The sequence below is a fragment of the Bradyrhizobium sp. BLXBL-01 genome (assembly GCF_051853025.1).
Lineage (GTDB): Bacteria > Pseudomonadota > Alphaproteobacteria > Rhizobiales > Xanthobacteraceae > Bradyrhizobium.
The window spans coordinates 7,122,390-7,236,251 of the sequence record NZ_CP182471.1 but is presented as its reverse complement, the minus strand read 5'-3'; the positions used below and the strand labels follow the sequence as shown (position 1 = coordinate 7,236,251).

Genomic DNA, 113,862 nt, shown 5'->3' with positions numbered 1-113,862 from the left:
CTCGGCGTGCTCAACCAGATGGTCGGCTCGGTCGAGCCGCGTCCGATCGTGTGGGAGAACATCAGGGCGGAGATCGCGCGCACGGCCGCCGCGCAGGAGCAGCCCGTGCGCGTCGAGGCTTCGCCGCCGCCGCCACCTGTGCCCGACTCGTTCTCGCTGGGACCTGCGGAGCCTCCGTCCGAGAGCTCGCAGCCGCTGGAGACGCTGCAGCCCGAAGCCGGGCCGATCGAGGCGCCGCATCCCGAGCCTGATGCGCTTCCGGACATCGCGCCGCAATTCATCCCGCAAGTCCATGCTCCGGATGCCAACGTCGTCCGTGCGCCGCAGCCGCCGGTGGTCGACGACAGCAATGTGATTCGTCTCGAGGGCCGGGTGAAGCGCTGGCGCAATGTCGCATCCGCAATCGGCGCGCTCGCCGCCGCGCTGCTCGTGACGCTGTCGCTGCAGATCTTCCTGCCCGAGGCGCTGCCGGGCGCCTTGCGTCCCGCGCCGCGCATCCAGACGGTCGAGGTGAAGACGCCGGCGGCGCCGCTCGCCGCCTCCGCGCAATATGTCGCGCTGCTGCAGGGCCAGGGCGGTGGTCCCGCCTTCATCATGACGATCGACGGCGCGACGCGGAATTTCACGGTGCGCAAGGTCGGCGCGACACCGGAGCCCGGGAAGAGCTTCGAGCTCTGGCTGATCTCGGACAAGCTGCCGCGCCCGCGCTCGCTCGGCGTCATCGGCGCCAGCGATTTCACCGCGCGTCCGCTGCTCGCTTCCTACGATACCGAGGTCATCAACGGCGCGACCTACGCCGTCACCGTCGAGCAGGCCGGCGGCTCGCCGAACGGCCAGCCGACCTCCGCGCCGGTGTTTTCCGGCAAGCTGATCGAGACCGTGCCGCCGTCCCAACCGCAGGCGCCCGCGCAAAAATAGGGGCCGCGGCGACTGTCGCCACGGTCCGTCCCACCGTCGCATCCCGACAAATGCCCCTGAATCCGCCCCCGATTTGAACCTCCGCCCGGTCCGCGGCGTCAAATTCCCGGAATTTGCACGCGGTGATGCCGGAAAGGGCGAGAAATCAGATGGATGCAGCGAGAACGCCGGGCATCTTCGTTCACCAATATACCGGCCTGCCGCACGGTGCGGCCTTCGAACATTGGCGCGAGCGGGCCGTCGGTCCGTGTGGCCTCGATATCGGGCCGAGCCATGGCGACAGCATCGATTGCCGGCTGCAGATCAGCGTCGTCGACAACATCGCGCTCGCCATTGCCGAAGGCGCCTCGGCGCAATATTCCCGCACGCAGAGCCACCTTGCCGACGGCAGCGACGATCTCGTGCTGATTTCGGCCCATGCGGGGCTCGTCCGCGTCGGGCAGAACGGCCACACCGTCGAGCTCGCGCCCGCCCAGATGGTGCTGGTCGACATGAGCGTGACCGGGACAGTCGGCCACACCGAGGCAGACCGCTTCACCACCATTCGCATGCCGCGCCGTGCGTTGCTCGACATCAGCCCGCGTGCCGAGGACAAGCTCTCGCAGGTGCTCATCGACGGCGCGGTCGCCGAGACCATCTTCCGCTACCACGCGCTCGCCGCCAATCACGCGCCGCATCTCGATGCGGTCGGCCAGCGCCTGACCGCGCAGCACATGGTCGATCTCGTCGGTCTCCTGCTCGGCACCGATGCCGAGCATGCAAGCCGCGCCCGCGGCCGCGGGCAGGCGGCGGCCCGCCTCGATCTCATGCGCGCCGACGTGATGGCCGCGCTCGGCCGCAACGATCTCTGCCTCGCCGAAGTTGCGACGCGCTCGGGCTTGAGCCCGCGCCAGGCCCAGCGCCTGTTCGAGCAGGCCGGCACGACCTTCACCGAATTCGTGCTGGAGCAGCGCCTGCTCCAGGCACGCAAGCTGCTCGGCGATCCCCGCGCCAGGATGCGCAAGATCAGCGACATCGCGCATTCCTCCGGCTTCTCCGATCTGTCCTACTTCAACCGCGCCTTCCGCAAGCGCTTTGGCGCGACGCCGTCGGAACTGCGCGAGGCGTAGATCGCAGGTCTGTAGGAAGGTCGTCATTGCGAGCGCAGCGAAGCAATCCAGTCTGCCCCAGCGGAAAGACTCTGGATTGCTTCGCTGCGCTCGCAATGACGGTGTATGTCGCACCAGGTCGTCCTCAAGCTGCGCTCCGCTTCGCTCCACCCATCCCACGGCCGCGTTGCGCGAAGCGTAGATCGCGATTTCGTGTTGGCGGCGCGGGCGCTGCCGCATTTGGTCGCCGCCCGCTGTTGAGCTAGTCTGTCTCTGCGGGCAGGCCGCAGGTAATCCTCGGGAAAGTGCAGTAGGCGGAGATGGCGCGTATCGTCGTGCTCGGCGCCGGGTTTGCAGGCTTGTGGGCGGCCATCGGCGCTGCGCGCAAGCGCGAGGAGATCGGCGCAAGCGAGCGCGACATCGAGATCCATCTCGTCGACCGCAATCCCTATCACAACATCCGCGTGCGCAATTACGAGGCCGATCTGGCCGAGGTCGCGCTTCCGCTTCCGCAATTGCTCGATCCGATCGGTGTCAGCCACGGCCTCGGCGAGATCGAAGCCATCGATCCGGCCCGGCGCGAAATCTCGCTCGTCACCAGCGCCGGCGAGGAGACGCTGTCCTATGACCGCCTCGTGCTGGCGCTCGGCAGCGAGGTGATGCGCCCCGACATTCCCGGCCTTGCCGCGCATGGCTTCGACGTCGACAGCTATGCCGCGGCGCTCCGCCTCGAAGATCATCTGGTTTCGCTCGGACGCAGCGCGCCGTCTGTCGGCCGTTCAACGGTGGTTGTGGTCGGCGCCGGCTTCACCGGCATCGAGGTCGCGGCCGAAATGCCGGCGCGGCTCGCGCATGCGGGCATCACCGGCAGCCGCCGCATCATCCTGGTCGATTCCAATCCGAGCGTCGGTGCCAGCATCGGCGCGCATGCGCGTCCCGTCATCGAGACGGCCCTGACCTCACTCGACGTCGAGATGCGGCTCGGCGTGCGCGTCGCCTCGGTCGAGGCGGCCGGCGTGCATCTGAGCTCGGGCGAGTTCATCCCGGCGCAGACGGTGATCTGGTGCGCAGGCATGCGAGCAAGTCCTTTGGCGGCGAGCTTTCCGGGCGGGCGCGATCGCCTCGGGCGTCTGCTGGTCGATCCCTTCATGCGGGTTGCGGATGTCGGCGGCGTGTTCGCGGCAGGCGATGTCGCCTCGAGCGTGATCGACGGTCTGCATCCGACCGTGATGTCCTGTCAGTTCGCCCGTCCCATGGGCCGCTTCGCCGGCCACAACGTCGTCGCCGATCTCGTCGGCCTGCCCATGCTGCCGCTGCGGATCGACTGGTACGTCACCGTGCTCGACCTCGGCGGCTGGGGTGCGCTCTATACGGAAGGGTGGAATCGCGAGGTCCGCGCCACCGGCGCCGCGGCAAAGGCGACCAAAGAGACCATCAACCGCAAGCGCATCTATCCGCCGCTGACCGGCCGCAAGGACGAGCTGTTCGCCGCGGCCGCGCCGACCGTGCAAGCGCCGCCGCCGACGTATGGGGGGAGGTAGTTTGACAGGCAGGGCCCTGCCGCTTGCTCCGTCATTGCGAGCGCAGCGAAGCAATCCAGAATCTTTCCGCGGAGGCAGTCTGGATTGCTTCGCTGCGCTCGCAATGACGAGTTTGACGCGCGTGCGCTCGCAATGACGAGGTACCCCAGACATGGGAAAGCGCCCGTGGGGGGCGGGCGCTTTCTGTAGTCGACTTGGGGTTGGGGTCGTCTACATATCCACGTGGCGACTTTGGGGGGCTGGTAAAGAGCCGCGTGAATTCAGAAAACTCGTCAGATCTCCTTAGCGAACGAGGGACGCGTTCGAGCTGGTGACAACGACCGGCTTGCCGGCCTTGATGACGCGGGCGGTCTGGGTCAGGCCTTCATCCGAACCCGAGCGTGCCGTGATGCCGAGGCCTGCCAACGCGATCCCTGCGACGAGGGCGACGACCACGACTTTCAAATGGGTCGCGCGATCTGCGCTGTAGATCGAGTGGTTCATGGAAGCCTCCTGCCGCCATCTACCCGAAGTAGTCGCCGGCCGCTTCAGGCAGGTTCATACTTCCGGTGCCCAACAACCTAGTATTGGGTGGAATCGTTCCCAAGAGGCCATCACAAGAGCGTGATAGGACGTGAAAGATCGCGATCAAAAGCGACCTTCGATCGTCGTTTTATACAATTATTTCAAAGCTGTAATGTGCCTGTGGCCCGACTTTTGGGCGCTTGGTCGACAAAGCGCCAGGAACTCAAAAACCATTTGCCTGTGACTGAAAAACACACGGCTTCTTAAGGCAAATCAGATGCTTCCGACCGTTTTCAGCCTCGCCCTGGGGTGGATTTCGGCCTGCGACAGCACGGTGGTCTGGGCCCGGAACCGTTCCACCAGGGACCGCACGAAGGGCCGGATGGACGCGGAGGTGACCAGCACGGGCGCCTCGCCCTCGCGGGCGGCGCGCTCGAAGGCCTCGCGCACGGCGGTCATGAATTCCGACAGCTTCGACGGCTGCATCGCAAGGCTGCGCTCCTCGCCCTGGCCGATGATGGATTCGGCGAAGGCCTGCTCCCATTTCGCCGAGAGCGCTATCAGCGGCAGATAGCCGGCGTAGGAGGTGTTCTGCGCGCAGATCTGCCGCGCCAGCCGCGCGCGGACGTGCTCGACCATGGTGGCGGGGTTGCGCGAAAAGGCGAGCGAATCCGCGATGCCTTCGAGGATGGTGGAGAGATCGCGGATCGAGATGCGCTCGGCGAGCAGCAGCTGCAGCACGCGCTGGATGCCGGAGACCGTGACCTGGCCCGGCACGATGTCCTTGACCAGCTCGCTCTGCTCCTTCGGCAGCTCCTTGAGCAGCTTCTGCACCTCGCCGTAGGACAGCAGGTCCGACATGTTGGCCTTGAGCAGCTCGGTGAGATGGGTCGACAGCACGGTCGCGGCGTCGACGACGGTGTAGCCCTTGAGGGAGGCCTCTTCCTTGAGGCTGGCATCGACCCAGGTCGCGGGCAGGCCGAAGGTCGGCTCGGTGGTGTGGATGCCGGGCACCTGCACCTGGCTGCCGCCGGGGTCCATGACCATGAACTGGTTCGGCCAGATCTTGCCGGTGCCGGCGTCGACCTCCTTGATCTTGATGATGTAGGTGTTGGCCTCGAGCTGGACGTTGTCGAGGATGCGCACCGCCGGCATCACAAAACCCATCTCGATCGCGAGCGAGCGGCGCAGCGCCTTGATCTGCTCGGTGAGGCGATCGGTGCCGTCGGGCCCGTTGACCAGCGGCAGCAGCGCATAGCCGAGCTCGATCTTGAGGTCGTCGATCTTGAGCGCGGCGGAGATCGGCTCTTCCGCCGCGGCAGCGCCCGGAGCGCCCGGCGTTCCCGGAGCGGGTGCGGCCATGGCGGCCTGCTCGGCCTTGATGGCGGTCTTCTTGTGGTTGCGGGCGTGCCAGGCCAGCGCGCCGGCGCCGGCGCCGAGCGCGAGGAAGGGAATGGTCGGAATGCCCGGCAGCGCCGCCAGCACCAGCATCACCGCCGAGGACATCGCCAGCGCCTGCGGATAGCCGGAGAACTGCTTCATCAGCGCCTTGTCGGCGGCGCCGGAGACGCCGGCCTTGGAGACGAGCAGGCCGGCCGCGGTGGAGACGATCAGCGCCGGCACCTGGGTGACGAGGCCGTCGCCGACGGTCAGCAGCGTGTAGGTGCGGCCGGCGTCGGCGAAGGACATGCCCTGCTGCGCGACGCCGATGATCATGCCGCCGACGACGTTGATGAAGACGATCAGGAGGCCGGCGATGGCATCGCCGCGGACGAACTTGGAGGCACCGTCCATGGCGCCGAAGAAGCCGCTTTCGTCCTCCAGCTCCTTGCGCCGTTCCTTGGCGACCTTCTCGTCGATCAGGCCGGCGGAGAGGTCGGCGTCGATCGCCATCTGCTTGCCGGGCATGGCGTCGAGGTGGAAGCGCGCGGCGACTTCGGCGATGCGGCCCGAACCCTTGGTGATGACGACGAAGTTGACGATGATCAGGATGGCGAAGACGATGATGCCGATGACGAAATTGCCGCCCATCACGAAGTTGCCGAAGGCCTCGATGACGTGACCGGCCGCAGCCGTGCCCTCGTGCCCGTGCGACAGGATCAGGCGGGTCGAGGCCATGTTGAGCGACAGGCGCAGCATGGTCGAGATCAGGAGGATGGTCGGGAAGGCGGAGAATTCGAGCGGCGCCTGGATGAACAGCGACGTCATCAGGATCAGGATCGAGAGCGTGATCGAGATCGCCAGGAACAGGTCGAGCACGATCGCGGGCAGGGGCAGGATCAGCACCACCAGGATGGTGAGGATGCCGAGCGCCAGCGCGATGTCGCCGCGCTTGAGGACGGTGACGATGTCGTTGAGGGAGGGGATGCCGGGCTTGGCGTTGCCTACGCCCTGTCCCGCGGTGACGTCGACCATGGTAGCTGCCTCCCCGCGCGACTGCCGTCCGCGCGCCCCAAACGTCTGCGCGGCGGCCGATGGGCCGCCGTTCCGAAAGTGAGGCACCGCACTGGCGTCCACGGGGTTCCTCCCGTTCTACGCGGCCGACGACACTCGACTTCACCCGGCAATTTTTGCCCGGTGTATGGTTAGCAAAGGGTTAACGGAGGGGTGGGAAGGGGTGGACCGGTGTGTTTCGGGGTGTCATTCCGGGGCGATGCGGAGCATCGAGCCCGGAATCCATCGGGTCGCAGGTATGGTGGTGAAATGGATTCCGGGCTCGCGCCAAGGGGCGCGCCCCGGAATGACAGCGGAAGCTACTTCGCCTTCTCCATCTTCGTCACCGTGTAGCCCGACGACGCCTCCTCGGCCTCGAAGGTCACCTTGTCGCCGACCTTCACCTGCTTGAGCATCGCCGCGTCCTTGACGCGATAGACCATGGTCATGGGGTCATCCATGCCGAGACTCTTCGCCGGTCCGTGCTTGAGCGTGATCTTGCCGGCGCCTTCGTCGATCTTCTTCACTTCGCCGCTGATCGAAGCGCCTTCGGCGGCGAGGGTTGCGGTCGCAAGGCCGGCGGTCAGCGCCAGCGCGGCCGTGATATTGATGATGCGGTTCATGGGAATCTCCTTTCGCGTTACTTCACGGTGACCTGGCCGACCATGCCGTACTCGCGGTGGTCGGGAATGAGGCACGAATATTCGAACGTGCCGGGCTTGCTGAACTTCCAGAGGATCTCGGTCGTCTTTTTTGGTGCAAGCCGCACCGCATTGGGATCGTCGTGCTCCATGTGCGGATGCTTCTTCATCTCGACTGCATGCGCGAGATTCTCTTTCGTCGTCGCGAGCAGGAATTCGTGGTCTTCCTTGCCGACATTGCGCAGCACGAAGCGGATCTGCTCGCCGCGCTTCACCTCGATCTTTGCGGGCGTGTAGTCCATCTCGTTCATCAGAATCTCGATGGTTCGTGCGGGCTTCTTGGGATCGCCGGGCTCGCCGGCCGAATAATTTCCGTGCCCGTGCTTGTCGTGAGCAAAGGCCGGTGCGGTCGAAAGTGCAGCCAGCGCGAGGGCGAGCTTGATCGTGATCTTCATCGTAGTCTCCAGTTGGTGGTTCATCGAAACGCTCACATCTTGTGCTTCATCGGCGCCCTGCCGGGTTTGTGCCGTGCCGGCTCCGTGGCGGGTGCGGCCACTTCGTAGGCGACGGTGCCTTGCGGGAACTTGTACGGACCGGGATCGCGGTAATCGTCGCGCGCGAGGTCTTCGCGGATCTTCATCACCGTGAACATGCCGCCCATCTCGATCGGGCCGAACTGGCCGGTGCCGGTCATCATCGGCAGCGTGTTGTCGGGCGCGGGCATCTCCATGTTGCCCATCGCCATGCCGGTCGAGCCCATGGCCATGCCGTCAGGCGCGAGCTTGCCGACGGCCTTGGCGAGGTCCTTGCGCGACACGCCGATCAGGTTGCGCACGTCGTGTCCCATCGCGTTCATGGTGTGGTGCGACTTGTGGCAGTGGAACGCCCAGTCGCCGGGATTGTCGGCGAGCACGTCGAACACCCTGATGGCGCCGACCGGCACGTCGGTGGTCGTCTCCGGGATCTGCGCGCTCTCGGCAATCCAGCCGCCATCGGTGCAGGTCACCGCAAAGCTGTGGCCGTGCAAATGGATCGGATGGTTGGTCATGCTGAGATTGCCGATGCGCACGCGCACCTTGTCGCCGAGCCTGACCGGCAGCGGATCGATGCCGGGAAAGACCCGCGCGTTCCAGGTCCACATGTTGAAGTCCGTCATCTCGTTGACGTGCGGCAGATAGGTGCCGGGGTCGACGCGATAGGTGCTCATCACGAACACGAAGTCGCGGTCGACGGCGCGGAAGTTCGGATCGCGCGGGTGCACGACGACCATGCCCATCATGCCCATCGCCATCTGCACCATCTCGTCGGAGTGCGGGTGGTACATGAAGGTTCCGCTCTTCTTCATCTCGAATTCGTAGACGAAGGTCTTGCCGGGCTCGATGTGCGGCTGGGTCAATCCGCCGACGCCGTCCATGCCGCTCGGGATGATCATGCCGTGCCAGTGCACGGTGGTGTATTCGGGCAAGCGGTTGGTGACGAAGATGCGGAGCTTGTCGCCCTCGACGGCCTCGATGGTCGGGCCCGGCGATTGCCCGTTGTAGCCCCACAAATTCACCTTCATCCCTTCCGCGAACTCGCGCACCACCGGCTCGGCGACGAGATGGAATTCCTTCCAGTCGCCGTTCATGCGGAACGGCAGCGACCAGCCGTTCAGCGTGACCACGGGACGATAATCCGGGCCGCTGGTGGGGTGCAGCGGCGGCTGCATCACCACCTTGTCCATGGTGGCGGCTTCCGGAATCGAAGCGGCCTGGACGCGGCCTTGAATGGCCGATGCGCCGACCAGCGCGGCGGTGCTCAAAAATCCTCGGCGGGAAAACATCTCAGCCTCCGTCTTTAGTGTCCGCCGCCTTCGGCAGGTGCTGCCGCGGCGATAGTGGTTGGAGTGTCCCCGCCGGCGGCGGACGCGCCGCCGCCGTTGACGGCGGTCTGCAGATCGGCCTGGGCAAGGAAGAATCGCTGCCTGGCATCGATCGCGCCGCGCAGCGCCGCGAGGCGCTGCCGCGCTTCGGTGAGCAGCGCGAAGATGTCGACCTGCATGCTGGAGAAGCGCAGCTGCATCTCCTCGGTAATGATCTTGCGCAACGGGATGATCTCGCGCTGGTAGTGGCCGGCGATGTCGTAAGTGGAGCGATAGACGCGATAGGCGTCGCGCGCTTCGGAGCGCACATTCACGGCCCGCTCGGCCAGGCGGTTGAAGGCGAGGTTGTAGGTCTCGGCGGCCTGGCGCACGCGCACCTCGCCGCCGTCGAAGATCGGAATCTGGAATTGTATGTCGAAGCCGCGCTCGCGGAACGGCGGCCCTTCCGGATCCTGGGTGCGGCGGGAGATGCCGGCGAGATCGAGCAGCGTCACGAAGCGCGTCGCCTCGGTGAGATCAAGCGCCTTCGCCAGCGCGGCCAGCTCCAGCCGTGCGATTTGCAGGTCGATGCGATGCGCCACCGCATCGGCTTCGATCCTGGGAAGCGCGAGCGGCCGACGCGGCAGCGGCGGCAATTGATTGGGCAGGCGGAAGTCGAGACCGTCGTCCCACAGCCCCATCAGGCGCGCCAGCCTTTCGCGCGCGCTTCCCGCCGCCTGCCGCGCGGTGGCGAGGTCGGCGGTGGTCTCGGCATAAAACACCTGCTCGCGGGCCTGGTCGAGCTTGTTGAGCGAGCCGGTCTCGCCGAGCTTGAGCGCGAGCTGTGCGGTCGATTCCGCCGTCGCTTTCGCGTCGGTCAGCAGCCCCACCATCTCGTTGGCAGCGACAGTGCGGACATAGGCGAGGCGCACGTCCGCGGCGAGCCGCAGCGTCGCCAGCGCGGCGCGCAGCTGCGCGCCGCGAAAGCGCTCCCGGGCGATCTCGGAGCGGAACGGCAGGGTGGCGAGCGCGAGGATGTCGCCGACCACCTGGCGCTCGATCTCGCTGGCGCCATTGCCTGTGATGCGCGAGACCGCGAACACCGGATTGGGCGGCAGGCTCTGCTCGACCAGGTCGGCCTCCGCCAGCGCCAGCTCGTTATAGGCAGCCTGCAGTCCCTTGTTGTAGAGCAGTGCGATCTGCACGGCGGCGTCGACGCTGAGGGTGCGCGAGAGCAGCTGGCGGACGCGGGCGTCGACCGTGGCGGCGCCCTCGGCCGAGCGCACGAAGGCGACGTCCTTGTTGATGGTCCGGCTCGTCAGATCCGCGACTTCAGTCATGCCGCCGTCGGGCGAGAACGCGGCGCAACCGGACATGCCGAGCGCGGCGAGCAGGAGCAGGGCTCGCGCAAAATGCTGTGACATGGCGCGCCCCTAGCGGTCTTGCTTCGGCCGCGGCGTCACCGCCTCGTTGCGGTCACGCCACGGCGCCGGCGTCGCCGGCCGCAGGCTGGTATAGGGCGCGGTGGTCGAGCGATAGCCGATTGGGGCCACCTTCGCCGCCGGATCGGCGGGATCCGCGCTGGCTATCTGCGTCGTTGCCGGCATGCAGCCGGATAGTACCGTCGCAGCAAAGGCGAGCAGCAGCCAAATGAATCGAGAATGTCGTTCACCCACCGCGGATGCGGCGGATGTCGCCCCGGAAAGCGCAAGCATGTCTTCATTCCTGATCTGAAAGACCACAGGTTCGCGCGCGCAAAAGCGCGTGTCGAAACCGACGCCGTCGTGTCAGATCAGGCGATGGGGGGACGATAGTGCTGGGGCGGCGCGGCGCTGTGCAGGCTGGGCACGATCTCGGGCGCACAGGTCGACATCGGCTGGACCGGCGTGGCGACGCTGGGCAGATCGGCCGGCAGCGCACTGACGCACATCATCGCACAGCACGGGCCCACTGTTCCCTTGCCGTCGTGATGATTCGGAAGAGGTGCGTCCTTCGCGGCAGTCCGGGAAGGGGTGCCCGCATGCTCGTGCGGAACATCGCCATGGCTCGCAGCCATGTGATGATGCACCGGGACGAGGTCGGCCAAGGTCTCGTCGCCAAGGCAGGGCGCAGCACTGCCCCAGGCAAGGCTTGCGGCTGGCGCGAGCACGCAGAACAGATAGGCGAGGGCGATGATTCGCCCCACCCTGATCCGCACCGATCGCGTCAATCGCAACAACATCCCGCCGATAGGCTCCTCGCGCGGCAATGTTGCACGCGCTTATTGCAACCTAATGTCAAAAGACGCATTCGCCAAGAACTTATTACCGCAGCGCACCGCGCATGCCCAATATCGCGGCACGCTGGTTGACCATGCGACGGTCCGCGAACATGGTCCTGACCGTGCACGCGCCAAATCATCCAGGACAAACACCTGCTTCCTTCACCCCTGACTCCCGTCAGGCCTGGGTGCGACTCGTCCTTGCCCTCGTGATCGGCTCGATCGGCGCCGTCGGCATGTGGGCGGTCGTGGTCGTGATTCCCGTGGTGCAGACCGAATTCGCTGCCACGCGCGGCGCGGTGTCGCTGGCTTTCACCCTGATGATGTTCGGCTTCGGGCTTGGCGGCGTGATCGCCGGCAAGATCACCGACCGGTTCGGCATCGTGCCGGCGATGGCGATCAGCATCGCCTTTCTCGGCGTTGCCAATGTGCTCGCGGGCCTGTCGGGGCAGCTGTGGCAGTTCGTGGCGGCATATTTCCTGATCGGGCTCGGCACTTCCGCGACCTTCGCGCCGCTGATGGCCGAAGCCTCGCACTGGTTCGAGCGCTATCGCGGATTGGCCGTGACCATCGTCGCCAGCGGCAATTATGTCGCCGGCGCGATGTGGCCGCCGATCGTGAGCTGGGGCACGCAGGAGATCGGCTGGCGCTACACCCATATCGGCATCGGCATCGTCTGCGCCGGCCTGATGACGGTGCTGGTGCTGATCCTGCGCGCGCAAATGGGCCGCGACACCGTCCACGATCATGCCAACGCACCGCCGCCGCGGGTCGATCTCAGGCTGTCGACGAATACGCTGACGGTGCTGCTCTCGATCGCCAGCATCTCCTGCTGCGTGGCGATGGCCATGCCGCAGGTGCACATCGTCGCCTATTGCGGCGATCTCGGTTATGGCGTCGCGCGCGGCGCCGAGATGCTGTCCTTGATGATGGGCTGCGGCATCGTCAGCCGGATCGGTTCGGGCTACCTCGCCGACAAGATCGGCGGCATCCGCACGCTGCTGGTGGGATCGCTGGCGCAGGGCTTTGCGCTGGTGTTCTATCTGTTCTTCGACAGCCTGACCTCGCTGTATCTGATCTCCGCGATGTTCGGCCTGTTCCAGGGCGGCATCGTGCCGAGCTACGCCATCATCGTGCGCGAGGCGATGCCGGCGAGCGAGGCCGCGACCCGCGTCGGCATCGTGATCTTTGCGTCCGTGTTCGGCATGTCCTTCGGCGGCTGGGTGTCAGGCGTCATCTTCGATGCCACCGGCTCCTATGCCGCGGCCTTCGCCAATGGCGTCGCCTGGAATGCGCTCAACATCGGCATCGTCGTGCTGCTCTTGATCCGCGCGCGGATGGGCTCGGTCAAGACCGGGGCGGGTTTTGCCACTTGAAGTTTGAGCATGATCTTTTCGGAAAACCGCTACACACTTTTCCGGATCATGCTTTAAACGGCCTGTCCCGCCTTCAGCAGCGAGCAGCCGGTGATCTTGTAGCTGCCGTCGCCCTGCTGCTCGAGCGTGTAGAGCGCCTCCCAGGCCTCGCCATTTGCATCGACGATATGAACGCGCTGGGCGATCCAGGTGCCATCGGTCTTGCTCTCGCCGAATTCGAAACTCTTGTGACGATAGACCGGCGCGTAGCCGTTCTGCACCATGGACATGAAGATGTCGGGTGCGGGAAAGATCTCCTTGATCGCCGGTGCCGCATGGGAATAAGCCGCCGTCGCATCGTCGCGAACGAAGGCCTGCTCCTGGGCGCGGATCACGCTTTGGGCGGCCGCGACATCGCCGGCAAACGCTGCGTGATGACAGGCAACGATGAGAGCGACCAGCAAGGCTGCGATGCGCATGGCAGGCTCCGCGTTGAGATCCCGGCGGAGGCGATCCTAGCACATGTGCACCGACAGGGCGTGCACTCAGATATCACGCGCTGGGCTTGGATGCTCCAGATGCCCATTCATCCGGGACAGCGACACAAACCGCAGGCAGCTGCGACATGTTCTCCTAAGGCAGGAACGGCTCCGCGATGGCCGAGTTAAGCCGGCAAAACCACCTTATCAAGGAGCAAAGTCATGGCCCGTGCAACAGCCCATCCGGATCATCACTGCATCTCAAGCGAGGACATTGAGGGAACCGAAGTCTATGGAGCAGATGGGACGAATATCGGCGAGATTGATCACCTCATCATCGACAAGATGTCAGGCCGCGTGGCTTATGCGGTCATGAGCTTTGGTGGATTTGTGGGCTTGGGTCACAGCCACTACCCCATTCCCTGGGGCGCTCTGACATATGACAGGTCGCTTGGCGGTTTTCGAACCAATATCACCGAGCAACAGCTGAGGGATGCGCCCGAGTTCAGCGATGACTCCTGGGAAGATAGAGACTGGGAACAGCGAACTCACCGGTATTATGGAACGCCAACCTACTGGGAAGGGCGAGGTGGCCTATAACGCCAGCTGCGCGTCAGGACAGCTGAACTGACGGCGGCACCAACATCAGAGGTCGTGCAAGTCGCCAATCGGGCAGAAGCTGATTGACTTGTCCTCACTGGATCGGAGGACTGGACTTCGCAATGCCTAGTGCTTTCGCCTTGGAGAAAGGATGGGTTTCGCTGGCGATCTACCCCCATCCTACGAGCTGTCCAGCAGCGCTGCCATGCGGTGTCGGTCGATGATGTTGGGATCCGGCGGGATTTGATAGCCGTCCATTTCAGCCAGTTTTGCGGCGACGCGCGGTCTGGTGACGACCTCCTGAGGCAGCGCAACGCACATTGCGATCTCAATGATGCCACGGAGCACGTCGGCGTCTTGAGACGACGCAATGAGAAGCTTGGCCATGACCGGGTTGGGTGCGGGCAGCGGCGTGCCCGCTTCCAGAGCATTCATCTCAGCGATCCGCGCACGGTCCGCGGCGATCTGGTTGCGGTAAAACGGACCGACCTGGATTTCGGTCTCGGCGTCGTATTCCCGGGAGAACGCTTCGGGATCGTCGAGGTGTCGGCGGGCAACATTGCGAAGCACCTGTGCATGCAGAAGTCCGACGCTCAAGCCTCGTCCGGCGGACGGGTTGGTGCACGCCCATGCATCGCCGACAGCAGCGAATCCCGTGATGACGGGACGGCCATCGACGACAAATCGCCGGTATCGGTCGATAACTCCCGCCATCAGAAGGACGGGTGTTATTGGCTCGCCGTCGAGCCAATGGGCTTGCCGTGGGCACGCTGAGACGACGCGATGGAATGTCGCCGTATCGCGCAAGGCGCGCATCGCCTTGTTTCTCGACGAGGTATACAAGGTGACCGACCAGGTGTCGTTGTCGCCGTCCAGGGTCAGGATCGAGAACAAGCCCATCGGAGTAAGCGCGCGTCCCATCCTGCGAGGCCGCTGTTGCCCCGAGAAATATCGCGTAAAATAGACAAAGTTGCTGTCTTCCGCTTCCTCGAACGGGCTGCGGGCACCCGCGCCGCTGATCCAGTCACAAGCCGTGCTTCGCCGTCCCATGGCGTCGATGACCAAGTCAGCGCGAATCTCTTCGCCGGATGTCGTGCGCACCCCCGTGACGTGCGGCACACCCGCGACCGCCGATGCGCCAATGATCAGTTCGCGAACCTTGGTCCCCCGACGAATAGCCACGTTAGGCGCGGCTTGCGCCATTGCAGCTACGGACCATTCTATAATTGGCCTTCTTCCAGTGACGAAGCGCATGGCCTCGTCGCCGGGACGCGGTGTCTTGTCCGTTAGCGTCGGGGGAAGAGATCGACTGTCGAGAAAGTCCACCCAAACGCATCCGGCGCGCAGCAAATCATCCGTCAATCCCGGCAATTCCAGATCGCTGATCATCCGAAATCGCGAACCGAGGCTGTGCGGTTGCCTGAATTGTGCAACTCCCGGACGTGCCCACGTGTCCCATCCCTCGGCAGCGGCCACAGGGTGACCGGCCGGATCAGCCTCCAGGACCGTGACGTCGTGGCCGTCGCGACCAAGCATCGTCGCAACGCTCAATCCAATCACGCCTCCGCCGCAAATGACGATTTTGCTCATCTTCTTCCCCACCTGTTCGAGCTCGGCGGGCCGCAGAAGCGGCGATGAAATCGTCATCGTCTCCTCCCGGCGAACGACAACGATGCCCACCCACGTGGGCACGGGTACTCAAGAGATTGAGTCGGTGTGGCGAACCGGAGGTTCAAAGAAAGGCGCCAGAAGCGGCCTCGCCCCTTGCAGCTCCTCGTCCAATAGGTCAGCATCAACGCTGCGAGCGTGCAATGCTTTCCACTAGTGATCATAGGGGAAGTCATGTCGGTCGAAGAACATTGGCAAATGGATGCCACCGCGCCGGAACTTTACGATCGGTACCTGGTACCAGCGATCACTTCACTATGGGCCGGCGACCTGCTCGACCGCATCGCGCCAAAGCGCGGCGACAGCGTACTCGACATCGCCTGTGGAACTGGGGTCGTAGCGAGGTTCACGGAGCAGCTTGGCCTGGCGAGACGTGTCGTTGGCCTTGATCTCACTAGTGCCATGCTCGCGATTGCGCGCTCGAGGTCTCCACAGGTTGAATGGATCGAGGGGAGCGCGCTCGACCTTCCATTCGATGCAGGCAGTTTCGACGTGGTGCTTTGCCAGCTCGGGCTTCAATTTTTTCCAGATCGGCCTCTCGCGCTAAAGGAAATGGTGCGGGTGCTCAAGCCCGGAGGCCGCGCAGGCTTCAGCGTTTACAGCGCAATTGAGAACACCCCCGCAGCGTACGCATTTGTCCAGGCGCTCGATGAGTGCCTCGGAGAAGAGGCGTCACGCACCAAGCGTTCCGAGCATCTCTCTTGCGATGCTCAGGAGATCGCCGATTGGACGAAGCAGGCGGGCTTTGATCTTGTCGATGTGGCCACGGTCACCAAACAGATCAAGTTTCCGTCAATGTTGGATTATGTTCGCTTTCAGCTCACGGCAACACCAATGGCTGGGCTCCTGAAGGACAAGGAGGTACTTGAGCGGGAGCGCCTAATCGTCTCGATTTCCGATGATGCAGCCTCTCGCCTTGATCGTTCGATGTTGGCAGGTGGCAAGCTGACATTTCCGCAGCAATCCTTCGTAGCGATTGCTTCCCTCTAGTGAGCCCCGCTTGGGTTAAAATGCGAAGGAGATCGCTGCTTCCGTCTCCTCCGAGGACCGAACGGTCATGAGCCTCGCAGCGTGACGCAAGGGGCCAGTTCAGACATTTCGATGCTATTCAATCACCTCATCCGCACGAGCAATGAGGACCGATGGCAAGTCGGCTCCAATGAGACGTGCCGTCGCAAGGTTGAGTACCAGCTCGTATTTTGAAGCCTGCTCGACAGGGAGGTCGCCCGGCTTTTCCCCTTTCAGTATCTTGTCGACAAAGAAGGCGACGTAACGATACATGCTGTTGAAGTTCGGTCCATAACTCATGAGCCCGCCAGCTTCCACGTTCGCTCTGTTCGCAAACATGGTCGGTAATCGGTGCTTGATACCCAGTTCGGCGAGCGCCCGACGGCGAGCGTTTGTGATCGGGGACGATGGGACAAGCACCGAAGCAACCTTTTCGTTCACCATCAGGTCAAAAGCTCGGTTGAAATCGTCGGCCGTGCTGATCGGCGCTCCCACCAAATCGATGCTCTTGCGCTTAGCCGCTTCTTCAAGGACGGACAGTACACGGGCATGCGTCGGCGTGGTCAAATTCCACAGCACCCCCACACGCTTCGTCCCCGGTTGTGCCTCGACAAGGATTTCCAATCCTTTGGCAGCCATTTCTGTAAGGACCATCGATACCCCGGTAACATTGCCACCCGGGTGCGCCAGACTGGCTACGTGCCCAATTCCGACTGGGTCGGCGTGCTGCGCAAAAACGATCGGGATCGTCCTCGTGGCCCGCAGTGCGGGTTCAACCTGCGTCGACGCCGGCGCGATGATAATGTCGACATTCAACTTCGAAAGCTCTTCGGCAAACCTATCCAATTCAGCAATCGCGGCGGCCCATCGAAATTCGATCAGCAGGTTGCGGCCTTCGTTATATCCGAAGCGCTTAAGTCCAAGGCGCAAGGCTTCGATCTGGTCAGTCCAATCCTCGGACTTGCCAAGACCGAGAAACCCGATGCGAGGAACACTCCCGGTCCGCTGCGCCAGCCCCACGACTGGCCACCCGATTACGCAAACCGCCGTGGCAATGAACTGCCTCCGGTTCATCCCTGACTCCAGCCATCGTAGAGACCGGGCAATTCATCCAGAAGGGCCATGTCCGTTACTGTCATAGGCGCCGCTCTGGCGCATTGCACGCTCAGTGATCTTGGTTGGGGACCCATTCCTCAGCGGTTTCATCCCAATGATGGGTATCGTCGAAATGCTTCCAGAGTGGCTGCCTTTGCTTCCTTTCGTCCTCCTGCCGGTTTGCCTGTACGCCGACAACGAGTGTCATAGCCAACATTACCCATTCGCGAGTGCGAGAATTCCATTTGATTGCTGAGAGCATGGGAGGCCTCCGTCAAAGCAAGAACTTGTCTTCACACTAGGCCGCGCCATGAGCGAGGAGATGTAAACTACTTCACAAGCAGTCAATATCTTCGACAGAGGTGACGGTGATGCGGTGCAGCGAACGAGAGGCAAAGCGTCGGCTTGCCTTCCAGGTTAAGAAGAGTTGCGGCCTGCGGCCCCTGGCGAGGACTCATGGCAGGGGATGCCCAGGCGGCTCGAAAAGCCAGTCCACCTTCCATTGCGGCGGAGCAGATCGAAGCCCGCAACCTGTTGGCGCACGAGCGAGCTTCGGTTGGTTCGACACCGCGCCTGCATGTGCGAGATGGAATGGGCCTGGTATCGACGCAGCGATGCCTGCAACAACTGACTCACCCACCGATGTTGCTGCAATCGTGATTGTCACCATGGATATGACGACTACAACGAAGTAGGGCACAACGCTGTTTGAAAAGTGCTTCGTCATGAGTTGAGTCCTCACAACCGAAATAAACGACCGTGCAGCTACAATCTCAGTTCGTGGCAGATGGTTATTTGTATCGTTGCTCGCAGCAAATGGCGTGCTCGTCGCCTTTGTAGGGCAGACGTGAACAATGTTGTAGCAGCGATCCAGACCTAGTCTGGCGCAAAAACAGCTCCCATCGTGCGTACGCGCTCCTGAAAAGAGCGCCTTCATAAATCAGAGATCGTGCTGCCGGTTTTCACATGATCTTGGATTGTGGTTTGCGACCCGCGTGGCGAAGCGCTTCGCCCGCGGCGTAGGTCGCTCTGCACGCCCTACCGCTTCCGCTTCGTCGCGGGCTTCGTCGTCTTCGACGAGCGCGCCTTGGCCTTGCTGGGCGGCGGCACCCGCAAGCCGTCGACGAACACGTCGAGCAGGCGCAGCGCCGTCGCCTGCCAGCCGGGCTGGTCGTGCACGTAGCACATGCCAAAGAAGGCGCGCAGCAGGTCCTCCGGGCTGAGGTCGGCGCGCATCTCGCCAGCTGCGACCGCCCGGTCCAGCAGCGAGCCGATCGCCTTGGTCAGACGCTCGAAGGAGAAAGCATGCAGCTCCGACCCGCTCTGCACCGCGAGCGCCAGCGCTGCCATCATCCCCTTCTTGGTCGCAACGAACTCGACCCCCGAGTGCAACCAGCGCCGCAGCGCCTCGACCGGGTCCTTCTCGTTCTTCAGCAACTCGGCAAGCTCGCTGAACTGCTCGACCTCGCGCCGATACACCGCCTCGAACAAGGCCTCGCGCGTCGAAAAATGACGATACAGCGTGCCGATGCCGACGCCGGCCCGCTTCGCCACGGCTTCCAGGCTCGCCTCGGGCCCGCCCGCGCTGAACACCAGCTTGGCCGCTTCGAGCACGCGCTCGCGATTGCGCACGGCATCGGCGCGGGGCTTTCGGGTCTGGTCGGTGTGGTCGTCCATGGCGCGCAATGTAGATCACGAATTGGTTAGATTGAACCCTCGCCGGACCCATGCAGGGCTGCATCGCGTTGGCGGCGCACGCGGTTTTGACGAATTCCAAATATTTCCGGGCGGCTCTTGTTAAACGGAGGGTGCCTCCGTATCTTCGCTCGTGCGCCGGCCGCATCATGTTCGGGCGGCGCTATTCGACGGCGGCCACGGCGGTGGCGCGCTGCGCGATGACTCATGTCCATATCTGATCGGAGCCTTGTATGAACCACTCCATCAGCCTCACCGTGAACGGTGCGCGGCGCGACTTCGTCCTCGACGATCCGCGCGTCACGCTGCTCGATCTCCTGCGTGAGCGCCTCGATCTGACCGGAACCAAGAAGGGATGCGACCGCGGCCAGTGCGGCGCCTGCACCATCCTGGTCGACGGCAAGCGCATCAACTCCTGTCTCGCGCTCGCCATCAGCCATGACGGCGCCGACATCCTCACCATCGAAGGCCTCGCGCGCGGCGACCAGCTGCATCCGGTGCAGGCCGCCTTCATCGCCCATGACGGCTTCCAGTGCGGCTTCTGCACGCCCGGCCAGATCATGAGCGCGATCGGCATGATCGGCGAAGGCCAGGCCGGCAACGATCCCGAGCGCGTCCGCGAATGCATGAGCGGCAATTTGTGCCGCTGCGGCGCTTACGCCGGCATCGTCGATGCCGTGCTGGACGCGCAGGCCGGGATGGACGAGACCAATCAGAGGCGCTCCGCATGAAACAGTTCGATTATGTCAGGCCGGCCACGGTCACTGAAGCCGTTGCTGCCGCGGCCCAGCCGGGCGCGGTCTACCTCGCTGCCGGCACCAACCTGCTCGACCTGATGAAGGGCGGCGTCAGCCGTCCGGACCGGCTGGTCGACGTCACGCGTCTCGATGGCCTCGACCAAATCGAGACGCTCGCGGACGGGTCGTTGCGCATCGGCGCGCTGGTGCGCAATGCCGATCTCGCCCATGATGCGGAGTTTGCGCGGTCCTATCCCGCTGTGGCCGAAGCGCTGCTCTCCGGTGCGTCGGCTCAGTTGCGAAATGCCGCCACCGTCGGCGGCAACCTGTTGCAACGGACGCGCTGCGCGTATTTCTACGATACCGCCAGCCGCTGCAACAAACGCGCGCCCGGCTCCGGCTGCGACGCGCGCGACGGTGAGAACCGCAGCCATGCCGTGCTCGGCTGGAGCGAGAGCTGCATCGCCACGCACCCTTCCGACTTCTGCGTGCCCCTGGTCGCGCTCGATGCCATCGTCGAGATCGAGGGCAGGGGCGGCCGGCGCGAGCTTGCGCTCGACGAGTTGCACCGCCTGCCGGGCGATGCGCCCGAGCGCGAGTCCGTGCTCGAGCCCGGCGATCTCATCGTCGCGGTGCGCCTGCCGCCCGCCGCACGCGGCTTTGCCGCGCATGCGCGCTCCCTCAAGGTCCGCGAGCGCACCTCCTATGCCTTTGCCGTCGTCTCGGCCGCGGCTGCGCTGCGGATCGAGAACGGCAGAATCGCACAGGCGCGGCTCGCGCTCGGCGGCGTCGCCGCAAAGCCCTGGCGCGCTCGCGCAGCGGAAGGCGTCCTCAAGGGCGTCGCGCCCACGGCAGACGCATTCCAGGAGGCGGCCTGGCGCGCGCTCGAGGGCGCAAAGCCGTCCGGCGACAACGCCTTCAAGATCGAGCTCGCGCGTCGCATCGTCGTGCGCGCGCTGACCTTGGCCGCCGCCGGCACGCCCGCGCGGATCCCCGCGCTGCCGGCCTCTCCCTTTGCCTCGACCTCCGGAGCCATCAATGTCTGAGCTCAACCTCGCCAGCGCTCCCGCTCATCTGCGGCACGGCTCGAACATCGGCCAGCCGCTGACCCGCCGTGACGGCATCCTCAAGGTGACGGGGCAGGCGACTTACGCCGCGGACAATCATCCGCCCGGCACGCTGTTTGCCGTGATGGCCGTTTCCAGCATCGCGCGAGGCCGCGTCGTCTCGCTCGATGTCGCTGCCGCAAAGCGCCATCCCGGTGTCGTCGACGTCATGACGCCGGAGAATAAGCCGGCGCTCGCGATCGATCCGGAGATCAAGACCAATCCGTTCGTGTTTCGGATGGAGGCGTTGCAGAGCAACGAAGTCCGCTACGCCAACCAGCCGATCGCCGTCGTGATCGCCGAGACGCTTGAAGCCGCGACCGAAGGTGCCGCGCTGCTGGCACCGCGCTACGAGACGCTGCCTCCGCTGGTTGGACTCGACGCCGGCGAGAGTTTTGTGCCGCCCGTCGTCGGCGTCGGAAACCCGACCGAAAATCACCGCGGCGATGTCGAGGCCGGCCTTGCCGCAGCCGAAAAGCAGATCGATGCGACATACGAGACCCCGCCGCAATATCATAACGCCATGGAGCCGCATGCTGTCGTGGCGCACTGGGATGGCGGCAGGCTGTCCGTGGACATGCCGACCCAGGGCCTGAAGCTGTCGCTGGCGCGCATCGCCGAGCTGTTCGGCATCGCGCCCGACAAGATCCACGTGCGCAGCCCGTTCCTCGGCGGCGGCTTCGGGTCGAAGGGGCTCATGGGCGGGCCGCCGGTCCTCGGCATCATGGCGGCAAAGCTCGTCGGCAGGCCAGTCAAGCTGGTGCTGCGCCGTGAGCAGATGTACGGCCCGGTCGGCCACCGCGCGCCGACGCGTCAGCGCCTGCGGCTCGGCGCTGATCACGAGGGCCATCTGACCGCGCTCGACCACCATGCCAGAACGGTGTCGAGCACCTTCGACGATTTCTACGAGCCCGCCGCCGATGCCTCGCACACGCTCTATGCGGCGCCGGCGATCCGCACCTCGCACGATGCCGTGCGCGTCAACACTGGCACGCCGCTGTTCATGCGCGCGCCCGGCGAGGCGACCGGCTCGATCGCGCTGGAGAGCGCGATCGACGAGATGGCCTGGGCCTGCGGAATGGATCCGCTGGCCTTCCGCCTGAAAAACTACGCCGAGGTCGAGCCGATGACGGGACGGCCCTTCTCCTCCAAGGCGCTGCGGGCCTGCTACGAGCAGGGCGCCGCGCGCTTCGGCTGGGCGAAGCGTCCGCTGCAGCCGCAGCAGATGCGCGACGATGCCGGCCTCCTGGTCGGCTGGGGCATGGGCACGGCGACCTTCCCGGCGCTGATGTTCCAGGCCGAGGCGCGTGCGGCGATCCGGCGTGACGGCTCCGGCGTGATGGAGATCGGCGCGCACGACATGGGGCAGGGCGCCTGGACGGCGCTGGCGCAGATCGCGGCCGATTCCGTCGGCCTCGACATCGACCGCCTCGACTTCAAGTCCGGCACGTCCGACCTGCCCGACGCCGGCATCGCCGGCGGCTCGGCGCACACGGCAACGGCGGGCGCGGCGATCCACAGCGCCGGTGCGGCCGTGATCGCAAAGCTCGCCGATCTCGCCACCAGCGACGAGCGCTCGCCGTTGTTCGGCGCCGGCAATGCCGGCGTGATCGCGCGCGAGGGCAGGCTGATCCGCCGCGACGACGAGAGCCGCAGCGAGAGCTATGCCGAGATTCTCGCGCGCGCCGGCGTTGCCGAGGTCGAGGCGCGCGGCACCGGCGCGCCGAACCCTGCGGCGATGGAGCAATATGCGATGCATGCCCACGGCGCGGTGTTCGCCGAGGTGAAGGTCGATCCCGAACTCGGCCAGGTCCGCGTCAGTCGCATGGTCGGCGCCTTCGCCGCCGGACGCATCGTCAATCCGCGCATGGTGCAGAGCCAGCTGTTCGGCGGCATGATCTGGGGCCTGTCCTTCGCGCTGCACGAGGCGGCGATCACCGACCGCCGCAGCGGGCGGATCATGAATGCTGATCTCGGCGAGTACCACATCCCGGTGAATGCCGACGTGCCGCCGCTCGACGTCATCACCGTCGAGGAGCACGATCCGCACGTCAACGCGCTCGGCATCAAGGGCGTCGGCGAAATCGGCATCACCGGCAGCGCCGGCGCGGTCGCCAACGCGGTCTGGCACGCGACCGGCGTGCGGGTGCGCCGCTTTCCGATCCGGATCGAGGAGTTGCTGACTCAGCTTTGAAGCGCGATGAAACGAGGCCAAATCGCTGCAACGACGGAGGTGCGCTCCCTCTCCCGCTTGCGGGAGAGGTGAACGAGTCGCGCCGGATGCGTCGATCTCGCCTTCAGAACGTCGGCGGCGTGCAGGCCGAGATCACCTCGCACGGCTTGCCGCCGACGCAGCGGAAGCGATGCGGGCGGCGGCTCTCGAAATAATAGGCATCGCCGGGATTGAGGATGCGGCGCTCGTCCTCGACGGTGACTTCGAGCTTGCCTGAGATCACGATGCCGCCTTCCTCGCCGTCATGGACGAGATGCACGCGCCCGGTGTCGCTGCCGGGCTCGTAGCGCTCTTTGAGGATCTGCAGGCTGCGGCCGAACAGATTGTCGCCGATTTGTCGGTACGAGATCGGCTTCTTGCCGACCTCGGTGAGCTCCTCGGCGCGGTAGAAGATCTTGCGCCTGGACTCCGGCTCCAGCGCGAAGAACTCGGCGAGCCCCATTGGGATGCCGTCGAGGATGCGCTTGAGCGCGCCGACCGAGGGGTTCATCTGGTTGGATTCGATCAGCGAGATGGTCGAATTGGTGACGCCGGCACGCTTGGCCAGCTCGCGCTGCGACAGCTTGTGGCGCGCCCGGATGAATCGCAGCCGTCCACCGATGTCGACGCTCATGCCCTGGTCCCGTGTTGCAGGTGTTGCGGATCGCGCAAATATGGACCGGCAGCCCCAGCTAAATCAATGGCTTGCAGGTCACCAGAAAAGGACTTGTTGCGCTTTCCAAGCCGTGGCTCTGCTAGCGGGTCAGCAAAGGAGCGCGGCCGTGACCCTTCATCAGATTCCGAACACCATCAAGACCGACTCGTTCTGGATGCCGTTCACGGCCAACCGGCAGTTCAAGAAGGCGCCGCGCCTGTTCTCCTCGGCCGAGGGCATGCATTACACCACCGTCGACGGCCGCAAGGTGATCGACGGCTCCGCCGGCCTCTGGTGCGTCAATGCCGGCCACGGCCGCAAGCAGATCGCCGCCGCGGTCGAGCGCCAGCTGATGACGCTGGATTTCGCGCCCACGTTCCAGATGGGCCATCCGCTGGCCTTCGACTTCGCCGAGCGCCTTGCCGAGATCGCGCCGAAGGGTCTCGACCGCGTCTTCTTCACCAATTCCGGCTCCGAGTCGGTCGACACCGCGCTGAAGATCGCGCTGGCCTATCACCGCGCCAACGGCCAGTCGAGCCGCACCCGCCTGATCGGCCGCGAGCGGGGCTATCACGGCGTCGGCTTCGGCGGCACGTCGGTCGGCGGCATGGTCGCCAATCGTCGTGCCTTTGCGACCCTGCTGCCCGGCGTCGACCACATCCGCCATACCCACGATCTCACCCGCAACGCCTTCGCCAAGGACCAGCCCGAGCATGGCGTCGAGCTCGCCGACGATCTCGAGCGTCTGGTCGCCTTGCATGGCGCCGAGACCATTGCCGCCGTCATCGTCGAGCCTGTGCCGGGCTCGACCGCGGTGCTGCCGCCGCCGAAGGGCTATCTGCAGCGCCTGCGCGAGATCTGCGATAAGCACGGCATCCTCCTGATCTTCGACGAGGTCATTACCGGCTTCGGCCGCCTCGGCACGCCGTTCGCCGCCAACTTCTTCGGCGTCACGCCGGACCTGATGACGACGGCCAAGGGCATCACCAACGGCACCATTCCCTGCGGCGCCGTGTTTGCGAGCCGCAAGGTGCACGACGGCATGATGGTCGGCCCCGAGAACCAGATGGAGCTGTTCCACGGCTACACCTATTCGGCGCATCCGACCGCCTGCGCCGCCGGTATCGCGACGCTCGACATCTACAAGGACGAAGGCCTGCTCACGCGCGGTGCGTCGATGGCCGAATATTGGCGCGATGCGCTGCATTCGCTGAAAGGCCTGCCGAACGTCGTCGACATCCGCAATTGCGGCCTGATGGGCGCGGTCGAGCTCGCGCCGCGTGACGGCATCGTCGGCGCGCGCGGCTATGACGTCATGGTCGACTGCTTCAACACCGGCCTTTACTTGCGCATGAGCGGCGACAGCTTCGCAATGTCGCCGCCGCTCATCGTCGAGAAGAGCCACATCGACCAGATGGTCTCGATCCTCGGGGACGCCATCAAGAAGGTGGCCTGATAATTGCTCTCGCCGTCGCGAGTTGTGTCCTTGCAGCGGCGAGCGCCGCGGGAGTTTGACGAAGCGTGAAAGTCCTGATCCTCGGCAGCGGTGTCATCGGTGTCACCTCTGCCTACTACCTCGCGCGTGCAGGCCATGAGGTGACGGTCGTCGACCGTCAGCCGGAGCCGGCGTTGGAGACCTCTTTCGCCAACGCGGGCGAGGTGTCGCCCGGCTATTCTTCGCCCTGGGCCGGCCCCGGCGTGCCGGTGAAGGCGGTCAAGTGGCTGTTGATGAAGCACGGCCCGCTGGTGATCCGGCCGAAGCTCGATCCGGTGATGTGGGTCTGGCTGCTCAAGATGCTGCGCAACTGCACCAGCGAACGCTACGCGGTCAACAAGAGCCGGATGATTCCGATCGCGGAATACAGCCGCGACTCTTTACGCGATCTGCGCCGCGACATCGGCATCCAGTACGACGAGCGCTCGCAGGGCACGCTGCAGCTGTTTCGCTACCAGGCCCAGCTCGACGGCACCGCCGAAGACATCGCCGTGCTCAAGCAGTACGGCGTTCCTTTCGAGGTGCTGAGCCGCGAGGGCTGCATCGCGGTCGAGCCGGCGCTTGCGGGCGTGAAGGAGAAGTTCGTCGGCGGACTTCGCCTGCCGCAGGACGAGACCGGCGACTGCCACATGTTCACGCAGGCGCTCGCCAAGCACGCCCAGGCGCTCGGCGTGCGCTTCATGTTCAACACCTCGATCGATCGCATCGTCACCGAGGGCGCGCGCGTCAGCGGGGTCGCGACCAGCGCCGGCCTGTTGCAGGCGGATGCCTACGTGCTCGCGCTCGGCAGCTGGTCGTCGCGGCTGGCGGCGCCGCTCGGCATCTCGCTGCCGGTCTATCCGGTGAAGGGCTATTCGATCACGGTGCCGATCAAGGACGCCTCCGGCGCGCCGGAATCGACCGTGATGGACGAGAGCTACAAGGTCGCGATCACCCGCCTCGGCAATCGCATCCGCGTCGGCGGGACCGCGGAGATCTCGGGCTATTCGAGCAAGCTCTACGACGCGCGCCGCGACACGCTCGATCATTCGCTGACCGACCTGTTCCCGCGCGGCGGCGATCTGTCCAAGGCGACGTTCTGGAGCGGCCTGCGCCCGATGACGCCGGACGGCCCGCCCGTGATCGGCCCGACCCACTACGCCAACCTGCACCTCAACACCGGCCACGGCACGCTGGGCTGGACCATGTCCTGCGGCTCGGGCCGCGTGCTCGCCGACATGCTGTCAGGCAAGAAGCCGGAGATCGACGTCAGCGCGCTGTCAGTGGAGCGGTACAAGCACCGGTTTGGCTAAGGCTCTATCCCCTCGTCATTGCGAGGAGCGAAGCGACGAAGCAATCCAGGCCGTCTCCGCGGTGAGACTCTGGATTGCTTCGCTTCGCTCGCAATGACGGCGTGGAGATGTCCCGGGATTTCTTCAGTCCGCCGCGTGCGTTGAAGCAGCTACCCCGCCCCCGTCACGCAATTCACCCACAGCACCACGGCCTTCGCATCCTGCGCCGGATTGGAAAACCGGTGCGGCCTTCGGCTCGCGAAGCGAAAGCTGTCGCCTGTTTTCAGCGACCACGTCTGGCTGTCCACCGTCAGCATCATCTCGCCTTCGAGCACCAGCCCTGCCTCTTCGCCGTCGTGGGTGTAGAGCTCATCGCCGGTGGAGCCGCCGGGCTCCAGATGCACCAGGAACAGATTGAGCTTGTTGTCGCTGCTGGCCGGGCTCAGCAATTGTTTGGACACGCCGGTGCGCCAGAGCTTCAGCTCGGGCCGTTGCAGCCCGCGTGTCACCACCTGATCCGATGCGCCGTCGGCGCTCGGGCTCGCGCCGAACAGCGCGGCGATGCCGACGCCGAGCACGTCGGCGAGCGTCGCCAGCACCCGCAGCGACGGCGACGACAGCCCGCGCTCGATCTGGCTGAGAAAGCCGATCGACAACTCCGTGCGCGCGGCGACCGTCTCCAGCGAGAATTGCCTGACCCGCCTGAGGTCGCGGATGCGGCGGCCGACCGCGACGTCCATCGCCGGCTCGGCCGGCTTGGCCTTCACCTTAGCCGGCCTTTTCTTGGCCGGCTTTGCGGCGGCCGGTTTGCGCATTCTTTTGCCCCCGCTCACGTCAAACCGCTTCCTTCATGTGCATGAAAACCGCTTGCATCGTCCGCGAAAATGTGACCAAATTTTCATATTGGTGAAAATAGGCCGAAACGGCCCGGCCCGCAACGTCTGATCGCGACATGCGCCGGCCAGGCCCAAAAGGGGGATGCGATGAAGCGTTTTGTTCAGGCCGCAATCGCGGCGCTCGCCATTGCCACAGCCGTGCCGGCTTCGGCGCAGCAGGTGCTGAAGGTCGGCTCGACACCGACAGGCATTCCCTTCACGTTCCTCGACACCAAGACCAACACCATCCAGGGCATCATGGTCGATCTCGTCACCGAGATCGGCAAGGACGCCGGCCTCAACGTGCAGATCGAGCCGATGGCGTTCTCGGCGCTGATCCCGTCGCTGACCTCGAGCAAGATCGACATCATTGCGGCCGCGATGTTCATCACCGCGCCGCGCAAGGAGGTCGTCGACTTCTCAGACCCGATCTACACCTATGGCGAAGGCCTCGTGGTGCCGAAGGGCGATGCCAAGGCCTACGCTGCGCAGGAGGACCTGAAGGGCGAGACGGTCGGCGCGCAAGTCGGCACCGCCTTCGTCGATGCGCTGAAGAAGTCCGGCCTGTTCGCGGACGTGAAGGCCTACGACACCATCCCCGACATCCTGCGCGACGTGAACACCGGCCGTCTCAAGGCCGGCTTCGCCGACTATCCGATCCTCGCCTACAATCTGAAGCAGGGCGGTTTCCCCGACGTGCGTCTCGTCGACAGCTACAAGCCCGTTACCGTCGGCTCGGTCGGCATCGGCGTGCGCAAGGGCGAGAGCGCACTGCTCGGCAAGATCAATGCCTCGCTGGCGAAGCTGAAGGCCAACGGCACCATCGACAAGATCCTCGAGAAATGGGGCCAGAAGGCGCAAGGTTGATTGCCAAGACCTGACCGCAAGACCTGATCGATCGAAGGCTGCCCGATGAGAGGCTTCTGGCGCGACGCCGTCGAGTTCTTCCCGATCCTGCTGAACGGCGTCGCCCTGACGATCATCGTCACGGTGGGCTCGCTGCTGCTCTCGACGGTGCTGGGCCTCGTCTGGGCGATGATGCGGGTCTCCGGCATAAGAGCGCTGTCGATGCTCAGCGCCAGCCTGATCAACGTGATCCGCGGCATCCCGATCATCGTGCTGTTGTTCTACCTCTACTTCGTGATGCCGGATCTCGGCGTCACGCTGTCGGCCTTGCAGGCCGCCATCCTCGGCCTCGGCATCGCCTATTCGGCCTATCAGGCCGAGAACTTCCGCGCCGGCATCGAGGCCATCGACAAGGGCCAGATCGAGGCGGCGCAGTCGATCGGCATGGGCTGGTGGCTCACCATGCGCCGCGTGGTGCTGCCGCAGGCGGTGCGCATCGTGCTGCCGCCTTACGGCAACGTCATGATCATGATGCTGAAGGATTCCTCGCAGGCCTCGACCATCACGGTCGCCGAGCTCGCGCTGCAGGGCAAGCTGATCGCGTCCTCGACGTTCAAGAACACCAGCGTGTTCACGCTGGTCGCCCTGATGTATCTCACCATGAGCATTCCGTTGATCCTGCTCGTCCGTCACTTCGAGAAGCGGGCCGGCAAGCGATGATCGAGCTGAGCGACGTCCACAAGAGCTTTGGCAAGGTCGAGGTGCTCAAGGGCATCACGGCGAGCGTCGAGAAGGGCGAGGTGGTCTGCATCATCGGCCCCTCCGGCTCCGGCAAATCCACCATCCTGCGCTGCATCAACGGGCTCGAAAGCTACGACCGCGGCGAGATCAGCGTCGAAGGCTTGAAGGTTGACCGCGACGCGCCGTCGATCGTGAACATCCGCACCCAGGTCTCGATGGTGTTCCAGCGCTTCAATTTGTTCCCGCATCGCACTGCGCTGGAAAACGTCGTCGAGGGACCGCTCTTCGTGAAGAAGGAGCCGCGTGCGCAAGTGCTGGAGCGCGGCCGGACGCTGCTCGCCCAGGTCGGGCTTGCGGAAAAGGCCGACGCGCATCCGCCGCAGCTCTCCGGCGGCCAGCAGCAGCGCGTCGCCATCGCGCGGGCGCTCGCCATGCAGCCCAAGGCCATCCTGTTCGACGAGCCGACCTCGGCGCTCGATCCCGAGCTCGTCGGCGACGTTCTTGGCGTCATGCGCAAGCTCGCCGACGACGGCATGACCATGGTCGTCGTCACCCACGAGATGGGCTTTGCCCGCGATGTTGCCGATCGCGTGCTGTTCATCGACGGCGGTGTGATTGTCGAGCAGGGGCCGGCGAAATCGGTGCTCAATCAACCGCAGCACGCGCGGACGCAGGACTTCCTGCGCCGCGTGCTGCATCCGCTCTGACCGGACTCGCCATGACGCGCCTGCCTCTGCCGCCCTCGCTCTATGCCGATACTGCAGTCGCGCCGGTTGCCACGCCGCCGCTCGACGTCGACAAGAGCGTCTCCGTCGCGATCGTCGGCGGCGGCTACACTGGCCTCTCCACCGCGCTGCATCTGGTGGAGCAGGGCGTCGAGGCGCTGGTGCTGGAGGCGCAGGAGCCGGGCTGGGGCGCGTCCGGCAACAATGGCGGCCACACCAACCCCGGACTGAAGCACGATCCCGATCAGATCGAGGCCGATTTCGGCGCTGACCTCGGCCGCCGCATGATCGCGTTCGCCTACGGCACGACCAACTTCACGCACGATTTGATCCGCCGTTACCAGATCCCGTGCGAGGCGCGGCAGAACGGTACGCTGCGCGCGGCTTACAATGAGAGCAGCGCCGCCGCGATCGAGAAGACCGCGCAGCAATGCATCCGCCGCGGCCTGCCGGTGACGTACCTCGACCGAGCGCAGCTCCGCGACATGACCGGCACCGACCGCTACATCGGCGCCATGCTCGATACAAGCGGCGGCGATCTGCATCCCCTCAGCTACGCCCGCGGGCTTGCGCGGGCCGCCATTTCGGCGGGCGCGACGGTTCATGGCGAGACGCCGGCGTTGTCGCTGCGCCGCGACGGCTCGCGCTGGCGCATCGAGACGCCGCGCGCGGTGGTTCATGCCGACAAGGTCCTGCTCGCCACCAACGGTTTTACCGACGATCTCTGGCCGGCGCTCCGCCGCACCATCGTGCCGGTGTTTTCCTCCATCGCCGCCACCGCGCCGCTCTCCGACGCGGTCGCCCGTTCGATCATGCCGACGCGTCCGGTGCTCTACGAGAGCGGCCACATCACGGTCTATTATCGCATCGATCAGCAGAACCGCCTGCTGATGGGCGGACGCGGCCCGATGCGCTGGATCAAGTCGCCGCATGACGTCGCCTATCTCATGCGCTATGCGGAGCGGCTCTGGCCGCAGCTCAAGGGCGTTGCCTGGACCCACGGCTGGAACAGCCGGCTCGCCATCACCAAGGACCATTATCCCCACGTGCACGAGCCGGCGGAAAGCGTTCTGATCTCACTCGGCTGCAACGGCCGCGGTGTTGCGCTCTCGACCGCGATGGGCGCGCAGCTCGCCCGCCGCCTGATCGGCGGCGCCAAGGCCGAGATCGACATGCCCATCACCGGCATCAAGCCGATCCCGATGCATGCGTTCTGGCCGGTCGGCGTGACCACCGCCGTGATCGCGGGCCGCGTGCGGGACCAGCTCGGCATATGAAAAAAGCGTCGCCCGTGAGGAGCGACGCCTTGTGTGAATTCCGGATCGGCTTTAGCAGCGACCCTGCTTCCACAGTCCGGGCGGGCAGCCGTAACCGCGCCAGCCCACTTTGCGTCCATGCGACCAGCCGGGCGGCGTGCCATGGTAATGATGGCCCATCTTATGGCCATGACCATGGCCATGACCATGACCGCCACCGTGGCCGCCCTTGGCCAAAGCAGGGCTGGTGAATGTGAACCCGGCCGCAATGACCAGCGACGCAGCGAACGCAAGTTTCTTCATATGTCCTCCAGGGGTGAGCGCACTTGTCCGTTCAATGAACGACGTTCGGCTGCCTAAGTTCCCCGCGAATGTGGAGGAGTCGTGACGCTCGCCTTGATGCGTAATCGCGCAAATGCTCAACGCGCGCTGGCACGATCTTTCTTCGATCCCCGCGTTCAGCTCTCCGCCACCGCATCGGCCCACGGCTGGAAGATCTCGACCGCGCCGGAATTGAGCTCGCCCTCGCGCATCACGACGCTCGGGAAGGCGAACTTCTGCGGCACCGCCTGCAGCCGGCTCTCTTCATAGTCGAAGCGCGCGGCCAGCGCTTTGCGCACCTCCGCCGGCAGGCGCGCATCGCCGATCACCACCGCGCCTTCGCTGGCGTCGATGCGCGGCTGGTGGGTGGCGGCGTCCAGGTCCATGCCGTAATCCATCGCGAAGGACACGAGCTGTATCACCGCGGGCAGGATGCGGCGTCCACCGGAGGCGCCGACGGCGAGGCGCTTGCCGTCCTTGGTCTCGGCGATGACCGGCGTGTAGTTGCAGAGGCAGCGCTTGCCCGGTGCAAGCGAGTTGGTGGTACCAGGCGTCGGGTCGAACCACATGATGCCGTTGTTCATGGTGATGCCTGTGTGCGGTGTCACGTAGCGCGAGCCGAACGACGAGAGCAGCGTCTGCGTCACCGCCGCGATGTTGCCGTGACGGTCGACCACCGAGAAATGCGTGGTGCAGGCCGGCGCCAGATATTCGGCGCCGAGCGAGCGCTTGCCGTCGGCATCGCCCATGTCCTTGAGCCGCTCACGGAAGGCAGCCTGCAGGGCGAGCGCATATTCGACATAGGCGCTGGCATCCGGCGCGCCTGCGGGCGTCAAGCTCTGCTGCAGCAGGCGCAGCGCATGCGCCATGGTCGGCCCCGCGGTGAGCTCGGGGGTCGCGAACACCCTGCCTTCGCGATAGGGGATCGCCAGCGGCTCGCGCAGATGGGCGCGGAAGGCAGCGAGATCCTCCACCGACAGCGAGCCGCCGTCGGCCTTGATGTCGGAAGCAATGCTCCTGGCGAGATCGCCTTGGTAGAAATCGCGAGCGCCCGCGTCGGCGAGATGTGACAGCGTCGCCTTCAGGGCGTCCTGCGGCAGCCGCGTCTCGAACTTGATGCCCCATGGCGCGGTCGGCGGCAGGCCGTCCTTCAGATATGCGGCCGCGCTCGCGGGATAGCGCCTGAGATCGGCTGCCGAGCCCGCGATCGTCACCGTCGTCCACCAATCGACCAGCAGGCCTTCGCCGGCGAGCCGAGCTGCCGGCGCGACCAGATCCTTCCACGGCATCTTGGCGTAGCGGCGATGCGCCTCTTCCATTCCGGCGACGACGCCGGGCACGGCAATCGAGCCGGGGCCGTGAATGTTGCGATCGCCTTTCACCCTTGGCCAGGGAAACAGGTCGGAGGCGGCGCCTTCGCCGCTGAGCGGATAGTCCTCAGTGCGCAGGCTCTGCGGCGCGCACATGCCGTAGTCGATCACCTCATAGCGATTTTCCTTGGCGCGGTAGAGCACCATCGCACCGCCGCCGCCGATGCCGCTGTTCCAGGGCTCGAGGACGTTGAGGGCAAATGTGGTCGCGACGATCGCGTCGACGCAGTCGCCGCCGGCGGCCAGCACCTGCGCCCCGACTTCAGCCGCCCGCCGCGATTGCGAGGCGACGATGCCGCCCTGGGATGTGACGGCGGGCTTGCGGACGGTTTGGTTGAGACTGAACTGCTGAGGCATGGTGTCGTCTTGATGCTTGTCGATGGCTTCGCTGCGTTGAATGCGAGGCTCCGCAATTGGCGAAGCGCGCGGACAATGGCACATTGCCGCCAACGAGAACATCCAAAGGGAGGCGCGGCATGGCTGGTGTGAAACAGGCGCGGGATGGCGCGGTCGGGATCCTGACGCTCGACGAACCGGCCAGCCTCAACGCGATGACGCCGGACCTGCTCGGCGCGCTCGCCGCTGCCGTGACCGAGATGACGCAGGACGAGGACATCCGCGCTCTGATCCTGACCGGCGCCGGGCGCGGCTTCTGCTCGGGCCAGAATCTGAAGGCCTCGGAGGCACTCGGCGAGGACATCGCGACCGGCGTGATGGGCTTCTACTGGCCGGCCTTCAAGGCGCTGCGCGAATGCCGCGTGCCCGTCGTCGTCGCCGTCAATGGCGTTGCGGCTGGCGGCGGTTTTAGCCTGGCCATGGCCGGCGACATCATCGTCGCGGCGCGGTCGGCGAGCTTCATCCAGGTTTTCAGCCGCATCGCGCTGGTGCCGGATCTCGGCTCGACCTGGCTGCTGCCGCGACTGATCGGCCGGCAGCGCGCGCTCGAGCTGATGCTGCTCAACGAGCCGTTGACGGCGGAACGTGCCCAGGAGATCGGCCTGGTGCGGCAGGTCGTCGACGACGCCAAGCTGATGGACGAGGCGTTAGGTCTGGCCCGCCGCCTCGCCGAAGGACCGACCCGCGCTTTGGTGGCCACGCGCGCGCTGGTCGAGGAGAGCGAGCACGCGACCTACCAGGCGCAGTTCCGCCGCGAGATCGAGCTCCAGGCCACGATCCGCAAGAGCGCGGACGCCATCGAGGGCCGCAACGCGTTCGTCGAAAAGCGCAAGGCGAGGTTTACGGGGAGGTGAGGTGGGGCACACTTTCTCCCCTCGTCATGCCCGGGCTTGTCCCGGGCATCCAGCGTCCTCGTATCGGCGCCCCCAAAACGTGGATGGCCGGGACGAGCCCGGCCATGACGAAAGATAAAAATGTCTGCAAAGGCGCGCTAAGCGCTGCCTCAGCGCATGCGATCCAGCCGGCTGGCCTGATACTTGGCGCGCCATTTCGGGCCCGGTCCGCGCATGTAGTGCAGCTCGGGGCGATAGGGGTTGGCCGCGACGCGGATCAGCGTCTGCCATCGGGTGGCGACGAAGCTCAGGGGCTGACGCAGCAGGCTCAGTGAAGCGAGCAACATGGCATCACCTCAATGCGGCTTGCCGAGCATGGCGGTGAAGGGGAGATCGAAGATCTCCTCGCCAGCGTCGTCGCTGACATGGATCACCCAGTCGCGCCAGTCTTCGGCACCGGGGGTCTGGATCATCGAGTTCATGATCTGAGCGGCGCGGTCGCGCGCCTCGGTCAGATTGGCGACGGCGGCGCCGTAGCGGTCGATCAGCGTGCCCTCGGTGTTGGAGCAGTGAAAATAGACCTGGACCATAGGCGCCTCCTGTAGAAAGCGATCGGGACGGCAAACCGATACCACCCCAAGCATTCGCGAAACATTCGGGTCGAGCCCGGTAAGGAAATCTACGGATATTGGTCGGACCCAAGGTCGTTACAGGTTTAATCACAGGCGGGTGATGACTGGACGGCGCCGCGGCGGCATGGAACAACGTCCGCGGGAAGGCGGGGGTCACCGTGAACCAGCTCACATTCGCGCGCGAACGCCGACATCTGCGCTTGCTTGCAGCGATTGTCTTTCCAGCGGTTTTGGCCGCCGCGCCGCTCGGCTTGGCCCCGGCCTCATCCGAGCCGGTCAGGAAGAGCGGCTATGCGATCGGCACGGAAGCCTGCGGCAGCGGCGAACTGGCCTTTCCCAGGATCCAGATCGACATGAAGGCGGGATTTTGCGCCGGCCTCGTCGCCAGCGAAGAGGACCGCCTCAAATTTCCGCGCGCGATCGTGCAGGTGCCCGGCCGCGACCTGTTCGTGGTCGCCGACATGGGCGGCTGGGGCCACACCGACGGGCGGCTGCTGCTGCTCGATCCGCGTGCGCCGCAGGGGCAACGCTTCAAGGATCTGCTGACGGGGATAGAATATCCGTTCGGCCTGGTCGTCGGCCCGGACAGGAAGCTCTACGCCTCGACCGCGGAGACGATCTTCCGGTTCGATCCGCTCGCGGACAACCCACGGAGCACGGTCGAGACCATCATCCGTCACATGCCGGGGCGCCGAATCACGCTTCCTGACGGCACGAGGCTCGCCGAGAGCGCACACCCGCTGAAGCAATTCGTGTTCGATCGGAACGGCCGGCTGTTCGTCAATGTCGGCTCGCACAGCGACGACTGCATCACGCCTGCGCCGATCACGAAACCCTGCGCGGCGGCCGAGGGCGCGTCCGCGCTGGCCTCGATCTGGCTGTTCACGCCGCCGGCAGGCGGTGTCTTTCCGGCATTGAAGCCCGGCGATCCCGACCCGCCGCACACCGTCTATGCGCGCGGCTTGCGCAACTCGATGGCCCTGGTGCTGCATCCGAATTTTCCGGATGCCGGCTACGCCTTCCTGCAGGGCGAGAACGCCCGCGACCTGCCCGACATCTTCAAGCCGAACGAGGAGATCAACGCAATCGAGCAGGGCAGGCACTATGGCTGGCCCTATTGCTACGATTTGTCGACGCCGAGCCCCGAATTCAGGCTGGTGCTGCAATCGGGGATCTACAAATCGCTCTGCTCAGCCAACGCGCTCTACAAGCCGCCGCTCTCGCTGATGCCGCCGCACGGCGCGCCGCTCGCGATGCTCTATTACCACGGCGCCAAATTCCCGGAGCTGGAAGGCAAGCTCTTGGTCGGCCTGCACGGCTATCGTCCGACCGGCAGCCGGCTGCTGGTCTATGACGTCGACGAGCACGGCTTTCCAAAACCCAGTGCGGCCCCGGTGCGCTATCACGTGAGTTGCGCGGCCGACCCGACCCGCAGTTTCCAGACCGACGCCGGCGAGGTCGCGGCCGCGCCGTTCGAGGAGCTGATCGCAGGCTGGCATCGCGTCAACGGCGCGCGGCCGCAAGGCGCGCCGGTCGGCATGACGGTCGCGGAGGACGGTGCGATCTGGCTGGTCGAGGACAAGAACAAAACCGTGATCCGGATCGATCGCGCGGCCGGCGAGCGACCTCAGCCGCTCCCCTGCGATACGCGCAGCCAGGCGATGATCGACCAGCTCGCAGCTTTCGTCGCCAGGGATGCGCAGAACAGCGCTCGCCTCACCACCTTGCGCAAGGGCCTCGTCCAGAAGCATTGCGTCGGCTGCCATTCGGATTTCGGCCTGAATGCGGGGCAATCGGATGCGGAGAAGGACAGGGTGGTGCTGCACTTCATGCTGGCGCAGGACGGCTGGATCTATCCTGGCGATCCCGACGCCGGCAGGCTGCGCACGCGCCTGCGCGGCCTTGGCGCCGAGAAGCTGATGCCGCCCGGCGGTGAGAGCCTGCCGAAGACCGAGCCCGGCTATTTGCGCCTGCTCGATACCGCGGACCTGTTCGTCGCCAAAATGGTTCCGGGCGCGCGGATGCGGATCAAGCCGGGCCCGCCGCAGCGGAAGTTTTTCAGCAAGGCCAACAAGGAATGCGGCGAAATACCGGCCGGAAAGGTCGTCGTCGTGACACAAAGGAGCGCTGTAGACAAACCCGGCTTCAGCCGATTCTTCCGGCCAGCCGATCCCTATCTGAATGGTGAGTGCACCGACGGCGATGGCTATTACATCCGGCAGGAACTTCTGGTGCCTGTGCAGTAGCATCCTGCTGGTCGCGACGCAGCCGGCCGCCGCCGAAACGAAATTGTTCGACAGCGCACAGGTGTCGCCCGCCAGCGAATACACCTTCGGGATCGAAGGGCCGGCCGCCGATCTCGACGGCAATCTGTTCGTGGTCAATCTCGGCAAGCCCGGCACCATCGGCAAATTGCCCGCGGGCGGCGCCGCCTCGGAGCTGTTCACGACGCTCCCCGGCGGCAGCGTCGGCAATGCGATCCGTTTCGATCGCAGCGGCACCATGTTCATCGCCGACTACAAGAAGCACAACATCTTCGCGATCCCCAAGGGCGCGACCGAGCCCGCGGTGTGGTTTCACTCCGACCAGATGAACCAGCCCAACGACATCACCATCGCGCGCGACGGCACGATCTATGCGAGCGATCCGAACTGGAAGGGCCGCGAAGGCCACATCTGGCGCATCGTCAGGGGAGCGGACGGGACCGCGCAGGGGCAGGTGATGTCGGCGCCGCGCGCGATGGGCACCACCAACGGCATCGACCTCAGTCCTGACGGCAAGACGCTCTATGTCGGCGAGTCCAGCAGCGGCCAGATCTGGTCCTATGCGATCAGCGGCAACGAGCTCACCGCGGCAAAACTGGTCAAGGCATTTCAGCCCGACACCATCGACGGCCTGCGCACCGATGTCGCCGGCCGCCTCTACGTCGCACGCATTCTCAAGGGCACGATCGCCTTGATGAAGCCGACCGGCGCGGTCGAGCGCGAGATCCCGCTGAAGGCCAAGGAGCCGACCAACCTTGCCTTCGGCGGCAGCGACGGCAAGACCGTCTTCGTCACCCAGCGTCAGGGCGGCTTCATCGAATCCTTCCGCACTGACCAGCAGGGCCGCGAGCACTGTCTCCAGCGCGGCCGCTGCTGAGCTTCGCGAGCGCTCTGCTTTCGGCGCAGGGCAGCGCGACGATGGACGGCATTCTTCTTGCTTGCATCCGGCGGCCGTGGCGATCAAGACTCTGCGGCACGTCCAGTAGCATGCGACCACGGAGTGTTTGAGTGAAAGCCGTCCATACCGAACTGCACCGCAGCCACGATCCGCAATTCTTCCTGGTGCGCGGTGTCGTCAAGCGCACCACCGAGCAGCCCGAGCGCGCCGACCGCCTGCTCAAGGGGTTGAAGGACGGCAAGCATCAACTGGTCGAGCCCAAGACATTCGGGCAGGGGCCCCGCGCGCGCATTCACAGCCCGGAATACCTGTCGTTCCTCAGCGAAGCCTGGGACGCCTGGACCGCGCTCGGCGATTCCGGCCCGGAGATGATCGGCAATATCCATCCCGTGCGCCATGCCGCGACCTATCCGACCCACATCGTCGGCAAGCTCGGCTGGCACACCGCCGACACCGCGGCGCCGATCGGCCCGGGCACCTGGGCCGCGGCCTGCGCTGCCACCGACGTCGCGGTCACCGCCGCGCAGATGGTGATGGATGGCGAGGACGCCGTCTACGCGCTCTGCCGTCCGCCCGGCCACCACGCCTATCGCGACATGGCCGGCGGCTTCTGCTTCCTCAACAACAGCGCGATCGCGGCGGCGCATCTGCAGCAGAAGCACGAGCGCGTCGTGATCCTCGACGTCGATGTCCATCACGGCAACGGCACGCAAGGTATCTTCTATGCCCGGCCCGACGTCTACACGATCTCGATCCATGCCGACCCCTCTGCGTATTATCCCTACGTATGGGGCTATGCGCATGAGCGCGGCGAAGGTCCGGGCCTCGGCACCAATCTCAACATTCCGCTTCCCATCGGCACCGGCGATGACGGCTATCTCCAGGCGCTGGACATCGCGCGCAAGGCGATCGAATCCTTTGCCCCCGGCGCCCTCGTCGTCGCACTTGGTCTCGATGCCTCCGAGCACGATCCGCTGAAGGGATTGGCCGTCACCACACCCGGCTTCCGCCGCATCGGCCAGGCCATCGCGAAGATGGGCCTGCCGACCGTGTTGGTGCAGGAGGGCGGCTATCTCTCGGATATCCTCGGTGCCAACCTGACCTCTGTGCTGGCGGGCTTCGAAGACGCGCGGTGAGATCGCTTCGCCTCTTCCTGCTCAACGCGCTCACTCAGCCGCTTCGCGGAGCGGCCAGGCATGGCGGCTGATGGGAAGGCCGCCGTGCGCGCGGGAGCCGTCGGCGATCGCGAGGCGATGCGAGGGCGATGGCGAGCACAGCGAGAAGCGCCAGCCGTCCGGATCGTCGACGATGTCGGGCTTGAAGCTGATCTCGATGGCCTCGCGTGACACCTGCATGGCGAAGGCGTCGAGCGGCAGATTGAGCCCAAAGCCCCTGGCCTTCAGATAGGCCTCCTTGAGCGTCCAATAGTCGAAGAAGCGCTCGATCGCCGCGGGCTCCGGCAGTCCGCGCAAGGTTTCGACCTCCTCCGGCGCAAAGAAGCGAAGCGCGGTGGACAGCGGCGCGATGCGCCGCGACACGGTTTCGACGTCGACCCCGACGGCCTCATGCCGCGACACCACGCAGGCGACGCAGCCGTCGGCATGCGACAGGCTGAAATGCAGCGCGGTCGAGGTGGCCGGTGCTGCGACGAACGGCCGGCCATAGCGGCCCGCGCCGAACGACCAGTCGGTGGGTGCGACGTTGGAAGCGACCTGCGACAGCGCCAGGCGCAACATGGCATGTGCGAAAATGTACTGCCGACGATGCCGCTCGAACACGAAGCGATCGGCCCGCGCCCGTTCGTCGACCGAGAGCAGGCGCCGGCACGCCTCGACCGCGCCCGGCGCGTCAATGGTCTCGATCAGTCCGACAAAGAGTTCGATTCTGTCGTCTGCCATCAATTGGGCCCATGGCGTCAGGCGAGGCCAAATCCCCCGGTCCCGACGGAAGAAGCAACTGCGCAAGAATCAGCCGAGAGGACCGTTCCTAGCGGTCCACCCGGGCGATTTCTTGTCGATTTGCAGGCCGGTTTACAGGCGCAAGCTTGTGCGAGCCCCCAAGCTCGACAAGCAAGCGGCCGATCTGCGAAGACTCGTACGGCGTCCCCGACCGACGAATTTATTTCTTCTTCTTGGACTTCTTCTTCTTGGACGCGCGCAGAGCCTTAAGGCTGGCTTCGACATCCTTCAGCTCGGTCTGGAGTTTCTGCTTCTCGAAATTGAGCAGGTCCTGCAGCGCCTTACGGTCCTCCGCGCTGAGCGAGGTCTTCTTGGTAAATTTGATGAAACCCATAACACTCCCCGGGTTGAAAATAATCGTCCAAATCAAACCCCGGGAATAATCTTGCGCGCTGGTGCCAAATAATCAAGATGCAACTTGATCATTCACAGCTTTGCCGCGTGAACCCGTATTCTTGCGCGATGCAGCGGCGTCAGGCGGCCCTGCGCGCGAGCAACCTGCCGAGCGGTGCGTTGGGCTGGGCGATCGCCGCCGTCAGCAGCGCGACGAGGTCCTCCATCCATTCTCCGACCACGCGGCCCTCCAGCAAATCGCGCTTGTAATTGCATGAGCCGGTGATGCCGGTCGGGCGCTCCTTGAGCATCAGTGACAGCCAGGTCTGGTCGATCGGCAGCACCGGCTGGCCTTCGCGCGCGACGTTGCCAATCGATTCCGTCGCGAGATCCGGGAGATCGAGCGGTTGGCGCAGCGGATTCTGCAGCGTGAAATAGACCTGGAGCAGCGAGGCCGGATCGATCCCCTCCTGCTCCAATCGATCGGCCAGGACGTTGAACGGCAGCTCCTGCCGTGCATGCGCGTCGAGCACGCTCTGGCGCACCCGCATCAAGGCCTGGACGAACGACAGATCCGGTGTGATTGTCGTGCGGACGATCACCGTGTTCTCGAACGGGCCGATGATTCGGTCGGTGTCCGGCTGGGCACGATTGGCCATGGCGGTCGCGATCGCGATGTCGGTGCGGCCCGTCCGGGCCAGCAGCATGGCCTTCAGGCCGGTGAGCAGGCACATGAACAGCGTGCAACTGTGCTGGCCGGCGAACGCCGTCAGCCGGGCGATCAGCTCGTGCTCGAGGCTGACCGGATGATGCCCGGTGGAGGCGCCCGGGCTCGATTCTCCGTCGAAAAGGGGGCCGGCTCCACGCAAATTCTGGCTCCAGTCTTCAGCCTGGCGCCGCGCCGCGTCGGTGCCGTACCACCAGCGCTGCCAGCGTGCGACATCCGAAAAGGCCGGCGGCGGCTTCGGCAATGGCGCGGACGGATATCCGGCCAGCGCCGCATAGCGGCTCGACAATTCCTCGAACAGCACGCCGATCGACCAGCCGTCGACGACGGCGTGATGCAGCGTCAGCAGCAGCACGTGGTCGTCGTCGTGGAGCCGCAACAGCCGGGCGCGCAACAGCGGCGCGCGCCTGGTGTCGATCGGGATATAGGTCTCCTGCTCGATCAGGAGATTGATCTTCCTGAGCTCGAGCGCCTTGCGCCGCTTGTTGTTGTGGGGATGGCCGTCGCCGATCGTCTCGACCGTCATGATTCGGCCGAGCGTGCGCGGCGCGGCGATGCGGCTTTCGGGCTCATCGCCGTTCCAGGCGAACGCGGTGCGCAGCGATTCGTGCCGGCGCACCACGTCGTCGATCGCCTTTGCCAGGGCAGCCGAATCGAGCGGGCCCTGTAGACGGAAGGCGAAGGGCAGGTTGAACTGCGGCAGCCCCGGCAGATTCCGTTCGATGTGCAGCATCTGGTCCTGCCCGATGGAAGGCGCGGGCGGCCCGCCCGCAGCTGATCGTGGCAGGCTTGCGGCAGGCTTGCGCGGCTTCGTGGCCACGGCCTGGTCGACCCGCCGCGCCAGCCCTTCGATTGTCGGCGCCTCGAAGATGGTCTTGATCGGCAGCGACACGCCGAGCGCCCGCGCGATCCGCGCCATCACCTGGCCGGCCAGCAGCGAATGGCCGCCGAGGTCGAAGAAATTGTCGGTGACACCAATGCTCTCGGCCTTCAGCAGGTCGATCCAGATGTCGGAGAGCACCTTTTCGGTGAAGCGCCGCGCCGGGACGGCCGCATCCGGACCGGTCGTTTCCGGCGGGACGGGCGCCAGCAGCGCGGAGCGGTCGATCTTGCCATGGGCGTTGAGCGGCACCTGATCCAGGAACAGGAAGGCGGAGGGGATGGCGTGGCCGGGCAACCGGCTCTTCAGGAAGTCGCGCAGCTCGCTGGCGCTGCTGCGGCTGCCGGGCTTGGCGACGACATGGGCGATCAGCCTGATATCGCCGCTCGCCTCGCGGCGCGGTTCGACGATGGCGGCGCGCACGCTTCGATGCTCGGCCAGCGCGTTCTCGATCTCCTTGAGCTCGATGCGATAGCCGCGGACCTTGACCTGATGGTCGGCGCGGCCAAGGCATTCGATCGTCCCGTCGGCGCGGCGCCGGGCCAGATCGCCGGTCCGGTAGAGCCGGCTGGGGGCCTGGCGCGAGAACGGATCGGGCAGAAAGCGCTGCCGGCTCTGCGCGGGATCGTTGATGTAGCCGCGGCCGATTCCTGCGCCGCCGATGCAGAGCTCGCCGGTCACGCCGATCGGTTGCGGTTGGAGGTGCGCGTCGAGCACGTAGAGCTGGGTGTTCGGCAGCGGCGCGCCGACCGGAACGTTGGCCGTCGCGGTCGCCGGCGCCTTGGTCAGGCGATGCAGTGAGACGTCGTCGGAGCATTCCGACGCGCCATAGGCATTGATCAGCGGCACCCTCGGGCAGCGGGTAAACCAGGCGCGGCAGAGCTCGACGGGCAACGGCTCGCCGGTGGAAATCAGCAGCCGCAATCTGGAGAAGGCGCGCCGCATCAGCGCCTCATCCATGCGATCGAGAATGACGCGCAGCAGCGAAGGCACGATCTCGAGCACCGTGATGCCCTCGCGCTCGATCTCCCGCGCCAGCAGGATCGGGTCCTGCACGATCGCGTTGCCGCAGACATGGACGCGCGCGCCGACCATGGGACCGGCGAGGAATTGCCAGACCGAGATGACGAAGCTCTGCGGCGCGGTCTGCGCGATCACGTCCTTGGGCGAGAGACCGAGCTCGGAGATCAGCGAGGCCAGATGGTTCGACAGGCCGCGCTGCTCGATCATGACGCCCTTCGGCGCGCCGGAGGAGCCGGACGTATAGACGAGATAAGCGAGGCTCGCGACGGCGCGCCGTGCGGCGCGGGCCGGCTCGTCTGCCCTCGGCGCGAGCGCGTCGTCGAGCTCGGCCACCTGGATGCGCTCGACCAGCGGTTCGAGCAGGGCCTCGACCGTGCCAGATTGCGCCCGCCCGGTCAGCAGCACACGGGCACAGCTCGATCCGAGGATGGTCGAGAGCCGCGCCGTCGGCTGGTCGGGATCGAGATTGAGGAAGGCCGCGCCGACGCGCTGCACCGCGATCATCGCGGCGAGCAGGTCGGGCCCGCGCTCCGCGAGCAGGGCAACCACGCTCTCAGCGCCGACGCCCTCGCGGGCCAGCCAGCGCGCGGCCGCCCGGCTGCGGCGTCCCAGCTCGCGATAGGTCAGGGACGTGCGACCGTCCGAGACCGCGACGGCGTTCGGCGTCTTCCTCGCCTGGCGGTCGAAGCGTTCGCTTAAGTTGCCGCTTGTGGTGAAATTGGCCGGCGTGCCCCGGCCTTTCGCCAGCAATTGCCGGCGTTCGGCCTCGGTCAGGAGCGGCAGGCGCGAGATGCGCTGCTCCGGATTGGCGATGACGGCCCTGAGCAGCGTCTTGAACTGGGCGGCCATGCCTTCGATCGTCGCGGCGTCGAACAGATCGGTGGCGTATTCGAAGAAGCCGGTGAAGCGGCCATCGGCCTCGACCAGTTCGAGCGTGATGTCGAAGCGCGCCACCCTGGGATCGACTTCCAGCCGCCGCGTCGACAGGCCGGGAAAGCGCGCCGCCTCGATCGAGGCGTTCTGGAGGATGAACATGATCCGGAACAGCGGATTGCCGTCGCTGCGGCGCGCGACCTGCAATGCGCGCAACACCTCCTCGATCGGAAGGTCCTGGTTGCGGTAGGCGTCCAGCGTGACCTGCCGCACCCGCCGCAGCATCTCGCCGAAGCTCGGATCGCCGCTGAAATCGTTGCGCAGGATCAGGGTGTTGGCGAACAGCCCGATCAGGCGTTCGCTCTCGATCTGGTTGCGGTTGGCGATCAGCGATCCCGTGGCGACATCATCATGCGAGGTGTGGCGGAACAACAGGCACTGGAAGGCGGCGAGCAGCGTCATGAACGGTGTGACGCCCTGGTTCTGGCTCAGCGTGCGCAGGTCGGTCGACAGGGATTTTGGCAATTCGAGATAATGGCGCGCGCCGTGCCCGCTCCAGACTTCAGGCCTCGGCCTGTCGGTTCGGAGCGGCAGCATGGTGACGCCGTCGAGCTGGGTCCGCCAATAATCGAGCTGCTCCGTGGCCGCCGGCGTCTGCGCCCAGCTTTGCTGCCAGAGCGCGAAGTCGCGATATTGGAAGGCGGGCGGAGGCAGTGCGGCCGGATGCTTCTTGCGCGCTGCGGCATAATGGACGGCGAGCTCCTCCCAGAACAGCCGCTGCGACCAGCCATCGGTGGCGAGGTGATGGACGTTGACCACCAGCGCATGGCTGTTCTTGCCGAACGACAGCAATGTGGCCTTCAGGGGCGGCTCGTGCGCCAGGTCGAACTGATGTTGCGCAAGCTTGAGCGCCTCGCGCCGGATTGCCGCAGGCCGCTTGTCTGCCGGGCATGGCTTGAGCTTGATGTGCGCCAACCGCGGCGGTGACGACAGCACGAGCTGCACCGGCTCGCCCTGGCGCTCGATGAACACCGAGCGCAGCGCCTCATGGCGCGTTGAGATCGCAGCGAGGCTCGCAGACAGCGCGGCGGCGTCGACGCGGCCCTCGAGGACGGCGATCTCGACGACGTTATAATTGTACCGGGTCGGGTCGAGCCGCGAGAGCACGTACATCCGCTGCTGCTGGAACGACAGCGGTGCGTCCGTGCCCGCAGCGCGGCGCCAGGCCGGCAGCGCCGTCTCGCGCCGGCTTGCGGCGGTCTCGATCCGGGCCGCGAGCGCTGCGACCGTCGGGCAATCGAAGATGTCCTCGAACGAGAAGTCGACATTGAAGCGGTCGCGCAGGCGCGAGCGCATCTGTGTCACCGCGAGCGAATCCGCGCCGAGCGCGAAGACGTCCTGGTCGGCGCCGACCTGCGGCAGCTCCAACAGGCCGGCCCAGATCTCGGCGAGCTGGCTCTCGACCGCATTGCGCGGCAGCCGGGTCTCGCGACCTGCGTCCGCAGTTGCAATCAGTTCGGCGAGGGCATTGCGCTTGACCTTGCCGCTGGCGCCCTTCGGCAGCGTGGCCACACTGCGGATCAGGCTCGGCACCTTGTAGGCTGCAAGCCGCTTTCGTGCGAATTGGCGCAGCTGGTCCGAGGTCGCCTCGGCGTTCGGCCGCAGCACTACGATTGCTGCGACGTTCTCGCCGAGCTTCTCGTGCGGGACCGCGAACACGCCGGCCTCCAGCACCGCCGGATGGCTGAGCAGGACGTCCTCCACCTCCAGCGGCGAGATCTTCTGCCCGCCGCGATTGATGACGTCCTTGATGCGGCCGACGATGAAGAGATAGCCGTCGTCATCGAGATAGCCGAGGTCGCCAGTCCTGAACCAGCCGTTGCGGAACGCGGCCCGTGTCGCCGCCTCGTCATTGTAATAGCCGCGGCTCATGTTCGGCCCGCGCAGCATGATCTCGCCGTGCGCGCCGCTTGCGAGCATGCGGCCCGTCTCGTCCATGATCGCGATCTCCGGGCCGGCGGCGCGGCCGACCGATCCGACCTTGCGCAGCTCGAACGGATTGGCCGCGATCTGCGAGGCCGCCTCGGTCATGCCGTAGGTCTCGAGCACGGGAACGCCGAACGTCGCCTCCAGCCCGGCGAGAATCGCCGGCGCGAGCGAGGCCGAGGCCGACCGGATCACGCGCAGCGACGACGGTCGGGCGCGGTCGGGGTTCGCTTCCGCCGCCGTCAGCAATGCGCGATGAATGGTCGGCACCGCCGTGTACCAGGTCGGCTGCAGCTCCCGCATCCAGCCGAAGAAGGACGATGCGTCGAAACCGTCGGTGCAGATCACGCTGGAGCCCGCAGCCAGCGCCGTGAGCAGGCCGGAGATCAAGCCATGGGCATGAAACAGTGGCAGCACATTGAGCAGGCGATCATGCGTCGTGAGCGACAGCACATGGCCGGCATTGTAAGCGGAGAGGCAGACATTGCGGTGGGTCAGCGGCACCATTTTCGGCCGCGCCGCCGTACCTGACGTCAGCAGGATGAACGCATCGTCGTCGCCGCGCGAAGCGCCGTTGGCTCTTGCCGCCCCGATCGCCGGAGCGATGAACGTGCAGCCGCCGAGATCGTGGGCGGGCCCCGCCACGAAATCGATCACGGCGATATCGAGCGCCCTGGCGACGTCACGGCTCGCCGAGTTCATGTCGGCCCGGGTCACGAGCGCCGTCAGCTTCAACTCGCTGAAATAGCGTTGCAGCTCGTCTGCCGTCAGGTCGGGGTTGACGGGGACGCAGGCGCAGCCTGATGCGACCGCGATCAGCGCCAGCGCAGAATCCGCGCCGCGCGGCAGCGCAACCGCGATGCGGTCTGCGGGGCCGATGCCGAGTTCACGCAAGGTCTGGACCAATTGCCGGATCGACTCGGCCAGCGCGCCATATTTGAGCGCCGGCCGGCCGGGAGCGAGGAGTGCGGGGGCGGCCGGCGTCTTGCGGGCATAGAATTCGAGAAGGCCGCTGATATGCGCGAATATCTTCGGTTCGGCCGTGGTGCCGGCGAAGGCTTCGTCCGCTCCGGTTGCAATACCCGACAACGCCATTCCCTTTTGGTCCGATTAAGTTATTCTTCCAAGAAGTTAGGGAATGCGTCCAGTCCGAGGTGAAGTTTGGCCCCCAAAATCTTTGGTTGAGGGGCCTCCAAGCCCTTCGACGGAGTGATGGTCGGGCAGAATCACCATGCTGGAGAATGAGCCGGGCACGAGTTTGGAAGGCGGGCTGAAACGCTGGCTCGATAGTATCGGCCTCGGGCACTACACCGATCTTTTCGCGCAGCACCGTCTCGATCTCGACGTCATCGCGGATCTCACCGAAGCCGATCTGGTCGAGCTCGGATTGCCGCTCGGCGATCGCAAGCGGCTCCAGCGGGCGATGGCGGCGCTGTTTCAAGCGGAGACCACGGAGGCGCCAGCCGCGACGGCGCGTCCGCAAATCCGGGCGGAAGTCGGAGCCGAACGGCGCCAGCTCACCACCATGTTCTGCGACATGGTGGATTCCACCTCGCTGTCCGCGCAGTTCGATCCGGAGGACGTCCGCGACATGATCGCGGACTTTCGCGAGACCTGCGTCCGGGTGGTCAAGCAATACGAGGGCTTTGCCGCCCGTTTCGTCGGCGACGGTATCCTGGTCTATTTCGGCTATCCGACCGCACATGAGGACGATGCCGAGCGCGCGGTGCGCGCCGGACTCGAGATCGTGCGGGTGCTGTCGACCGCACGCGCGGTCGAGCCGCGCGGTGCGCTCAGCCATTCACCCGCCGTCCGCATCGGGATCGCGACCGGCCTCGTCGTGGTCGGCGATCTGGTCGGGCAGGGTACCGAAGAACGCGATTCCGCGGTCGGGGAAACCGTCAATCTCGCGGCGCGCCTGCAAGGCCTGGCGCCGCCCAACGGCGTGGTCATCTCCGCTTCGACACAGTCGCTGCTGAAGGGGAAGTTCGACTACCGCAATCTCGGCGTCCACGACTTGAAGGGAATTCCCGAGAAGACACAGGCCTGGCACGTGGTGCGCGCCTCGCGGGTGGAGACCCGCTTCGCCGCCGCGATGGGCACGCGGCTGACGCCGCTCGTCAACCGCGAGGAGGAGATCGCGCTGTTGATGGGGCGCTGGCAGCAGACCAAGGACGGCGACGGCCAGGTCGTGGTCAAGTTCGGCGAGCCCGGCATCGGCAAGTCGCGCATCATCCAGGAGATCTTCGAGCGGGTATCGGGCGACCGCCATGGACAGGTCTCGCTGCAGTGCTCGCCCTACTACACCTCGACCGCGTTCCATCCGTTCGTCGCGCAGCTCAAATTCACCCTCGGCCTCGATCGCGAGGAGTCGTCCGCGCTGTCGCTGGCGAGCCTGGAGAACGCGATCGCCGCCGCTCATGGCGACATCGAGCAGGTCACCCCGCTGTTTGCCGCGTTGCTGTCGATTCCGACCGGAGACCGCTATCCGCCGCTCGAGCTGTCGCCGCAGCAGCAGAAGGATGCGACCGTCGTGGCGCTGGTCAACCATTTCCTCGGCCTTGCGCGCGAGATGCCGCTCGTGATCGCGTTCGAGGATCTGCACTGGATCGACCCGACCTCCCGCGAGGTGATCGACCTCCTGGTCGACCGGGTGCAGAACCGGCCGATCCTGGCGATCATCACCGCGCGCTCGGAATTCCAGCCGAGTTGGAACGCGCATTCGCACGTCACCACCCTGGTCCTGAATCGGCTGAGCCGGCAGCTGCGCACGACGCTGGTCGAGCGCGTCGCGGGGCGCGAGATGCCCAAGGAGGTCGTCGAGGAGATCATCGTCAAGACTGACGGCGTGCCGCTATTCCTAGAAGAGCTGACCAAGACGGTGCTCGAATCCAATCTGCTCACCGAGCGGCACGGGCGCTATGTGCTGTCGGGACCGTGGCGACAACTCGCAATCCCCGCCACCCTGACCGACTCCCTGATGGCGCGGCTCGACCGGATGGGACCCTCCAAGCGCATCGCGCAGATCGGCGCCACGATCGGCCGCGAGTTCTCCTACGAGACGCTGCACGCCGTCGCCAACACGCCGGCCGAGCAGATCGAGGCGGCACTCAATCATCTGGAGGAGGCGGGGCTGATCATGCGCCGCGGCCATCCGCCGGACGCGCTCTACTCCTTCAAGCATGTGATGATCCAGAACGCCGCGCATGCGAGCCTGCTGCACAGCGAGCGGCGCAAGCTGCATGCGCGGATCGCCCAGGTGCTCGCCGAGATGTATCCGGAGAAGACCGAGCGCGAACCGGAGCTGCTCGCCCATCATTTGACCGAATCCGGCCAGAGCGAGGGCGCCGCCAGCTTCTGGCTCAAGGCCGGCAAGCAGGCGGCCAAGACCGGCGCCAACCTGGAAGCGATCGGCCATCTCCGCCGCGGCCTTAACGTCGTGCAGGCCAATACGCGCATGCAGGGCGCGGACGAGATGGAGCTCGAGCTGCGTATTGCGCTCGGCAATGCGCTGATCGCCGCCAAGGGCTACGCGGTGCAGGAGGTCGAGGAGAACTACATCCGCGCGCTGGAGCTCGGCCGTCAGCTCGACGACGACGAAAAGGTCTTCGCTGCCACGCGCGGGCTCTGGGTGTGCCATTTCATCCGGGCCGATCTCACCCGCGCGCACGATCTCAGCGTCGAGCTGTTGAAGTTCGCCAAGCGCGAGCGGCTGAACGAGCGGACGCAGCCGGCGCAGCAGACCGGCTATCTGATCGAGGCGCACCGCGCGATCGCGATGACCATGTTCTATCGCGGCCGCTTCGCAGCCTCGCAGCACCATCTGCACCGCTGCATCAACCTGTTCAGCCCTGATCTGCACTCCGATTTGATGGAACGGCACGGCATCGATCCCGGGGTCGTCTCGCTGTCCTATCTTGGTTATCTCTTGTGGTTCCTCGGCCGGCCCGACGCCGCGCGCCAGCACAGCGAGCAGGCGATCGCGAACGCCGAGAAGATCCGCCACCCGTTTACGCTCGCCTTCGCGCTGGTGTTCGGCGCCTATCTCCGGCAGCATTTGCGCGACGTGGAAGGCACGCGCGACCACGCCAACCGCGCCATGATCATTGCCACCGAGCACAATTTCCTGCACTGGAAGCAGCAGGCGGCGATCCTGCGCGGCTGGGCGCTGGCTCAGCTCGGCGAAGCCGACGAAGGCCTCGCTCAGATGCGCTTCGGCCTCGACGAGTACGAGGCGATGGATTCCTGGCTCGCCGGCTGCTGGTTCCGCTGTCTGCTCGCGGAAACTTACGCCAAGGTCGGGATGCGCGACGCCGCCTTGCGCGCGCTGGATGGTGCGCTTGCGACCGCAAGGCGGACCGGCGATCACTTCTATCTAGCCGAGGTCTATCGCCTGCAAGGCGAGATCACGCTGGCGGGTGGCGACCCGGCGTCGGTACAGGAGGCGGAGGACCTGTTCGGCCTGTCGCTGGAGATCGCGCGCAAGCAGGGTGCGCTGTCCTGGGAGCTTCGCACCGCCGTCTGCCTCGCGCGCCTGTCGCATCAAGCCGGCAAGCGCGAGCACGCAAGGCTCCTGCTCATGCCGATCGTCGGCAAATTCAGCGAGGGCTTTCATACGCAGGACCTGAAGCAGGCGATGCAGCTCGTCGAGGAGCTCGGTATGGACGCGCCGGTGCGCGAGCAGGCCGGTCATGTGACATGAGCGATCTTGCCGCCGCGCGTGCGCGCTATGTGGAGCTGATCGCCAGGCGCGAGCGGATTGCCTCAAGGCGTCTGCTCGATGCGCTCGCCGCCGTCCCGCGCGAGAAGTTTCTGCCAAGGGGACCGTGGCGCATCAAGGGCGAGGCGGCGCGCAGCTACCGGCTGACGCCCGATGCCGATCCCGTTCATCTCTATGACAACGTGCTGGTCGCCATCGATGCACGCCGCAAGCTCGACACCGGCCTGCCGAGCCTGTGGGCGCATTTGATCGACACGCTCGACGTCAAGCGGGCGGACCATGTCGTGCAGATCGGCTGCGGTCTCGGCTATTTCTCGGCGGTGCTGTCGATCATGGTCGGCGAGAAGGGGCGCGTCCATGCGATCGAATGCGACGAGCGGCTCGCGGCCCGAGCGGCGAGCTATTTGCGCGACTATGGGAACGTCACCGTCGTCCACGGCGATGGATGCAAGGACGTGGGCGAGCCCGCCGACGTGATCATCGTGCATGCCGGCTTCTCGCATCCGCATCCGCTCTGGCTGCGGTCGCTCCGTCCGCGCGGCCGTCTTCTGGTGCCGCTGACCCAGCGCGACCGCGAAGGCGCCGCCCTCAAGATCAGGCGGAGGGCCAGGGGTTTCGAGGCAGAGGCGATCCAGCAGATCCGGATCTTCCCCGGCCAGGGACGCGGCGTGAGCGCCCTCGACGACCGCGTCGCCGACTGGTGGCAGCGCGCCTCAGCCCTCGCACCGCTCCGCTTTCGTGCGCTGGAGCAGGGGCTGCCGTCGGATGGATAAGTTATTGATCAATAACAGTTTTATATCTTTCCGGCGTCTGCCATTGAACGCGCAATATATGTGAATTACATATTTCACAGCTTCAATGTGGTTTGGTGAGACATGCGGGATCTAAAGGAGTTTAGCGCGCAGGACCTGCAAAGACGGTTGGGCGAGGTCCAGGACGCGGCTCTTGTTGCGCCGATCGCGATCACACATCGCGGTCGCCGGCGGCACGTCATGATGTCCATCGATGAATTCAACCGCCTCGAACAAGCCGCCAGCGCAAGGGTCTACAGGATCGGAGAGCTGCCCGGCGATCTCGCGGAAGATCTGGCTAATGTCGAGATGGATTCCCGGCATGACCATCTCGACAAGTTGCTGGATTAGGTGACGGCTTGCGCGAGCAATTGCCGACACCCGAACCGGGCATGGTCGTTCGCTTCGATTATCAATGGGCCGATCGCAAGCAGCCCCGGAAAGATCGGCCAGCCTGTGTCGTTCTCGTCAAGGTGCGGCCTGACCCCCGACCGCATCGGGAGGGTGATGAGCCTGCCCGTCTCGACGAAGTCATTTACCTACCGGTCAGCACCAAGCCGCCCCGCGCAGATCAGGCAGCTGTTCGTATCCCCGATCAGGTTCGACGTCATCTCGGGCTTCCCGGCGAATCCTGGATCGTGATCTCCGAGTGCAACGTCCAGTTCTGGCCGAACGATTTGTCGCGCGTTCCAGGATCTGGAAGGTGGCTATACGGATTTCTGCCTCCACGCTTCTTCCGTAGCGTTCGCGACCGGCTCGTCGAAGAGTTGAAGAGCCAGCGATTGAAGATGGGGAATGTGCGCTATCTGCCGCCGCGCACGAGGTCGTAGGTGTCCGACGGAACTCGAAGCAAGGCTGCCGTCGGATGGATAACACTTCGTTTCATTTTACCTTGATTCCGTTTGTGGGTTTCCCCGGTTTCACGGCGCCGCTATCAGTGCGGGCTGATGGCCATTTGAGCGTGCTCCATGCATTCCGTCGCCCTGCTGACCGCCAGCTACGCCAAGGATATCGAACGTTTTTCGCTGCTGAGCGAGAGCATCGACACCTGGCTGACGGGCTACACGCGGCATTATGTTCTCGTTAACGATGAGGACGTGCCGCTGTTCGCGCGCTTGGCGTCCGACAGGCGGGTCATCGTTCCGGCCTCGCGGTATCTGCCGAAATGGCTGTTCGCGCTGCCGCCCGCGCTTCAGTTCATCAGCAAGCGGCGCGTCTGGCTATCGCTCCTGTCGTCGCCCGTGCACGGCTGGCACATCCAGCAGATCCTCAAGATCGCTGGCGTCCTCAATGCGCCCGAGCAGCGCCTCTGCATCCTGGACTCGGACAATCTGTTCTTCCGCGAATTCGACGTCGGCCAATATGCCGGCGGCGAGCAGACGCCTCTGTTCGTCACGCGCGAAGCGATCGGTGCCGACCACCCCCTGCATGGTCTGTGGCAGCGCACGGTCGATCAGTTGCTCGGCATCAAGCAGCGCACCTTCCCGGCGGACGATTATGTCGGCAACGCTCTGGTCTGGGACAAGGACACCGCGCGTGCGATGACGGACGCGATCAAGTCGGCGACGGGCCTGAGCTGGGCGCTGGCGCTGTGCCGGAAGAAGAAGTTCTCCGAGTATTTGCTTTACGGAAACTTCGTCGCGACCTCGCCGGAGCACCTGGCGCGGCATCGGGTCACCGAAGACAGCATCGCGGTCTCGCACTGGGACGACACGCCGCTCGACCGCACCGCGATCGAAGCGATGATGCGCACGGCCTCGCCCGAACAGGTCGCGCTTTGCATTCAGTCCTATTCGTCGACCTCGATCGACGACATCCGCGACGTGTTCCGTCTCTCATCAAGCGACCGACGCGCGCCGAGCCTGGCTCCCGATCACATCGGCGATGTAGCCGCGTTCGAAACGCCCAAGACACGCTGATCTCTAAGCGTCTTTCGTGAACTTGCTGATGACGTCCATGAACGGCTTCGGCTTGAACTCGCCGTCGAGCGGAAGCGGGCGGTTCGGCTGCTTGTCCGCGCGGGCGAAGGTGCCGTTGATCCAGCTGTAACGGTCCGAGAGGCCCCAGGTCAGGATCGAGCGCACCGGGCCGCTCGCGGAAACGGCGGTCAGCAGGTCGTCGACGCGCTTGGCGACGACGGCATCGCGCTCCGCAGGACTTCCCGCCAGCTTCTGGTCGTCGACGTCGAGCTCGGTGATGAGCACCTCGAGCCCCCAGGAGCGCAGCTCGGTGACGAAGTCGGCGAGCCCGTGCGTGTCGATCTCGAGCTCGGCATGCAGATGCGATTGCAGCCCGACGGCGTGGAGCGGAACGCCCTGATCGAGCAGGTCCATGATGAGGTTGCGATAGGCCGCCCGCTTGGCGATGAAGGAGTCCTTCGCCGATTCGATGTCATATTCGTTGATCGCGAGCTTGACGAAGGGATCGGCCGCGGCCGCTGTGCGGAACGCCAGCGGAATCCAGCTCTTGCCGAGATGCTGCGTCCAGAACGTATCGCGCCGGTCGGTGATCCCCTTCGGATTGTCCGCGATCGGCTCGTTCACGACGTCCCACGACGTCAGCTTGTCCTTGTAGTAGGAAACGACGGTGCCGATGTGGTCGAGATAGGCGCGCTCGACGCCCCTTCTGTCCTTGATCTGCTTGGTCCAGTCCGGAATGTCGTGATACCAGGCGAGCGCGTGGCCGCGCATGGTCAGATCGTTGTCGCGCGCGAAATCCAGGATCGCGTCGGCGCGCTCGAAGGCGAACGTATGGGCGTCCGGCCGCAGCATCGGCCATTTCAGCTCGAGCACCGGCACCACCTGCGTGCAATAGGTGCTGATGGCCTCGCCGAGCCGCGGATCGGCTTGCAGGTCCCACAGCGTCGCCGCAGCGCCAAAGCCGGGACGGCGCTGGGCGCGTTTCGAGGCCGGCACCGCGGACGCAGATGCGCCCGCAGCAAGGGCCGCGGCGCTGCCGAGGAGAAATTCGCGTCTAGCGAGCCTGGTCACGTTGGGACGTTCCTTCTGCAACCAACGCGCCTTCGTACCAAGCGGTGCGGTGAACCGCCCGGGTTTCATGGCGTTCGGTTAACTCTGCAGCAGGGCGGGTAAAAAGGGACCCGGAAGCGAAAAACGCCGGGAAACATGGTTTCTTTTCCCTGATCCATGCGCCCGTTCAGCACAGGGCAAATTTAACGCTAACGCGCGAAAGCCGCTCCAACGCCGCATTCGCCGCCCGATCTGCAGACTTATGTGACACTCTTGAGGGATGCTGCGGCGCAGTTCGTTCGCCCGCCAAGATCCAATTGGATCGAGCCTCGCCACACTCGCAAGTCCGCTGCCGGTCCCGTGCTCGCATGCTGAACCGCCATTTCTCGATTTATCTCGTCGCCTACATCCTGCCTGCGGCGGTGGGCTTCTTGGCCGTCACGGCCTATACGCGGCTGCTGAGCCCGGCGGAGTACGGCGTCTATGTGGTCGGCATCAGCCTTGCGGGCATTCTGGGTGCGATCTTCTTCGCCTGGATCAAGCTGTCGGTGTCGCGCTATCAGGCGATGTCGGCGGAGGTCGATTTTCGCGGCACGGCGATCGTCGCCTTTGCCCTGACTGTCGCGGTGCTCTGCGCCACCACGCCGTTGATTGTCCTGTTCCGCAGCGATGTCAGCGTCGAGCTGCTGCTCGCCAGCATGTTCGTCGCGATCATGGCCAACGCGGTCGATGTCGGCCAGGAGTTCGAGCGCGCCAAATTGCGGCCCTACCGCTTCGCGGCGATCTCGATCGTGCGCAGCGTCTCCAGCGTCGGCTTCGGTCTGCTCGGCATCTGGCTCGGCTGGGGTGGATTGGGACTGCTCGCCGCATTCGGTCTGGGGTCGCTCGCCGGCATCATCCTCAATCTCGTCGGCGACCGCACCAGGATTGCGCGCTTCCAGCGCAGCCAGTTCATGCAGCTGGCGCGCTATGGCCTGCCGCTGACGCTGGCCGGCCTCTCCGTCGCAGTTTATTCGGCCTGCGACCGGCTGATCGTCGCCTATCTGCTCGGCAAGGACGCTGCCGGCATTTTCGGCGTTGCCGCCGATCTGCCGCGCCAGTTCATGGTCATGATCGCATCCAGCGTCGCCGCGGCGACCGTGCCGCTGGTGTTCCGGTCATTGTCCGAGAATAACGGTGCGACGACGCGCGAGCGGCTGACCGAAAGCCTCGAGCTCCTGCTCGTCGTCGTCGCGCCCGTTGCGGTGTGGCTCGCGCTCGCCGCGGACCAGGTGGCCGGCACGCTCGTCGGCATCGACTTCCGCGCCGGCGTCTCGGCGCTGCTGCCGACCCTGGTGCTCGCGCGGCTTTTCGGCATCGCCAATCAGTTCTACGTGCAGATCAGCTTCCAGCTCGCCGAGCGGCCGTTCATGCTGGCGGCGCAATCCTTTCTCACGCTGGTGATCAGCGTGATCCTGATGTTCGCGCTGATCGGCAGCTACGGCCTGTACGGCGCGGCGCTGGCGACGCTGGCAACCGAGGCGATCGGCTTCCTCGTCGCACTCGTCCTGATGCATCGGGCCCATCCGGTCCCGTTCGAGCTCAATCGCCTCGCCGGCGTTGCCGCCTCCGCAGCCGCGATGGCGGCGGCAATTCTGGTGGCGCGCTCGCAAGCGGGCGGCACCGGTCTCGTATCGCTCGTCATCGTCAGCCTCGCCGGCGGCCTTGCCTATGCGGCTGCGGCCTGGCTGCTCAATGTTGCGAACGTGCGAACCTTGTCGCTGCGTGTACTGCGAACGCTGAACCGCAAGGCGTTGGGCGTCTAGCCGCCGTGGGCGGCTGATCGGACATTCTGCCGCAGCGGTCGAGACCAGCTTCGGGCCAGCCTCGGCTGAAGGCCGCCTTCCGCCCGGGCGAGGCGTCGTATATGAGAGATTTGCCGCCGGAAGTGCCGAATCTCGCCACAGAGGGAACGTAAGGCGGCTGCGATTTCTTAATGCAATGACTCCAATCTGGCACGTGAGCGACACCAGCCGACTGGCAGTTGGACCGAGGATGGCATGAAAAACCGATCGACGACGGCGCAATCCATCAGGGCGGTGGGGCGCCGGGGGCCTGCCGGAATCATGGCGCTCGTGGCGGCGGCGACCCTTGCAGCGGTGGCCCCGGCGATTGCGGCCAAGCAGCAGCGCCAGGTGGCCGAGGCGGTGGCGCAGCGTGTGGCTGGCGAGCCGATCATGGCGATCGTGTCGATCAAGAGCCAGCAGGTCACGTTCTACGATGCCGATGGCTGGATCCTGCGCGCGCCGGTATCGACCGGCACCACGGGCCGCGAGACGCCGGCCGGGGTGTTCGCCATCGTCGAGAAGGAAAGGGAGCACCGCTCGACGATGTATGACGATGCCTGGATGCCGCATATGCAGCGCATCACCTGGAACGGAATCGCCCTGCATGGCGGACCGCTGCCCGGCTACGCCGCCTCGCACGGCTGCGTGCGCATGCCGTTCGGCTTCGCCGAGAACCTGTTCGACAAGACCTATCTCGGGATGCGCGTGATCATCTCGCCGTATGACTCGGTCCCGACCGACTTCTCTCACCCCTCGCTGTTCGTGCCGAAGCCGGAGGCCATCGCGGCCGTGCCTGCTCGGGCCGACAAGCTCTCCGCCGAGGCCGAGGAGGCCACAAGGGCGGCCGACGAGGCCAAGAAGGCTGCGTCCGCCGCCGCGAAGGAAGCCGCCTCGCTCCCGGCCGCGCTGCGCAAGCTGGAACAGCAGAAGGCCCGCGCCGATGCCGAGCTTGCCTTCGCCGACAAGACGCTCGCGAATGCCAGGAACGATCAGGCCCGCGCCAAGGCCGAGGAGCTGAAGCAGAAGGCGGCAGCCAAGGCTGCCGACGCGGCGACGCAGCTCGACGCCGCCAGGGCCGCCGCGCAGCCGAAGCGCGATGCGGTGGCCGCGACCAAGGAAGCCGCGAAGACCGCTGCGGCCAGAAAAACCGAGGCCGTCAAGGCGGCGACCGACGCAAAGCTCGCCGGCGAGCCGGTCTCGGTCTACATCAGCCGTTCGACACAGAAGCTCTACGTGCGGCGGAACACGCACAAGCCGGCGCCCGACGGCGGCGGCGAGGTGTTCGACACCAGCATCGAGGTCCCCGTCACGATCCGCAATCCCGAGCAGCCGATCGGCACGCATATCTTCACGGCGATGGCGAAGAGCGGCACCGGCTTGCGCTGGAGCGTGGTCACGATCGAGAACGGCGACGAGGCACGCAACGCGCTCGACCGCATCACCATCCCGCAGGACGTGTGGGACCGCATCGGGCCGACCGCGTTGCCGCGCTCCTCGATCATCATCTCGGACGAGCCGCTGAGCAGCGAGACCAATTACCGGACCGAGTTCGTCGCGGTTCTGAGCAACGAGCCGCAAGGCGGCTTCATCACGCGCAAGCCGACCGCGCCTGCGATGATCGCAAGCGATGACGGCTGGGACAATAACGGCTTCGGCTTCTTCTTCCAGCAGCGCGATCCGTACGTCCAGCCGGCCAACCCGCGCCGGCGCAGCCAGTACCAGTATTATCAGCCGGCGCAGCCGATGCAGCGGGGCTTCTGGTAAGGACGTGCCGTATCGGCCGACGTCCGCGGCTACGGGCGGGCCTCGATCACGATCGCCTGGATCTTGCCCTCGACCGGACCGGAGCCATGGCGCGTCCGGATTGCGTCGGCAACGATATCGGTCGCCGCCTGAAGCTTGCCGGCATCCCGCGCCTCGATCTCGCTGCGCAGCGGCGTGCCTTGGCAGAGCGCAATGGCGACATATTCGGCTGAAGGTGCCCGGCTGATTTCGGATCGGGTTTCGATCGATATGTCGCGGAAGCCCGCGCGTTCGAGATCGCCCCTGATGACGGCCTTGTCGTGATAGCCGTGCGGCGTCCGGATCATGAAACGCGGCGGATCGTCGGGAAACAGCCTTCCGAGCGCGGCCGTGGCTTCATGCGTCAGCACGTTGTCCTCGATGCGATCCCAGACGTTGAACACGAACGTGCCGTCGCCCTTCAGGACGCGCTTGACCTCTCCATAGGCCTTGATGCGGTCCGGAAAGAACATCGCGCCGAACTGGCAGCAGACCACGTCGAACTCGCCATCGCCGAAGGGCAGGGCCATCCCGTCCGCCTGGCGCCAGGTGATGCGATCGTCATCCGCCTGGCGCTGCGCTGCGACCGCGAGCATCGGCTCGTTGAGGTCGGTTGCAACGTAGCGAACGCCGCGCGGCAGCGCCGCCGCCACGGCACGCGTCACGGCGCCGGTGCCCGCGGCGATCTCGAGCAGGACGGAGGGGGAGCGTGCGGCGATGCGTTTTGCGATGTCCTCCGCATAGACGGCGAAGATCATCGGGACGAGATACTCGTCGTAGATTTTCGGAATCGAGCCGGCGAAGACCTTGTCAGTGTCGGGCATGCTAGCCTCGCTGAAGGTTCGGACACGAGGCGCAAATTACCATGGTTTCCCGCCAGGGCTAGCACCTCGCGGTCGATAGCGGCCTGAGCGGGATGTAGCTACGCTCATCACACCCACAACCGTCATCCCTGCGCAACTGCGAAGCAGTTGTCGCTGGAGGTGCGAGCCTTGCGATGCGCTCGCATCGCAAGGTGAAGCCTCGAAGGATGGGCCACAGACGCTTGCAGCTCATCCTTCGAGGCGCGCAAGGGCGCGCACCTCAGGATGACGGTCGTGCTCGTGGATATACAAGATCGCGTGCCTATCGCCCGTGCGACCGCGCACGACAAACAAGATGGTCGAGCGAGATGAGCCCGGGCCCGTAAGCCATGATGCCGAGTGCCATCGCTGCCCAGGTGAGGTGGATCGGCCAGCCGTCGGGCACCGTGAGCTCGACGATCACCGTCATGAACAGCAGCCCGAGCGCTGCGAACCGCGTGCCGAGCCCCAGCACCAGCAGGATCGGGAACATGATCTCGCCGCAGCCCGACAGGAAGGCCATCAATGTCGGTGCCGGAAAGTGATAGGGCCCGCCCGGCAGATGCAGCATGAATTCGTCGCTGAACAGCGTCACCGCGGTGTCGTTGAGCTTGAGGAAGCCGCCCCATTTGAGCAGGCCCGAGCGCCAAAATGGCACGGCCAGCGCGAGGCGCAGCACCAGCTGGACCAGCGATGGCGTCGCGAGCGTCTGCACCAGATGATTGGCTCTGTCGATGAGTGCCCCGGGCGAGGGCAGGCCGCTGGCGGTCGTCATGTGCTGGTCCGTGATCATGATGGGTCTCCGCAACAGAGCGAGGTGAAGGCGCCGGCTTCCATCAGCCCGGCGATGTTCGCGGCAATGTCGAATTCGCTTGCAGCCTCCAGCGCCGCCGCCGCGGCCTCGCCGAGCGGTCGCCCTGACATGAGAAGGTGCGCGAAGACCGCGCCGCCGGGTGGCAGGCGGCGCACGGCGACGTCGAACTCGCCTCGCGTGACCAGCGCATCCTCCGGCGTCGAGGCATCGATCCGCATGACCGGTGCGTTGTCGCGGTTGGCCGCAAAGATCGTCACGGCGGCGTAGTCCGAACGCAGGCATTGTGCGGCCGGGTGCGGAATGAACACCAGATCAGCCAAGCGATCGGGTGTCACCGCCACGAGCCGGGCCGGCGACAGCGGGGCTGCGTCGGCGGCGTGATAGGCATCGAGCCAGGCCCGTTCGAGACGCGCGACGTCGGCGAGCCAGGGCATATCTTGCGCATGCTCGTAAGCTTCGATGAACTCGGCGAAGTCGCGGCCGTATTCGAACAGCAGCGGCGATGTCGGCGGATGGCTGCGCACATGCAAGCGCGCCATCGCGCGGAAGAAGTCGGTGCCGGTGATGCGCTGCACCGCTGGATAAATCGCGGCCAGCGCGTCGATCAGGCTGACCGTGACGTTGTTGCGGTAGACGTCGTAGCGCCGGCCAGCGGCTTTGCCGTTCGGGCCGGTGACCAGCTCAGGCGTGCTGCGTGCCGGATCCAGCAGCGCCGGCGCGAACGATGCGGCAAAGGACAAGCCGGGTTCAGGCAGCATGACGGTCTCCTGCCATTGCTGTGGACTGATGGCGATCGAGGATCGCCTGGGCGGCAGCGGCCTCCGCTTGCAGCACCGGCCAGTCCGGAATCTTGCTGTCCCATTCGATCAGCGTCGGCACCGGCCCGCGGCGTTGGATGACGATTTCGTAGAGCTTCCAGACGGCATCAGTGACCGGGCCATCGTGGCTGTCGATCAACAGCAGATCACCTTCGTCGTCGGCCTGCTCGGCATGCCCGGCGAGATGAATTTCCTCGACGCGCGACAGCGGGAAATCAGCGAGGTAGTCGAGCGCCGAATATCCATGGTTGGTCGCGGAGACGAACAAATTGTTGACGTCGAGCAGCAGGCCGCAGCCGGTGCGCTCCGTAACGGCGCGGATGAATTCGGTCTCGCGCATCGAGGATTCGCGGAAGGCGAGATAGGTCGACGGGTTTTCCAGGAGCAGCGGCCGGCGGATCGCCTCCTGCACCTGGTCGATGTGATCGCAGACGCAGGCCAGCGTCGCGGCGGTGTAGGGCAGGGGCAGCAGATCGTTGAAGAAGCTGGTCTCGTGCGTCGACCACGCGAGATGCTCGGACACCAGCGCCGGCTGATAGCGCGCGACCAGGCCGCGGAAGCGTGCCAGATGCGCCTTGTCGAGCGGCCGGGGTCCGCCGATCGACATGCAGACGCCGTGCAGGGAGAGCGGATGATCGCGGCGGATCGCCTCCAGTGCGCGATGCGGCGGCCCGCCGGCGCCCATGTAGTTCTCGGCGTGGACCTCGAAGAAGCCGCGCCGAGGCTTCGCCTCGAGGATTGCGGGGAGGTGCTCGGGCTTGAAGCTCGTTCCGGCAACGCCGCCGATCGGCGTCGCGAAGCGGAGCGGCAGCGCTGCTGGCAGGGCCGGCTTGATTGTGCTCATCGTGCTGCTCCGTTCGCGCTTGCTGTTGCGCCGGCCGTTACACCGGCTTGAGCGAACCCTTCTTGCCGCCCGGCAGCTCGATGCTGGTGCAGGTGCCGCCCTGGACGAATTTCCAGGCATTACCCTGGTAGTCGGCGGTCGAGGTGCCCTGGCAGGTCGTGCCCGGTCCCGCCGCGCAATCGTTCTGGCCCTTCAGGGCGACGCCGAAGCACTTCTCCTTCTTTGCGGCGACGGCGGCATCGGCTTCGGCCTTGGTCAGAGGGCCGGCGGAGGCAAGGGTTGCGAGCGCGGTCGACACCGCACCGGCGAGGACGAGGGAGGTGACGGCATGTTTGGCAGACATCAGAGGTTCTCCTGTTCGAGGTGGCATCGCCTTGGCGGGGATGCGCGCATGGTCTCCTTCGCTCCCCGCGCCGCCCGCGTTACGGCGGGCTGCTCACGAAGCCGTGAGACCGAGTGGGTCGGGCGCACGGCGGTGCGCTTGGGTGGGGATTAGCGGGCAAGTGGGCGACCAAATCCAATGCCTTGGCGCTATCGACACGTTAGAGCGAGAGCATTGGATGCGTCCTACCAAACTTGGCAGAGGTAACGGACGGTAGGAAATCTGCGTAGAGCGATGACAGGAGCCGTGCCCACCCAAAGGCGGATACAACCATGAACGTCGATCCCGGACGCCAGCTTCGTGCGATCGCAAGGATGACGGTGAGCATCCGCCTTGCTGTGTCCGCGCTGGTCCTCACGGCGATCCTGCTGACCGCGGCGCTTTCCAGCCTGCTGTGGTGGCGCACGGCGGAGGCGGCCAGCCGGCAGCTCGCCTCGACCATCAACGAGCAGATCGTGGCGGCGGTGCGCAAGGAGGTCTCGGCCATCGTCGACGAGGCGCGGGCCGCGCACACCGCGATCCGCACGCTGTTCCTCCAGAACGTGCTCGACACCCGCGAGGCCGACAAGCGCGAGTTCGTCTTTCTCTCGCAATTGCAGTCGCAGGCGACGATTTCCTGGGTCGCGTTCGGCTGGCCCGACGGCTCCTTCTTCGCCGCGCACAAGCTCGGCGATCGGCGCCTGGAGATGATGGAGATCTCGCTGACGGATCATCCGGGGCAGCGCCGCGTCGACGAATATGACGTGGTGCCCGGCGACATCGAGTTCGCCAACCGCCGCTTCGAGCCGACCGATTTCCGCGTCGCCGTTCAGGCCTGGTTCAAGGCCGGCCTCGGCGCGGACGACCCGCAATGGTTCAGGGTGATGGACCATGCGACCGGCGAGCGCCCGTCGATCGCTTTCGCCGGACCGATCGACGTCTACCAGGAACGGCAAGGCGTGCTTGCCGTCATCATCGAATATACCAGGCTCGCGCGCTTCCTGTCGCAGCTGGAGGTCGGACGCACCGGCACCGCCTTCATCGTCGACGGCAGCGGCGAGCTCGTCGCAGCGCCCGACAAGGACGCCGACGAGCTCCATCCGGCGCGCGGCGACACCGCGCTGCTGCCGCTGGCGCGCGCAGCGCTCGACCAGGCGGGCGAGGCCGGCCGCAAGGAGGCCTGGCGAAGCCGGCTCACCTCGGGCGGCGCGGCCTATGAGGTTGCGCTGACGCCGCTGCCGTTTCCCGGCTGGTCGCTCGCGACCGTGATCCCCGAGGCCGAATTTCTCGGGCCGGTCGAGACGACATTGCACCGCCTGATCCTCGGTCTTGCCGTCGGCGCCGTGCTCGCGGCGCTGGCCTCGGCGATGCTGGCGCGGTCCGTCATCGCCGCGCCGCTGTCGCGCGTCGTCGGCGAGCTGCGCCATGTCGAAGCCTTCGCGCTGGAGCAGGTCCGTCGCCATCCGTCGCGGCTCAAGGAGATCGCGAGCCTGTCGGGTGCAATCGCGGAGATGGCGGCCGGCCTGTCCGCCTTCCGCAAGTTCATCCCGGCGGATCTCGTCCGCGGCCTGCTGCGCCAGGGTGTCGAGGCGCGGCCCGGCGGCAGCATCCAGGAGCTGAGCGTGATGTTCATCGACATTGCCGGCTTCACCGGACTGTCGGAGCGGCTCGGCGATCGCGTGGTGCCGCTGCTGTCGCGCTATCTCGACCTCACCTCGGAGATCATCGTCGCCAACGGCGGGACCATAGACAAGTTCATCGGCGATGCCGTGATGGCGTTCTGGGGCGCGCCGCAGCCGCAAGACGATCACGCCGCGCGATGCTGCCGCGCCGCGCTCGCCTGCCGCCTTGCAGTCGAACAATCGGGCCTCGTCGACGATCTCGGCCAGCCGCTCCAGATCCGCATCGGCATCAATTCCGGCCGCATGCTGGTCGGCAATATCGGCTCGGAGCTGCGGCTGAACTACACCGTGATCGGCGATGCCGTAAACGTTGCGAGCCGGCTCGAAAGCGCCAACAAATCTTACGGCACGCAAATCCTGATCGGCGCGGCGACCGAACGTCTGGCGCGCGGCGCCGTCGTCACGCGCGAGGTCGACAGCATCGCGGTTTACGGACGCGAGGAGGGGCTGTCCGTTCACGAGCTGATCGGGATGGTGAACGATAATGCGGCGGGCAGCGACACGATCGGCTGGATCGCGGATTACGAACGCGGTCTCGCCGCCTATCGCGCGCGCCGATTTGCCGACGCACTCGCCGATTTCGAGGCCGTGCTGAGGCAACGCGGCGACGATCGTCCGGCCGAGCTGATGCGTGACCGCTGCCGTCGGCTCGCTGCAGCTGCGCCCGACGTCACTTGGCGGCCTGTGGCGGCATTGACGTCGAAATAGCCGCGCGGATTTTGCGACGTCATGCGCGTGCCGCGCATTCCGCAGGCCGAGCCCTTGAGCTCGCCGGGGGCCCATAGTAAGGATCGCCTGGGTCTGCAGTTCACCCAGCCGTCAGCGTCCCGCGAAGCTTCTGCGTCATCTCAAGGCCGGCGCACTCGAGGCGTGGAAGGCGCGACATGACCGCAAATCCGGATGCATTGCCGCTCGCCGGGCCTGCTCCGGTCTCGGTGCAGACCTCCCGCGGGATCGTCCAATGCGCGGTCGCAGGCGAGGGGCCCGCTATCCTCGCCATTCATGGTGGCATGGGCGGCCACGACCAATCCTGGCTGCTCGCGCGTGCGCTCGCCTCGACGCTCGGCGACAAGCGGGTGGTGGCCGTGTCTCGCCCAGGCTATCTCGGCTCGCGCCCGGAGCTCGGTGCCTCGCCCGACGAGCAGGCTGATCTCTATCGCGAGTTGCTCGATGCGCTCGGGATCTCCAATGCGGCGGTCGTCGCGGTCTCCGCCGGCGGCCCCTCGGTGCTGCAATTCGCCGCGCGGCATCCCTCGCGCTGCCGCTCGCTGGTGCTGGTGTCGGCCTGCACGGGACGACTGCAAACGCCGCCGGACATCGCCGGGCGGCTGCGCATGATGCGCCATCTTGCGCGTCTTCCCGGATTGCCTCGGCTCCTGAAGTGGCGGGCTGAACGCAATCCGCAATCCGGTGCGCGCCGCGCGATTCCCGATGACGCGTTGCGCGAGCGAACCTTGCGCCATCCCGAGGCAGCTCTCTTATTGCGCACCTTGCAGTCGAGCGTGCTCGAGCATCTGCACGCCAGGATCCCCGGGACCGTCAACGACATCGCGCAATTTGCCGCGCTGGAGCAATTGCCCGCAGGAACGGTCTCGGCGCCTGCTCTCGTCGTGCACGGCCGCGCCGACGACGTGGTGGCCTTCTCGCATGCCGAGAACGTCTGCCGCGCAATCCCGCAGGCGAAGCTGCTGGCGCTCCCCGACGGCGGTCACGTCTCGCTGTTCACGCATCTGGACGCTGTGCGCAAGGCGGCCGAGCCGTTCCTGGACGGGCGCGCCGCTGCTTCGCACCCTCATCGCATCAGGGATCTCCATGAAGGCAACGCTGCTCAATCCTGAAAGCTACACCCGCTCGCCGTGGAAGAATGGCGGCGGCATCTTCACCGACATCGCCGACGCTCATCGGGCCGATGCGCCGCGGAAGGACTGGGACAGCCTGCTCTGGCGCTTTGCGTCGACGCCGATTCTTGCGCCTGGTCCCTTCTCCCATATGCCCGGCATCGACCGCTTGCAGATGGTGGTCGAGGGACGCGGGCTGGTGCTGAAGTCGCCGACGCGGGAATTCGACGAACGTGAACCTTTTACGACGGTGCGTTTCACCGGCGAGCTCGAGATCGTGACCGAGCTCGAGGCGGGTCCCGTCGAGGTCGTGAACCTCATGGCGCGGCGCGGTGCGGCGGAGATCGACCTCCTCGCGCTGAAGGAGCCCGGCGAAAGGCCGCTCGCCGCCGGCACGCATCTGGTCTACGCCCCGCGTGGCGAATGCCGCATCCGTCTCGACCATGAGGATTTTGCGATTCCCCGCACCGGCACGCTGAAGCTCGAGCTGGCCGGGCCGTCGCAGCTCGTGCTCGTCTCGGGCCTGGCGGTGCTGGGGTCGATCCGGCTTTTGGGGTAGAACTTCAGACCAATGCGCACAATCCGTGCAACTGGCTAGGTTGACGCCGCCCGGCCGGCGCACGATATCTGCTTCGCAAAGACCGCACCCCGAGGGGCAGGATATGAATGCGCCAGATACATACGCCCCCACGCAGGCCGACGGCGTCATCGACTGGCTGACCAACGGTACGCGCGACGAGCGCTACATCGACGACATCTTCGCGCAGATGTGCATCCGCCTGCAGCAGGCGGGCATTCCGGTGCAGCGCGCGACGCTCCATGTGCTGATCAATCACCCGCAATGGCTGGGCGCCCGGATGATGTGGTCCGACGGGATGCGCGAGGCGGAGATTGCGCTGGTCGACTACGATGTGCGCGAGCGATCCGAATATATCGGCAGCGCCGCCAACGAGATCCATGACGGCGCCGCCGAGGTGCGCGAGCGGCTCGCGCAGGATTCCGCGCATCGCCGCAAGCACGCCCTCTATGACGAGATGCGGGCCAAGGGCCTGACCGACTATGTCGCCTGGCCGCTCTATCATACGCTCGGCAAGCGCCACATCGTCACTTTCGCGACCGCCCGGCCCGGCGGCTTCGAGGGCGCCCACATCGCCGGCCTGAAGAAGCTGCTGCCGGTGCTGGCGCTGGTCAGCGAGATCCGCGTCAAGAATCGCCTGGCACGCACGCTGCTGGAGACCTATGTCGGCACGCATGCCGGCGAGCTGATCCTGGCCGGCGCCACAAGGCGCGGCAGCGGCACGACGGTGCGCGCCGCGATCATGATCTGCGACCTCAGGGACTTCACCAAGATCTCCGACAACTGGCCGCGCGACGACGTGATCGACCTGCTCAACGACTATTTCGACGCGATGTCGGAGCCGATCGCGCGGCACGGCGGCGAGATCCTCAAATTCATCGGCGACGGGCTGCTCGCCATCTTCCCGCTGCATCAGCCGAACGCCTGCGCCAATCTGCTGCACGCGGTGGGGGAGGCGAGGGGAGCCATGGCCGCGCTCAACGAGCGGAACAGCGGAAGCGGCCGCGCGCCGCTGAATTACGGCATCGGCGTCCACGTTGGCGACGTCATGTACGGCAATATCGGATCGGCCAGGCGGCTCGACTTCACGGTGATCGGCCCGGCCGTCAACATGGCCTCCCGCCTGGAGACACTGACCAAGACGCTCGGTAGGAACGTGCTGCTGTCACGCGATTTCGCCGAGCTGGTCGAGAAGCAGTTCGCGCTGGAGCATGTCGGCAGCCACGAGGTGCGCGGCTTCAACGCTCCGATCGAGCTGTATGCCTATCCGGCTCGCGCTACTTCCGGTTAGTTCCGCTGGTGTTCGGCAGGGCCTGCTGGCCGCCCTGGGTTTGCCTGGCCGGATCGTTGTCGCCCGGCCTCATCGTTGACGACTTCGCCGGTGCATTCGCGCCGCCGCTGTTGGCGTCCGACGAGGTATTGAGGCTGGAGGCGCCCGCGCCGGTGGTGCCGCCGGTGCCGGTCGAATTGATGCTCGAGCCCGTCCTCGACGCACCCGCGCCGCTTTGCGCGAAGGCGGAAGGAGACGAGGCGAGAGCCGCGATGAGCCCTGCGATGACGAGTGCTTTCATGTCCGCTCCTGTGCTCGGCCCCAGGCGGCCCCGGCCCGGCGGTCCGGGGGCGGGGCTTTGAGCCGGGGCCGCCATTTGCCGGAATGGTGAGACGCCGGCGAAGGGCCAATGCGCGGCAGCGCGTGGTCGTTCCAAATCCGATGGCGCGGCCGCAAACCCGCTGAACTACGCCGACCAGCGATCCTGCTCTTCCTGGTGCGCGTGCTCGTTCAGCCGGTCGGCGAGCTCGTCCGCGATCTGCTCGGTCTCGGCCGAGGCCACCGGCTCGCCCTTGTGGGTCTTCAGCTTGTCCTTGTCGGCTTCAATCGGAAAATCGTCGGGTGTCAGTCCGGTCGTCTTGTTCATGGCGCGCCTCACTGCATCCAGTTGCGGAAAACACACGAGGCGGCGTCAGGCGCCGCCGACCGCCCGCGTGATGGTGCCGCTCCCGCCGCAGGTCGCGCAAGGCGCGCCATCGATGCGCCCCTTGCCGTGACAATCGGGACAGACGTCTTGGCCGGTGCCCTTGGTTCCGGGCGGGGCTTCGTCACCGGGATTGAGCGCTGCTTGCGTCGGGATCTTTGCGTCTTGCGCGTGGGCAGCCTTCGTCTTGGTCATCTGCGCCTCCTCGAAAACACCGCAACGCGCCTTGCCGCAGAAAGTGCCAATCGGTCGGCCAGAGAACCGAGCGCCTATTGCCGATGCGGAACTCTCCGAATAGGCTTGGCGCACATCGTCCAACGGTCCTTCCATCGGCCGCGCCTTCATGCCCAAATTCCTCCGCATCGGTGTCCATCAGTCCAACGTCTCCGGATACACGTCGAAGGCGTGGTGCGTCAGGCGGGTCGGCTCGGCGGTCTTCCTGAAATGGGGCGCGGTGGAGGTGCATGGCACAGGTGCTGCGCGCAAGGTCTATTGGTCGCGCCTGCCGCAGGAGAAGACCGTTCGTTGCGGCAGTGCGCAAGCCGCGCAGGACTACACCAAAGCCGCGATCGCGCGGCGCCGCAGCCATCGCTATGAGCCGCTGACCGGCGCGATCGCGAACCGGCGGCCGTCGGCCGCGCGCGGCGCCGAGCTCAAGCAGGCGCTCGCCACCATCCTGATCGTCGACATCGTCGGCTCCACCGCGAAGGCGGCCAAGCTCGGCGATGCGCGCTGGACCAAGGTGATGGGCCATTACTACGCGGCGGTCCGCAAGGAGCTGAAGACGTGCGGCGGCAAGGAAGTCGTCACCACCGGCGACGGCGTGCTGGCGACCTTCAGGAAGCCCGCCGCCGCCATCGCCTGCGCCAGCGCGATCCAGAAAGCCGTGCGCACGCTCGGCCTCGAGATCAGGGTTGGCCTGCACACCGGCGAATACACCATCAGCGGCGGCGAGATGGTCGGCCTCGCCTTCCACATCGGCACCCGTATTGCCGCGAAGGCGCGCGCCGGCGAGGTCCTGGTGTCGAGCGCGGTGAAGGAGCTGATGACGACGCAGACGGCGATCGGCCTGCGCGATCACGGCGTGCACCGGCTGAAGGGCGTGCCGGAAAGGTGGAGGCTGTGGCGGGTGGAGGGGTGAGGGCGGCTCTTTGCCGAGCCCCGAGGTTTCATTTCGGGAACCGAGATGATCGACGTCCCAGTGTTTCCGACATTCCGTTAAACCTAAAAACACCAAGCGCCTTTACGGGTCCTTCGCCACTCCTGCCCTAGCCTTCACGGCGGCTGGGGCAAATTTGATGGGCTTCTTCGCGCGGCTTCGCGACTCCTTCTCCGTGGGCGACACGAGCGATCCGCTCGGCCGTGCGCTGCTGGTCGAACAGTTCCGGGTTTTGCGCAAGCAGGTGCCCGTTCTCTACGCCATGCTCCTGGTCAACAGCATCAGCGTCGGGCTGGTCCTTCCCAACACGATATCGGCGTGGCTGCGATTTGCCTTGCCGGCCGCCCTTCTGGCGGCCTGTCTGTTTCGGCTCGCCCAGTGGCTGCGGCTCAAGAAGGCCGATTTCACCGCCGAGGAGGCGCATCTCGAGCTTGCAAGAGTTCGCACCGCCACGGTGGTGCTCAGCTCCGGCTTCGTGATCTGGATCCTGGCGCTGTTCATGGTCGTCGATCCCGGTCTGCGCGCGTCGGTCTCGCTGCTTCTCTTCATGGGCTGCGTCGGCACCGCCTACTGCCTCGGCAGCTTTCCGCCCGCGACGCGGCTGACGATGATCATCGCCGGCGCACCGATCGCCACGCTCCTCTTGCTCTCGGGCGAGGGGATGCTGGTCTCGGTCGGGATCAATCTCCTGGTGTTGCTCGCTCTGCTCGCCCGGATGATCAACACCAATTTCCGTTCCTTCGTGAAGCTGGTCGAGACCCACGGACGGCTGTCCGAGGAGGGTGACCGCGCGCGGGCCGCAGAGCAGACCGCGACCGCCTTTGCCGAGCGCTTCGACAGGGCGCTCAACAACATGTCCCATGGCCTCTGCTTCTTCGACGACGATCAGCGCCTGATCGTCTGCAACAGGCAATATCTCGAGATCTACGATCTGGATCCGAAGCTGGTCCGGCCCGGCATGAAGCTGACCGAGATCGTCGATCTCCGCTATTCGGCCGGCAGCGCGCCGAAGATGTCGAAGCAGGACTATCTGGTCTGGCGCAACAGCGCTCCGGTGAGCGCCGAGAATTCGGATACCACCGTGGAATTGACCAACGGCCGGATCGTGCGGATCAAGCATCGCCCGATGGAGGGCAAGGGCTGGGTCGCCACCCACGAGGATATCACCGAGCGTCATCGAACCGAGATGGCGCTTGCGGAAGCCAAGACGGCGGCCGAGCAGGCCGAAGCCGCCGCCCGCGCCGCTCACACCCATCTGACCGAAGCGCTCGACGTCGTCCCCGAAGGACTTGCCGTTTTCGACAAGGACGATCGCCTGGTGCTCTGGAATCATCAATACGCCGAATTCTACACGGCCAGCCAGGAAGCCCTTGCGGCCGGCACGCCGTTCGAAACCATGCTTCGAACCGGCCTTGCCGCGGGACAATACCCGGACGCGGCGGGGCGCGAGGAGGCGTGGCTCGCCGAGCGCCTCGCGCACCACGCGCTGCCGCACCATTCGCACGAGCAGCATCTGGCGGGCGACCGCTGGGTCCGCGTCGAGGAACGGCGCACCAGCGATGGCGGCAGCATCGGCGTCCGCATCGACATCACCGACCTCAAGCGCCGCGAGGCCTCGTTCCGCCTGCTGTTCGAGGAGAACCCGCTTCCGATGTGGGTGGTCGACGCCAAGCGGCGGCGCCTCATCGCCGTCAATGGCGCGATGTGCCGGCACTACGGCTATTCCCGCCACGACCTGCTCGCGATGTCCGAACGCCAGCTCGAATATTGCGAGCGACAGGACGCAGAGCAGGACTACGAATTGCACAGGACCGCCGACGGCGAGGCTATCCAGGTCGTGATCGAATCCCGGCCGCTGGTCTATGAGGGCCGTCCGGCCCATGTCTGCGTTGCCTTCGACGTCACCGAGCGCAATCGGGCGCAACAGCGGGTGAGCTATCTCGCGGGCCACGACGCGCTCACGGAGCTGCCCAACAGGGCCGCGCTGGGTGAGCATCTCGGCGATGCCATCGAGCGCGCGGAGATCACGGACGGCGCCTTCGCGGTGCTCTGTATCGATCTCGACCACTTCAAGGCGATCAACGACCGCTTCGGTCATGCCGTCGGCGATGCCGTGCTGCGCGAAGCCTCGCGCCGGCTGCAGGAGGCCGCGCAGGGAGCTTACGTGGCGCGCGTCGGCGGTGACGAGTTCATCGGCGTCACCGATGAGCTGCCGCTGCCGGCGACCGCCGAGCTGCTCGCGACGCGCATGCGGGCGCAATTCGAGCGCCCGATCGAGGTCGACGGCCACGCGCTCAAGATCGACCTCTGTGTCGGCGTTGCGCTCTATCCGCGCGATGCGGACAACGCCGCCTCGCTGCTCGCAAACGCCGATGCCGCGCTCTATCGCGCCAAGCACGAGGGCAGGGGAGCCATCCGCCTGTTCACCAGCGCGATGGACCAGCAGCTGCGCGACCGCCGCGCGCTGGAGCACGATCTGCGCCTCGCGGTGGAGCGGGGCGAGTTCTATCTCGAGTACCAGCCGCAGCATCATCGGGACGGCACGCTGATGGCTTACGAGGCGCTGGTGCGCTGGCGGCATCCGTTGCGCGGTGTCATTCCTCCCGGAGAGTTCATCCCGATCGCGGAGCAGAGCGGCGCCATCGCGCAGATCGACGATTGGGTGCTGATGGAGGCGTGCCGGGAGGCGGCGTCATGGGATCAGCCGCTGCGGGTCGCCGTCAACGTCTCCGCGGCCCAGTTCCGCCGCGAAAACCTCGATGCGCAGGTCCGAAGGGCGCTGCGCGAGAGCGGGCTGCCGGCCGCGCGGCTCGAGCTCGAAATCACCGAAGGCGTCCTGATCGAGGAAGTGCCGCGCGCCAGGCGGACGATGCAGTCGCTCAAGTCGCTCGGCATCCTGATCGCGCTCGACGATTTCGGAACGGGCTATTCGTCGCTGTCCTATCTCGAAGCGTTTCCTCTCGACCGGATCAAGGTCGACCGCTCCTTCGTCGCCGCTCTCGGCCAGAGCGAGCGCTCGCTCGCCATCGTCCGCGCCGTGATCGGCCTCGCCCACGGCCTCGGCGTCCCCGTCCTCGCCGAAGGCATCGAGACCGAGGCCCAGATGTCGCTCCTCGTCCAGGAAGGCTGCGACGAGATGCAGGGCTATCTCTTGGGGCGGCCGCGGCGGCTGGAGGCGGCGGCGGAGAAGGTGAGGCGGGCGGCGTCTTAATTGTCGCTCCCGATGTCGGAACCCGGGCCGGCCGTTCGTCTTGAATCCAAGCCGCCTCGAACCGGAGTTCTGCGTAAATGGCCCCGCGCGCCAATTGGAAAGGCTTCCTGAGACTGTCCCTCGTCACCTGCCCCGTGGCGCTCTACCCGGCCACGTCCGAGAGCGAGAAGATCTCGTTCAACCAGCTCAACCGGCAGACCGGCCACCGTATCAAGTACCTGAAAGTCGATGCGGAAACCGGCGACGAGGTGCCGAACGAGGACATCGTCAAGGGCTACGAGCTCGAGAAGGGCCAGTACATCGAGGTCTCCAAGGAAGAGCTCGAGGAGATCGCGCTGGAGTCCACCCGCACTATCGAGATCGACGAGTTCGTCGACAGGTCGGATATCGACCCCCGCTATTTGATCCGCCCCTATTACATCCGCCCCGACGGCAAGGTCGGCCACGACGCCTTCGCGGTGATCCGCGAGACCATCCGCGAGATGGACAAGGTCGCGATCGGGCGGGTGGTGCTGACCAACCGCGAGCACATCATCGCGCTGGAGCCGATGGACAAGGGCCTGGTCGGCACCCTGTTGCGCTACCCCTACGAGGTGCGCAGCGAGCAGGACTATTTCGACGACATCCAGGACGTGAAAGTCACCAAGGACATGCTCGATCTCGCCCGGCACATCGTCAACCAGAAGGCCGGACGCTTCGAACCCGACAAGTTCGAGGATCATTACGAGACCGCGCTGATCGAGCTGATCAACGAAAAGCGCGCCGGGAAGGTGATCCGGCCGAAGGAGCGGCCGAAGGGCGAGAACGTCGTCGACCTCATGGAGGCGCTGCGGCGAAGCGTCGGCAAGGAAGCCGGGAAGCAGGCCGCGCCTGCGAAGGCAGACAAGCCAGCCAAGAAGCCGAGGAAGGCGGCGGCCGGCCAGAAGGAGATGCTGATGCCGATCGCGGGCAAGAAGGCGGCCGCCAAGGAGTCGTCCGCTAAGAAGCCGGCGGCAGGGGCGCGGCGGAAATCGGCATGAAGCATCTTCATCGTCCGCGGTACGCGAAGGTCCTTGCCGGACGCCTCAAAGGCCCTCGTCAGGGCACTCCGGACAGGTATCGCCGATCGAATCGAGGACATCGTTGATCTCAGCGACGGCCTGATCGGCGGCGACGCCGTCCGGTGGATCCTGGCGCGCAAGCGCGACCGCGCGTTTCCGAGCGTGCGGGTCGGCACGATCCTTGGCCCAGCCGTGCTCCTCGCATTCGTTGATCGCGCCAGCCTCCTGCAGCACATGAATGGCCCATCCGCGCAAGGTCCGGATCGCCGGACGTCTTTCCCTGGTCATCAGCATGCGAGATCGCTCCTGCGGGACGAATCCGCGCTACCGCCCGCTCGTTCCCGGCGGTTAGCACGGGTCAGGGATTCCCGAACGGCGGGGCTGATCTTGTCCACGTGTTCCGGCGGGCTGTGGAGAAGGCGAAGTGTTGACGCGGGGTCTGCATGCGCCGCAAGCACGCGACCGAGCCAGGCGGGTCCCAGCTGGGGAACCCGGTGCCGAGAGGCGACTTATGTCGCCATCGGTTTCGGAGGAAAAGCCATGGCCATTGATGCGTTCGCTGGCACCACGCCGGTGTTTCTCCCTGAGCAGTTCTTCGTCGGCCGCTTGGACGGATGGGCGGTGGTCGAAAGCCTCATCGGCGGGCTGTTGAAGCGGGCGACGATCACGGCGCATGGCGAGTTGGACGCGGACACCGACACTGTCGTCCTGACAGAAACCTACACCTTCGATGACGGCCACAGCGACACGCTGCGCTGGACGATCCACAAGCTGGGCGAGGGTCAATACACCGGCCATGAGAACCGACTGGAAGGCGAAGCCACCGGCGAGCAGGCCGGTTGTGCATTTCATTGGACCTACACGCGCGACACGCCCCAAGGCGATGGAAAGTCGTTCAAGCTGAACTTCGATGATTGGCTCTATGCGATCGACGACCGCGCCTGCATCGTGCGCGGCAGTGCAGGGCGCGCGGGCATTCCGTTCGCGACGGCGCATGTGACTTATCGGAAGCTTTAGTTAGGGCGACGCGGCTGCAGCCCTGCTCCCCTGCGCGCCCTTCTTTCTTGAACTTAACATTTTTGAATCGCGAAGGCACCGAAGCAAAGTACGGTGGGCGTTTCCCGGGAGGGATCTTCTGGCGCTGATTGGTCCAGAGCGGGGGCGGGGGCGTGAATTTCCAGGTTACGGTTTTGAAGATCCTGGTGAGCTATCCGGACGGCTTTGCCGTCATGGAAGACCTCAAGCGCGACATGGCCATCCTGGCGACCAGTGGCCGCGATTGGGCCGACCGGACGAGGCGTCTCGCCAGCCGGGTGCCGGACCTCGACATCTTTTCGCAAGGCCTGGTCGAGCGCATCAGCGGTGGCTGGAGACTCACCTCCAAGGGGCGAGACGTCTTGGAGTTCATGGAAGCCCGCCCGGCACCAAGCGAGCCAAGCCTCGCGTCCGTGGTCAATGAGACGTCCCCACCGGTGTTCGAGCGTGCTCCCGTTTCCCCGCTGCCGCAGCCAGCTGACCGTGCCAAGCGGCGGCGCGAGCGCCGAGAGCGCCGCCGCGAAGCCCTCGAACGGGCGAGGGCGAACGCGTCCTGAAGCGGGATTGAGGTCCGCACCGAACATCTCTGCTCGTGCCAAGACAACAGCAGCAGTTTTGGAATGCTCTCCAGTGCCACCACGCTACTTGACGAAATCGATACTCCGGCACTTCCAGTCATCGAGCGGAAATTCAAACGATAAGAAACCTCATCGGGCACGGCAGCCTTAACTCGCTTCGCTTCTAATGTGTGTCGCTGGCTCTCCTACTGAAGCTCGCCGCAACAGTCCGTCGTCGCTTCCGCTGCGCTCCAGCTATGCCGGACACCGCGCTTCGCCCTTCGGGCCTCTGCGTGGCTGTGCCACGCGCCGGTGATCGGCAGCTTTTGGTGGTGCAAGGCGGACGTTCGAACACGCAAGTTGCAGAGAGGTCCAAGAGCGGACCAAATCGCGCCGCTGCGCGCTTAATGGGCGTTTAACGCTTTTGCGCAACAGATGGATCACCAGCGCGGAATTAGTCCTAGTTACGAGTGCGAGCCGAGCTCCCAGGGAGGGGAATCGGATGGGACTGCTTTTTGTTGGAGTGCTGGCAGGAGTCCTGATCGGCTTTGGCTGGTTCGCGCCTTCCCGAGGGTATTTCCTTGGGTGTGCGTCACGACCCTGTTTCGACCGGGTTGCGGTCGCCCGATCCCCGCAGCCAACGCCGACGGCACTGGCGCCGGATCCCGTGATCGTCAAACCGAATTCTGCAACTCCGGGAAGGTCCGGCAAGAAATCATCACCAAAGAAGAGCGGATCGGTCGACCTCGCCAAAGCGGCGTCACTGCGGACGAGGACCAGCGTCCCAGCATCCGAACGGCCCGCGGAAGACTCAGATCCTGTCCTAGAAAAGGCGAAGGTCACCATCGCGACGAAGATGGAGGATCCAGGATCGGCCGAATTCACCGAAATGAAGCGCACGATGCGAAAGAACACGCTCGGACGCCCCGTGGATACGATTTGCGGGCGTGTGAAAGGAGGAAGCGCATCAGGGGGCGAGACCGCAGAGAGACCGTTTCTTTATCTCGTGAAGGAGGATGAAGCATATGTCGTCGACGGCAAGTCGGGGTCGGCGGCGTCAACGGCCTATAGAAATATCTGCAATTAGGGAATGCGTCGGCTGCGGCAGCGCGCGGTCCGCGCCGAAATGAATTTGAGCGGAAAGAATTTCCACCCAGGCGCCAGTTAAACCGCAGTGGACAAGGCACTGGCAGCGGCACTGCGCCGCTCTCGTGATGATCATTCAGGATGAATGCAGCAGCAGGGGACAAGCAATAGGGAATGGGAATATCGCGGAAGCTCTTTTTATCTCGAGGAAATCATGGACGACATAACAAACTCCTCAAAGCGGCTCGATGGGTCACTTCACTTGCCGGTTCTGGTGCTCGTCGAACCGCTCCTGTTGCCTCGCACATGTATTCTGAACGTCCTCAGGCGGGAATTGGCGGAATTCGAGATCCTCGACATGGCAACGGTCGAAAGCCTGGACTGCACATCAACCCGCGATGTTCGTCTGGTGGTGCTGAGTATCGCAGACAAGCCCATCGACGATCCCTCGGTTGAGGGAAGTCTCGCCTTCGTTGCGGAGTGTTGTCCCAACGCCGCCGTTGCAATTCTGTCAAACCATGACGACGAGCCGACCGTGCAGGCCGCGATGCAGCGGGGTGTGCGCGGCTTTCTTTCTACCTCGCTGCCGATCGAGATTGCCATAGCTGGCCTGCGCCTTGTCCTTGTCGGCGGCGTCTACAGGCCGTTGCCCGTCGCCGGGATGAACAGGATATCGGATTTCGAGCCGCCAGATGCGCGCGGGCTTGCGCGCGCATCTCTTGTGAACGAGGGAGCCGGAGTGACTATCGAAAGGAGCGTGCCGGATCTCACGCCTCGTGAGCAACAGGTTCTGGCGGAATTGGCGCTCGGCCTGCCCAACAAGCTGATCGCCGCCAAATTGAACCTGTCGGAAAGCACAGTCAAAATGCACATCCAGCATATCATGAGGAAATGTGCTGCGCACAATCGGACGGAAGCCGTGCTGCGCTGGCGCGGCCGGTTGCCGTCGCAGGGGCACGACCCCGGCGCAAGTCCGATGCAGGAGACTTAGTCCTCTCTGAATGCATTACGGAAGCAGTCGAGCAGGGGCCTGAGCGCGTAGAGAGCCACGGTACCGCGCCCTGTCGTGATGAACACTTGAACCGGCATGCCGGGGACGATCTGGATGTCGTTTGCGACGATCTGCGCGTCATCGATCCGGATTTTGGTCGCGTAGTATGGCTGGTCCGTGCGCTTGTCGAGGAGTCGGTCTGCGGACACGTGCACGACAGTTCCGATCAGGCGAGGCACGCGACGCTGATTGTACGGTAAGAGGTGAACCTCGGCATTGAGGCCGGCATGAACCACATCGATATCCTCGGGCCTTAGGCGCGCGGTCACGATGAGACGGTCTTGCCGGGGTACCAGGTCCATGAGCGGAGCGCCCGCTCCGATGACGCCGCCGGCTGTATGAATCCGCAAATCGGTTACCACGCCGTCCTCTGGCGCCTTGACCTCTGTTCGCGATAGCTGGTCCCTGGCCGCAAACAACCGCTCGCGGAGCTGGAATATCTGGTTCTGTGCTTCACGAAGCGACTGTGCGATCTCGTTCTGCCTGTCGCTCTCGAGCTTGAACAATGTGGCCTGCTGTTCGCTGATGACTTGCGCGGCGCGGGAAATCTGCGCGGCGATCTCGCCGCGGCGGCCCTCAACGTCGGCCAGCTCCCGCTGCAGGTTCAGAAGTCGCGGCCGCCGTTCGAGACCCTTGTTGACGAGTGTCGTGACCATATCCAGTTCCTCCCGGACGATGCCGATCCGCTGCCCGGTGGCGCTCTCCTGCGCCGTGAGACCTTCGATCTCCTTTTCGACTTGACGCCTTCGTTCGCGAATGACTGCAAGCTGCGACTCGTGGACCTGCAGGCGTGCCTGAAAAATGAACTGCTGCGCCGACAGTGCAGCGGCGGCCACTCCGCTCTGCCTGCTGTCCTGTTCCAGCGCGTCCGGAATTGCGATCCTCTCGAATCTCTGCTGCTCGGCCTGAAGCCGAGCGGCACGAGCAGCTGCATCCCACAATTGGCCTTGAAGGCTCTGCACCTCCGAGCTCGCCCGGGTGTCCTCCAGCGCGATCAGCGTTTGGCCGCTGCGCACGATGTCGCCATCCGAAACCAGGATCTTGCTGACGATACCGCCTTCCAGATGCTGGATCGTCTTGCGACTCGATTCCGATTCCACGACGCCGGACGCGATCGCGGCGCTTTCGAGAGGCGCGAGGCTCGCCCATGTACCAAGCCCCAGCATGAAGCAGAGCACCAGCAGATTGCCCGCGACGGTGATAGCGCGAAGCCTTCCGCGTGGCGAGGTCGGCGTAGGCGTCGAGCACCATGGAAATTCCAGAGGCTCGAAATCGTCGATTGCGGTTACCACGACGCCAGATCGTCGGGTCGGCGTGGGGCGCGACGGCCCTCGTACGAACCGGTCCCAGATCATGGGAAGTCTGGCGACGGCAGGATGCTTCCAGATGGTGAGAGAATTCCAGATCATGGCGCAACCTGTGAAGTAACCTGGGGTCGGCTCAGGTGCCGTTCAAAGATGTCCTCGCTGTCGCCGAACGCGGCGACCGCACCGTCTTCCATGATGGCAATCTTGTCCGTGGCGGCGAGGAGACCCATCCTGTGAGTGACGACGACAAGGATGACGCCCGCGAGCTTCATGCGCTCGATGGCATCCAGGAGCATTCGCTCGCCCCCGTAGTCGAGGCTGGCGTTGGGTTCGTCGAGAACGATGAGGCGTGGACTGCCGAAAAATGCGCGGGCAAGACCGAGGCGCTGCCGATACCCGCGTGAGAAGATGGTTTCACTGTGAACCACCGTGTCGTAACCCTGCGGCAGGCGCATGATCGCCCCATGGATTCCGGCGAGCTTGGCCGCTTCGACGACCTTTTGCCGGTCCGCATCTTCAAGGCGTGCGATGATGTCGTTGATGGTGTCGCCGATCAGATTGATGTCCTGGGGGAGATATCCGAGGCCGTCGCCGTTTCGGGTCTCGCGAAGCAGCGAGACGTCGGTATTGTCGAGGAGAACACGGCCATGCGTCGGCATCGACAGCCCCGCGATCACCTGGCCGAGCAAGGACTTGCCTGACCCGGACGGACCGATAATGCCAAGGCATTCTCCGGGCATGAGGCTGAAGGAGACGCCGTTCAGCAGAAGATGATCGGTCCCGGCAAGCCACACGCCCACATTGTCGACGACGAGGCCAGTTCGCGCCAGCGGCGGGAAAACCCCCGCGCTCTCCTGCCGGGTGACGGGGAATGCGGCGAGAAGCGCGCCGAGCCGCTGACAGGCGCTCACGGCCGTCACGAGTGATTTCCAGCCTGCGACCGCACTTTCGACCGGTGCGAGCGCCCGGCTGAACATCAGCGTAGAAGCAAAGATGATTGCCGGACTTTTGCCGTGATCGAGGACGAGCCACGCGGCAGCCCCCATGATCAAGACCTGCGACAGCGCGCGAACCGGCTTGGCGACCAGAGAAACGATCTCGCCTCGCCGGAGCGCCACATCGTGCTCTCTGCGCGCGTGCTGCGCGTCACGGTGGATCATGCGCGCGGCGCTATCGAACATTCCCATGGCGCGGATCATGTGGATGTTGCCCGCGGCAGTCTGAAGGCGACCGTAGCTTCTGGAGAGCGCGGCGCCGGACCTGAGCAAAACGTCTTCCGTGACCAGCTCTCCGGCGACCGTGAGTGCGAACAGGAAGGCGACGCAGCAGGCGCCCACCACGCCAAGCAGGGGATGGATCAGAACGAGGACAAGGAGGAACAAGGGCGCCCAGAGCGCGTCGAACAGCATCGTACATGAGCCGGACTCGACGAACTGGCGCAGCACGGTGAGGTCCCGATATGCGCCCGACGCTTGCGTCCAATCGCTGCGAAACGCCGATTCGAGGCCGGCCGAAAGCACGCAGGGACGAAGGCGATCGTCGAGCCAGGCACCGAGGCGTCCAAGGACGGCGCGCCGCAATGCATCGAACACGCCGCCGACGACCACGGTGATCGCGACTATGAGCGTGAGCAGGAGCAACGTGTCGCCGCTCCGGCTCGACAACACCCGGTCGTAGATCTGAAGAAGATAGATGGAGGGCGCAAACAGTAGCAGATTGTAGCTGCAGCTATATGCGAATACGAGACCTAGCGGTCCCACGCAGGACCGGAGGGCCGTGTGCAGTGGCGTCCGGATCTGCGGCAGGATCGGCAACCGAATGGGCGGCATCAGCATGATCGTCACCGCCTGAAATCGAGGCCCGTCGCACTTGACTGATGGTCAACGCAATCCGGCAACCGCATCGGTAGATCTTTGGCGCGAAATCCGGGACCGGCGGCCGCGGCAGCCGATCCCGCCAGTCGGACGAGCGGCTCGTCAGAGCGTGTCGAGATGGAAGGTCACTCCGCCACCCCATGCGAAGTTGCCGTCTCCGCCATCGCCGCCGATGCCGGCGACCACTTCCTGGTGCTGGTCCACCGCGACCTTGTTGATCTGGGTGGCATCCGTATTGGCGTAGACCTTGGAGGTATCGTAGCCGCTGTAGGACTTCTGGCTGCCGTTCGACTCGGCGTCTCCGCCATGAGCCTTGGAGAACACCGAGGCCTTGGCGTTGGCGCCGCCGGCATCCCAATCCGCCGTCTGCTTGACGTGATCGCCGGTGCTCACGTGCACGTCGGCGCCTTCCGCCTTGTTGGTCGGATCGTAGTTGACAGTCGGCTTGCTGATGATGGCTCCCTTGAACGTACCGTCGCCGCCATTTCCGGCACTTTGACCACCGGTGTCGATCGATTTGACCTTGATCGTATCCGAGATGTTGATTGCCTTTGGCATCATTTGAGGCCTCCGTCGTTTTGTTGGCTGTCGTGCAACATCCATCCCGATCAGGCGGACGCGCACGGCAAGTCTGATCCGCCCGTGCGCGAGAGCGATAGATGTCAAATCGAACATCATCCGGTTTGGTGGGCCTACCTACGAAAGTACGACATTTCGTCAGGGGAGGGCGCCTCTGCGCCGGCTTTGCATGCGGCGAGTGGCGAGGCCGCGTGCCGCGATGCGATCGGCCATGAGAGCGATGCGACGTTTCGCTATGCCACCAGGTGAAGATCCGACAACAGATGCGCGGCATCGCCACCTGGCGCGAGGTTGCCGTAGCCGCCGTCCCCGCCAACGCCGGCGATCTGGGTCGCACTCTGGTCGATGTGCACGTTGTTGACCTGATCGGCCACCGCCGTCGAATGTGGACCTGCGATTGCTATGTTGATGGGTGCATAGATCGCGACGCTGACGTCGACCAGACTGCCCGCGAAATAGCCGTTGCCGCCATTGCCTGCGCTGTTCGAACCGGTCGCGATCGTATCGGACCCGCCCCACAGATGATGGGAGAGAAGGCTTGCATGGCCGCCCGCTGCGGCGTTGTCGTTGCCGCCGTGCCCGCCAATGCCGGCGATCTGAACCGCGGATTGATCCACGGAGACATCGTTTATCTGGACCGCGTAAGCGCTGGAGCCATAGCCCGCGATGGCGATGTTGATCGGGTTGTACACGACGAACGAGGTATGGACGAGTTCCCCGTAGAACATGCCGTCACCGCCATTGCCGGCCTGGCCTCCGCCCGTTTGAACGTCAAAGACGCTCGATCCCCAGCTGGGGTCGAGCGTGATGACGCTGCCGCCGGCGGCCACATTGCCATGTCCGCCACTTCCGCCGACGCCCGCGATCTGCGTGGCCGATTGGTCGATGTCGACCGTGTTCGACTGACTTGCATGTGCAGTGCCGCCCGAGCTCGCCAACGCGATATTGATCGGATGATAGATCACCACGGGAGCGTCCACGATCGCACCCGAGAAATGGCCGCTGCCGCCGTTTCCGGCGCTGTTGTCGCCACTCGCAATCACGCCGGAGCCTGAAAACGTACCGATGCTCCCACCCGCTGCAATGTTGTCATTGCCGCCATGGCCGCCGACGCCGGCCATTTGAAAAGCGGATTGATCGACATTCAAATCGTTGGACTGGTTGGCCAGGGCGACCGAGCCGTATCCCGCGCTGATCGAAATGTTGATCGGTTCGTAGATCAAAAGGGACGCGTGAATGATACCTCCGTAAAAATGGCCATCCCCGCCGTTCCCTGCCGTGTTCGCCCCACTCTCGACCGAAGCAATGCTCTTCTCGGGAAAGGATGCGCCGGCAGCAGGCTTCGTGGACGAAACATCCAGGCCCGCTGCGGCATGGTTGCCGGCGTGGCTGCCCATCTCGCCCCCCGATGGGGGATGTTTGGACTGAACCGGGTCGGAGTCTTTATGCTGGGTATGCGCGCTCGCGGCGTATGCTCCAGGACCGGCAAACGGGCCGGGACGATGGACCAGGGCGCCACCGCCGACCGCGTCAGCCATGAACGGAGCTCTGGGTGCGGGGCCCAATTCGCCCGCGCCATCGTACCCATCGTGGTGATGAGAGGCGTGATGCAGCCGGATTGCATCCGACATCCGCGTAAAATCCATCGTAGCCTCCCTCATCGCGATCGCTCCGCGCGATCGGACGGGTTCTGCACTCCGGAGAGAATGTCGTCCCGGGAAGGTCGAATGCCCAGCCGTCAGTTCGGATATAGCGCTCGTCTGGCAGCCGCAACATCGGCTACATCCGTTCGGGTGCGGTTACAGCCTTGCATCAATTCCCCCGGTCCCCGCACTCATCTCGCCTGCGGCCAAAATGAATCCGGCGCATTGCCGGATTTGAACCGTATTGCGACCTGGGTCGCGGCCAAAGCTCGTGTCGCCCGCTTCAGCGGAAGTGGAGTGCTTGCCGCGGCCCGGCAAAGTGATCGATTTATTGGTGGGCCCGGCAGGACTCGAACCTGCAACCAGACCGTTATGAGCGTAGTGAATATCTGGAAAATCTGAGCATTTTCAATAAAGCTCGTGCATTCTCGCGCACGTTCGTGCGCGTTTGTTCACGGGGTTTCTGTGGGATTTCTGGTGGGCGGTTTTGCTCTTCTGAGGCTTGCGTCCCCATTGATCATGGCGGCTTTCGGGTGAAGACTCGAAGTCATGCGCCGACAGAAACGACGCGATTGACCCGAAGCCGCCGTCGCTTCTGGGGTGCCGTCGCATTCGTAGGTCGCGCCTAGTGGCGTCACCCTTCAGGATTGATCTGGCCGAACATGTAGTAATGCCGTTTGGATAAAGCTTTCCACTTTCGGCAGCGCATAGTGACGACTAGGATAGACGAAGTAGCAAGTTCCGGGCTGATGCTTTGGATGCCAATGGGGCAAGACACGAACGAGCTTTCCCGCTTTTGCCGCATCCCGACTAAGGAAATCTGGCAACCAAGCTATACCCTCTCCGAGCGTGATCATTGTCGTTATTAGCTCAACGTCATCGGCGCGAACACGTCCCTTCATCGAAAGCTCGAAGTCTGACTTCCCGTTCGTCAGCAGTAGAGATCCCTTTTGAAATGGATGGGTCACGAACGCTGCATTCGCCAGTTCGCGCGGATGCGTAGGCTCGCCGAGCCTCTTCATATATTTGGGTGAGGACCACAGGTCTGCCTTAACCTCGGTGAAGCGGCGAGCGACGAGCGACGAGTCTTGCAACGTCCTGCCAAAACGTATGGCTACGTCGATACCTTCTCCCACCAAGTCGACAACCCGGTTTGTGAGCGTGAGGTCGACTGACACTTCCGAAAACTTCGTGACGTAAGCCTGGACGATTCGCGGCAGGACGCTGTGCCCCATATCAGCCGGCGCCGTGACCCTCAGAAGGCCCGATGGCTTGCCTTTGGCCGATTGAAGCGCCGCTTCACCCAATTCGACTTCACGAACAGCGTTCGAACAGTGACGAAAGTAGGCTTCACCTGCTTCCGTTAAATGCAACTTGCGCGTGGTGCGCTGGATCAATCGGACGCCGAGGCGCTTTTCCAGCGCAGCCATCTTTGCGCTGACAGTAGTCTTGGGCATGTCCAACCGTTTCGCCGCGACCGAAAAACTACCGGCTTCCACAACCTTCACGAACACCGCAACCGCGTCCAGCATTATCCAACCCGCTGCACAGTGAATTCCGATTTTGCCATCTACTGCATAGCTTGGGTAGCTCCAAATTAGGTGACATCTGACCGGGAGAAGCCGTCAATGAGCGAGAATTCTACCAATCACACGCGCCGCACCATGCTTGCTAGTGCAGCCGCCGGCATCGGGCTGGCGGCGCTGAGCACATTCAACATTTCGGAGGCAAAGCCGGTGGCCGCATCTGATTCAATTCGCCCCTTCCATGTCAATATTCCGCAGAGAGTCATCGAAAACATGCGGCGGCGTATCGCTGATACCCAGTGGCCGGAGAAGGAGACCGTCTCGGATCAGTCGCAGGGCGTTCCGCTCGCAGCGATGCAAAAACTCGCCCACTATTGGGCAACTGGCTACGACTGGCGCAAGGTCGAAGCTCGATTGGCCAAATATCCGCAGTTCATCACTGAGATCGATGGCCTCGACATCCATTTCATCCACGTGCGCTCAAAGCATCCCGGCGCACTTCCGCTCATTATTAATCACGGATGGCCTGGCTCGATCGTCGAACAACTGAAGCTTATCGAGCCGCTCACCGATCCTACGGCGTATGGCGGCGAAGCCTCAGATGCTTTCCACGTGGTGATCCCCTCCATGCCGGGTTACGGATTCTCGGGCAAACCCACAAGCACCGGCTGGGGGCCGGAACGGATGGGCCGGGCGTGGGACGTTCTCATGAAGCGTCTCGGATATTTCCGTTATGTCGCGCAGGGCGGCGATTGGGGCGCATTCGTTGTCGACCAGATGGGTTTGCAGGCACCGGATGGCCTGCTCGCGATCCACACCAACATGCCAGCCGTAGTGCCGAACGACATCAACGATGCACTCTCTCGCGGAGATGTAGCGCCTGCTGGTCTTTCGACTGATGAAAAGCGAGCTTGCGAGCAACTCGCGAGAACGTTCAAGCAGGTGGAATATGCGAGGATGATGGCTGCTCGTCCGCAGACACTCTACGGGATCGCGGACTCCCCGGTCGGCCTGGCCGCTTGGCTCCTCGATCACAACGACGCAGATGGCCAGCCAGCCGCGGCCTTCTATGCAGCACTTGAGCGCATCAAGAGCGCGAATGGCGAACTAACGCGAGACGAGATCCTCGATAACATCACACTGTATTGGGTGACGAATACTGGGGTCTCAGCATCCCGACTTTACTGGGAGTACAAGGGAGGCTTCTTCAACGCGAAAGGGATTTCCATTCCTGTCGCCGTGACGGTTTTTCCCAGCGAACAGTACGAGGCGCCGCGAAGCTGGACCGAGAAGGCCTACCCGAAACTGATTTATTACCACAAGGTCGACAAAGGTGGACACTTCGCGGCTTGGGAACAGCCGGCGCTCTTTTCCTCCGAGCTCCGGGCAGCGTTCCGTTCCTTGCGTTGATTGGCATGGCTAAACGACGGCCGTGATGCCGCGCCGTCGATCACCGCGCTTGTTCTCAAATCGCCGCCAACTCGAGTGGCCTCACACCTTACAGGAGATTGAAATGAATTTCGAAACCGTCAAAGTCCAACGCGAAGGCGCCGTTCTCTTTGCGGAAATCTCCGCTCCGCCCATGAACTTATTGGGCCCAGACCTCTACCGCGATCTAAACTCGCTCATTCACGCGGCGGAGGCCGATAGGGCGATCCGGGTTCTTGTCTTTCGCTCGACTGATCCCGACTACTTCATCTCGCACGTCGATGTGACGCGAATAAAGGAGCTCCGGGAAGTTGTCCAGATCAGCGGGGGCAAGTCCTCGCCCGCGCTGCTCTTTCATCAGTTGAGTCAGAGTCGGCTCATCACAATTGCTGAGATCGCCGGCCGCGTTCGTGGCGTGGGCAGCGAGTTTGTGCTGGCGCTCGATATGCGCTTCGCCGCCCGGGGGAAGGGGATCTTTGGTCAGTTTGAATCCGCTTTCGATGTGATTCCCGGAGGCGGCGCCGCACAGCATCTTACAAGGCTTATGGGGCGTGCTCGCGCCCTTGAGGTCATGCTGAGCGTTGAGGACTACGACGCTGACCTCGCGGAACGTTATGGCTGGATCAATCGTGCATTGCCTGCCAACGAGCTAGGCACCTTCGTCAAGGCCTTAGCACATCGCATCGCGGCTCTTCCGGCTGCTGGCCAAAGGACCATCAAAGATCGAGTCAACGATATCGCGCTGCCACCCGCTGACGAACTGCGACGCGACGCGGAGCTTTTCATCGAAGGTCTTCGCAGTCCAGACGCGCAGCACCGCCTTGCGGCTGCCCTGGCGAAAGGCTTCCAAACGAGGGAAGCAGAGATGGACCTGCCGAGAATGCTGAGTGACTTGGCCTAACGAAGCCCCGGCAAGCCGCGAAACTACAATTCAAATTTCTGCCCCGCAATTCAGAGGAGGGTCGTCATGACCAACCAAACGAATCCGACGCGCCGCGCCGTCCTTTCTTCCTCCGCGGCGGTCGGAGTTGCGGCCGCTATCTCTCAATCCGTCGTCGCCAAAGCCTTTGCACAAGAAAATGCCATGCTTCGCATCAAGAGTCTCACTGTAGTGGCCTTTGCGGCTGTCGCTGTGCTCGCCACCGCTGCATTTGCCCAGAGCGCGAAGGAGGTTCGCGGCGCTTCACCCTACGTTGCCGTCGATAACGAACCAACGCCCAGGCTGATCGTCGACCCTCCGCTCCCCGAGGGGCTGGCGATCGGCGTCTTCTGGGCGCAATACCGAGTGGAGAACCTCCGCATCGTCCAGGTTTTTGGGAAGGGCGCACGCGAGGTGTCACCCCGTATCGGGCATCTACACGTCACCGTTGACGATCTGCCGTGGTGGTGGGCGGACGCGAGCGACAACAACACCGTCGACATCGCCGGGCTGCCGCCCGGCCCGCACAAGGTGACGATCTCGCTCGTCGATGCCGACCATAACGTCTTCCCAGGTCAGGTGAAGACGCTGCCATTCATCGTCCCGGAGCACGCCGGGATGAGTCACGGCACCCACGCCCACTGAACCATAGGAGAACGCAAATGCTTCACGGAAAAACGGCGCTGATCACCGGCGGCACTTCGGGCATTGGTCTCGCTACGGCCAAGCTCTTACACGTCAACGGCGCAAAAGTGGCGATCACGGGCCGCAAGCCGCAGGAACTCGATGGAGCGCGCGAGATCATCGGCACGGACGTGCTCACATTGCAGACCGACGTGCTGTCCCGCGACGAGCTAAGTAGGATGGCGTCTGACGTGCACCGCGCTTTCGGCGCGCTCGACATTTTCTTCGCTAACGCCGGTGTGGCTTATGTCACGCCGCTGAGGATGACCGACGAGGCGCAGTACGACCGCCTGATGGATACCAATGTGAGGTCGGTGTTCTTTTCGGTTCAGGCTGTCGAACCAATCATGCGTGAGGGCGGATCGATCATCGTGACGACGGCTTGGCTGAACCAAGTCGGCGTGCCCGGGCGCGCTGTACTTTCGGCTTCAAAGGCGGCCGTGCGCTCGTTCGCGCGAACCTTGTCGGCGGAACTGCTACATCGGCGCATTCGCGTGAATGCGATCAGTCCGGGACTCATCGACACTCCTATCCTTCGGGGAGTGGGACAATCTGAACATCCCGGACAGACTGACGAGCAGTTCCGTGATTATCTCGCAGGCGCGAGCGCCATGATTCCTATTGGGCGCCTTGGGAGCGCCGACGAAATTGCCAGCGCCGTTCTGTTCCTCGCTAGCGATGCGTCGAGTTACATGCTTGGCTCGGAACTGGTCGTCGATGGCGGCTTCGCCGAACTCTAATGTTGCCAATGGGGTTTGCTTTAAGAATGTCTCCTTTCCGGCAGAGCGGCACTCAGCTCGATAAGCATTCGATCTTGCTTTGGTGGGCCCGGCAGGACTCGAACCTGCAACCAGACCGTTATGAGCGCACGGGTCGAACACTAAGTAGATGATTTTTCGTCGTTCTTTGTAACGTCGATTCACGAAAATCTGCGTTTGTTCACGGTCAACCGGTCCACCGGCGGTCCACCTAGCTGGCTTTTCGAACAGAAGGTGTACCGACTTTAGCGGCGGACTCCACGCGACTCTTCTGTGTGATCGCAAAGGCTGCGCCGCGCATGTAGTCGGGATGATGGTGGCCATAGGTGTCGATCAGAACCTTCACCGACATGCCGAGGAATCCAGCCGCCTCCCAGGGGTCGGCACCGCGCTGCATAAGCCACGTCGCGGCCGTGTGGCGGAGCGTGTGCGGCGTCACGTTGCCGTCTGTCAGATCGAGGTTGGCAACGTTCACAGCGCGGGCGAAGGCGTTCTTCACCGACTTAACCGGCTGGCCGTGCCACTCGACGAAGCAGTTTGCGATGATCTTCTTCCGCTCCCAGCGCCGCATGTGTGCAAGCAGTCGCGGCGGAAGAGGGGCCGGTGGCTGCCGCTTGTTCGTGGCACGCTTACCGATCTTGAGTCGGTAGAAAATCCCCGCGTTCAGATCGACGAACGCGCGGCCATGTTCGCGGCGCGGCGAGGCTGCTGCAATGGCAGCTGCGCGGGTGCCGGTGTAGAGACCGATAAGAATGAACCGGGCAAGGTGACGAAGGGTATACTTCGTCGTTTGGACCTTTTCCCCCTTGTGTCGCCCGCGGTGAATTGTCTGCACCTCGCGGTGCCGCCAACAAGCCCAAAGCAGCCGAGCAGCTTCGCTCCGGTCGAGCCATCGGTCTCGTGGCGCACCTTTGGGGGGAAGCTTAACCTTGATGACCGCGTGATGCAGGTTCTGGTCGGCATGATGATTGATGGCGGCTCGCAGGTTTTCCAGATCACGACGTGCGCCACCCTGGTTGCCGCGCTTCTTGACGAACTTCCTCGTCAGCGACTCCTGCATCTCGCCCAGCATGTAGAGCCCGAAGAAATCATTCAGTCGGTTGATCGAAGAATCGAATCGCCGCTGCTGTACTTCCTCCTCAAATCCATCCCTGCGATCCGCGTGATAGATCGCAAGCACATCAGCGATAGGAATAAGGTCAACGTCCCGGAGCTTGCGCTCCGGGGCATGCTTTAACGCAATATAGTTCGCTAGGAACTCTTCGGCTTCTTTTGGAGGACGATGTTCAAACGATTTCGCAACGCATCCTGTGGCGATACGCTTCGACCCGTCCTTGACAACCCAATGGGCTTGACGTCCTGCTTGAGCAGGTTTCTTCCAGAGGCGGGGTCCTTTACCGGCGTTCGACATAGTTTTCTCATTTCAGCAATGTTGGTCAGTGTAGTGAACTGCTTACCGGCGATCGTCTCATAAGCGAGACGACCGCGAGCGATTTCACGACGGAGCCCCGAAACCGTGATGCTGCCGTCGGGAAAAGCCAGGCGAGCGGCTACTTCCAGTCTCAATGGTGTGTCCGCCCTAATCAGGCCGACGTCGCTGCAGAGGACGTCAACCGGACTGGGTGGTGAAACCTTCACGGCACCAGCATTCATCAAGCCGCCCTTGGGAATCCGACAGGACCATAAAAGCCCGCTCGATACTTGAGGGTCCAGCCACCCTGCCTCAGTTCGAATTCCGACGGCTGGATAACTTTCAAGTATCCTGCCTTCTGCAATTTCTTCAACGAATGCCTTACCGCGCCGATGGAAAGGTGGCTGTTCTTGCAGATTTCGGAAAGAGACATTGAAGCTACATCAACCCGTCCATCGTGCATCTTGTCCACCAAGATCAAAGCTACCCTCAGGTCATTTTCGTTCAGGCCCGGAGCCACTTTGACTTCCGCCAGCAATGCATTCAGCGCTCTATGGAAGTTGCTTTCAGTAGGATCTTCGGAGAGGCACCTTGGATCGAGAGAAAATACTGGCGGACGTGAGTACATTCAGATCTCCTGCTGCGTGGATGTTTGCCTCTATTAGCATTAAATATCCAGTAATGCAAGCAACTGCTAATAGATCCGTCTGCTGGCTTAAGTTGACAGGTTCGTTTTCATCGTGGTATTTGCATGCGAACTATTAATGCAATCGGACTGCAAAAAATGCCGCGCGGAAGGCCAAAGCCCAATATCAGCAATGAAGGTCTTGCGCGTTGGGTCAGATCGATCTTGAGCAGGAAGGGGTGGACGGGCACCGAACTCGCGCGCCGCTCCGGTCTCGCTCCTTCAACTCTCTTGAGAGCGTTGAACAATGCTGACCATCCATTTGTGTTTTCAGCCGCAACGCTGAAGAAAATCGCTGACGCAGCGGGCGAACCCATTCCTGCCGATCTTGCTCAAGCATTTGGACAAAAAGCAACGGACGATCGGCCTCGTGTAATCACCGTGCGAAATGTCTCCTCTCTTCCGGAGTCGCTTCGATCAGCAGCAAACACAGGCAAGCCAGAATCCGTGATTGTCCCCGCGAACTGGCAAGAGGATGAGACGCTGTTCGCCTTTCGGAACCCGGACGGCAAGCTCGGAAATTGGTTTCCTCCTCGAATGCTAATGTTCGCGACCAAAGCTCGCGATCCGATGCGAGGCGACCTAGTGATGGTGACGGAAAAGGGCGGGTGGACAAGAGTGCGGCTCCTGCTCGGGATCAGTGAGGAGGGACTGAGTCTTTCCAGGACAATGCCTGAGAAGGAGGACGAGAAGATCGCTTTCGATGACATCGCAGACATCGCTGTTATCGTGGAAGCTCTCAGGGATTGAGGAGCCATGATGACCTTCGCAGTCTCCGGCGACTTACAGTGGTTCAGCCGATCGCAGTACGATGGCGGCAAGACCGAGAGGAAGCTCTTCGATCGGAACGGCTATTGTGCAATCTACTTTGCCGGCAAGGACCGGGCGCTACGACTCGGCTGGACCGGTAGAGACCCCCGCAGGATCGGGGAGCCTGCTCGGATCATTGCTTGGTGTGCAAACGACCAATTCGCGAAGCGCGTTGTCAACGAGGTGTCGCAGCTTCTGAACTCTCGCTTGGTTTCCGGCCGCTATGACGTGCCGGTCCACCTTGCCGAGCAGGCAATCTGTGTCGCGGCGAACAACGTTGGCGTTCAGATCACGAGCCACGAAGCGATGATGCAGCATGTGAAAGCGATCAGGCATCAACGCTTAGAAGAGGAACTCAGCAGGGCCGAAGCAGAATTTCGCAATGCAGAGCTTGAGAGGAAGCTGAAGAAGCTTCAGAGCGCTTCGCCAGCCTCACCAGAGGACGACTATGCAAATTTTTGACGCCGCCCTGAAGTTGTGCTAGGAGGAAGCATCATCGCAGTTTTTGATCAGAGGCCCCGCCCCAGCGGGGCTTTGTCGTGTCCACACCCACGCCTCGGCATCCCGCCGGGGCGTTTTGCTTTGGAGGAACCATGAGTAACCGACTCTTTTACGACCCCGAATATCGACGCCCGTACATCGGCGTCAGGCTGCCAGCCCAGCAACTGGCTGATCTGGATCGAGCGCGCATCGAACTACGCTTGTCGAGATCAGAGTTCTTGCGGCGTGCCATCGCGGCGCAGCTGCAACAGCTTCGTGCCGTCTCGAAGTAACCACCAAAGGAAAAGCCCCCGGCGCGCCAACGCCAAGGGGCTTAAAGCAGTTCAACAATTACAAGATCACCATGACACAAACGGCCAGCAAAGACAAACATTCCAACGACAACTTCCGCTCGGTCTCGCCCGTTCAAGAGTTGCGCTTTCTTGACGCCATGATGGCGGACTCTGAGTTGCCAATGACAGCAAGGGTTGTCGGATATCAGTTGGTCAGGTGGACCTGTGGCGATAAGTCCCATCGGTTCAACGGATATGCCTGGGCCCGTCGTGACACGCTCGCCGATTGGATCGGGCGCGATTCAGAAACGACCATCACGACCGCTACCAATGCGTTGAAGGCTCGGGGCTGGATCATCGTAAAGCGCCGCCCGAACACCTCAAGTCTGATTCGACCGAACTGGGATCGGGGAGCGCAACAGCAAGAGACACCGGAAGACCAGAAAACTGTATTTCCGGAAGACCAGAAAACTGTACATCCGGAAGACCAGAAAACTGGTCCCTATAGTGCTGATCATTATAGCGCCGATCTGGATAGCGCTCTCATTCCCGGCCGCTCCGCTCCGGGTATGCGTGCGAGCGTTGAGGGTGATAGCGCCTGCGGCGCAGACCGGTCGGATTTCCGGCAGACCAGCGAGGAAGCCAAGCAAACGCTGGAGGAGATCAAACAAGCATGGCCGGCACCGTCAAAGGACGCCGAACACCAGCCACGCCACGACTCTGACAAGGGCGCATCGGTCCACTATTATCGCCTTTTGAAGTCAGGCGTCCCTGCCCATCGCATCAAGCAGGCCGCGCTGCACTTTCTGAAGAGCAAAAAGGAAGATCGACACTGGTCCCGTAGCCTCGCCAGCTTCCTGACCGGCCATCTGCATGACTATCTCGATCCGGATCAGCCAGACCTGTACATCCCGCCGGATGGGGAGCCTTTAGCTACGAACGACAACCGGCTGCCCCTAGAGCGGAAGGCCAGCGGGATCGATTGGGAGAACGATCCTCCGTTCTGACCCCGACAGAGTTTCCGCCTGTTCATATTGAGCCGGCGAGGACTTGACGTGGGCGTGTACCTTCCAACGGCCCGTAGCGGGGCCGTACAGAAGGTTATCGGACAGAACGGCTGCGACCAGCCGCCATCACTCAGAGCGCACCACGAGCCACGCAAGGGGCGTTGAGGCGCGATCGCATGGGAGGCGTTGCGAACATGGCAAACATGCCAGAGCAGACTCGACAGTTCGCTTTCCACCGCTCGTTACACCCGCTGAAGACGGGAAGCGGATGAGTTCGCCGACTCGCGCCTACGTAAGCCATAAAAGACCGAGTTAAATTGTCATTTTCAGACGAAATGCACCGAAACCCTATAAAACAAGACATTTCCTCGCATTCTCAAATTCCCTGAAACTCTCTCATATAAGTTCGAAGCCCATCACCATCTAAGGCAGGGCTTGACGCATTCTGCTTTTCATGCGAGTATGTGGGCAAGCTACCAAGACGCCGTCAAGCTGATCACGCTGACGGCGTTTTTGATTCTTATCCCCTCACTTCAACCTACGTCCACCGGACCGCGTCTCTCGCGGTGCCGGCGATTACTGCTGTCTTCAGGAAAGTTCCACATGATTGATCTTGATCAGGCTCGGCTTGAGCCTACCCAAACGATCGGCGTCGTGCTGCCTCGGTCGCTCGCTCACGCAATCGAACAACGCGCGAAAGCTGAACTGCTCGCCAAGTCGAGTTGGATGCGCCGCGTCCTTTTGGCTGAACTGAACAAGGATGCCGGTCTGGCATCAGAGCCGGAGTCAGCGTGATGTCAGATCACCTCGAGTCCCTGATTTTGACGGAAGCGCGCCGGCAGAATCTGCGGCCAAATGCAGATGCAGTCCGGCAAGCGGCCATCGATTTGGCCGGAGCCAGTCTGACCCCGCAGAACCTGATCCACTTGCCCGGCAAGGGATCGATCTCACCGGCTGACTACATCCGCAGCTTGCGCGACCAGATGCCCGAAGGTTTCGGCAGCATCGACAGTGAGAGCCCATCCGCGAAGCCGTCTGACTCGCTTACCGAGCGCTACAAAGCGGAGATCGCCGCGAGCCGGAAGCAGTCCCGCATCACTGAAGCCGATCTAGCCCGATATACCGGGCTCACTCGCAAGTACATGGAAGAGCGGTACCGTGCTGCTCAAGGAAAGTAAGGAACAACAGAAATGAAACGACCTGGAATTATAGCACGGCAGCACGCCGCGCGGCTGAAGGGGGAACAATATGCAGTCGGAGAAGGCGTCAGGGCCGCTCGCGGCGCAGCCCTGAAGATGTTCGATCTCCGCCGCCAAAAGGCCGAGGTTGACCAGCGAGTGGAGAAGGCACGGCTTCGGCTGGAGAGCGTTGACGTCTTCGCGCTGCGTACCGAGCTAGAAGCGGCACTAGCCGAACAGGCCGATGTCGACTCGAAGCTGGCCGAACTACAGGGTAGCAACGTCTTGATGGCAGGCTGAAACCGGATAGAACGGCGGTAGCGGCTTCACTCTCGTCGGGCCGCCGTTCTCTGGGAGGCGCGACGGTGATTATGAGACGACCTGTAGGACTGCTCGCCACGCTGGCCTCGGCTCTCACCGTTGCGCCTCTCGTTCTCCTCTCGCTTCCAACACCCGCAATGGCTGAGAGCGCGTATCCGACGTCGACTCGCGACGGCCGGGAACGCATCCAGCGCGCCGGCACCTGTCCAACTGGTTACGTCGGTAAAGGGGACAAATGCGAAGCCCTACACGCCGACACGCCTCGCGCCTTTCCGGTGATCCCAGGCAAGGCGTGCCCATCAGGCACGTTCCGCAGCGGCGATGCCTGCAAGGCGTTCCGATGATATTCAGCCGGCTACGGAAGCCGCTCAAGCACTCTTGAGACCTGCACTGCGGACCACTGGCCATTTCCGCGGCTGGTCGGGATGCCTTTTTCATTCAATCCGTCGGCTATAGCGCGCAAGCTGGTTTTGCCGGCCGCTTGAAGCTCTCGGATGACTGGCGCGATGTCTGCCGCCCTTGCCGCAGAACGCACCTGTAGAGCTTTCCTGGATGCTTCCTGCATCTTGGTGTCGGGAACAACGCCACGATTGCCGCCTAGCGTCTTGCCGCGCCGCTTGGCCGCCGCCAGTGCCGCCTTGGTGCGAGCAGAGATCATGCCAGCCTCAAGCTCCGCAACGGCAACCATCTGCTGAAGAAGGAAGCGGCCGGTGGCACCCTCGATCACAGGCAGGTCGGCGAACCGAACATCAACACCAGCCTCTAGCAGCCGCGACAGGAAGGCCACGGAGCGCGTGAGGCGATCAACCTTGGACACCACCAGGGCGGCGCGATGTAGCCGGGCTGCGGCCAGTGCTTGCTCAAGTGCCGGCCGGTCAGACCGCTTGCCTGACTCCACCTCAGTGAACTCGGCAACGATCGACCAGTCGCCTCCGTTGAGGTAGGTCGCCACTGCCGCGCGCTGGGCTTCGATGCCCAGACCAGACTTGCCCTGCTTGCCGGTGGAGACACGGTAGTAAGTTACGAACTTTCCGTTGTGCTGGGCCATGCTGCGCTCTGTTACAAATGCCTCAACGTCCGTTGACGTATGTGTAACGGCCCAAAACTCCCCGTCAATCGAAATCTTCAGTCCTCACTTAGATGGGCTGGGCTGATGGTCCCGCTCGCGAAACGCTCAGCGCGCTCGCATCATCCAGCAATCCCAGGCATCGCCGGCCAGGAACATCCCTGCCAGTTCGTGCTCCGGTCTGTTCGCGGTCGCCTCTTGCACCTCGGGCAAGGCGAAGACGTCCCCAGCACCCAATCGAGGGCACGGGAGAAATGGGATTTTTTTTATTCGGCATAGGGGCACCGTTGGCCAAGGTGCTCAGACTACGAACTCCCAAAAGGGCCTTTTTCTGACGAAAGACCCCGCGCTGATTCCCGCTGCGTGTGAGCGAGCACTCCTAAAAGACGACTTATCCACCCCGGCCTCTTAATGCCGGCACCCCAGCAATCACCGCGCTCTTAGCAGCGCTCTCACCAAGGAAACAAGAGTGTCCGATTCAATCAACGTCCGCGCCACACTGGTTGCGACCAACGAAATGTCTCCGGCGATCCGGCGGGTCATCGCAGATATCGAAAAGCTGAAGGCTGCCGCCAAGAGTTTCAGCGCATCCTTCTCCACCGCCGGCCGCGCCGGCATGGCATCGATGGACGGTTTCGACCGAACGATCAAAGCCGTCGCAGCACAGATGCGAGGCCTCAGCAACGTCAGCAAGTCCAGTGCCCGAAGCTACGCGGATGATTGGGATCGGGCAACCAGCAAGCGCCTGAATGACGCACGACGCATGTACCAGAGCCTTGAGCGGCTGGAGGCGGGATATCAGCGCCATCTTGAACGCCGCATGGCCGCAGAACGCGGTGCATCACTCGCCAGTGCGTCATCGTCTAGAGGTGTTGCCCGATTGCCTGCGCCAAGCATCCGCAGCATGGCCATCGGTGCCGGCATTGCAGGTGCTGGCGTTGGCAGCGCCCTCAAAAAGCGGATGGAAGTTCAAGCAGCTGAAGTCCGGGCGCAGATGTTCGGCGATCTCACGGCGGCGGACGTCGCGTCGCTGCGCAAGGGCTTCGCAGACAAGGCCGGCATCAATTTCGGCGTCGGAACTACCAAAGTTATCGACGTTGCGGTCGAAGGGCTCAAGGCCGGTATCGCCAAGGACGTTGCCGGTGAATTTGCTGACCTTGCGCTGAAGGCGCAGGCCGGTCTCGACGTTGATACCCAAGGCGTTGGCAAGTTGCTTGGCCGCCTCGCAACTCAAATGCCATGGTCGAAAGACCGCTTCAGCAAGATCTTGAACGCGGTTGCCGTTTCGAACAACGCCACTGCGGCGGACGGAAACGAGATCATCGAAGCAATGCGGCGCAGTCTGTCGGCGCTCGCGACCACGAAGATGACGCCGGAGCAACTTGCAGCACTCGACGCTACCGGCATCAGCCTGGGCGTCCAGCCCTTCAAGATGGGCACGTTCGTTTCGTTCCTGACCTCTCAGATTGCGGGCGCAAGTTCCGCGCGTGGTCAGCAAGCGAACGACCTTTCATCTGCTGCCAATGCACTCGGATTTGGTGGTCGGCGCGCCATGTCGGAAGCCATGCGAGACCGGCCGATGGAAGCGATTTCCAAAATTCTCGACAACCTCGCGAAGATGCCGGAGGTGCTGAGAACCAAGGTAGCTAAGCAAATCGGCGGCCGCGAGTGGATGGACGAATTGCTGGCTCTCGTTCTCGGCCGCGACAAGCTGAAGGACGTTCTGAAGGACATCGAAGGCAAGCCCGGCTTTTTGGACAAGACCGCTCTACAAAAAATCCGATCGATGCAAGGCAGGTGGGCGTCCATCGCCGCTGCGTTCGGCCTCGTCTGGGAAAAGGTCGGCGCCGGTTTCGAAAAATGGTTTGACCAGATTTCTGATGCCTTCATTAGCCTAGCCGACTCCTTCAACTTCGACTCGATCAAGCAGCACGTTGATGCGCTGGTCGACGGACTACGCGAGGGCTTCGGGTTGAAGGATTGGGGCGAGGCGATCATCTCGCTTGCCAGGAATTTCAGCGCCAGCACCATCGCGAAGTGGCGGGAGTTCGGCAAGGGCTTCGCGGAGGGCATTCGCGAATTTGCCAGCGGGCTCAAGACCGCCTTCTCAGCGCTGGGATACCTCGCTGGGAAAAATCCGGCAGACGCGAAAGAGATGGGCAACCTGGTTGCGAAGCTGACCGGCCTTACCGTCGCTCTGGCCGTCCTGTCGCCGCTTCTGTCCGTTCTTTCGGCGATCACGCTTGGTCTTAGCGGACTCGGCGCTGCGCTCGGCCTAATCGGCGGCAGCGCAGTTGCGATGCGGGTCCTCGCCTTCCTCGCAAGGTTCACCAATCCTGCGGTGGCAGCAGCAGCGATGGGTGACGGCCGCCGCGATAACCACGTTGAGGATTTCAAGGGGCTGCAAGATGCCTACAGGGAGGAGCGCGAGAAGAACAAGGCGCTTGGTCTTGATCGCGAAACGAGGCAGAAGCTCAGGCGCTTGCAAAACTACAAGCCCTCCAGTGATCCGATGTTCCAGCCGTCCGGATACACCACGGGTCAAGACCTTGCCGACAACCTGAAAAAGTTCACGGGAAAGGTCGAGCGCGCGGCCTTCATCAACCGGGGTAACGACGTAACCAGGGCCGTCTACACAGGTGGAAGCGACGGCCTGATGAGCGCGGGTGGCGTTGGCGGTGGAGCGCGTAGCTTCATGGGTGGCGTCCGCGCCCTGCTCACGAACAAGCCGGGCACTGCGCTGCCCGGTTCAGTCCTTGGCAGCGGCGGTTTCATCAAGAGGTCCAGCATTCCGAATTTCAGCGGCACTGGCGGCAGCATGGCCGACGGCCTCAGCCGCTCGGCTTTCGAACGCAAGTTCGCTGGCACTCCGTTAGCGGGGAAGTACGATCAGATCGTCGCCGCAGCCAAGGCGAACAACATCTCGCCTTCGTTGCTTGCCGGGATCATCGCGCATGAGACCGGAAACGGTGTCGTGCTGTCCGGTAATAACCCGGGTGGCATCATGGACCCGGCAACGGGCTTCGCTAAGAAGATGAAATTTGCTGGTCTGGACGACGGCATCAGCAAGACCGCGCAAATGGTGGCGAAGAACTACCGGCGGGCTGGTGGTGACATCGACAAGATGGGCGGCTTCTATGCACCGAGGGGCGCAGCCAATGACCCGAACGGACTGAACGGCGGATGGCCGGCTGGTATTCGAAAGAACATGGATCAGTTGTCGGGCTCGTCGACTGGCTCGGCCGGGAGCGGAGACGCGGTCGGCTGGGCTCAGAAATTCCGCGGCATGAACGAGTACTCGGACTATCGAATCTTGGCATCTACACTTGGTGGCGACGTTCGCGGCAAGTCTAACGCTTGGTGCGCTCGCTTCGTGAACAAGGCGCTGGCGGAAGCCGGTGGCAAAGGTACCGGCAGCGCGGTGGCGAACAGCTTTCAGCGCTACGGATCGGCTGTGAAGCCGTCCGAGGTGATGCGCAACGACGTCCTGCTCCAAACCAATGGTCGCGGCTACAATCAGCCTGGTGGCCACGTTGGCCTCGCTACTGGAGAGACCCGCATAGTCAACGGTCGGTTGCAGCTCAAGATGATCGCCGGCAACGATAACGACTCGGTGCGCGAGCACTGGATCGATGCGGACAAGAACCTGATGGTTCGCCGTGGCGACGCGCCTTCGCAGCGCATCACCGATCACGTGCCAGCCTCAAGCGTGATCCAGAACGTTCCGACACCACAATCGATCCGGGGTGATGCAAGCCTTGGTTTGCAGCGCGGCGGTAGCGGTGCCGTGGCCATCCACATCAACGGCAATAGCCATGATCCGGAAGCGCTGGCAACCCTGGTTCAGCGTCGTATCGATGAGTCGATGAACTGGCGGACCCACGACACAGAGTCTGAGTACACCTGAGCTGGACCACGGGCGAGGCCGTTTGCTTGATTACAAGCGGCTTCGCTTGACTACAAATGGCTTCGCTTGATTACAAATGGTAAAGCAAAATGTGTCTCGTTTGCTTTGCAAAAGCAGGTAAGCCAATTTTGTCGGCTTTAGCGGGTTTTCTTCGGCCCCTTCGGCGCCCGGCTTTATCCTCCTTCAATCACCGCCACCGTTTGGCGCGCAAGCGTAGCCTTAATGCCCTTCTTATCTACAAGTCGTGCTCCGATCGTCGAGCTTGAGATTTTCTCGGGGAGGCAGGAAGTGAACTTCAGTTCCCTAGTAAGGGCTGATGAAATTGACGGATTTATGCGCAATGCCCTTAAGCTGAAAAATGCATCCGTTGCTGCTGTAGCAGTTCGCGCCCTAACCGAAATACAAAAATCATCTGAGCGCGTTGGACCTGACAATGCGTCTGCTAGGGCGGCGTTCGCGAGCCCGCCACCGAAAGTCCAGATCCGGAAACTCTCCTGCCCGTTGTATACGATGGGAATTGTGGCGCCATCGACAAAAGAAAGCTGCTCCCGGATTTGGCCTAGCTTGGATGCCGCCCTGCGCGAAAGTTCACATCCTGTTTCGACCCCTGAGACAACTGCTTCCGCAGAGCGGCAAAGATCATAGGACGCCGGCCTTCCACCGCCCAGCCAACGCGCGCGCCCGTCTCCCGGAGCGGCTACAACTGATACTCTGCGTCGTGGCCAATCAACGTCTGTTACTTGCCAACTACGTCCAGCTAGTAGAATGACAGCAGGTTCACCATTGCGGGGCGACGCAAGTGCGAGCGGGTGGACAGAGCCGAGCTCGGCGCGTCCGAACATTACTGAAAGAAGCATTGGACTACTGAAGCTGACGACCAGATCTCCGAAATGTCGCCGTCCAAATTCGCGTTCAGCCCGCGCACCCAGTCCAAGAACGCCGCCGTCTGAATGCAGCATCTCGGTGGCAATCATATGATGGATAATTTCTGCTAGATCATTCTCCGGAATGGTTTCGAACGTTGTCCCAAGCCAACTGTGCAAATCCCCAATGGCTATTCCGTTCTCTTGCAGGGCCAAAGCCATGACTTGCTGTGCGTACAGGTGCGCAGGAAGGGCGGGGGATTCCACGTGTTCGACGAACCCGGTTTGCCAGAGGCGAGCAATACCCAGATTGAGGAGAAATTCAGAATCATTCGTCGAGAGAAAAAGAAAGTTACGAACAGTACCCGTCCTGCGACCGCTCCGTCCCATCCGCTGAAGAAAGCTGCTTACAGACGGTGGAGTGCCAACCTGAATTACTCGGTCAAGATCACCAACGTCGATTCCGAGCTCCATTGTCGATGTGGCGACAATCGCGCAATCTGGCTCGGACGCGAAAGCCGCCTCTGCTTGCCGGCGCTCATCGGCGGAGAGGGATCCGTGGGAGACAAACGTCCGTACGCCGGACAGACGTAATCCAGAAGCGATTTCTTCAACTCGGGCGCGGCTGTCAGAAAATATAAGCCTGCGCTCTCCCCTATGAACGCGAGAGAGGATCGTGACTGCGTTCTGAACCGAGCCGACGTGATCGGCTAAGACATCCCCGGTTGGTAGTCCTGCGCTTGAGCCGACAATTTTTCCGCCCCTATCCCGAGTCAGCCACTTCAACAAATCGGTCGGATTTCCCACCGTTGCCGAAAGTCCAATTCGCTGAAGACGGCGCCCGGCGAGTCGTTCAAGACGTGCGAGAATTGCAAGGAGATGCCACCCCCGATCGTCGCCCGCAAATGCATGCAATTCGTCTACCACTACGGCATGTAGACCGCTGAGCAGGGACTGGTGATCTATGCGGGCAGAGACCAAAATTGCCTCAACGGATTCTGGCGTGGTCAGAAGAACGTCGGGCGCGGCACTCAGCATTCGCTTGCGCGCGGCACCGCCAACATCACCGTGCCACAGCCCGACTTTTCGTCCGACGAAACCAGCGTAGCGATTCAGGCGAGGCTCGAGGTTGTTGAGAAGCGCCTTGAGCGGGCACAAATAGAGGACCGAAAGACCGGTCCAACGGTTGCTTGCCGCACGCGAGAGCAACGGCAAGAATGCCGCTTCAGTTTTTCCGCCGGCAGTCGGCGCCAGGAGGAGGACATCTTCCCCGGCATGAATAGGCCCGATTGCGTCCCTTTGAGTTGGGCGCAGGTCGCTCCATCCCATCGAATTTACAATGTGGTATCGAAGCGCCGGATGAAGTTGTTCGAAATAACTCACGTATCAAGCTCAACATCGTCAACCGAAGCGGCACCCGCACTCGCACGTTCCGCCACGGTCATTTCCTGTTCATCGATGGTTGGCGCGTAGTGTCGTCGCGGGTCGAAGTCTGCGAATTGGTCCACTCTGTCCAGGACATCAGCGACGAGTTTTTTTAAGAAAATTCGAGGCGCGACGCCCGCCCGGCCGCCAAGATGGCCGGCAACTGAGCGAGCAAGATCTTCAAGATAAGCGTTGTCGACGACGTTGCGAATGCGGTTGCCATCGATTGCTTGTGCCGCAAACAGGTCCCGGACGCGAGCACCTACACTTACCAGGGAGTCGAGGTTGAATCCTGGAAGCCTTATTTGAACGGCTCGAGGATTGTCAAAGCGAGCGTCGGTGGCGAAGTCCGTGTGCATGCGCTGAGCCAGGGGAGGGAGACGCTGAACGCCCTGCGGCCCATCAAAGAAGGCAGAAGTTCCGGTTACAAGGAGGAACAGTCCCGGATACCGACCGGAGTCCATTTCGTCCAAGAGCTGCCGAAGAGCGTTAAGCCCCTTTTCACGAGTATCGGCACGCATCCGCTGCAATGTCTCAACCTCGTCTAGGACGAGTACCAGTCCTGGCCTCCCAGAATCTCGCAAGATGGTGAGTAGCCCAGCGAGAAAATGCATGGCCCCAAATGGATCGAGATCGCCCTTCACGCCAGCGGCGCGTTTTACCGCTGCAGCCACGTTCGGCTGTCCAGCTAACCAAGCGATCAAACCTTCAGCGAGCGCTGTGTCATCGGCCACAAGTGCACGCCGAAAGGCCCGCAAGACGGCGGAGAAAGCCGGCGCCGTGCGAGAGATTATCGAGAGCCTCTGTTCAACGAGAGCGTCTGTCGCGGCAAGCAAGCCCTGTGTGTCAGCTGGATCGACCTTCCCCGACGCAAGTACGTCCTCCTCAAGTGTATAGAACCACGCATCAACGATCGACCGCAGTGCCCCATCTGGTGTGTCGGCAGTCGCGAGCCGTTCGGCGAGGCGACGATAGACAGTCTCCCAGCGATGCAGCGGAGTTTCCGTTTCCGAGACTTGAACTTCGCTTGTTGCAAATCCAAGCGAAGTGCGGGCTCGTTCTTGAAGCCAACGCGCAAAGAAGGTTTTTCCGCTGCCGTATTCGCCTCTGACCGCCTTGAAGCCGCCTCTACCCAAGGCAACAGCCGCGAGTTCGGCGTCGATTGCGATTTCGAACTTTTCCATTCCCACCGCAAAAGCGGCGAGCCCTTCGCGCGGTACTGTGCCTCGGCGAAGCGCATCAAGAATTTCTGCACGTCGTTGTGGGCCAGCCATCGTCAACCGCCAATTTCAAACTGCATCCGAAGCAGCCGAACATCAAGAACGACCTCATCAGCCGTCGTATCGATCGTCAAAACCTGTGCCTGGTCAACGTTAAGCACCCGCTTCGCAGCGTTGACAAGGCCTGCAGTCCGGAAGGCCGGTTGCTGCAGTGCCTGCGCAAGCGCGGTGCGTGAGAGCCGCCCGCCACGCGCTGCTAGTGCCGCGATCAGCGCTCTCACGACAGGATCGTCCGGCGCACCGCGTCCAGCAAGTCCCCGCTGCGCGATGTAAGTCGCCGATGCGAAAAGATGGTCTATCCAGGCATCCGCTGCAGGGGGAACGTCGAAGAGGCTGGGCTGCCCCGCCGTGCGTCGACGGCTCGCCGGGACTGGTGAGAAACTGATTGGTGCCGGTGGTGCTACGCTCTCGCTCCACCAAGTGGGCTCTGCGGGGGGGGCTTCAAACCAGCCCAGTGGAGCCGTCCCGCTGGTTAAGACTGCGAGCGGAACTAAAACCTCCTGTGGACTTGCGCCGCCGTGATAGCCACTACGTTTTGCGGCATAGCGGACCCTTTCACTCCACGCCAGGACCGCTGCTTGCATTCCATCAGGAGCAAACACGCGACCGCCCTGCACTTCGATCTCGCCGTGCCGTGCACGACCGCCGGATCGCCAGCGGTCGCCAGACCCTCCTTGGACTAATGTCGTTCCGGCATCGAGTACGTGCCCGTGGTCGCCGGTCAAAATGATGACGCGACCAGACTCGCGTGCGGCTCTCAATAAAGGTGCCAATTGACGTAGGACGTCCGTAGTCCAAAGAACTTCGATCTGGTCTGAACCTGAAAGTTGCGCATCGACGGCATTGTGGACGATGCCAACAACTTTTTGCCCCGCATCTGCCAAGGCCATACGAACTCTTTCGCTTAACTCCGGTCCGGCTCCAAGATCGGCCTTGTGGAACAGGAGCGGCGGCTTCCCTGCCTTTGAAGCCTGGCGCAGTCGTTGATGTTCAGCGAATGCAGTGCGTTCCAGCGTAGCATTCCCACGGACAAGGCGGCCCGAGAGGAGGCTTGTCCGGGAAATTTCCGTAACGGTTGGGAGAGCCGCCACAACGGGAGGCGGTGAATTTCGACCAACTGGTGACAACTCGGTCCAGCCTTGATGTCCGATGTCGGCAACCAGGGGGCGCGCAACCGCGAAGCTTAGACCGTCGAGGACTAGCAGTAGAACTGGCGTAAATGCCGCAATGGGTCCGACAATGCCATCGAGCACTCGTTCAATTGGTAACGATTCTTCTCCGCCGGCACCGCCTGCATTCCAATCGCGGAGCAATTCCGCGAAGACTTTGTTCTCTTCTTCACGACGAACTCCCACGAGATCGCGCAACCGCGAATAGGCCGCAGCAACCGCTGGAACACCATCGCCCGCCCTGAGCAAGGCGCGAGCCCAATCCACGAAGCTCCCCTCATCAGCGTAAGTTTTGGCAGCACTGCCGAAACCCCGGATGGACGCCCGTCTGCCACAAAGCCAGCGACAAAGCCTGGCGGACATTTGAAGACGGTCAAGCCTCGCGCGATGGTCTCCCGCTCGCTCGTGTTCTAGCGCCAAGCGGACCAACCGAGCGACGTGAGCGAGATCCTGGGTGCTGCCCGACTCCGCCACCCGGGCTATCTCCTCCGCAGCCTTAACTAGCCGTGCCTCAAACCCGGCGGTGAGGGCGCGACTTAGGCCGGCGTATTCTGTGGCACCAACCGTATTCAGCAGAGCGGTCGCCCGGGCCTGGTGACTTTGTGCTGGAGAACTATCGAGTCGCGCGACAACGCGAGCTGCAGCTTCGGCGAGCATGATCCCGGCTTCCGGGGCAACCCTGGTCCCGCCGAAAGCAGACTCCAGCCGCACTGCCGCGTCGCGCAAACTGTCGCTCGAACCATCCGGCGCGAAGATTACGCCACAGACCAGACCAATCGCGACCAAGTCGACCCCATGGCCGGCAGACACCGCTCTAGCCACTAATGCAGCGGCGCTTCCGTTTTCGTTTGCGATCTTCTCCAGGATCTTCTCTTGGGCGGCCCGGGGCAGCGATGTGAATCGCTCTAAATTGCCGTCGCCAGCAGTCCAAGCGAGCAGCGCATCAACATCTGATCGCGCGTCTGGTAGGCCGACTGCATGCTCGAGACAGAAGCGCCATGCCGTGTCGAGATCAAGTACCCCGCCGGGAACGGGCGGATAGCCAAGCGCTGGCGGACGCTCAAGCAATAAATCGGAAAGCCAATCCTGTCCGCGTAGGCGAGGATCAAGGTCACGAGCAGAGAAGGCCGCACGAAGTGCGTCCCACCGGCTGGCCGCCATGAGCCGGCCGCGGGGAAAGCGGGCCACAACGTCAGCACCAAGCAGGCTTTCTTCCAGTTGAGTGATCAGCACGAGTCTGGCATCCGGAGCATCCTCCATCCCCACAAGCGCTTCACGGATCTCCAGTACACTCTGGCACCAAATGATCCTAAACTGCTTCCCGCTGTGCTCAATGAACTCCGGCCAGGGCCGGCGTATTGGCGACCGCACACCAATAACGCGAGCATCAGGCTCGCGGTCGAGAAAGGCCTCAAGCTGCCGACGAGAGGGTGCAAGAAGTGGGCTCACTCTTTTCCATCGCTCCGCGTGAGCAGCCATGAAATGGTCAGCCGAGCACTTGGCTCGGCGTCGAGTCTTGATTTTAGGCGGTCGAGTTCGATCTTTGCACTATCAAGTGGAAGCTCCTCCCAGGCTCTCTGCTCCAAAACTTCACCGGACGCTTGGCCAGGCGCTACACCACCAGTCGGATCGACATTACCGCCGCCGGCGGTGGTGGATTGGCCACCAGAGCCAGCCCCGGCTCGACCGCCCGTCGGGGGCGCAGCTGCCAGCAGACGGAAAGCATTCCGCTGCGCTTCGCGCAGCCTCGCGTCAAGGGAAATGACATGCTCATCAGCCTCCAGCGCTTCGGTGACAGACCGGGTAATCTGCTCGGCTGCTGCGCGTCGATGGTCGGATAGCGCAGTGGCAGCGGCTAAAACCTCCCACTCGAAGGAAGTCAGGAATGCCCCAAGGCTGGCGGCTGTCGATAACGAGCGCCCCACGGCCGCTTCGCTGGTCCGGAGGTCCGACGTTGCCAGCGCCTGCACCACCGCGAGTGGCGTAACATCGGCAGTCAGATCTGACACGAGAACCGAGGCCGATAGAATCGTAATCATGCGAGGCGCATTCTCTGGGGTTACACCCGCAGCCGCCATCCTCGCTCGGAGCGTGGTTGCGAGTGTCGCTAGTGGTGCGCGCGCTGCCTGCGCCTTTTCTCGAAGCTCGCTCGCCAATCTTGCGACGGTCGCTCCCTTGCGGACTTCCGATGGCACAAGGCCAAAGACTTCCGCCGCGCGCTCTCGCGCCTTCGTCCAGGTTGTCTCGTCGGGCAACGGCTGCTCGAGCAACTCCGCGTCGTCGTCCAACCGCTCTATTGTTCCGCGCACCGGCGCCCCACGTAACGAGATCGTCCGATCGGCTTGAGTCGCGCAGGCAAGTATGATGAGGTTTTCGACTTCTCTGGGCAGCCCCATCGGCCGGGGTTGATCAATCAACGCCCGCAAACGTTTTACCGTCATGGCGCCGCCGCCCTGCTGGGCCGCGAGGCGTGCGAAGTGGTTGGCCCAATGATCATCGAGAATGAAATGGGTCAGGCCTTGGTTCATCGTACCCAGCTTCAACGGACCCGCGAAACCGCCGAGGATCTGGCGAACGGACCGGTCTTCGATAAAGCGACGTTGTTGCGTCTCTTCGGCGGCGGCCTCGATCTCCTTCAGCACCTTGTTGAGATGTGCTGTTTTGACCTCTTGCTCAAAGATCGGATGGGCGGGGAAGCGATGAGCGAATGTTGAGTCCAATAGCGCGCCGAGCGCCTCCTTGAGAGTCGCGCCAACGGGCGGCTGCGGCCGGAAGGTGCCGTCGAACGAGACAAGATGATCTTCTGCAGGAACCTGGACCGCCAACGCGCCATCGTTATCCTGCCGGATCCCGTAAGCAGCTTCCAGCACCATGCGCATGCGACCCTGAAGCTGACTCTGTTGATTCTGAAGCAACGACCGCGCCTGCTGCCTATCAATAGCGGAGAGATTAGGGGAGTTCTCCTCCAAGCGAGAGCCGACAAGCAAATAATCGATACGGAGCAGCGTGCCGAGATCCCTTAGTGTGCGGTCGCCGAGCGGAGCGGGCACCCACGCGATCGTGTCCGCCTCCTCGCCAAAACGCGCCAGCCTCGCGCGGTGGTCCGCCATCGTCCGGCCACTGGCGTCAAAGGGAAGACCAAGCAGCAGGGTCGGCGTTCCGGCCCGCCCACGCAGGCGCTCGTCCGAAAGCTCAGCTATGCTCTCTAGCCAGAGATCTACCTGCCTGCGCGTTCCGCGCCACAGATGCGGAACTTCGATGAAGCCCTGCGCGTGCAAAAGCTCGCCGCCGTTCGGCTGGCCAACACCAAGCGCTGCGAAAAGCAGATCGCGAACCTTGCGGCGACGGTTCCCGTCGTTGTCATAGTGCGCGGCGTTGGCAAGGATCGGTTCGACGTCCACTCCCGTGATCTGGAGCGAAATGACTGGGTTCACATCGTCAGTTAGTTTGATCTCGCCGACCTGGGCTGCCCAGGAGCGGAGCTTGCCAAGTACTGCGCCACCTTCCCGCCCAGGAATGGGGGAGACCACGCTGCCGTGATTGAGCGCAGCCAGCCGGGCAGCCGTCAGTGCGCGCAGCGCCTCGACCTCCGGAACGAGAGCAGCCAATAACAGAGTTTTCAGCAAGCGGGCGTCGTTGCGTAGATTCGCCGCAGCACGCAGGTCGGCGCGTCCCTCGGCCATGTCTTGCCAGGTGACGTTGTGGGTCCGCTCTAGGAGAGGCAACAGCTTTTGTGTCCACAACTTCCTGGCATTCTCGAACTGCAATCTCATGCCGTCGGAGAAAGGCTGGTCGCTGGTAGAGATCGCGTCCCACAAATCGCCAATTGGAATCAAGCTACCAAGCCGTAGTTCGTCCCTACGCTCGACCAACAGCGTCAGCATCAACTTCAGCGCCGTGCGTTCCCGTTGCAGCACCGACGATGCAGCGATCAGTGCTTGCACCAAAGCAGGGCTGAAAGGATAGACCTGCCGGAACATTGTCCGCTCACCGTCCGATCCTAGAAGCGTTTCCACGACTTCCTTGCGGCGGTTGAAGAATTCGTCGAAGGCACCATCGATCAGTAATTTGGCATGATCATCCTTCGGCTTGAGAAGCCGCCGTTGCGCGATAAGCGGAAGGTTCCGATCTTCAAGATTGATTCGATCAAAACGCGCCTCCCAGTATTTCAGTGTATCGGCGAATTGAAGCTGTAACGCGCCTGCCTGGTTTGCGCCGACAAGGTCGCGCAGGTCGCGCTGACGTGCGACAAACGAGATGATCGGGATAGGTCGATCGGCCCGCTGGGCTTCTACCAGCTTTGAGAGTTTTGCTCCCTCTGCCGAGACGAAATTTACGTCGGCGGCTCGGGTCGCCAACCACAAGATGAGTTCGTCGAGAAACAGTATGACTCCGTCGTAGCCAAGGCTACGCGCGTGTTGACTCATGATGGCAAGGCCGGTGTCGATATCGACGAATGCTTCGCTTCCGGACTTGCTTCGGTCGGTTGCCTTCGCCAGCGCAACGTCCGCATAACTCGTGAAAATTCGACCAACGAGATCGCCTACCAAAGTCTGACGTTGCTCACCGCTTGGCGGCTCAAGCACCGCCGCCTCAAACGACTCCGCATCCCAGGCCCCTTCGAGATCACCCCATTCGCTTTCTGTGTCCCGGCGGTGATTGAGTCGAGCGAAAAAGGCATCGTCACCATAATCCTCGCGCTGCGAACGAGCATCCTCAAACAAGCGTTCTCCGAGATAGAACCCCGGCACTCGCGCCTCGGGATGGATACGGCGCACATGCTCCGCGTAACCTCCCAGTACAGCGTTTTCGACACTCTCCGCACCGATCATATGGAAGGGTACCATCAGAAAGCGGCGTTGCTGGGTCCAGGTATTGTGACGATCCACCACCGCGGCCAGCTCGGGAGTTGCCCGCGCACGGGGATTGCCGGCAAGCAGCAAGTTCAGCACGGCCATGAAATGGCTTTTACCGGAGCCGAACGAACCATGAAGATAGCAGGCAGCACTCTTGCGTTCTTCGGTCGCGCGCTGGATGAAGCCCAACGCTTCGTCGAATGCACGGCGGAGCTGGTCGGTGACGACGTAGTTCGCCACTGTCTCCTCAGCGTGGGCATCGGATACGCCTTCGGAAAGTTTAAGGACGAAATCGCCCTGATGCACTCGCTCCGGGATAGAGATCAGATCGCGGAGGAGAGGGCTCTGGGTCTCGTTCATGCCGCGATCCTCCGGCTACGGCGTCGACGGGGCGTCACGGGAGGTGTCCAAGCGGCTACTGCGGCTTCGGTCATGCCCAGCGCCCTAGCTTCAGTTTGCACGAAATCAGCAAAATAGTCACCCATGCGTGCGCCGAGGTCCGAGTCGTAGTCATTGTGCCACTGCAAAAGCCAAGGCAGCAGCTCGATCACGCCAGCCAGCAGCGGCACAAGGCGCTCGGGGGGCCAGCCCTCGTTGTCCTTGCGATCTTGATAATAGGACGCGATCGCTAAGGCACGCCTGAGATGGTTGTGACCGGCCCAAGTGACGACGAGACTACCGTCCGCATCGCGTTGACAATGGGGGAACGAGACGAACCGCTCCTTCTGGATATCAAGACTGCCGCGCAATCGCCAAGAATCTGAAGATAGAAAATCCTTTGCGACATATTTCGGAGGTACCGGGATATCACCAACTTCATCGTGCTTCCGACGACGCTGCTCGTCCACAACGAGCTTATCGATCGTTTGCTCAACGGCTTCAACTGTTCCAGCTTTCATGCGGATGGCGTAAGGCTCAAGCTCTTCGTCACTGCGACGTGGGTTTACGGAGAGCCATTGCTCCTGCGCACGTCGTTCAGCCAGAGCGCGAAAATCGTCACGGCGCGCGAGGGTGTCGGCGTCGATCACGTCCTCCTGCCGCTGCTTCTCCCAAGTTGTCGTCCACTGTGCGCGCTTGCGCAGCCCTGTATCAGTGTAGCGGAGCGCCGAAAGAAACGGCACGCTTTCCTTGGCGACCAGCTCCGCTACAAGGGCTTCGATATCGACTTCAACACGCCGCGCATAGAGCGCTGCGACCGAGACAAATTCGTCGTCCCGGCGCATAAAATCAGCCAGTTCATTTGTTGAAATCAGACGAGCGTCACCGGTGGTCCAGGTAGTCGGTCCTTCGAGTCGGTCAAGGAGCCAGTTCCGCAGAGCATCTTGCTCCATATCATTCCAACTTTCCATGGACCAGCGACGCTTGAATTCTGGTCGTTCGATCATGCCGATCGCGGGATCGGTTTCGATCAAAGCTATCCGACGTTCTATCAGGGCCCGGTAGTCGTCGGGCCAATGCGGCGGAAGATCGGTGATAGGAGAAGAACCATGGCGGGTAAACCACGCGGTATCTAGCGTGCCCTCCACCACTTGACGGGCCATGACAATTTCGAATGCTCGTTCTCCGAGCCTTAATGCAGGAGGTGAGGGATGCTCCAACGGCCCATCGTGTAACCCATAGAGCCGGTAGCAACGCCAATCGAGCTCTTCTTGGATTGCAATCATTGCGTCGCGCGCAGTCCCTGCAATCAACCGAGCTGAATCCAGCAGATCGCGTGAAGGAACAGCTCGCTTACAAACCGCCGATGGAAGATTTGCCGAGAAACGTTGAGCTTCTCGGTCTATTCTCGAAGAAAGGTCTGCCGGCCAATTCCGTGCGAGCGGAAAGCGTTCAATTTTCGTCGCATTAAACACGAAAATGCGATCCCAGTATTCGATCTTTAATCCTCCGCCGATTCCGCCTCCTCCCTTGTTCATCATCACCTGCTTGAACCAAAAGCACGCTATTGAGGAGTTCAGTAGTCCGACTAGACCAAGATGATCTTGTTCGCTCGAACCGCTAGGCAGTTTGATTATTGGTGCAGTTCTATTGAAGACCTTGCCTCCTCGATCCAGAACAAAATGGTTATGCGTTGCAATTTCGCCAAACGTAATTGAAAGGCTAGAACGATTCCTTTCGATTGGAATTTGATGATATTCAGCAAACGAGCGTCCAATTTCTCCGTACGAACGATTGCCAAAATCACGTCGACCAAGAAGTAACGCCCTGAATTGCCAGAGCGCATTCTTTACGGCATCGTTTATAAATAGTTGGATGTCTTCATCGTAGGGAAATATAATTCTTCCAGCGGGCTGAAGTTGCCACTCTCGAACCTCTTCTCCAATTACAATCTCTCGCGTCGGCAGTTGGGCAACTGACACATCATGACGGCCCTCGACAATAAACGCGTCTTCTTCGCTGATAATGCAGCCAAAGCCTATTACTTTGATGCGCGCAGCGAGTAGCTCGCCTTGGCGCTCAATCACCGCTTGGACATCCCCAGCGCCACCGCCACCCAAGCTCCAGGGATGCCGCGCCAATATTTCGCGAGGCGTGTCTTCGACACTGATGTACTCACCAGACGAACCAACCACGTCGGTTTGAGACAGGATGGCCAGCCACACAGGCCCTTTCGAGGGCGTTGATGGAATTTCAGGTGCACCAGAGGTCACGCGCACTGTTCGCACAACTGAGGAAACCGGCTTGCGATTCCGCCCAAATAGGATGACGGTCGGGGTTGTGTGGCCCGGAATGTAAGCGCTTGAAGTATCGACTACATGTGTGAGGTCAATGCGCGGCAAGACCTCCTCAATTAGCTTCGATCCAAACTCTCGCTTAATAAATGTGTTCGCAACGATCAGCCCGACGAAACCTGCTCTGCCGTCTCCAACATCTGCCAACGCCAGGTCAAAGAACCTTTCGATAAATGGCGCTCCTAGTCCATACTTCCTGTGGCAGCTTTGATAGATCTCGCGATAAGCGTCTCGCATCGCGGGGTCTTTTGGCGTTATGTAAGGTGGGTTGCCGACCACGGCGTGGTATTGCCGTCCGAGAATGAAGTCGACTTCCGTGGTGTCTTCTGCCGTATAATGATGGTGCAGGACTCGGCGAAAGCCTTCATCAGTTCCACCCAGCTCGTGTCGAAAGAAGTGCTGTCCGTGCAGTAAGCTATCACCGGTCGCTAGATGCATGCGGAAATTTGGCGCTGCGGAAAGCCGTCGAATATCGGCGGCTCGAAGTGCAGCGAGAAGCAAGCGAAAACGGGCAATCTCGGTAGCAAAAGGATTGAGGTCCACGCCGGCGATAGCATCCAGGGCCCGTTGAGCTAGTTCTGCCTGTGGCAAGTCCGGCGCAAATCGGCGCCACTGCCGCAACAGCCGAACAAACCCACCGAGCAAGAAGTGACCAGAGCCACAAGTCGGGTCGATCATCGTCACCCGCTCATGCCCAAATTCACGAATCGCCGGCTCCAATGTTCGATCTAGGATCCATTCCTCCACGAACTCCGGCGTCTGCAACAGCGCGTAGCGTTTGCGTGCCTCCTCCGAAAGATCCTGATACAGATCGCCCAGGAAGCGCGTGTCCCATTCTGGATCGGTGAAGTCGTGCGTCAGCTCCCCCGATTCTGGCAGCACCTCGCGGAAGAAGCGGATTAGGGCCATCGCTCCGTCGCCGGAAAGCGGCAAGCGGAATAGTGGGTTGTGAACCGAGTCGTAGAGACCGGCGAGGCCGGGTAACTGCGCCGCCTCCGCGAAGATGACGAGCAGGTATTCGGTGTCAGAATCATGCGGGCGCACCCGGAAGTGGGCATCCTGCCGTTCCTTCGCTAACTCGAGTCGCTCGCCAGGACCCGAGATGAACGGACGATCAATCAGCAAATTGTCTTCCAGGAAGCGCAGGAATACACAGCCCAAAATCCAATGGACCACCGACTGGTCAAAGGCACCGTCGAGAAAAACCTCAAACGTGTCTCGTGTCCGGCCCTGATCGAAGGCTTCTCGCCACTCAGCATGCACCGCGTCTCGCTGCACACCAGCAGAGTGGATAGCGCGCAGATCCGCGTCGAGTGCCTTTCGAAGGCGTTTCAGATCCGCAAGAAGGTTGGCGGCGTTGATCATTGAAGGGTTTGTTCCGATTTTAACGGTTGTTGGTTTAAGCGGCGCTTTGCGCTCCGCTTGCCCGATGGGCATTAGCAAGCCAGGAGTCGGTGAGTCTGGCCCAATTCGCGGCGGACAACACTGGCAGGGTTGAATCCTCGATATGCGGCATGCCGCCGTCCGCCTGCGGCACCAGCAGCCACAGGCTTGGGGGGCCATCTTTGGTTCCAGAGGCTTGCGCGAGATCGGACAGCATTGGCATCAATTCATACCGCGCGAGCAGGCCGGGGTTCACCAGCAGCGCTGGCCGATCCAACGCCAACAGCGAAGCGGTGACACGTTCAGCCGCCTTCGTCGCCAAGCGGAGAAGATTGCGGAAGCCCTTCCCATCGCCGGTCTCCGCGTCCGCCGCCAGAACCACGGGCCATTTGACTCTGCGTGCCTCGGCTTCGGTGCGCATCTCGCGTAACAGCAACGCCTCTAGACTAACCCGTTCTCTCGGCGCAAACCTGCGCAGCAATTCGGTCTCGGCGTGCCGCGCGCGCCGGACGTCGACCGTCAACGCAAGGAAGGATCCGTTGCGAGCAGCGCCCACCATTTTTTCTTCGAGCGACCGGGCGTCCAGCACTTCGGGCGTAGCCAATGGTGCCGCGGCCAAAGTATTGTAGCGCAGCATATCGGTCGAGCCACTCCCATAGGTCGCGGTCTCGATGCGGCTCACATAACCGCTCCCCTCAGCATGGTCGTCGCGCCATGTTCGCTCCGCGCCGACCTCGTCGAGCAAGTCGTCAAGTTCTGGCCGCGGTGGCAACGGGACAGCCTCTGGAAAGCGTCCGCTAACTCTATCCCGCACCTCCTCCTCACGAAGGACAGTCGGGCCTGCCAATGAGCCGAGGGACAGCCGTAAGGCAACCAAGGGTGCCATGCCCTTTGGATAAAGCTCGGCTCTCGCCGAGAGTGCCGCTCCTTTGGAGGCGGAGGCCGCCACCCTAAGCATGCGCCCTGGCGGCAACACCGCACCCTCCGGCGGAGCAACCCGATTCAGTTCCTCCTCCACCCGAGCAGGCGAAGGAAGAGGCTCCTCATTGGCCATACGGTCCGCAATGGATCCCAGATTAACAGCGTATGCAGCCAATTCGGGACTCAGGGCCACCATGATCGGGTTATATTCTGCGTAGAATGCAAAGCGAGCTGTGTCACTGGCTGTGGCCTCCAGTTCGATCGCGGCACGAAGAACGGCCCGCGAAAGTCTGCGCCGATCGGTCTCCAAATCCTGGACCGATCCCCGAGCGGCCAAAAGCAATGCGGCCAACTCGTCAGCGGTCGCAACGCCTCCCGCACTCGATAGCAGAGCGACCAGTTCGGTCCGAAGGTCGTTGAACTCCCGGCTCTTATGCCAACGATCCCGCGCCTTGCCCAGCACTTCGGCGACAGCACTTCGGGCAACGCCAGCTTCGCGCGCCACCTCGCCAGGGACGGGCCAAGTCGTCGGGCCATCGGCGGGTTCGAGTCCCAGATAGAGTTCAAGCAAGCGGTCTTCGGTCGTCTCGTCTCCAGCCGGTCGACGAGGGATCAATAGCTCGGCAAGTCGATCCACGCTGGCCCAGGTCTGAAGGTCTTCGGAACCGCCACCTGGCTTGAGCTCGGGTCGGATTTCGGCAAGATGTTTGGCGCGTTCCCGAATTTCACGACGCACCTTGTCGCTGACACTGCGGAGATAGCGAAACCGGATACGATCCACCGCCAGCAACTGCTGAACGGTGTGCACGCCCATGCGGTCGAGCACGTCACGGGCTTCGACGC

At 63.5% G+C, this 113,862-nt stretch carries 96 protein-coding genes (2 of these 96 running past the window's edge); 51 read left to right on the top strand and 45 right to left on the bottom strand.

The window, feature by feature from the left end; all coding sequences use genetic code 11:
* From ACNJYA_RS33435 to ACNJYA_RS33425, 3 genes are all read left to right on the top strand, one after another.
* Positions 1 to 918 carry the 3' portion of an anti-sigma factor domain-containing protein gene (locus ACNJYA_RS33435; RefSeq protein ID WP_439364543.1) on the top strand. 141 nt of this gene lie to the left of the window's left edge, so 918 of the gene's 1,059 nt are visible here — the last part of the coding sequence; its start codon lies beyond the left edge, outside the window; the stop codon is at positions 916 to 918.
* Positions 919 to 1,067: 149 nt separating this feature from the next.
* Positions 1,068 to 2,027: a helix-turn-helix transcriptional regulator gene (locus ACNJYA_RS33430; RefSeq protein ID WP_172789641.1), complete on the top strand. Its 960-nt coding sequence runs from the start codon at positions 1,068 to 1,070 to the stop codon at positions 2,025 to 2,027.
* Between the two features lie 299 nt (positions 2,028 to 2,326).
* The gene (locus tag ACNJYA_RS33425; RefSeq protein WP_439364542.1) at positions 2,327 to 3,547 is read left to right on the top strand and encodes an NAD(P)/FAD-dependent oxidoreductase; all 1,221 of its coding nucleotides are present in this window, start codon (positions 2,327 to 2,329) and stop codon (positions 3,545 to 3,547) included.
* Positions 3,548 to 3,829: 282 nt separating this feature from the next.
* Here ACNJYA_RS33425 and ACNJYA_RS33420 read toward each other — a convergent pair whose 3' ends face one another.
* The 8 genes from ACNJYA_RS33420 to ACNJYA_RS33385 form a co-directional block, all read right to left on the bottom strand.
* Complete coding sequence (locus tag ACNJYA_RS33420) at positions 3,830 to 4,030, bottom strand: hypothetical protein (protein ID WP_172789643.1); 201 nt, start codon at positions 4,028 to 4,030, stop codon at positions 3,830 to 3,832.
* A gap of 294 nt (positions 4,031 to 4,324) precedes the next feature.
* Entirely contained in the window at positions 4,325 to 6,466 is a 2,142-nt protein-coding gene (flhA, locus tag ACNJYA_RS33415; RefSeq protein WP_172789644.1) for a flagellar biosynthesis protein FlhA, read from the bottom strand.
* A gap of 338 nt (positions 6,467 to 6,804) precedes the next feature.
* Entirely contained in the window at positions 6,805 to 7,107 is a 303-nt protein-coding gene (locus tag ACNJYA_RS33410) for a copper-binding protein (protein ID WP_172788126.1), read from the bottom strand.
* 17 nt (positions 7,108 to 7,124) lie between these two features.
* Positions 7,125 to 7,580, bottom strand: coding sequence for a cupredoxin domain-containing protein (locus ACNJYA_RS33405; RefSeq protein WP_439364541.1), 456 nt, complete (start codon positions 7,578 to 7,580; stop codon positions 7,125 to 7,127).
* Between the two features lie 32 nt (positions 7,581 to 7,612).
* On the bottom strand, positions 7,613 to 8,947 hold the full coding sequence (locus tag ACNJYA_RS33400; RefSeq protein ID WP_212260449.1) for a copper oxidase: 1,335 nt from the start codon (positions 8,945 to 8,947) through the stop codon (positions 7,613 to 7,615).
* Positions 8,948 to 8,961: 14 nt separating this feature from the next.
* Positions 8,962 to 10,389 carry a TolC family protein gene (locus ACNJYA_RS33395; protein ID WP_439364540.1) on the bottom strand — a complete coding sequence of 476 codons (1,428 nt, stop codon included), beginning with the start codon at positions 10,387 to 10,389 and terminating at the stop codon, positions 8,962 to 8,964.
* Between the two features lie 9 nt (positions 10,390 to 10,398).
* The gene (locus ACNJYA_RS33390) at positions 10,399 to 10,680 is read right to left on the bottom strand and encodes a hypothetical protein (RefSeq protein WP_439364539.1); all 282 of its coding nucleotides are present in this window, start codon (positions 10,678 to 10,680) and stop codon (positions 10,399 to 10,401) included.
* A gap of 77 nt (positions 10,681 to 10,757) precedes the next feature.
* Positions 10,758 to 11,150 (bottom strand): hypothetical protein, encoded by a 393-nt coding sequence (locus tag ACNJYA_RS33385; RefSeq protein WP_439367544.1) that lies wholly within the window; start codon positions 11,148 to 11,150, stop codon positions 10,758 to 10,760.
* On the opposite strand from ACNJYA_RS33385, the gene ACNJYA_RS33380 reads away from it, so the two are divergent.
* Together ACNJYA_RS33380 and ACNJYA_RS33375 are read left to right on the top strand one after the other, a co-directional pair.
* Entirely contained in the window at positions 11,137 to 11,397 is a 261-nt protein-coding gene (locus ACNJYA_RS33380; RefSeq protein WP_172788125.1) for a hypothetical protein, read from the top strand. The two genes, ACNJYA_RS33385 and ACNJYA_RS33380, sit on opposite strands and share 14 nt — an antisense overlap.
* On the top strand, positions 11,336 to 12,601 hold the full coding sequence (locus ACNJYA_RS33375) for an MFS transporter (protein WP_172788221.1): 1,266 nt from the start codon (positions 11,336 to 11,338) through the stop codon (positions 12,599 to 12,601). The genes ACNJYA_RS33380 and ACNJYA_RS33375 overlap by 62 nt, the downstream gene beginning before the upstream one ends.
* A gap of 53 nt (positions 12,602 to 12,654) precedes the next feature.
* Here the strand turns inward: ACNJYA_RS33375 and ACNJYA_RS33370 are convergent, their stop codons facing one another.
* Positions 12,655 to 13,059 carry a DUF4864 domain-containing protein gene (locus tag ACNJYA_RS33370; protein ID WP_439364538.1) on the bottom strand — a complete coding sequence of 135 codons (405 nt, stop codon included), beginning with the start codon at positions 13,057 to 13,059 and terminating at the stop codon, positions 12,655 to 12,657.
* Positions 13,060 to 13,281: 222 nt separating this feature from the next.
* On the opposite strand from ACNJYA_RS33370, the gene ACNJYA_RS33365 reads away from it, so the two are divergent.
* Positions 13,282 to 13,659, top strand: a complete 378-nt coding sequence (locus ACNJYA_RS33365; RefSeq protein ID WP_172788132.1) for a PRC-barrel domain-containing protein — start codon at positions 13,282 to 13,284, stop codon at positions 13,657 to 13,659.
* Between the two features lie 180 nt (positions 13,660 to 13,839).
* On the opposite strand, the gene ACNJYA_RS33360 is transcribed toward ACNJYA_RS33365, so the two are convergent.
* The gene (locus ACNJYA_RS33360; protein ID WP_439364537.1) at positions 13,840 to 15,306 is read right to left on the bottom strand and encodes an FAD-dependent oxidoreductase; all 1,467 of its coding nucleotides are present in this window, start codon (positions 15,304 to 15,306) and stop codon (positions 13,840 to 13,842) included.
* Positions 15,307 to 15,501: 195 nt separating this feature from the next.
* Here ACNJYA_RS33360 and ACNJYA_RS33355 point away from each other — a divergent pair, with 195 nt between their 5' ends.
* Positions 15,502 to 16,317: a class I SAM-dependent methyltransferase gene (locus ACNJYA_RS33355; protein ID WP_439401481.1), complete on the top strand. Its 816-nt coding sequence runs from the start codon at positions 15,502 to 15,504 to the stop codon at positions 16,315 to 16,317.
* 114 nt (positions 16,318 to 16,431) lie between these two features.
* On the opposite strand, the gene ACNJYA_RS33350 is transcribed toward ACNJYA_RS33355, so the two are convergent.
* The gene (locus tag ACNJYA_RS33350; protein ID WP_439401480.1) at positions 16,432 to 17,409 is read right to left on the bottom strand and encodes an ABC transporter substrate-binding protein; all 978 of its coding nucleotides are present in this window, start codon (positions 17,407 to 17,409) and stop codon (positions 16,432 to 16,434) included.
* A gap of 477 nt (positions 17,410 to 17,886) precedes the next feature.
* Here ACNJYA_RS33350 and ACNJYA_RS33345 point away from each other — a divergent pair, with 477 nt between their 5' ends.
* Positions 17,887 to 18,090 carry a hypothetical protein gene (locus ACNJYA_RS33345; RefSeq protein ID WP_439401479.1) on the top strand — a complete coding sequence of 68 codons (204 nt, stop codon included), beginning with the start codon at positions 17,887 to 17,889 and terminating at the stop codon, positions 18,088 to 18,090.
* A gap of 378 nt (positions 18,091 to 18,468) precedes the next feature.
* Here ACNJYA_RS33345 and ACNJYA_RS33340 read toward each other — a convergent pair whose 3' ends face one another.
* Positions 18,469 to 19,107, bottom strand: coding sequence for a TetR/AcrR family transcriptional regulator (locus tag ACNJYA_RS33340; protein WP_172788137.1), 639 nt, complete (start codon positions 19,105 to 19,107; stop codon positions 18,469 to 18,471).
* A gap of 251 nt (positions 19,108 to 19,358) precedes the next feature.
* Between ACNJYA_RS33340 and ACNJYA_RS33335 the strand changes: the two genes are divergently transcribed.
* From ACNJYA_RS33335 to ACNJYA_RS33325, 3 genes are read left to right on the top strand one after another with little or no spacing between them, the layout of a single operon-like run.
* Positions 19,359 to 19,856: a (2Fe-2S)-binding protein gene (locus ACNJYA_RS33335; protein ID WP_172788138.1), complete on the top strand. Its 498-nt coding sequence runs from the start codon at positions 19,359 to 19,361 to the stop codon at positions 19,854 to 19,856.
* Positions 19,853 to 20,908, top strand: coding sequence for an FAD binding domain-containing protein (locus ACNJYA_RS33330; protein WP_439401478.1), 1,056 nt, complete (start codon positions 19,853 to 19,855; stop codon positions 20,906 to 20,908). The genes ACNJYA_RS33335 and ACNJYA_RS33330 overlap by 4 nt, the downstream gene beginning before the upstream one ends.
* Entirely contained in the window at positions 20,901 to 23,162 is a 2,262-nt protein-coding gene (locus ACNJYA_RS33325) for a xanthine dehydrogenase family protein molybdopterin-binding subunit (protein WP_439401477.1), read from the top strand. Before ACNJYA_RS33330 ends, ACNJYA_RS33325 begins: the two co-directional genes overlap by 8 nt.
* A 103-nt stretch (positions 23,163 to 23,265) precedes the next feature.
* Here the strand turns inward: ACNJYA_RS33325 and ACNJYA_RS33320 are convergent, their stop codons facing one another.
* Positions 23,266 to 23,814 carry a cupin domain-containing protein gene (locus ACNJYA_RS33320; protein ID WP_008561958.1) on the bottom strand — a complete coding sequence of 183 codons (549 nt, stop codon included), beginning with the start codon at positions 23,812 to 23,814 and terminating at the stop codon, positions 23,266 to 23,268.
* 148 nt (positions 23,815 to 23,962) lie between these two features.
* Here ACNJYA_RS33320 and ACNJYA_RS33315 point away from each other — a divergent pair, with 148 nt between their 5' ends.
* Positions 23,963 to 25,291, top strand: a complete 1,329-nt coding sequence (locus ACNJYA_RS33315; RefSeq protein WP_439401476.1) for an aspartate aminotransferase family protein — start codon at positions 23,963 to 23,965, stop codon at positions 25,289 to 25,291.
* A gap of 65 nt (positions 25,292 to 25,356) precedes the next feature.
* Positions 25,357 to 26,622: a D-amino acid dehydrogenase gene (locus tag ACNJYA_RS33310; RefSeq protein WP_172788142.1), complete on the top strand. Its 1,266-nt coding sequence runs from the start codon at positions 25,357 to 25,359 to the stop codon at positions 26,620 to 26,622.
* Between the two features lie 149 nt (positions 26,623 to 26,771).
* Here the strand turns inward: ACNJYA_RS33310 and ACNJYA_RS33305 are convergent, their stop codons facing one another.
* Entirely contained in the window at positions 26,772 to 27,416 is a 645-nt protein-coding gene (locus tag ACNJYA_RS33305; protein ID WP_172788143.1) for a helix-turn-helix domain-containing protein, read from the bottom strand.
* Between the two features lie 168 nt (positions 27,417 to 27,584).
* Between ACNJYA_RS33305 and ACNJYA_RS33300 the strand changes: the two genes are divergently transcribed.
* The 4 genes from ACNJYA_RS33300 to ACNJYA_RS33285 are packed head-to-tail and all read left to right on the top strand — an operon-like array spanning position 27,585 to position 31,065.
* Positions 27,585 to 28,343 carry an ABC transporter substrate-binding protein gene (locus tag ACNJYA_RS33300; protein WP_172788144.1) on the top strand — a complete coding sequence of 253 codons (759 nt, stop codon included), beginning with the start codon at positions 27,585 to 27,587 and terminating at the stop codon, positions 28,341 to 28,343.
* A 45-nt stretch (positions 28,344 to 28,388) separates the two neighbouring features.
* Positions 28,389 to 29,042, top strand: coding sequence for an amino acid ABC transporter permease (locus ACNJYA_RS33295; RefSeq protein WP_439401475.1), 654 nt, complete (start codon positions 28,389 to 28,391; stop codon positions 29,040 to 29,042).
* Entirely contained in the window at positions 29,039 to 29,770 is a 732-nt protein-coding gene (locus ACNJYA_RS33290; RefSeq protein ID WP_172788146.1) for an amino acid ABC transporter ATP-binding protein, read from the top strand. Before ACNJYA_RS33295 ends, ACNJYA_RS33290 begins: the two co-directional genes overlap by 4 nt.
* A gap of 11 nt (positions 29,771 to 29,781) precedes the next feature.
* Entirely contained in the window at positions 29,782 to 31,065 is a 1,284-nt protein-coding gene (locus tag ACNJYA_RS33285) for an NAD(P)/FAD-dependent oxidoreductase (RefSeq protein ID WP_439364529.1), read from the top strand.
* Positions 31,066 to 31,116: 51 nt separating this feature from the next.
* Here ACNJYA_RS33285 and ACNJYA_RS33280 read toward each other — a convergent pair whose 3' ends face one another.
* Both ACNJYA_RS33280 and ACNJYA_RS33275 read right to left on the bottom strand, forming a co-directional pair.
* Positions 31,117 to 31,347, bottom strand: coding sequence for a hypothetical protein (locus tag ACNJYA_RS33280; RefSeq protein WP_439364528.1), 231 nt, complete (start codon positions 31,345 to 31,347; stop codon positions 31,117 to 31,119).
* 155 nt (positions 31,348 to 31,502) lie between these two features.
* Positions 31,503 to 33,092, bottom strand: coding sequence for a gamma-glutamyltransferase family protein (locus ACNJYA_RS33275; RefSeq protein ID WP_439401474.1), 1,590 nt, complete (start codon positions 33,090 to 33,092; stop codon positions 31,503 to 31,505).
* Between the two features lie 119 nt (positions 33,093 to 33,211).
* Here ACNJYA_RS33275 and ACNJYA_RS33270 point away from each other — a divergent pair, with 119 nt between their 5' ends.
* The gene (locus tag ACNJYA_RS33270; RefSeq protein ID WP_439401473.1) at positions 33,212 to 33,985 is read left to right on the top strand and encodes an enoyl-CoA hydratase-related protein; all 774 of its coding nucleotides are present in this window, start codon (positions 33,212 to 33,214) and stop codon (positions 33,983 to 33,985) included.
* A 149-nt stretch (positions 33,986 to 34,134) separates the two neighbouring features.
* Here ACNJYA_RS33270 and ACNJYA_RS33265 read toward each other — a convergent pair whose 3' ends face one another.
* Together ACNJYA_RS33265 and ACNJYA_RS33260 are read right to left on the bottom strand one after the other, a co-directional pair.
* On the bottom strand, positions 34,135 to 34,311 hold the full coding sequence (locus tag ACNJYA_RS33265) for a hypothetical protein (RefSeq protein ID WP_172788150.1): 177 nt from the start codon (positions 34,309 to 34,311) through the stop codon (positions 34,135 to 34,137).
* Positions 34,312 to 34,320: 9 nt separating this feature from the next.
* The gene (locus ACNJYA_RS33260; RefSeq protein WP_025032002.1) at positions 34,321 to 34,554 is read right to left on the bottom strand and encodes a DUF6894 family protein; all 234 of its coding nucleotides are present in this window, start codon (positions 34,552 to 34,554) and stop codon (positions 34,321 to 34,323) included.
* A 200-nt stretch (positions 34,555 to 34,754) separates the two neighbouring features.
* Between ACNJYA_RS33260 and ACNJYA_RS33255 the strand changes: the two genes are divergently transcribed.
* The 3 genes from ACNJYA_RS33255 (at position 34,755) to ACNJYA_RS33245 (ending at position 38,894) form a co-directional block, all read left to right on the top strand.
* Positions 34,755 to 36,842 (top strand): PQQ-dependent sugar dehydrogenase, encoded by a 2,088-nt coding sequence (locus ACNJYA_RS33255; RefSeq protein WP_439401472.1) that lies wholly within the window; start codon positions 34,755 to 34,757, stop codon positions 36,840 to 36,842.
* A complete protein-coding gene (locus ACNJYA_RS33250; RefSeq protein ID WP_439401471.1) occupies positions 36,799 to 37,737 on the top strand; it encodes an SMP-30/gluconolactonase/LRE family protein in 939 nt (312 codons plus the stop codon). Before ACNJYA_RS33255 ends, ACNJYA_RS33250 begins: the two co-directional genes overlap by 44 nt.
* A gap of 131 nt (positions 37,738 to 37,868) precedes the next feature.
* Positions 37,869 to 38,894, top strand: a complete 1,026-nt coding sequence (locus ACNJYA_RS33245) for a histone deacetylase family protein (protein ID WP_439401470.1) — start codon at positions 37,869 to 37,871, stop codon at positions 38,892 to 38,894.
* 30 nt (positions 38,895 to 38,924) lie between these two features.
* On the opposite strand, the gene ACNJYA_RS33240 is transcribed toward ACNJYA_RS33245, so the two are convergent.
* The 3 genes from ACNJYA_RS33240 to ACNJYA_RS33230 form a co-directional block, all read right to left on the bottom strand.
* A complete protein-coding gene (locus ACNJYA_RS33240) occupies positions 38,925 to 39,656 on the bottom strand; it encodes a 4'-phosphopantetheinyl transferase family protein (RefSeq protein ID WP_172788154.1) in 732 nt (243 codons plus the stop codon).
* Positions 39,657 to 39,876: 220 nt separating this feature from the next.
* Entirely contained in the window at positions 39,877 to 40,050 is a 174-nt protein-coding gene (locus tag ACNJYA_RS33235) for a hypothetical protein (RefSeq protein WP_172788155.1), read from the bottom strand.
* 139 nt (positions 40,051 to 40,189) lie between these two features.
* Entirely contained in the window at positions 40,190 to 46,633 is a 6,444-nt protein-coding gene (locus ACNJYA_RS33230; protein ID WP_439401469.1) for an amino acid adenylation domain-containing protein, read from the bottom strand.
* A 136-nt stretch (positions 46,634 to 46,769) separates the two neighbouring features.
* Here ACNJYA_RS33230 and ACNJYA_RS33225 point away from each other — a divergent pair, with 136 nt between their 5' ends.
* The 5 genes from ACNJYA_RS33225 (at position 46,770) to ACNJYA_RS33205 (ending at position 52,968) form a co-directional block, all read left to right on the top strand.
* Positions 46,770 to 50,240, top strand: coding sequence for an ATP-binding protein (locus tag ACNJYA_RS33225; RefSeq protein ID WP_439401468.1), 3,471 nt, complete (start codon positions 46,770 to 46,772; stop codon positions 50,238 to 50,240).
* Entirely contained in the window at positions 50,237 to 51,031 is a 795-nt protein-coding gene (locus tag ACNJYA_RS33220) for a protein-L-isoaspartate O-methyltransferase family protein (protein WP_439401467.1), read from the top strand. The genes ACNJYA_RS33225 and ACNJYA_RS33220 overlap by 4 nt, the downstream gene beginning before the upstream one ends.
* A 102-nt stretch (positions 51,032 to 51,133) precedes the next feature.
* Positions 51,134 to 51,400, top strand: coding sequence for a type II toxin-antitoxin system Phd/YefM family antitoxin (locus ACNJYA_RS33215; protein WP_212259253.1), 267 nt, complete (start codon positions 51,134 to 51,136; stop codon positions 51,398 to 51,400).
* 8 nt (positions 51,401 to 51,408) lie between these two features.
* Positions 51,409 to 51,879 (top strand): hypothetical protein, encoded by a 471-nt coding sequence (locus ACNJYA_RS33210; protein WP_172788160.1) that lies wholly within the window; start codon positions 51,409 to 51,411, stop codon positions 51,877 to 51,879.
* A gap of 138 nt (positions 51,880 to 52,017) precedes the next feature.
* The gene (locus tag ACNJYA_RS33205) at positions 52,018 to 52,968 is read left to right on the top strand and encodes a DUF6492 family protein (protein WP_439401466.1); all 951 of its coding nucleotides are present in this window, start codon (positions 52,018 to 52,020) and stop codon (positions 52,966 to 52,968) included.
* 3 nt (positions 52,969 to 52,971) lie between these two features.
* Here ACNJYA_RS33205 and ACNJYA_RS33200 read toward each other — a convergent pair whose 3' ends face one another.
* Positions 52,972 to 54,039: an endo-1,4-beta-xylanase gene (locus tag ACNJYA_RS33200; protein WP_212259250.1), complete on the bottom strand. Its 1,068-nt coding sequence runs from the start codon at positions 54,037 to 54,039 to the stop codon at positions 52,972 to 52,974.
* 347 nt (positions 54,040 to 54,386) lie between these two features.
* Here ACNJYA_RS33200 and ACNJYA_RS33195 point away from each other — a divergent pair, with 347 nt between their 5' ends.
* Both ACNJYA_RS33195 and ACNJYA_RS33190 read left to right on the top strand, forming a co-directional pair.
* Entirely contained in the window at positions 54,387 to 55,823 is a 1,437-nt protein-coding gene (locus tag ACNJYA_RS33195) for a lipopolysaccharide biosynthesis protein (protein ID WP_212259249.1), read from the top strand.
* Positions 55,824 to 56,057: 234 nt separating this feature from the next.
* On the top strand, positions 56,058 to 57,608 hold the full coding sequence (locus ACNJYA_RS33190; protein ID WP_439401465.1) for a L,D-transpeptidase: 1,551 nt from the start codon (positions 56,058 to 56,060) through the stop codon (positions 57,606 to 57,608).
* A gap of 29 nt (positions 57,609 to 57,637) precedes the next feature.
* Here ACNJYA_RS33190 and ACNJYA_RS33185 read toward each other — a convergent pair whose 3' ends face one another.
* From ACNJYA_RS33185 to ACNJYA_RS33165, 5 genes are all read right to left on the bottom strand, one after another.
* Positions 57,638 to 58,450 carry a class I SAM-dependent methyltransferase gene (locus tag ACNJYA_RS33185; RefSeq protein ID WP_439401464.1) on the bottom strand — a complete coding sequence of 271 codons (813 nt, stop codon included), beginning with the start codon at positions 58,448 to 58,450 and terminating at the stop codon, positions 57,638 to 57,640.
* Positions 58,451 to 58,751: 301 nt separating this feature from the next.
* Positions 58,752 to 59,261 (bottom strand): DoxX family protein, encoded by a 510-nt coding sequence (locus ACNJYA_RS33180; RefSeq protein WP_439401463.1) that lies wholly within the window; start codon positions 59,259 to 59,261, stop codon positions 58,752 to 58,754.
* Positions 59,258 to 60,040, bottom strand: coding sequence for an HvfC/BufC N-terminal domain-containing protein (locus ACNJYA_RS33175; RefSeq protein ID WP_439401462.1), 783 nt, complete (start codon positions 60,038 to 60,040; stop codon positions 59,258 to 59,260). The genes ACNJYA_RS33180 and ACNJYA_RS33175 overlap by 4 nt, the downstream gene beginning before the upstream one ends.
* Positions 60,030 to 60,944: an MNIO family bufferin maturase gene (gene bufB, locus ACNJYA_RS33170; protein ID WP_439401461.1), complete on the bottom strand. Its 915-nt coding sequence runs from the start codon at positions 60,942 to 60,944 to the stop codon at positions 60,030 to 60,032. Before bufB ends, ACNJYA_RS33175 begins: the two co-directional genes overlap by 11 nt.
* A gap of 37 nt (positions 60,945 to 60,981) precedes the next feature.
* A complete protein-coding gene (locus ACNJYA_RS33165) occupies positions 60,982 to 61,287 on the bottom strand; it encodes a BufA1 family periplasmic bufferin-type metallophore (RefSeq protein ID WP_212259244.1) in 306 nt (101 codons plus the stop codon).
* A gap of 311 nt (positions 61,288 to 61,598) precedes the next feature.
* Here ACNJYA_RS33165 and ACNJYA_RS33160 point away from each other — a divergent pair, with 311 nt between their 5' ends.
* From ACNJYA_RS33160 to ACNJYA_RS33145, 4 genes are all read left to right on the top strand, one after another.
* Positions 61,599 to 63,695 carry an adenylate/guanylate cyclase domain-containing protein gene (locus ACNJYA_RS33160; protein ID WP_439401460.1) on the top strand — a complete coding sequence of 699 codons (2,097 nt, stop codon included), beginning with the start codon at positions 61,599 to 61,601 and terminating at the stop codon, positions 63,693 to 63,695.
* Positions 63,696 to 63,871: 176 nt separating this feature from the next.
* A complete protein-coding gene (locus ACNJYA_RS33155; protein WP_439401459.1) occupies positions 63,872 to 64,825 on the top strand; it encodes an alpha/beta fold hydrolase in 954 nt (317 codons plus the stop codon).
* Positions 64,800 to 65,384 (top strand): HutD/Ves family protein, encoded by a 585-nt coding sequence (locus ACNJYA_RS33150; RefSeq protein ID WP_439401458.1) that lies wholly within the window; start codon positions 64,800 to 64,802, stop codon positions 65,382 to 65,384. Before ACNJYA_RS33155 ends, ACNJYA_RS33150 begins: the two co-directional genes overlap by 26 nt.
* Positions 65,385 to 65,487: 103 nt before the next feature.
* Positions 65,488 to 66,693 carry an adenylate/guanylate cyclase domain-containing protein gene (locus ACNJYA_RS33145; protein WP_439401457.1) on the top strand — a complete coding sequence of 402 codons (1,206 nt, stop codon included), beginning with the start codon at positions 65,488 to 65,490 and terminating at the stop codon, positions 66,691 to 66,693.
* Here ACNJYA_RS33145 and ACNJYA_RS33140 read toward each other — a convergent pair.
* From ACNJYA_RS33140 to ACNJYA_RS33130, 3 genes are all read right to left on the bottom strand, one after another.
* Positions 66,680 to 66,973 (bottom strand): hypothetical protein, encoded by a 294-nt coding sequence (locus tag ACNJYA_RS33140; protein WP_172788174.1) that lies wholly within the window; start codon positions 66,971 to 66,973, stop codon positions 66,680 to 66,682. The two genes, ACNJYA_RS33145 and ACNJYA_RS33140, sit on opposite strands and share 14 nt — an antisense overlap.
* Positions 66,974 to 67,138: 165 nt before the next feature.
* A complete protein-coding gene (locus ACNJYA_RS33135; RefSeq protein WP_172788175.1) occupies positions 67,139 to 67,318 on the bottom strand; it encodes a hypothetical protein in 180 nt (59 codons plus the stop codon).
* A gap of 45 nt (positions 67,319 to 67,363) precedes the next feature.
* Positions 67,364 to 67,570, bottom strand: coding sequence for a hypothetical protein (locus ACNJYA_RS33130; RefSeq protein ID WP_212259284.1), 207 nt, complete (start codon positions 67,568 to 67,570; stop codon positions 67,364 to 67,366).
* A 148-nt stretch (positions 67,571 to 67,718) separates the two neighbouring features.
* On the opposite strand from ACNJYA_RS33130, the gene ACNJYA_RS33125 reads away from it, so the two are divergent.
* From ACNJYA_RS33125 to ACNJYA_RS33115, 3 genes are all read left to right on the top strand, one after another.
* Positions 67,719 to 68,516 (top strand): adenylate/guanylate cyclase domain-containing protein, encoded by a 798-nt coding sequence (locus ACNJYA_RS33125; RefSeq protein WP_439401456.1) that lies wholly within the window; start codon positions 67,719 to 67,721, stop codon positions 68,514 to 68,516.
* A gap of 157 nt (positions 68,517 to 68,673) precedes the next feature.
* Entirely contained in the window at positions 68,674 to 71,745 is a 3,072-nt protein-coding gene (locus ACNJYA_RS33120; RefSeq protein WP_439401455.1) for an EAL domain-containing protein, read from the top strand.
* Positions 71,746 to 71,822: 77 nt separating this feature from the next.
* Positions 71,823 to 72,764 (top strand): non-homologous end joining protein Ku, encoded by a 942-nt coding sequence (locus tag ACNJYA_RS33115; protein ID WP_212259236.1) that lies wholly within the window; start codon positions 71,823 to 71,825, stop codon positions 72,762 to 72,764.
* 45 nt (positions 72,765 to 72,809) lie between these two features.
* Here the strand turns inward: ACNJYA_RS33115 and ACNJYA_RS33110 are convergent, their stop codons facing one another.
* A complete protein-coding gene (locus ACNJYA_RS33110) occupies positions 72,810 to 73,079 on the bottom strand; it encodes a hypothetical protein (RefSeq protein ID WP_212259235.1) in 270 nt (89 codons plus the stop codon).
* 246 nt (positions 73,080 to 73,325) lie between these two features.
* Here ACNJYA_RS33110 and ACNJYA_RS33105 point away from each other — a divergent pair, with 246 nt between their 5' ends.
* The 4 genes from ACNJYA_RS33105 (at position 73,326) to ACNJYA_RS33090 (ending at position 76,454) form a co-directional block, all read left to right on the top strand.
* Positions 73,326 to 73,802: a DUF3833 family protein gene (locus tag ACNJYA_RS33105; RefSeq protein WP_212259234.1), complete on the top strand. Its 477-nt coding sequence runs from the start codon at positions 73,326 to 73,328 to the stop codon at positions 73,800 to 73,802.
* Positions 73,803 to 73,954: 152 nt separating this feature from the next.
* Complete coding sequence (locus ACNJYA_RS33100) at positions 73,955 to 74,377, top strand: hypothetical protein (protein ID WP_212259233.1); 423 nt, start codon at positions 73,955 to 73,957, stop codon at positions 74,375 to 74,377.
* Between the two features lie 502 nt (positions 74,378 to 74,879).
* On the top strand, positions 74,880 to 75,464 hold the full coding sequence (locus ACNJYA_RS33095) for a hypothetical protein (protein WP_246571837.1): 585 nt from the start codon (positions 74,880 to 74,882) through the stop codon (positions 75,462 to 75,464).
* 144 nt (positions 75,465 to 75,608) lie between these two features.
* On the top strand, positions 75,609 to 76,454 hold the full coding sequence (locus tag ACNJYA_RS33090; protein WP_271502419.1) for a response regulator transcription factor: 846 nt from the start codon (positions 75,609 to 75,611) through the stop codon (positions 76,452 to 76,454).
* Here the strand turns inward: ACNJYA_RS33090 and ACNJYA_RS33085 are convergent.
* The 5 genes from ACNJYA_RS33085 to ACNJYA_RS33065 all read right to left on the bottom strand — a co-directional run bounded on the left by ACNJYA_RS33085 (position 76,451) and on the right by ACNJYA_RS33065 (position 83,449).
* Positions 76,451 to 77,923: an HlyD family type I secretion periplasmic adaptor subunit gene (locus ACNJYA_RS33085; RefSeq protein WP_439401454.1), complete on the bottom strand. Its 1,473-nt coding sequence runs from the start codon at positions 77,921 to 77,923 to the stop codon at positions 76,451 to 76,453. The genes ACNJYA_RS33090 and ACNJYA_RS33085 overlap by 4 nt on opposite strands.
* Entirely contained in the window at positions 77,920 to 79,656 is a 1,737-nt protein-coding gene (locus ACNJYA_RS33080) for a type I secretion system permease/ATPase (protein WP_439401453.1), read from the bottom strand. The genes ACNJYA_RS33085 and ACNJYA_RS33080 overlap by 4 nt, the downstream gene beginning before the upstream one ends.
* A 141-nt stretch (positions 79,657 to 79,797) precedes the next feature.
* Entirely contained in the window at positions 79,798 to 80,256 is a 459-nt protein-coding gene (locus ACNJYA_RS33075; protein ID WP_439401452.1) for a hypothetical protein, read from the bottom strand.
* 251 nt (positions 80,257 to 80,507) lie between these two features.
* Positions 80,508 to 81,812: a hypothetical protein gene (locus ACNJYA_RS33070; RefSeq protein ID WP_439401451.1), complete on the bottom strand. Its 1,305-nt coding sequence runs from the start codon at positions 81,810 to 81,812 to the stop codon at positions 80,508 to 80,510.
* A 746-nt stretch (positions 81,813 to 82,558) separates the two neighbouring features.
* Positions 82,559 to 83,449 (bottom strand): LysR substrate-binding domain-containing protein, encoded by an 891-nt coding sequence (locus ACNJYA_RS33065; protein WP_439401450.1) that lies wholly within the window; start codon positions 83,447 to 83,449, stop codon positions 82,559 to 82,561.
* A 96-nt stretch (positions 83,450 to 83,545) separates the two neighbouring features.
* Here ACNJYA_RS33065 and ACNJYA_RS33060 point away from each other — a divergent pair, with 96 nt between their 5' ends.
* From ACNJYA_RS33060 to ACNJYA_RS33045, 4 genes are all read left to right on the top strand, one after another.
* A complete protein-coding gene (locus tag ACNJYA_RS33060) occupies positions 83,546 to 84,853 on the top strand; it encodes an epoxide hydrolase family protein (RefSeq protein ID WP_439401449.1) in 1,308 nt (435 codons plus the stop codon).
* 103 nt (positions 84,854 to 84,956) lie between these two features.
* On the top strand, positions 84,957 to 85,772 hold the full coding sequence (locus ACNJYA_RS33055) for an enoyl-CoA hydratase/isomerase family protein (RefSeq protein WP_439401448.1): 816 nt from the start codon (positions 84,957 to 84,959) through the stop codon (positions 85,770 to 85,772).
* A gap of 66 nt (positions 85,773 to 85,838) precedes the next feature.
* Positions 85,839 to 86,435 carry a DUF6130 family protein gene (locus tag ACNJYA_RS33050; RefSeq protein WP_439401447.1) on the top strand — a complete coding sequence of 199 codons (597 nt, stop codon included), beginning with the start codon at positions 85,839 to 85,841 and terminating at the stop codon, positions 86,433 to 86,435.
* 17 nt (positions 86,436 to 86,452) lie between these two features.
* Positions 86,453 to 87,214 carry an SDR family oxidoreductase gene (locus ACNJYA_RS33045; RefSeq protein ID WP_439401446.1) on the top strand — a complete coding sequence of 254 codons (762 nt, stop codon included), beginning with the start codon at positions 86,453 to 86,455 and terminating at the stop codon, positions 87,212 to 87,214.
* Between the two features lie 229 nt (positions 87,215 to 87,443).
* Here ACNJYA_RS33045 and ACNJYA_RS33040 read toward each other — a convergent pair whose 3' ends face one another.
* Together ACNJYA_RS33040 and ACNJYA_RS33035 are read right to left on the bottom strand one after the other, a co-directional pair.
* Positions 87,444 to 88,643, bottom strand: a complete 1,200-nt coding sequence (locus ACNJYA_RS33040; protein WP_439401445.1) for a tyrosine-type recombinase/integrase — start codon at positions 88,641 to 88,643, stop codon at positions 87,444 to 87,446.
* 241 nt (positions 88,644 to 88,884) lie between these two features.
* Positions 88,885 to 89,271, bottom strand: a complete 387-nt coding sequence (locus ACNJYA_RS33035) for a winged helix-turn-helix domain-containing protein (protein ID WP_439401444.1) — start codon at positions 89,269 to 89,271, stop codon at positions 88,885 to 88,887.
* A gap of 297 nt (positions 89,272 to 89,568) precedes the next feature.
* Here ACNJYA_RS33035 and ACNJYA_RS33030 point away from each other — a divergent pair, with 297 nt between their 5' ends.
* From ACNJYA_RS33030 to ACNJYA_RS33000, 7 genes are all read left to right on the top strand, one after another.
* A complete protein-coding gene (locus ACNJYA_RS33030; protein WP_439401443.1) occupies positions 89,569 to 90,078 on the top strand; it encodes a hypothetical protein in 510 nt (169 codons plus the stop codon).
* A 9-nt stretch (positions 90,079 to 90,087) separates the two neighbouring features.
* Positions 90,088 to 90,600 (top strand): hypothetical protein, encoded by a 513-nt coding sequence (locus tag ACNJYA_RS33025; protein WP_439401442.1) that lies wholly within the window; start codon positions 90,088 to 90,090, stop codon positions 90,598 to 90,600.
* Between the two features lie 131 nt (positions 90,601 to 90,731).
* Positions 90,732 to 90,911 (top strand): ribbon-helix-helix protein, CopG family, encoded by a 180-nt coding sequence (locus ACNJYA_RS33020; RefSeq protein WP_439401441.1) that lies wholly within the window; start codon positions 90,732 to 90,734, stop codon positions 90,909 to 90,911.
* Positions 90,912 to 90,982: 71 nt separating this feature from the next.
* A complete protein-coding gene (locus ACNJYA_RS33015; RefSeq protein WP_439401440.1) occupies positions 90,983 to 91,918 on the top strand; it encodes a hypothetical protein in 936 nt (311 codons plus the stop codon).
* Positions 91,919 to 92,521: 603 nt separating this feature from the next.
* A complete protein-coding gene (locus ACNJYA_RS33010; RefSeq protein WP_439401439.1) occupies positions 92,522 to 92,713 on the top strand; it encodes a hypothetical protein in 192 nt (63 codons plus the stop codon).
* Positions 92,713 to 93,096, top strand: coding sequence for a hypothetical protein (locus ACNJYA_RS33005; RefSeq protein ID WP_439401438.1), 384 nt, complete (start codon positions 92,713 to 92,715; stop codon positions 93,094 to 93,096). The genes ACNJYA_RS33010 and ACNJYA_RS33005 overlap by 1 nt, the downstream gene beginning before the upstream one ends.
* A gap of 12 nt (positions 93,097 to 93,108) precedes the next feature.
* Positions 93,109 to 93,396: a hypothetical protein gene (locus ACNJYA_RS33000; protein WP_439401437.1), complete on the top strand. Its 288-nt coding sequence runs from the start codon at positions 93,109 to 93,111 to the stop codon at positions 93,394 to 93,396.
* Between the two features lie 376 nt (positions 93,397 to 93,772).
* On the opposite strand, the gene ACNJYA_RS32995 is transcribed toward ACNJYA_RS33000, so the two are convergent.
* On the bottom strand, positions 93,773 to 94,465 hold the full coding sequence (locus ACNJYA_RS32995) for a recombinase family protein (RefSeq protein ID WP_439401436.1): 693 nt from the start codon (positions 94,463 to 94,465) through the stop codon (positions 93,773 to 93,775).
* Between the two features lie 487 nt (positions 94,466 to 94,952).
* Between ACNJYA_RS32995 and ACNJYA_RS32990 the strand changes: the two genes are divergently transcribed.
* Complete coding sequence (locus ACNJYA_RS32990) at positions 94,953 to 98,390, top strand: phage tail tape measure protein (RefSeq protein ID WP_439401435.1); 3,438 nt, start codon at positions 94,953 to 94,955, stop codon at positions 98,388 to 98,390.
* Positions 98,391 to 98,563: 173 nt separating this feature from the next.
* Here ACNJYA_RS32990 and ACNJYA_RS32985 read toward each other — a convergent pair whose 3' ends face one another.
* The 6 genes in view from ACNJYA_RS32985 to pglW are tightly spaced (at most 34 nt apart) and all read right to left on the bottom strand, a layout consistent with a single transcriptional unit that may run on beyond the window.
* Complete coding sequence (locus ACNJYA_RS32985) at positions 98,564 to 100,636, bottom strand: DEAD/DEAH box helicase (protein ID WP_439401434.1); 2,073 nt, start codon at positions 100,634 to 100,636, stop codon at positions 98,564 to 98,566.
* Entirely contained in the window at positions 100,633 to 101,952 is a 1,320-nt protein-coding gene (gene brxD / locus ACNJYA_RS32980; protein ID WP_439401433.1) for a BREX system ATP-binding protein BrxD, read from the bottom strand. Before brxD ends, ACNJYA_RS32985 begins: the two co-directional genes overlap by 4 nt.
* A gap of 2 nt (positions 101,953 to 101,954) precedes the next feature.
* Positions 101,955 to 104,606, bottom strand: a complete 2,652-nt coding sequence (gene pglZ / locus ACNJYA_RS32975; protein WP_439401432.1) for a BREX-2 system phosphatase PglZ — start codon at positions 104,604 to 104,606, stop codon at positions 101,955 to 101,957.
* Positions 104,573 to 108,343 (bottom strand): hypothetical protein, encoded by a 3,771-nt coding sequence (locus ACNJYA_RS32970; RefSeq protein WP_439401431.1) that lies wholly within the window; start codon positions 108,341 to 108,343, stop codon positions 104,573 to 104,575. Before ACNJYA_RS32970 ends, pglZ begins: the two co-directional genes overlap by 34 nt.
* Positions 108,340 to 112,080 (bottom strand): BREX-2 system adenine-specific DNA-methyltransferase PglX, encoded by a 3,741-nt coding sequence (gene pglX, locus ACNJYA_RS32965; protein WP_439401430.1) that lies wholly within the window; start codon positions 112,078 to 112,080, stop codon positions 108,340 to 108,342. The genes ACNJYA_RS32970 and pglX overlap by 4 nt, the downstream gene beginning before the upstream one ends.
* Before the next feature lie 34 nt (positions 112,081 to 112,114).
* Positions 112,115 to 113,862: the 3' end of a BREX system serine/threonine kinase PglW gene (gene pglW, locus ACNJYA_RS32960; protein WP_439401429.1), read on the bottom strand. Its footprint extends 2,401 nt past the window's final position; only the last 1,748 of its 4,149 coding nucleotides appear in the window; the start codon falls outside the window, past its right edge; its stop codon occupies positions 112,115 to 112,117.

Excerpts from the sequence above, each read along its gene's own strand:
- ACNJYA_RS33430 (WP_172789641.1), top strand. The coding sequence starts at position 1,068 with ATGGATGCAGCGAGAACGCCGGGCATCTTCGTTCACCAATATACCGGC.
- ACNJYA_RS33425 (WP_439364542.1), top strand. The coding sequence starts at position 2,327 with ATGGCGCGTATCGTCGTGCTCGGCGCCGGGTTTGCAGGCTTGTGGGCG.
- ACNJYA_RS33420 (WP_172789643.1), bottom strand. The coding sequence starts at position 4,030 with ATGAACCACTCGATCTACAGCGCAGATCGCGCGACCCATTTGAAAGTC.
- flhA (WP_172789644.1), bottom strand. The coding sequence starts at position 6,466 with ATGGTCGACGTCACCGCGGGACAGGGCGTAGGCAACGCCAAGCCCGGC.
- ACNJYA_RS33410 (WP_172788126.1), bottom strand. The coding sequence starts at position 7,107 with ATGAACCGCATCATCAATATCACGGCCGCGCTGGCGCTGACCGCCGGC.
- ACNJYA_RS33405 (WP_439364541.1), bottom strand. The coding sequence starts at position 7,580 with ATGAAGATCACGATCAAGCTCGCCCTCGCGCTGGCTGCACTTTCGACC.
- ACNJYA_RS33400 (WP_212260449.1), bottom strand. The coding sequence starts at position 8,947 with ATGTTTTCCCGCCGAGGATTTTTGAGCACCGCCGCGCTGGTCGGCGCA.
- ACNJYA_RS33395 (WP_439364540.1), bottom strand. The coding sequence starts at position 10,389 with ATGTCACAGCATTTTGCGCGAGCCCTGCTCCTGCTCGCCGCGCTCGGC.
- ACNJYA_RS33390 (WP_439364539.1), bottom strand. The coding sequence starts at position 10,680 with ATGCTTGCGCTTTCCGGGGCGACATCCGCCGCATCCGCGGTGGGTGAA.
- ACNJYA_RS33380 (WP_172788125.1), top strand. The coding sequence starts at position 11,137 with ATGATTCGCCCCACCCTGATCCGCACCGATCGCGTCAATCGCAACAAC.
- ACNJYA_RS33375 (WP_172788221.1), top strand. The coding sequence starts at position 11,336 with ATGGTCCTGACCGTGCACGCGCCAAATCATCCAGGACAAACACCTGCT.
- ACNJYA_RS33370 (WP_439364538.1), bottom strand. The coding sequence starts at position 13,059 with ATGCGCATCGCAGCCTTGCTGGTCGCTCTCATCGTTGCCTGTCATCAC.
- ACNJYA_RS33365 (WP_172788132.1), top strand. The coding sequence starts at position 13,282 with ATGGCCCGTGCAACAGCCCATCCGGATCATCACTGCATCTCAAGCGAG.
- ACNJYA_RS33360 (WP_439364537.1), bottom strand. The coding sequence starts at position 15,306 with ATGACGATTTCATCGCCGCTTCTGCGGCCCGCCGAGCTCGAACAGGTG.
- ACNJYA_RS33355 (WP_439401481.1), top strand. The coding sequence starts at position 15,502 with ATGTCGGTCGAAGAACATTGGCAAATGGATGCCACCGCGCCGGAACTT.
- ACNJYA_RS33350 (WP_439401480.1), bottom strand. The coding sequence starts at position 17,409 with ATGAACCGGAGGCAGTTCATTGCCACGGCGGTTTGCGTAATCGGGTGG.
- ACNJYA_RS33345 (WP_439401479.1), top strand. The coding sequence starts at position 17,887 with ATGGCAGGGGATGCCCAGGCGGCTCGAAAAGCCAGTCCACCTTCCATT.
- ACNJYA_RS33340 (WP_172788137.1), bottom strand. The coding sequence starts at position 19,107 with ATGGACGACCACACCGACCAGACCCGAAAGCCCCGCGCCGATGCCGTG.
- ACNJYA_RS33335 (WP_172788138.1), top strand. The coding sequence starts at position 19,359 with ATGAACCACTCCATCAGCCTCACCGTGAACGGTGCGCGGCGCGACTTC.
- ACNJYA_RS33330 (WP_439401478.1), top strand. The coding sequence starts at position 19,853 with ATGAAACAGTTCGATTATGTCAGGCCGGCCACGGTCACTGAAGCCGTT.
- ACNJYA_RS33325 (WP_439401477.1), top strand. The coding sequence starts at position 20,901 with ATGTCTGAGCTCAACCTCGCCAGCGCTCCCGCTCATCTGCGGCACGGC.
- ACNJYA_RS33320 (WP_008561958.1), bottom strand. The coding sequence starts at position 23,814 with ATGAGCGTCGACATCGGTGGACGGCTGCGATTCATCCGGGCGCGCCAC.
- ACNJYA_RS33305 (WP_172788143.1), bottom strand. The coding sequence starts at position 27,416 with ATGCGCAAACCGGCCGCCGCAAAGCCGGCCAAGAAAAGGCCGGCTAAG.
- ACNJYA_RS33300 (WP_172788144.1), top strand. The coding sequence starts at position 27,585 with ATGAAGCGTTTTGTTCAGGCCGCAATCGCGGCGCTCGCCATTGCCACA.
- ACNJYA_RS33295 (WP_439401475.1), top strand. The coding sequence starts at position 28,389 with ATGAGAGGCTTCTGGCGCGACGCCGTCGAGTTCTTCCCGATCCTGCTG.
- ACNJYA_RS33290 (WP_172788146.1), top strand. The coding sequence starts at position 29,039 with ATGATCGAGCTGAGCGACGTCCACAAGAGCTTTGGCAAGGTCGAGGTG.
- ACNJYA_RS33285 (WP_439364529.1), top strand. The coding sequence starts at position 29,782 with ATGACGCGCCTGCCTCTGCCGCCCTCGCTCTATGCCGATACTGCAGTC.
- ACNJYA_RS33280 (WP_439364528.1), bottom strand. The coding sequence starts at position 31,347 with ATGAAGAAACTTGCGTTCGCTGCGTCGCTGGTCATTGCGGCCGGGTTC.
- ACNJYA_RS33275 (WP_439401474.1), bottom strand. The coding sequence starts at position 33,092 with ATGCCTCAGCAGTTCAGTCTCAACCAAACCGTCCGCAAGCCCGCCGTC.
- ACNJYA_RS33270 (WP_439401473.1), top strand. The coding sequence starts at position 33,212 with ATGGCTGGTGTGAAACAGGCGCGGGATGGCGCGGTCGGGATCCTGACG.
- ACNJYA_RS33265 (WP_172788150.1), bottom strand. The coding sequence starts at position 34,311 with ATGTTGCTCGCTTCACTGAGCCTGCTGCGTCAGCCCCTGAGCTTCGTC.
- ACNJYA_RS33260 (WP_025032002.1), bottom strand. The coding sequence starts at position 34,554 with ATGGTCCAGGTCTATTTTCACTGCTCCAACACCGAGGGCACGCTGATC.
- ACNJYA_RS33250 (WP_439401471.1), top strand. The coding sequence starts at position 36,799 with ATGGCTATTACATCCGGCAGGAACTTCTGGTGCCTGTGCAGTAGCATC.
- ACNJYA_RS33240 (WP_172788154.1), bottom strand. The coding sequence starts at position 39,656 with ATGGCAGACGACAGAATCGAACTCTTTGTCGGACTGATCGAGACCATT.
- ACNJYA_RS33235 (WP_172788155.1), bottom strand. The coding sequence starts at position 40,050 with ATGGGTTTCATCAAATTTACCAAGAAGACCTCGCTCAGCGCGGAGGAC.
- ACNJYA_RS33230 (WP_439401469.1), bottom strand. The coding sequence starts at position 46,633 with ATGGCGTTGTCGGGTATTGCAACCGGAGCGGACGAAGCCTTCGCCGGC.
- ACNJYA_RS33225 (WP_439401468.1), top strand. The coding sequence starts at position 46,770 with ATGCTGGAGAATGAGCCGGGCACGAGTTTGGAAGGCGGGCTGAAACGC.
- ACNJYA_RS33220 (WP_439401467.1), top strand. The coding sequence starts at position 50,237 with ATGAGCGATCTTGCCGCCGCGCGTGCGCGCTATGTGGAGCTGATCGCC.
- ACNJYA_RS33215 (WP_212259253.1), top strand. The coding sequence starts at position 51,134 with ATGCGGGATCTAAAGGAGTTTAGCGCGCAGGACCTGCAAAGACGGTTG.
- ACNJYA_RS33205 (WP_439401466.1), top strand. The coding sequence starts at position 52,018 with ATGCATTCCGTCGCCCTGCTGACCGCCAGCTACGCCAAGGATATCGAA.
- ACNJYA_RS33195 (WP_212259249.1), top strand. The coding sequence starts at position 54,387 with ATGCTGAACCGCCATTTCTCGATTTATCTCGTCGCCTACATCCTGCCT.
- ACNJYA_RS33190 (WP_439401465.1), top strand. The coding sequence starts at position 56,058 with ATGAAAAACCGATCGACGACGGCGCAATCCATCAGGGCGGTGGGGCGC.
- ACNJYA_RS33185 (WP_439401464.1), bottom strand. The coding sequence starts at position 58,450 with ATGCCCGACACTGACAAGGTCTTCGCCGGCTCGATTCCGAAAATCTAC.
- ACNJYA_RS33180 (WP_439401463.1), bottom strand. The coding sequence starts at position 59,261 with ATGATCACGGACCAGCACATGACGACCGCCAGCGGCCTGCCCTCGCCC.
- ACNJYA_RS33175 (WP_439401462.1), bottom strand. The coding sequence starts at position 60,040 with ATGCTGCCTGAACCCGGCTTGTCCTTTGCCGCATCGTTCGCGCCGGCG.
- bufB (WP_439401461.1), bottom strand. The coding sequence starts at position 60,944 with ATGAGCACAATCAAGCCGGCCCTGCCAGCAGCGCTGCCGCTCCGCTTC.
- ACNJYA_RS33165 (WP_212259244.1), bottom strand. The coding sequence starts at position 61,287 with ATGTCTGCCAAACATGCCGTCACCTCCCTCGTCCTCGCCGGTGCGGTG.
- ACNJYA_RS33160 (WP_439401460.1), top strand. The coding sequence starts at position 61,599 with ATGAACGTCGATCCCGGACGCCAGCTTCGTGCGATCGCAAGGATGACG.
- ACNJYA_RS33155 (WP_439401459.1), top strand. The coding sequence starts at position 63,872 with ATGACCGCAAATCCGGATGCATTGCCGCTCGCCGGGCCTGCTCCGGTC.
- ACNJYA_RS33150 (WP_439401458.1), top strand. The coding sequence starts at position 64,800 with ATGAAGGCAACGCTGCTCAATCCTGAAAGCTACACCCGCTCGCCGTGG.
- ACNJYA_RS33145 (WP_439401457.1), top strand. The coding sequence starts at position 65,488 with ATGAATGCGCCAGATACATACGCCCCCACGCAGGCCGACGGCGTCATC.
- ACNJYA_RS33140 (WP_172788174.1), bottom strand. The coding sequence starts at position 66,973 with ATGAAAGCACTCGTCATCGCAGGGCTCATCGCGGCTCTCGCCTCGTCT.
- ACNJYA_RS33135 (WP_172788175.1), bottom strand. The coding sequence starts at position 67,318 with ATGAACAAGACGACCGGACTGACACCCGACGATTTTCCGATTGAAGCC.
- ACNJYA_RS33130 (WP_212259284.1), bottom strand. The coding sequence starts at position 67,570 with ATGACCAAGACGAAGGCTGCCCACGCGCAAGACGCAAAGATCCCGACG.
- ACNJYA_RS33125 (WP_439401456.1), top strand. The coding sequence starts at position 67,719 with ATGCCCAAATTCCTCCGCATCGGTGTCCATCAGTCCAACGTCTCCGGA.
- ACNJYA_RS33120 (WP_439401455.1), top strand. The coding sequence starts at position 68,674 with ATGGGCTTCTTCGCGCGGCTTCGCGACTCCTTCTCCGTGGGCGACACG.
- ACNJYA_RS33115 (WP_212259236.1), top strand. The coding sequence starts at position 71,823 with ATGGCCCCGCGCGCCAATTGGAAAGGCTTCCTGAGACTGTCCCTCGTC.
- ACNJYA_RS33110 (WP_212259235.1), bottom strand. The coding sequence starts at position 73,079 with ATGCTGATGACCAGGGAAAGACGTCCGGCGATCCGGACCTTGCGCGGA.
- ACNJYA_RS33105 (WP_212259234.1), top strand. The coding sequence starts at position 73,326 with ATGGCCATTGATGCGTTCGCTGGCACCACGCCGGTGTTTCTCCCTGAG.
- ACNJYA_RS33095 (WP_246571837.1), top strand. The coding sequence starts at position 74,880 with ATGGGACTGCTTTTTGTTGGAGTGCTGGCAGGAGTCCTGATCGGCTTT.
- ACNJYA_RS33090 (WP_271502419.1), top strand. The coding sequence starts at position 75,609 with ATGCAGCAGCAGGGGACAAGCAATAGGGAATGGGAATATCGCGGAAGC.
- ACNJYA_RS33085 (WP_439401454.1), bottom strand. The coding sequence starts at position 77,923 with ATGATCTGGAATTCTCTCACCATCTGGAAGCATCCTGCCGTCGCCAGA.
- ACNJYA_RS33080 (WP_439401453.1), bottom strand. The coding sequence starts at position 79,656 with ATGCTGATGCCGCCCATTCGGTTGCCGATCCTGCCGCAGATCCGGACG.
- ACNJYA_RS33075 (WP_439401452.1), bottom strand. The coding sequence starts at position 80,256 with ATGATGCCAAAGGCAATCAACATCTCGGATACGATCAAGGTCAAATCG.
- ACNJYA_RS33070 (WP_439401451.1), bottom strand. The coding sequence starts at position 81,812 with ATGGCTGACGCGGTCGGCGGTGGCGCCCTGGTCCATCGTCCCGGCCCG.
- ACNJYA_RS33065 (WP_439401450.1), bottom strand. The coding sequence starts at position 83,449 with ATGCTGGACGCGGTTGCGGTGTTCGTGAAGGTTGTGGAAGCCGGTAGT.
- ACNJYA_RS33060 (WP_439401449.1), top strand. The coding sequence starts at position 83,546 with ATGAGCGAGAATTCTACCAATCACACGCGCCGCACCATGCTTGCTAGT.
- ACNJYA_RS33055 (WP_439401448.1), top strand. The coding sequence starts at position 84,957 with ATGAATTTCGAAACCGTCAAAGTCCAACGCGAAGGCGCCGTTCTCTTT.
- ACNJYA_RS33050 (WP_439401447.1), top strand. The coding sequence starts at position 85,839 with ATGACCAACCAAACGAATCCGACGCGCCGCGCCGTCCTTTCTTCCTCC.
- ACNJYA_RS33045 (WP_439401446.1), top strand. The coding sequence starts at position 86,453 with ATGCTTCACGGAAAAACGGCGCTGATCACCGGCGGCACTTCGGGCATT.
- ACNJYA_RS33040 (WP_439401445.1), bottom strand. The coding sequence starts at position 88,643 with ATGTCGAACGCCGGTAAAGGACCCCGCCTCTGGAAGAAACCTGCTCAA.
- ACNJYA_RS33035 (WP_439401444.1), bottom strand. The coding sequence starts at position 89,271 with ATGTACTCACGTCCGCCAGTATTTTCTCTCGATCCAAGGTGCCTCTCC.
- ACNJYA_RS33025 (WP_439401442.1), top strand. The coding sequence starts at position 90,088 with ATGACCTTCGCAGTCTCCGGCGACTTACAGTGGTTCAGCCGATCGCAG.
- ACNJYA_RS33020 (WP_439401441.1), top strand. The coding sequence starts at position 90,732 with ATGAGTAACCGACTCTTTTACGACCCCGAATATCGACGCCCGTACATC.
- ACNJYA_RS33015 (WP_439401440.1), top strand. The coding sequence starts at position 90,983 with ATGACACAAACGGCCAGCAAAGACAAACATTCCAACGACAACTTCCGC.
- ACNJYA_RS33010 (WP_439401439.1), top strand. The coding sequence starts at position 92,522 with ATGATTGATCTTGATCAGGCTCGGCTTGAGCCTACCCAAACGATCGGC.
- ACNJYA_RS33005 (WP_439401438.1), top strand. The coding sequence starts at position 92,713 with ATGTCAGATCACCTCGAGTCCCTGATTTTGACGGAAGCGCGCCGGCAG.
- ACNJYA_RS33000 (WP_439401437.1), top strand. The coding sequence starts at position 93,109 with ATGAAACGACCTGGAATTATAGCACGGCAGCACGCCGCGCGGCTGAAG.
- ACNJYA_RS32995 (WP_439401436.1), bottom strand. The coding sequence starts at position 94,465 with ATGGCCCAGCACAACGGAAAGTTCGTAACTTACTACCGTGTCTCCACC.
- brxD (WP_439401433.1), bottom strand. The coding sequence starts at position 101,952 with ATGGCTGGCCCACAACGACGTGCAGAAATTCTTGATGCGCTTCGCCGA.
- pglZ (WP_439401432.1), bottom strand. The coding sequence starts at position 104,606 with ATGGCTGCTCACGCGGAGCGATGGAAAAGAGTGAGCCCACTTCTTGCA.
- ACNJYA_RS32970 (WP_439401431.1), bottom strand. The coding sequence starts at position 108,343 with ATGAACGAGACCCAGAGCCCTCTCCTCCGCGATCTGATCTCTATCCCG.
- pglX (WP_439401430.1), bottom strand. The coding sequence starts at position 112,080 with ATGATCAACGCCGCCAACCTTCTTGCGGATCTGAAACGCCTTCGAAAG.